Origin of the sequence: Cryobacterium algoricola (genome assembly GCF_004402485.1) — a bacterium.
Lineage (GTDB): Bacteria > Actinomycetota > Actinomycetes > Actinomycetales > Microbacteriaceae > Cryobacterium > Cryobacterium algoricola.
Map to the genome: position 1 here is coordinate 682,129 of NZ_SOFG01000011.1, position 114,067 is coordinate 796,195.

Sequence of the window (114,067 nt, forward strand, 5' to 3'; positions counted from 1 at the left end):
AAATCGGCAGAGCCGGCGGGTTGGGCACAAGGGCCGCCGGCGGCAAGTATAAATATGCCGGCCTAGCCGCGAACCCCGACGCCTTGTTCGGAATCGTCACTGTTCCGTACTGTCCCTTGGCCGGCATCCCGGCCGGCGCCTTCCATGTCGTCCAGAGCGGCGCCGCGGGCTCGGACGGGACCTGGGATGTCGGGGCAGTCTGAGGCGGCACCGTCAGCCGTTGCCCGACGTCAATATTGAACAGTGACGCCAGTGTCGGGTTGAGCCCATACCCGGCGTTGATACCGAACATCGCCGTCACGAGAAAGAGAGGGATCGTGGTTGCGGCAATGACTCTTCTCCACCCTCGTGAACGCCACAGATTCACGATCGCGACCCCAACGGCAGCGAAGGCCCCGGTTACCCAGTAACGCGTATCGGATTGCAATGGTGTTCCGAATACGTTGAGACCAAGTTCGGTGATGATCAGAGTGACAATCGCAGCGATCGCCCCGAGCCCAGCGGCCACAATAAGGGTACGCACCCGTCGGACGGCAGCACGTCGTCGAAGCGCTCTCCGGCCACCGAGCGATCGTGGTTCTCGGCGCACTACGAGATAGATCAACGCTGCGAGACTGAGTGCGCTGAAGACCAACACGATCTGTCCGTCGACGATGTTGAATGTCAGCAGTGAGTTGGTCACGGGGTCAAGTATCCCCTGCCCTCGCTGTACGATTACCTACCGCTATGCTGGTCCGAAACTGTGCAATAGACGTCGCGGACGTCGTCTTCCAAAGCTTCCGGTTGATTGCAACATCGCCCCTGCGCCGTCATGCACCCGAAGGTCCGATTGTGGCGCGAGGGTCGAGTGCGCTGCCGAGCCAGTGCCCCCGCCTATCAAAAGCGATTGTTGAGACAAGCCGCGGGCGTTCTGTGCGGAAAATGAGCCTGTCTGCCTCCCGAGTCACGATCCGGTCCGCGTCCACTGTGCAGAAGTAGAAGACCTTCGATATCCCCTCCTGAGTGAGGCGCCTCGAGTGGTTCTCGTAGATGTGCTTGTAGCGCGGTGACGACTTCGCGGTCAGCTCCACTTCAACGAGTTCCGCCTGGCCATCACGCGTTGCGACACCATCCGCCTGGTGATCCAACAGGCCGACGGGCCGACGATCGCGTTGCCAGGTGTAGCCGAGAGCGAGATACCGGGCCGAGACCGTCGCGACAGCGACCTCATGCCGGGTGGTTTGCCGGAACAGGTTTGGTGGCTGTCTCCCGATCGCGTCGCGCGTCGCCCAGACGATCGACGCACCCTGGAACGTCGGCCGTGCCCGGTCAACGAGACCCGCGTCGACCATCCGCATGATCCAGTGCTGCGCCTTCCTGGTGCTGATCGGATCCGCTGAACCTGACATAGCGCCCAAAGCCCATCGGATCGCATCGACCTCAGCCAGACGCACCGTGCCCAGCCACTCGACCATCACCAGATCACGCTCTGTCACCTGCACCATGCTGCTCCCCGTCCCTCAGAACTTCAGCCACTCACCATCTTCTTCTTCTTGTCTTTTCTCTTTGTTTTTTTCCTTCTTCTTTCATTCATATTTCTTTCATCTACCTCTGACTCTTTCCCTGTCCCACCACCTCCCCTTTACTTCCCAACCCCCCACACAATGCCGTTGGGTGTGGGGGGTTGGGAAGCGAGCGCAGCGAGGGGGAGGCGGTGGGACAGGGAAAGAGCGCCCTCAGGTAGTCGTTTACCTATTCGCTCTCGATGACGGGGGAAACGACCGGCCAGACGAACCGTGAACGGCGAAATGGTCGTCCGAACGAGGCTGTTCGCACTCGAACTTCGAGTGAATAGCTCACCGTTCGGGCCGCGCTCGCAGGCTTCGCTCGACCTTCACTCCACTCCCGATAGCGACCCGGTCAGCACTGCGCGACAAACCATCCCGCTGCAATGCAGCCCGGCAAAGCGATGACGATGGCTACTATCGCCAGCCGTAATCGCCCTTTGCCCCTGGAAACGGTTCTCGCACGTGTGAATAGACCGTAGCTGAGCGCGGCAATGTACGTGAGGAGTGTGAGTACCGGCAACCAGCTTCCGGCTATCCGAGCACGATCTTGCCTTTCAGTAGACGAGTACGCTCCCTGGACCGGCAGAAGAGCGAGTGTGAGGAATACCAGAAGACCCATGAATATGAACAGGACGATAATCGCAAGCGATGCACCCCATGCCGCGCTTATCCGTCGTCGGCTCTGGTGAAAACGCATTTGCCCGAGTACCGTGAGGCACCCACCGAGGACAGCGGTAACGACCCAGTACGTCAGCGCGGCCTGAGCAATGACAGGACCATCGCTCCCCAGGATCGCGTTTCGCATGTCAGACGACGCTTGGCCGGCCACAAATACTGCTGGCAGAACAGCCAGGACGACAACGGCCGCAGTTAGCTGCGACACGACATCTTCTCCGCGCTTGTTCACGACAGCACATCATGAATGTCGGGTCCATCGGCGCCCATCATCGTGCGGATGAGCAGCCCCATGCTTGGCCAGTCCACGTCCGTCGGACACCAGATCGGCAATGCGCTAGCCTCCCGAGCGATCATTGGTCATTCATCGATTTCCTGCCCGATTCGGGCTTGTCCAGATCATTCCGCTCGTGCCTCCGACAAAGGGAAGATGAGCTATCCGCCGGCCTTGGGTGTGGCCGCGAGCTTTCCAATCACGATCGTGATGGTGTCACCGGGCTTGGCTCCCGCGCCGGCGGCCGGCGACATGGAGATGACCTTGCCCACTTGTTTCGGATCGGTGATGTCGCCGTCGGTCGTCGCGATGGCGAACTTGCCGAGCGTCGTTCTCGCCTCGGCCTCGCTCTTGCCGGCGACGTCGGGGACCACGATCAGCGCGGCGTTGCTCGTGTACACCGTCACGGTCGAACCGCGGTTGGTGCTGGTGCCGCCGGCCGGGTCGGTCTTCGCGACAACGCCGGCAGGGAGCTCGGAGTCGGTGATCCCGCCGTTGATGAACAGGAATCCAGCGGCCTCGAGGGTGGTCTGGGCTTCGGCGATGCTCTTGCCGCGGAGGTCGGGGATCGGGACCTGCACGGCGTTGACGATCGCGCCGGACGCGACCGGGAAGGCGTCTCCGCCGTACTTGGCGTTGGCGACGCTCATCACGACGGGCCACATCCGGTGCCGGGCGTCCGCCGCCCGACCGCTGTCGAACCGGGTAGTGCGCTGGTCGCGGTCTCCGGTGACGCTCATCACGCCGACGACAGTGGCGACCTTGGTCGAGGCACCGCTCATCCAGGTGTCCTTGTTGCCGTCCGTGGTTCCGGTCTTACCGATCATCGAGACTTTCGGACTCGTCGAGACATAGGAAGCATGCGCGGTTCCATTACCGCTGGTCATGACCTGCTGCATCGCCGTCGTCATGCCCGCTGCGACGGCCGGATCGACGGACTGGGTGCACGTGCTCGCGGGCACCGGGATCGCGGCTCCGTCCGTGCCGGTGATGTGGTCGATCACGATGGGGCTGCAGGTGGTGCCCTTGTTGGCGATGCCGGCGAAGGCGACCGCCATGCTCAGCGGTGCGACCTCGTTGGTGCCGAGCACCGCGGAGGCACCCTCCTGCAGGGGGTCACCGTCGGCTCGGGTCACACCGAAGGCCTCTGCGGTCTTGCGGATGCCGCACAGGTCGAGTTTCTTGGCCATGCCGATGTAGCCGGTGTTGATCGACCCGATCGTGGACTCGAGGGCGCTGTAGTTGGCGCCGGCCTCGCCGGAGTCGTTCTTGGGGTTGAAGACGAAGCTCTGGTTGCCGAGGCAGCTGTCCCGGAACACGCCCCAGTCGCTTTTGCGCCGCGAGTCGACCCGTTCGTTGAGGGAGTGACCCTCGGTGAGCCATTCGGCGAGCGTGAAGACCTTGTACGTCGATCCGGGCTGGAAGCCGTGCGAGCCGCCCTGGTCGACGTTGGTGTTGTAGTTGATGCCGGTGTAGTTGGCACCAGTGGCCTGCACGGCCGGGTCCTGGCTGTAGTCCTTGTTCTGCGTCATCGCGAGCACCTTGCCGGTGCCGACGCCGACGGAGACGATCACGCCACCCACGTCCCAGCCGGGGTAGGTGTCGGGAACGTTGGCCTTCATCGTGGTCTCGGCGGCGTTCTGGAGGTCGAGGTCGAGGGTCGTGTACACGTTGTAGCCGCCGCGACGGAAGTTCGCGAGGCGGGTGGCCTCATCCGCTCCGAAGGTCGTGTTGGTCTGCAGGATGTTCACGACGAGGTCGCAGAAGTACGCGCTGCCGGCGGCGGTCTGGCAGCCGGTCGAGGGCTCGTGGATGCTCGGCTCGATCGGGGCGGCGATTGCGGCATCGTGGTCGGCCTGGTTGATCTTGCCGTACTTGAGCATCTCGTCGAGGATGTAGTCGCGGCGGTCCTTGTTCGCGGCGTAGCCGTTCGCGGCGCCGTTGGTCGCGCTGTCCGGCTGGTCGAGCTGGAACTTGACCGGGTTGTTCACGATCGCGACGAGGCTCGCCGCCTGCGGGAGCGTCAGCGTGAGCGCGGTCGCACCGAAGTAGTACTCCGCGGCCGATTCGATGCCGTAGACGGTGCCGCCGAAACCGGTGATGTTCAGGTACGAGCGGAGGATGTCGTCCTTCGCGTACTTCTTCTCCACGCCGATCGCGAGCCGCATCTCCTTGAGCTTGCGGTCGGGAGTAGTTGCGGTCGCTGCGTCATAGCAGTCCGACTTCTTCTGCGCATCCGTGAGCACTTCGCACTTCTGCACGAGGACGTTCTTCACATACTGCTGCGTGATCGAGGAGCCACCGCGGGTGCCGCCGCCGGCGAGAGTGGAGACGAGTCCGCCGACGGTGCCCTGCAGGTCGACGCCGCCGTGGTCGTAGAACCGGGGGTCTTCACCGGAGGTCGCGGCGTCCTTGACGAACTGGTTGATCGCGTCGGACCCGACCTCGACCCGGTTCTGGTCGTAGAACGACGCCAGAAGAGCCTCGGATCCGTCGGAGCGGGTCGCGTAGATGTTGCTCTTCTGCGAGAGCTGGTCGATCTTCAGATAGTCGGGCAGGTTCTCGAAGACGTTGATCGTGTTCGTCGCAGCCATGCCCGACAAAGCGAGAGCGGGAGTCACCGCAGCCGCGACAAGAACGCCAGCCACCGCACTCATCCCCACGAAGCCCAGAAATCCACCCAACACTCCGACGTTGCGCCTCACCAATGTTTCCCCCATGTCTCCCCTAATTTCTAAACTTGTTCGAGGCTGTGACACTTTTGGGTCTCGCACCTCGGGTCCGATCCGGTCGTCTCCATGAACGAAATCGGAGTGATCTCGGGGCCCTTGCGCGAGGAGCCTCCTGTCAAAAGCTCACGGCCCCGGCCGACGCTATTAGCGCCCTCAGAGCTGCGAATCTCTCAGTTGTTGTTGTCGTTGCCCATCACGTGGACGGCGTATCCCCAGCATCCGGCCTCATCCCAGTGGTAGTCGGCGGCTGCCCCTGTGTCACCGTAAAGCGCAAGATGAGCCGCCGCCCGGTCGGATTCCGGAAGCGTGTCCTCCCAGCTCATGGGAAACTCGCCGGGTCCAATTTCCCAGAATGGTTCAAAGGTGTACGCGTATCCCTTGTCCTTCATACAGGTCGCCGCGAGGGCCTGGGTCTGCATCCAAACCCTGCCGTTAGCCTGTTCAGCGGGGGTCATCGCTTTGAATCTGTCGGTTGCCATCGAAACGGCAGGGTCGGTCGACTTGATCGCAGTTCGAACCGGCACATTCGAAGCAGCAGTTGACGCCGGAACAGTCGTGTCCACAGGGACAACGGCGGATTCGACCGAGCTCGTGGAAGGTGAGTCCGGGGCTGCAAGGTTGATCGTGGCCGCCGCGCCCATCCCGAAGACCGTCATCGACAAGGCCAGAAGTGCCGCTCCGACGAGGCCGATACCGAGGGCCAGTTTCTTTTTCATCGAGCCCTACTTCCGGTTGCCAATGAGTTGAGCGGTCGTGCGCCATGAGACGTATTGTGTTCCGGCCACCACCAGATCGCGGCCGCGGTAAAGAACAAGCCGAGTCCGGCAATGAGGGTGTTGCTGGCGAGATCCCAAGCCTGCAGAGTCAGAGTCCAGGCGCCAACCGTGGCGGTCAGACTCGGCATCGAGTTTGTCAGCGCTCCCACCGTGACGCTGAGGGAGTAGAGCTGGAAAAGTCCGAAGTGGACCAAGCCGAAGCTCGCAACCACCATGATGAGCGCACCCAGGAATCGCGTTCGTCGGCGGACCAGTAGTACTAACGCGCCGATGGCAAGGGCAGTGAACGAGATGATGGTCACCGCGGTGGCGGAGCCTGGTCGGATCCCTCCCTCGATCACGCCGAGCGTAATCCTGGTGAGGACGAAGAGCCCCCAGCCCAGCACCGCGGAAGCGACGACGAGAACAAGCGCCGATACGGCTCCCTCAACTCGACGCAGGCGAAAACCGGTCGGGTCTGCGAGAGCGACCTGCCGTCGCTGTGCGTATCGCCAGCTCAGGTCGGCGGGAGCGCCCCTGAGCGCACGGCTGAGGATTGACCGAGCGACCGCGCGCGGCGACGCTCCCGATCGATCGGCCCACATCGCGTGCTCGTACAGGTCCGAGGCCAGTTCATCGCGCCGCCCCGCAGCGGCATCCACGTTAATTGCCCGGGTGTACCACAAGCACCAACGAGACACACGATCAACGGCCGAAAGGTAGGACTTGGAGGTCAGAACGCTCATGCGAAGGTTGCCCCTGCCCGCGCGATCCGCGGCAGGTTGGCTTCCTGTGCCTTCATGTCGGCTTGTGCTTTAGCGAGGGCGCGTTCACCTTCCGCCGTCACGGTGTAGAGCCTGCGGCGAGGCCGCCCTTCGGACTCGGCACTGGACGGGTCTTCCCAGGATGCTTCGAGACTGCCGGATTCCGCCATCCGAGACAGCGCCTTGTAGAGAGTGCCATGCGCCGTGAGCGCGGAACTGTCACTTTCTGAGATCTGCCGAGCCAAAGCGAAGCCGTAAAAACTGCCATCCCTCGCTTGGAGCGCGAGACCGGTCTCCAAAATATCAACCTCGATCGGGAAGAGAGTCCCTGGTCGTCTGCGTGCCATATACGCCACTATAGGAAGATACATTCCGATAAGCAATGCCCCCGTTCGGGGCCCCACTTGTGCCTGGGCCAACGTTCTCGGAGGAGTTATCCACAGGCTCGTCTCGCGCGCGCGTACTGCTCCAGTTTTGTTCTTCCTGTTCCTTACTGTTAAAGGGGACGGTGAGCGTCCCCTTGCTGGGTCAGTTTTCGTACCCCTGAAGGGGACGGTGACCGTACCCCTGAGGGGGACGCTGAGTGACCCCCTAGACATCCGCTGCCCGGTCCCGGAACTCCGGAAGCCGGCGACCTGGCGTCGGCGGTTTGGTGCTGTTGAGGTTCAACTCGAACTCCGCTGCACACCCGTTCCGGCCCGACCGAACCCGGGTGATCGCGCCGGTCTTGGTGAGTTCGGTCACGGCGCGTTTGACGGCCTGGTGGGCCGCACCGCTCCCGTTGGACGGGGCGAGGAACCCGAGGGCGAGAGCGGACGCTTCCCGGCCGGCGAAGTAGCGTCGGGGCGGCTGCCCGCCCGGATTGTGCTCGTCGTCCCAGCACTCCAGTGCCATGTGGATCAGCAACACTCTCGACGCATGACCCAAGCCCAGCTGGGCGGCGACCAGTACAGCGTTCTTCGCCGCATACAAGCCCACGAGACCTCACCCACCCCTACGAGCGGGAGACGACGTGTCAGCCGTGCACGCTCGTCTGCACATCGATCGACTCCTCTGCTGGTGACGCTCCCTGGCCCGGGCGTGGACCCGGGCCTTCCACCGGCGCGAACGAGTGCCGCGCCCGTGACGATGGTTCAGTGCCGTGTTGGGGGCTCCGAGGTGCGGGTGGTGGCGCTGGCTTCGATCCAGGCGAGGACTTCGGATCTCTTGTAGAGCACGGTCCGGGGTGTGGGCTTGTAGAACCGGGGCCCCCTACCCAAGTAGCGCAGCTGGGCGAGGGCGCCGGTCTTCATGCCGGTGATCTCGCCCACGGTGGCGGGGAGGATATAGTCGTCGTCCATGATCATCCTGTCTCGATGACAACCTTTCGGTTGTTCCAATGTTGAGGTCACAATATGGTGATTTCTCGCGTTTGACAAGAGTTTGCGTAGTATCTTGTCCGCATGACAGATTTTCGGACTGAGACGAGCATCGGCGACCGCATCCAAGCCGTCCGGAAGCACCGCGGCATTCGCACCACGAAAGAACTCGCCGACACGATCCCGGGCGATAACGTGACCGAGGCGATTCTGCAGAACATCGAAGCCGGCCGGAAGACCGACCTCGCCGTCAGCCAGCTGCTGAACATCGCCCACGCCCTCGGCGTCTCCCCCCTGTTCCTCCTCGCCCCCGTCGGCCGTCCCCTCGACACCCTCGACCTTCCCAACCTCAGCCCGGCGTTCGCCGCCATGAACGTCGTTGAGTTCGACGCCTGGATCTCCGGCGAGACTGACGGCGCCTACCGCTGGACCACCACCGACGAACGCTCCGAACGCACCCAACTACAAGCCATGCGCGAGCTCGACGCGCTCATCAGAGAACGCAACCGGCTCGTCAGCAACCTCCAGATCGAAACCGCACTGAACGTGGCCGCCGGCGACAACGACACCGGCCAGCCGTGGAACACCACTCAGGAACGGCTGGACGAAGCCAACCGACGCATCAACCAACTGTCCTCATATCTAACCTCGGCCGGGTGGAAACTCGACGGCTGGGCCGGCTGACGCGGTCGTCATGCGATCGGTCACACCATCGGTCGACGTCGGACGTTGAGGCGATAATTCCAGAGTCAAGAATTCTCAGCACCTCACGATCCCGACCGACGACGACATCGAGATGGAGCCATGGGCAGCATTCACGCGTACACGACGATCGCGGGCAAACGCTATCGGGTGATCTATCGCAAGCCCGACCACGTGCAGGGTCAGAAGCGCGGGTTCACGTCCAAACGCGACGCGGCCCTGTTTCTGTCGTCGGTGGAGATGTCGAAGGCGACGGGCGAGTTCATCGACGCAACCGCGGGGCGTGCCACCGTGGGCGTCCTTGGCGCTGAGTGGTTGACCCATCAATCGCACTTGAAGCCGTCGAGTCTCCGCCCGGTCGAGTCTGCGTGGCGGTTGCACGTCGAGCCCGTCTGGGGCGGGCGTGCCGTGGGGACCATCCGGCACAGCGAGGTCCAGGCCTGGGTCACCGAGCTGACCGGTCGCAAGGGAGCCACGACAGTGCTTCGCGCCTACGGGATCCTCGCGGCGCTGTTGGATATCGCCGTGAAGGATCGACGGATCAGCTCGAATCCGGCGCGCGGCGTGAACCTGCCCCGGAAGGTGCAGAAGGATCACCGGTACTTGAACCACGACCAGGTGGCCGCTCTGGCGCGAGCCTCCGGCGATCGGTCCACCCTCGTGCTGGTGCTCGCGTACTGCGGCCTGCGCTGGGGCGAAGCAATCGGCCTCGAAGTGCGAGACCTCGACCTTGCGCGACGCAGGATCAACATCTACCGGAACGCCGTCGAAGTCGGCGGGCGCATCGAAGTCGGTTCCCCGAAGTCATCGAAGCGCCGCTCGGTGCCCTTCCCCGAGTTTCTGACTCCGGGACTGGCCGACGCCTGTGCAGAAAAGCAGCCAACCGACCTGGTGTTCTCGGACCGGTTCGGGCAGCACCTCAAGCGCACGCGGGTGAGTGTGGGAACCCGCAGCTGGTTCCTGACGGCCTTGACCACGGCGGGCCTACCGCGGATGACCCTCCACGACCTCCGGCACACGGCCGCGAGTCTCGCCGTGAGCGTCGGCGCGAACGTGAAATCGGTGCAGCGGATGCTCGGCCACGCCTCCGCTGCGATGACCCTGGACATCTACGCGGACCTCTTCGATGCCGACCTGGACGCCGTTGCCACCCTCCTGAATCAGGCCGCCACGTTCTCAAGTGTTGCCAAAGTGTTGCCACGGGAGGATTTCGGCCAAGAAAAAACCCCCACATCCCTTGAAAACACTGGGATGTAGGGGGAAGACACGTGCGGAGACGGTGGGATTTGAACCCACGGTACCCCGTGAAGGGTACTCCACCTTAGCAGGGTGGTGCACTAAGCCGTACTATGCGACGTCTCCTTGGCGTCTGCGGCAGAATTCACCGAGCAAACACACGAGTGTAATCATAACCGTACCGGCGGCATCCGTTTGCACAGGGCCCGAAGGCCCGCGCTTACTGGTTGCTGAGGGTACGTCCGACGGAGCAGGTCAGTTCCCCTGCGGTCTGGCCGGTCGCCGACTCCGACAGGGTGGCGGCATCCGTGGGGGTGGGGGTCGGGGTGGCGCCGGCAGATGCCGTGGGAGCGGATGCCGTGGGAGCGGGCGGCGCGGACGCATCCGTCGTCGCGGCGGGGGCCGGAGTCGCGGTGGCGCTCGGGTCGAGCGTCGCGCCGCGCCCTGTCGTGCCGCCGAGCTTCAGTGCCTTGTCGGCCGCGACCGCGGTGAAGAGTTCCTTGAAGTCGGGCTGGAGCGGGAGCACTCCGCCGGTCGTACCGCCGGTGGGCACCTGCACGAACACGACCTGATTCAGGTCGATGTCCTTGAGCGCGACGGCGATCGACGCGATCACGGAGACGTTGTTGAGGCTGTCGGACAGCTTCATGTTGGCGGTCACGGCCTTCGCGAGCGAGTACACCTTGAGCGGGTCAGACAGCGTGCTCGCGCTCTTGATGGTGCGCACGAGGGCCGACATGAAGACCTGCTGGTTGTTGATCCGGGTCAGGTCACTGCCGTCGCCCACGCCGTGGCGGGTGCGGAGGAACTGCAGGGCCGCAACACCCTCGAGGGTGTGCATCCCGGGCTTGAGGAAAGTGCCGGTGTACTCGTCCTGGATTTCTTCGGCGACGCAGACCGGGACGCCGCCGACGGCGGTGGACATCGCCATCACGCCGCTGAACTGGACCTCGGCCGCGAACGGGATGGTGAGGCCGGTGAGCTTCTCGACGGTGAGCACGGTGCAGGCGAGTCCGCCATAGGTGAGCGTGGTGTTGATCTTCTGGCGGCTCATCGAGTTGAACGTGCCGCCGCTCGGGTCGGGGCAGGCCGGGATCGGGACGAACATGTCGCGCGGGAAGCTGATCACGGAGGCATTGGTGTGGTCCTGCGAGATGTGCAGGAGCATGGTCACGTCGTTGAGGTCGCCGGTGGAGTCGTCCGGTCCGAATGCGGCGTCCTGGCCCTTCCGGCTGTCGCTGCCGACGATCAGGAGGTTGACGCCGCCCGTGATGGCACCGATCTGCGGAACGGGGCCGTTCGTCTCATTGACGAGGTGCACACCGGGCTGCGCGCTCGACGCGACGTCGAGGGTGGCGATCGCGGCGACGGAGACACCGCTGACGAGCACGACGGCCATCGCGGCAGCGAGGAACTTGACGACGGTGACGACGGGATTCGAGTGCTTCAACCGGCCATGCCGCGCGATGGTACTGAGCTTGTGCGATCGTGCGGAACGGAGAATCGGTTGGTCGCTCACTCAGATCCCTTCTGTGGTGCGGGCCGCTAACGGGTTCGTGCGGAGGGCGTGGGATTCGAACCCACGAGACATTTCTGTCCACCAGTTTTCAAGACTGGCTCCATCGGCCGCTCGGACAGCCCTCCCGTTCGCAGTCAGGTCCGGCGAAGAACGCCCGGTCGACAACACACGAATACCGACCGATTCTAGCCGATCACACCTTGCCCACCCTGCCAGCCGGCTGGGACGGCCGCCACGGAACGGTTCGGAGCCGTTGTGGAGCGGTTCCGGAGGAGTGTCGGAGTCTCGTCAGAGCGACGCGAGAACCGTGGCGAGGCCGTCGTCGAGCACCGCACCGGTGATCTCCCCTGCCGCCTCGAGCACCTCGCGGGGGGACTGGCCCATGGCCACGCCGCGGCCCTCGAGTCCCGCCCACTCGAGCATTTCGATGTCGTTGCGCCCGTCGCCGACCGCCATCACCCGGGCACGGGGGATGTCGAGCTCAGCCCGGACCCGCTCCATCGCGGTGGCCTTGTTGACGCCGTCAGGGGCGATGTCGAGCCACGCCGTCCAGCCGATCGAATAACTCACCCGGTTGAGGCCCATCTGCTCGACGACCTGCAGGAAGTCTTCCATCTCGTGGTCGGGCGAGATGACGACGACGCGGGTGGCCTCATGGCGGAGCAACTCGTCGAAGTCGACGTGTTCGCTGTCGAGGCCGATGGTGGCGTCGGGGAAGGGCTCGGTGTACCGGTAGAAGCCGTGCTCGTCTTCGACGGCGAAGCGCGCATCGCCGAGGTGCGAGCGGATCGAGAGCAGGACCTCGCTCGGGTCGAAGGTCTCGACCCATTCACGGCGGTACCCCATCGGCGCGGTCAGGTCGCGGCGCAGGGTGATCGCGCCGTTCGAGCAGACCACGTATCGCGGCGTGATGTCGAGGCGCTCGAGCACCGGCAGCGTGGCCGCCGCCGAACGACCCGTAGCGAGCATGATCTCGTGCCCCGTGCGGGTGAGTCGCTGCACCTCGGCCAGGACCGCCGGGCTGATCGAACCGTCTTCGTGCACGGTGGTTCCGTCGATGTCGAGGGCGACGAGCCAGGGCGAGACGGTCGCGCTCATCGGATCGGCTCGAGGATTTCGAGGCCGCCGAGCCAGGGCCGGAGCGCCTCCGGGACGAGCACCGAGCCATCCGCTCGCTGGTGCGTCTCGAGGATCGCGACGATCCAGCGCGTGGTGGCTAGGGTGCCATTGAGGGTGGCGACCGGCGCGGTCTTGCCCGATTCGGTGCGATAGCGGATGTCCAGGCGGCGAGCCTGGTACGTGGTGCAGTTGCTCGTGCTGGTCAGCTCGCGGTAGGCGTTCTGGGTGGGCACCCACGCCTCGATGTCGAACTTGCGGGCCGCGCTCGACCCGAGGTCGCCCGCCGCGACGTCGATCACGCGGTAGCTGAGGCCGAGGGACTGCAGCATGCCCTCCTGCAGGGCGACGAGGCGGTCGTGCTCGGCCTCGGCGTTCTCGGGGAGCACGTAGGTGAACATCTCGAGCTTGTTGAACTGGTGCACACGGATGATGCCCCGGGTGTCCTTGCCACCGGAGCCGGCCTCGCGGCGGTAACAGGTGGACCAGCCGGCGTAGCGTAGCGGGCCGTCGGTCAGGTCGAGGATCTCGTCGGAGTGGTACCCGGCGAGCGCGACCTCGCTCGTGCCGGTGAGGTAGAGGTCGTCGGCGGGGAGGTAGTAGATCTCGTCGGCGTGCTCGCCGAGGAAGCCGGTGCCGTCCATGATCTCCGGGCGCACGAGGGTCGGGGTGATCAACGGGATGAAGCCGGCCTGGAGCGCCCGGTCGAGGGCCATGTTCATCAGGGCGATCTCGAGCCGGGCTCCGATGCCGCGCATGAAGTAGAACCGGGCACCGGAGACCTTGGCGCCGCGGGCCATGTCGATCGCGCCGAGCATCTCGCCCAGCTCGAGGTGGTCCCGCGCCTCGAAGTCGAAGGTGGGGATCTCGCCGTGGGTGCGGAGCGTCGTGAAGTTCTCTTCGCCACCGGCCGGGACGCCATCGATGATGGGGTTGGCGAGGGTGCGGACGATCCCGGTGAAGTGCGTCTCGGCATCCGTCGCGGTCGCGGCAGCGGCCTTGACCCGGGCGGCGAGCGCCTGGGCCTCGGCGACGAGGGCCTTCTTCTCGGCGGGCGGCGCGCTCGCGACCTGCTTGCCGAACTGGTTCTGGGCGGCGCGCAGGTCTTCGTAGGCCTTGATCGACGTGCGTCGGGCGGTGTCGGCGGCGAGCGCGGCGTCGACCGCCTCGACCGAAGCACCCCGCGCCTTCTGCGAACGCTTGATCAGATCGGGATTCTCTCGCAGCAGTACAGGATCAATCACCGTGCCAGTCTACAAGCGCCCGCCGGAACGCCTTGCTAGCCTGAACCCGTGAATACTCCCGGTGAAACTCCGAGCGGTCGCCGAGCGGCCGTCGTGTACAACCCGATCAAGGTCGACGTGGACAAGCTCCGCGCGAGCGTCGCAGCGGCGGAGTCCGCCGCCGGGTGGGCGGGCACGGTGTGGCTCTCGACGACCGAGACGGATGCCGGGCAACGGGCGACCCGGACGGCGATCGAGCAGGGGGCATCCGTGGTGCTCGCGGCGGGCGGGGACGGCACCGTGCGCGCGGTCGCCGAGGCCCTGCGCGACACGGGCGTGGCGCTCGCGATCGTGCCATCCGGCACCGGGAACCTGCTGGCCCGCAACCTGCAGTTGCCGCTCGCGAGCCTCGATGCCGCGGTGGAGATCGCGTTCGGCGGCGTCGACCGGGCGATCGACCTGGGCGTCGCAGTGCTCACGGACACCGACGGTGAGAAGGCCGAACACGTCTTCCTGGTGATGGCCGGCCTCGGCCTCGACGCCCAGATGATCGCGAACACGAGCGCCGACCTCAAGAAGCAGGTCGGCTGGCTCGCCTACGTCGACGCCGGAATGCGGGTGCTGCCGAAGTCGAAGCCGTTCCGGATCCGGTACAGCCTCGAGGGTCGCACCGACCGCCCGGCCCACGTGAGCACGATCCTGGTCGCGAACTGCGGGGTGCTGCCGGGCAACATCCAGTTCCTCCCCGACGCCCAGGTGGACGACGGGATCCTCGACATCGCCGTGCTGCAGCCCAAGGGCGTGCTCGGCTGGCTGACCATCTGGCGCCGGGTGACCTGGGAGAACGGCGTGCTGCGCCGCTCGGCGGTCGGGCGCCGGATCATCGCCCAGAGCGAGTCGAACAACGAACGGGTGATGACGACGCTGCGCGGCTCACGCATCAGGATCGTGCTCGAGCACCCCCAGGAGTTCGAGATCGACGGCGACGAGTTCGGCCCGGTGCGCGCGGTCTCCCTGCGGGCGGACCCCGGCGCGCTCACGGTGCGGATGCCCGCGCCCGCTTCCCCTTCCGCCTAGCGCCCGGCCCCGCCCCTCTTCGCCCGCCTTCTTCCTCGCGAGAGCGCACTTTTGGCCCCTAAACCGCGGGTTTAAGGGCCAAAAGTGTACTCTCGCGAACCCTCCCGGGGCGGGCGGGGGCCGGCGGGGCGACGGGCGGGGTCAGGCGCCGCGAAGGAGGGCGTCGAGCCACGCGCGCGCGCCGATGTAGACGTCATCGTCGTAGCGCTTGGTGTACTCGTTCTGCTGCAGGTCGGCGCGGGGGTATGAGCCGAGGAAGATCACCTTGGGGCTGAACCGGCGCAGGCCGAGCAGGGCATCGGCGACACGTTCGTCGTGGATGTGCCCGTCGGCGTCGATCACGAACCGGTACCGGCCGAGCGCATCACCGATCGGGCGCGACTGGATCAGCGAGAGATTGACGCCGCGGGTCGCGAACTGCTCGAGCAGTTCGAGCAGCGCCCCGGAGCGGTCCTCCGGCAGCTCGACGATGAGGCTCGTCTTGTCCGCGCCGGTCCGCTCGGGGATCGCGGTGGTCCGGCTGACCAGCACGAACCGGGTGACGGCGTTCGGGTTGTCGCCGATATCGGTGGCGAGAACGGTGAGGTCGAGATGGTTCTCGATCCCGGGCGGTGCGACCGCGGCATCCGCCTGCTCGGTCTCGAGCAGCGACGCCGGCGCCGCCACATTGCTCGAGGCGGGAATGTGGCCGTGGTGCGGCACGTGCGTCTCGAGCCAGTCGCGGCACTGGGCGTATGCGACCGGATGCGCGGCGACGATCTTCACGTCGGCGAGCTCCGTGCCCGGCCTGGCCACGAGGACGAAGTTCACCGGCACGAGATACTCGCCGATGATCCGCAGGTCCGGTACCTTCGCGAGCGCGTCCTGGGTCGCGGACACGCCGCCGTCGACGGAATTCTCGATCGCGATCATCGCGGCGATGCTCCGGCCGGAGACGACGTCGGCGAGCGCCTCGCCCACGTTGTTGACCGAGCGCCACGCCTGGCCGCGTGCCTCGGGAACCTGGGCGAGTGCCGCTTCGGTGAAGGTGCCCGCCGGCCCCAGGAAGCTGTAGCTGAGTTTGCGCGTCTCGGACATGGCTCACAGCCTACTTGCAGTGCCAGACTGGGGACATGAATGAACGTGCGGGCACTCCGGCCCTGGAATCCGACCTGATCGATGTCGACGCGCTGGTCAAGGCGTACTACGATTTGAAACCCGATGTGACGGTGCCCGAGCAGCGGGTGGCGTTCGGTACCTCCGGGCATCGTGGCAGTTCGCTGAACACGGCCTTCAACGAGAACCACATCATCGCGACGACGCAGGCCATCGTCGAATACCGCACCAAACAGGGCATCACGGGGCCGCTGTTCATCGGGACGGACCCACACGCACTGAGCGCGCCCGCGTACACGACCGCGCTCGAGGTCCTCGTCGGCAACGGCGTGCGCGTGCTCGTCGACCAGTTCGACGACTACGTGCCCACCCCGTCCCTGTCGCACGCGATCCTGGCGTACAACCGGGCCGGGAACACCGACGAGGCCGACGGCATCGTCGTCACCCCGAGCCACAACCCGCCGACAGACGGCGGCTTCAAGTACAACCCCCCGCACGGCGGACCGGCCGACAGCGACGCGACCTCCTGGATCGCCGCCCGCGCCAACGAGCTCATCGCCGGCGGCCTCGTCGACGTGAAGATGAGCGAGCCGAGCGCGGTCGAGACCTACGACTTCCGCGGCGCCTATGTGGACGACCTCGAGAACATCATCGACATGGCCGCGATCAAGGCCAGCGGCATCCGCATCGGCGCGGACCCGCTCGGCGGCGCGAGCGTCGGCTACTGGGGAGCGATCCGCGACCGCTACGGCCTCAACCTGACGGTCACGAACCCCAAGGTCGACCCGACCTGGCGCTTCATGACGCTCGACTGGGACTCGAAGATCCGGATGGACCCGTCGAGCCCGTCGGCGATGGCCTCGGTGATCGCGCACAAGGGCGACTTCGACATCCTCACCGGCAATGACGCCGACGCCGACCGGCACGGCATCGTCACGCCGGACGGCGGCCTGATGAACCCGAACCACTTCCTCGCCGTCGCGATCGACTACCTCTACAGCCACCGCGAAGGCTGGCGGGCGGATGCCGCGATCGGCAAGACGCTCGTCTCTTCAACCATGATCGACCGGGTCGCCGGCTTCCTCGGCCGCGACCTGTGGGAAGTTCCCGTCGGCTTCAAGTGGTTCGTTCCCGGCCTCATCGACGGCTCGGTCGCCTTCGGTGGCGAGGAGAGCGCGGGCGCGAGCTTCGTGCGCTTCGACGGAACGGTCTGGACGACGGACAAGGACGGCATCCTGCTCGCCCTCCTCGCCTCAGAGATCCTCGCCGTCACCGGCAAGACCCCGAGCCAGCGCTATGCCGAGCTCGTCGAGCACTTCGGCGACCCGGCGTACGCCCGCGTGGATGCCGCTGCGACGCCCGCCCAGAAGGCCCAGCTCGGCAAGCTCGACGGCGACGCGATCACCGCGACCGAACTGGCCGGCGAGAAGATCCTCGCGAAACTCAGCCACGCCCCCGGCAACGGTGCCGCGATCGGCGGACTCAAGGTCGTCACCGAGAACGCCTGGTTCGCGGCTCGCCCGAGCGGAACAGAGGACGTCTACAAGATCTACGCCGAGTCTTTCAAGGGCCCGGAGCACCTGCGCCAGGTGCAGCTCGAGGCGAAGGCGATCGTCGACGCCGCCATCGCGTAGACGCGTTCGACGACGGATGCCGTCGCCCACGTTCGCCGGCCGGCGGGCGCGGGCGGCGGCATCCGTCGTGTGAGACGACCGGTGGTTAGGGGATGCTCCAGTAGTAGGCGGTGGCGCCCGGGTGCTTCACGGTGATCGCGTAGTCGACGGAAAGATAGTCGGTGTCGTCGGTGTGGCCGGCGTAGTAGATGACGATGTCGTCGCCGCTGCCCTCGATGCGGGTCACGACGCCGGTGTGGTCACGGTCGCCCGAATTGTCCCAGTCGAACTGCACGACGTCGCCGACCTTGACCTGGTCGCGCTGCTGGTCGGTGAGCACGGTCGCGCGCCCCGAGCTCGCGAGGTAATTGCGGAACGCGGTCGAGCTGACCCACGCGTTCGAGTGGGTGAAGGACGAGCCGGTGCCCTTTGACCACCAGCTGCCGTCCATGGCCCAGCCGCGCTGGATCAGGGACTGGCTGGTGAAGTTGACGCAGTCGTTGTCGGTGATGATGCCGTAATCCGCCGTGTTGTAGTCGGTCCAGTACTTGATCATGTAGTCGACCTGGGCCTGCACTCCGCCGGTCGAGGCCGCCGCGACGGGGGCCGGCGCCGCGGTCGTGGCGGGCGCCGGAGCGGGTGTCGGCGTTGCGGTGGCGACAGGCGCGGTATCGACGGCGACGGGAGCACCGGCATCCGCCGGCGTCGCCCGGGAGGTCGCGGTGTCGGTCGGGGCCGCCGACGTGGCGATCTCCGCCCGCGCTGAGTCCGAATCGTCGGTGCCCCATGAGGCGACGGCGGCGGTGCCGATCACGAGAACGGCGAACGCGAGCGCGGCGGCGCTGATGCGAAAGCGTCGGGTGAACTGCACGAATTCCTCGTCTCATTCGGGGGGTAGGGGTACATCCAGATAAACACACTTAAATGGGAAATACGTCCCTCAAGCTATGAAGTGTCGCTGAATCGCGGGGCTAGGCGACGCTCCAGTAGCTCACCGTTCCGCCGGTGTTCGCGAGGGATTCCTCGACGGACTTGTCGAGGCTATCTTCGGTGTGACCTGCGTAATAGACGTGGGTTCCCGAGGAATCCTTGACGACTCGGGTGACGATTCCGGTGTGGTCTTTATCACCGGAACGGTCCCAGTCGAATTGCACGATATCTCCGACTTTGACCCGGTCGCTCTGACCGGCGGCGAGCGGCGTGGCACGCTCGGGGTGGGCGGCCAGGTACGCGGCGAACGCGGTCGAGCTCGACCAGGCGGTGCTGTACCCGGCTCCGGTCGCGTTGTACGACCACTCGGCATCCATCGTCCAGCCGCGGGCGATCAGCGACTGGCTCGTGAAATTGACGCAGTCGTTTCCGCCGATGGAGCCGTAGACGGCGGAGTTGTATGAGCTCCAGTGGGCACGCACGTAATCGACCTGGGCGGTGATGCGCGGGTCGGGGACGTACTGGAAGGTGAGTGCGCTCACGCTGGGGGTGGCCACTGCGGCCGTGGTCTCGGCGGCCGTGGTGCCGGTGCTCGCGAGGGCGCCCGGTGCGCTGCTCGGGGCCGGGGTCGGGGCGACGAGTGGTGCCGCGGCATCCGCCAGGGGCGTGATCGCCTGCGACAACGAGGCGACCGACGATGACTTCGCCGCTGCGGCTGCCGTGGCGGCCTGGGCAGCCGCGTTCGCGGCGTTCGCGGGAGTGCTTGCGACGGGAACGACCGCGCCGGTGCCGTCGACGAGCGAGACCGGTACGGAACCCGTGCCGTAGTCCGTCGACGCGGGCGTCGAGATGGTGACGGTCGTGTCGGTCGCCGACAGCACGGTGCCGGCGTTGCCGCCGAAGCTCACGCCCGACACACCCGCGAGCCCGGAACCGGTGACGCTCACGATCGTTCCACCGGTGACCGGCCCGGCAGACCCGCCGTCTCCGGCGCTCACGGCGCTGTAGATCACGGGGCTGCCTGCCACGACGGGTACGGCGGGGGCGACGCTCGCCGGCACCGGTCGGGAGACGGCGAGGGGGGCGGATGCCCCGGCGGCGGCCCCGGGGGACGCCTGGCTCGAGAGCGGCACGAAGAGGCCGAAGCACAGGCTGGCGGTTGCGGCCGCGCCCGCCAGCCAGATCAGCGGGCGGTGACCGCTTGGCGCCTTCTCGAGGCGGTGCCGGGAGCGGGTCGCGGGGGTGTCCGGGGTGGCGTTCGGGGTGGACGGGGCCGGACTGGTGGAGCGGAGGGGCAGTGGATCTTCCCGGCGATGGCGGGAGCGGACGGGACTTTCAGGACGTGTAGTGGGGCGCACAAAATCGTTTCTGGACGGCGAACGGGGACCCGACATGCGAACACGCGCACATGCCAGAACCCTGTGCAGAGCCTCCGAAACCCATGCATGAGCATGGAACTAGTGATAGGTCGGGGCCGCCGGGAGACCGAAGAATTCCTCGAGCGTGGTCACGCCCTCCGTGTGCATTTCGGTTGCGAGATCGATGCCGATGTAGCGGAAATGCCACGGTTCATACGCGTAGCCGGTCACGGCAACCTTGTCCTCCGGATAGCGGAGCAGGAAACCGTACTTCCAGGCGTTCTGCGCGAGCCAGGTTCCCTGGGGAGTCGCGCCGAAGCACGCGTCGAGGGAGCACTTCGACGGCAGCGCGCTGATGTCGATCGCGAGTCCGGTCTGGTGTTCGCTCGTGCCCGGGCGGGCCGTGCTCGTGTCCGCGACGGCCTGACCGTGCGCGGAGACATCGTCGTTGTACACCGAGACCTGGGTGGGATAACTGCGGTAGGAGCTCTGCGACTGGAGTTGCAGCCCGGTTTCGGCCGTGAACGCGGCGAAAAGCGCCACGACGGCGTCGGATGCCTCCCGGCGGAGCTGCGGTTCCCAGACGTGCGGCACGGGTACGACGACGAGGTCCGGCGGGGTGAAATCGACCGGCTGCAGGGGCCGGTACTTGTCGACGACGACCCAGATGCTGGCCGGGTCATCGTGCGAACGTGCCGCCTTGTCGAAGCGCGGAACCAGCGCTATCGGGGTCGGCGATGCGGTCGGCGCCGGACGCGCGGCATCCGTGGGTGCCGACCGGTCGCCGGGCGTGTGCGTCGCTCCGGGAAGCGCCGTCGCGACGGATGCCGGGGCGTGCGTCGCGAAGAAACCGATCGCGACGGCCCCGCCGGCCACGAGAACGGCAGCGAGGGAGAGAGCTGTGACCCGTCGCCAACCCATCCCGTGTGACTCCCCCGTTTGTCGTTCTGTACGCACGCTCATGAGCCTAGTCCCGGGACCCGTCCGATGCGGGGACGGCACCACCCCGACGGCCGGAAGCGGGGCCCGAGAAATCTGTTGAGGATCTCCTGCCCGTCGTGTAACTTTGCAGACAATGCAAACTCCTCCCGCCTCCGCCCCCTCGCCGACCTCTGCGCCCCTGATGACGCACCGGCAGATCCTGTTCGTCATCTTCGGCCTGATGGCCGGGATGTTCCTCTCGGCCCTCGACCAGACCATCGTCGGGACGTCGATGCGCACGATCGCCGACGACCTCGACGGCATGTCGCTGCAGGCCTGGGTGACGACCGCGTACCTCATCGTCTCGTGCATCAGCACGCCGATCTACGGCAAGCTCAGCGACATCTTCGGTCGCCGGCCGCTGTTCCTGATCGCGATCACCGTCTTCCTGATCGGGTCGCTCCTCGCCGGGATGTCACACTCGATGTACGAGCTCGCGGTGTTCCGGGCCATCCAGGGTCTCGGCGCCGGCGGCCTGATGGCCCTGCCGCTCACGATCATGGGCGACATGCTCGCCCCACGGGAGCGGGCCAAGTACCAGGGCTACTTCCTCGCCGTCTTCGGCATCTCGAGCGTGATCGGCCCGCTCATCGGCGGCGTGCTCTCCGGGGCGACGACGATCCTCGGCATCACCGGCTGGCGCTGGGTGTTCCTGATCAACATCCCGATCGGCATCGTCGCTCTCTTCATCGTGATCCGCTTCCTGCACATCCCGCACTTCAAGCGACCGGTGCGGATCGACTGGTGGGGCGCCGTCACGGTCATCGTCGCCGCGGTCCCGCTGCTGCTCGTCGCCGAACAGGGCCGAACCTGGGGCTGGTGGTCGTTCACCTCGGTCGCCTGCTACGTCACCGGCGTGCTCGGCATCGTGCTATTCATCGTCGCCGAGCGGCTGATGGGAGACGACGCACTCATCCCGCTGAAGCTCTTCCGGTCCTCGACCTTCTCCATGGCGACCGTGCTCGGCGTCTTCGTCGGATTCGGCATGTTCGGCGCGATGATGACCGTCCCGCTCTACCTGCAGCTCGTCAACGGTGCCACCCCGACCGAGAGCGGCTTCATGATGCTCCCGATGATCCTCGGCCTGATGATCTCCTCGATCGCGAGCGGCCAGGTCATCGCGCGCACCGGCAAGTACCGGCTCTTCCCCACGCTCGGCACCGCGTTCATGGCCGCCGGCTTCCTGCTCTTCACGTTCGCGACCGCGGACAAGCCGGTCTGGTTCATGATGGCGGGCATGCTCCTCGTGGGCCTCGGCCTCGGCCAGCTCATGCAGACCCTCACGATCGCGAGCCAGAACTCGGTGGGGCCGCGGGATATCGGCGTTGCGACATCCGCTTCGACGTTCTTCCGCCAGATCGGTGGCACGCTCGGCACCGCCGTGCTGTTCTCGGTGCTGTTCACGCGCATCCCCGACACCCTGGGCGCCGCGTTCGGCAATCCGACGATCGTCGCCGGCGTCAAGGCGGCCGCCTCCGATCCCGCCGTGCTCGCCGACCCCGCGAACGCCGGCATCCTGGCCCTGCTGCAGAACCCGGCCGGGCTCGGCACGGCGCTCGACGGCGATACGTCGTTCCTGAACGCGGCGGACCCGCGGCTCTCGCAGCCGTTCCTCGTCGGGTTCAACGACGCCACGGTCACGGTGTTCTGGGTGAGCCTCGTCGTCGTGCTGATCGCCTTCGTGCTGAGCCTCTTCCTCAAGGTCGATCCGCTGCGCAAGACGAGCGCCCTGCAGGAAGCCGCAGACGAGCACGCCGCGGCCCAGGAGACCGAGCGGGCCTCCGAGGCCATGATCGCGCAGCACGCCGCAGACACGATGGGCGCCCTCGTCGAGCCGGGGCTCGACAGCGACGAATTCGAGCGCCCGGGCCGCGCCTGACGCGGGCGGTTGCCGGGCGGATGCCGGGCGCGGGAATTCGGGAGCGCCCGGTGGCGTTGTCCTTGAGATGCGTATTGTAATTGCAGGTGGACACGGAAAGATCGCCCGGCTTCTGACCCGGGACCTCACGGCTGACGGCCATGACGTGATCGGACTGATCCGGAACCCGAACCAGGCGGACGACCTCCGCACCGACGGCGCGACCCCGGTCGTGCTCGACCTCGAGGCGACGACGCCGGCCGAACTCGCGGAGGTCCTGTCCGGGGCCGATGTGGCCGTCTTCGCCGCAGGCGCGGGCGGGGGCAGCGGCGACGGGCGCAAGACGACCGTCGACCTGGGCGCATCCGTTCTGCTCGCCGATGCCGCCCAGGCCGCCGGAGTCCCCCGCCTCGTGCAGGTCTCATCGACCGGGGTGGACCTCGTGCGCGCCGGGGCCGAGCCGGCCGAAGTGCCCGACGATATGCTCGCCTACCTTCAGGCCAAGCTCGCCGCCGAAGAGGATCTCGTGCGCCGCGACCTCACCTGGACCATCGTGCGCCCCGGTACCCTCACCGACGAAGCGGCGACCGGGCTCGTCAGCCTCCAGCACACCGGACCGGGCATTCCCGAGGTACGCGGCACGGTCCCGCGCGCGGACGTCGCGGCGGTACTGGCGGCGCTCATCCTCTCGGGCTCCGGCGCCCTGGAAACCCTCTACCTGGTCTCCGGCCGCACGCCGGTCGATTCCGCGGTCGCCGCCCTGGCCTGACCCGGAGCCGCACGCACAGACTCGCACACGCAAACCGGCCCACCCCTGTTCCGAATTCAGGAGGTGAGCCGGTTTTTTCCCGTTTCCGGGGTGTTTTGGCCCGAGAACAGGGTCAACTCCTGAATTCGGAACGGGGCAGTGCGGGAGGGGGCGGTCGGGAGCGGCGATCAGCCCTTGACGGCACCCGCCATGATGCCGGAGATGAGCTGCTTGCCGGCCAGGACGAACAGGATCAGCAGGGGCAGCGTCGCCAGCACGGCGCCCGCGAGGACGACGGAATAGTCCACGTACTTGGCGGACTGGAGCTGGCTGAGCGCCACCTGGAGCGTCGGGTTCTGCGGAGAAACGATCATCGGCCAGAGGAAGTCCGTCCAGGCCATCATGAAGGTGAACAGAGACAGGATCGCCATCGCCGGGCGGGCTGCGGGAACGGCCACGTTCCAGAAGGTCGTGATCATGTTCGCGCCGTCGACACGGGCGGCTTCGATGAGTTCGTCGGGGATGACGTCGACGAGGTACTGCCGCATGAAGAAGACGCCGAATGCGGTGACGAGGGTCGGGATGATGACGGCACCGACGGTACCGGTCCAGCCGAACTGGCGCATCAGGATGAACAGCGGGATGATGCCGAGCTGGGTGGGGATCGCCATGGTGCCGACGACGAAGACCATCAGCCCGTTGCTGCCGCGGAAGCGGAGCTTGGCGAAGGCATAGCCGGCGAGGGTGGAGAAGGAGACCACCGAGACGGTGATGATGGTCGAGATCACGATGCTGTTGAGCAGCGCCTGCCAGAACGGAATCGTGTCGAAGACGGCGGCGACGTTGATCCAGAACTGTCCGCCCGGGAGGAGCGGCGGCCATTCCTGGCTCAGGACGGATGACGAGCTCGAGCCGACGACGACCGACCACCAGAGCGGGTATGCACCACCGATGAACAGGGCGAGCAGGATGCCGTACGTGAGGAAACCGGGTCGTCTGTCGATCCCGAGGCCCTTGTGGCCCTTCATCCGCCCGGCGGGGTTCTTCTCGGCGCGGACCTTGACGGGCCGGGCCGGCCGCACCGGTTCGGTGGGAGTGGGGGTGAGTGTGCCGGTCATGATCTGGGCTCCTTCGCGCCGGTGGGGAGCGTGCTGGATGGCGGGGAATCAAGGGGTTCGCCCGCTGCGGAGGACGCCAGGGCAGCCTCCCGGTCGGCCGCGGCCTTGCGCCGCAGCACCCGTTTCGCGGTCTTGACGTCCGTGCGGGAATCAGTGGTGGCGATGCGCTGCGAGATCAGGAAGTTCAGCACGCCGAACGCCACGATGATGATGAACAGGATGAACGCGACGGCCGAGGCCTTGCCGAAGTTCTGCCGCTGGAACGCCATCTCCCAGAGATAGAGCACGGTGGTCTGGAATTGCCGGTGGGCGCCGCCGGGCGTCGGGGTCGTCGCATCGTACAGGCGGGGTTCCGTGAAGATCTGCAGGCCGCCGATGGTGGCCGTGATGATCACGAAGATCATCGTGGGGCGGATGCTCGGCAGCGTGATCGAGAAGAACCGGCGGAAGAATCCGGCACCGTCGAGGGCTGCCGATTCGTGGATATCACGCGGCACCGACTGCATGGCGGCGAGCAGGATGAGGGCGTTGTACCCGGTCCAGCGCCAGTTCACCATGCTCGCGATCGCGATGTGGCTGGGGAAGACATCCGTCTTCCACATGACCGGATCGACGCCGACGAAGCTGAGGAGGTGGTTGATCATGCCGTTCTGCTCGCTGAACATGTTCGAGAAGATCAGGGCGACGGCCACCGGGGTCACCACGTACGGGATCAGGACGCTCATGCGCCAGAAGGTCTTGGCCCGCAGGTTCTGGTCGAGAACCGCGGCGATGAAGGTGGCGGCGATCAGCTGCGGGATGCTCGAGAGCAGGAAGATGCTCATCGTGTTGAACAGCGAGTTCCAGAACAGCGGGTCGTTCAGCTCGGCGACGTAGTTGTCGAAGCCGATCCACTCCCCCGGTCCGCTCAGCAGGTTCCACTTATTGAGCGACACCACGAAGGTGTACACCAGCGGGAACAGGCCGACGACGCCGAAGAGCACGAAGAACGGCGAGATGTACAGGTAGGGCGAGAGCTTCACGTCCAGGCGGCTGAGCCGATGCTTGTAGGTGAGGGCGCTCTTCCGACCGGTGCGGTCGGGCCGCGGCGGGCTGCTGAGTTCTGGTTCACGTGTGAGTGTCATGGTGGCTTTCTGCATTCAAGCCGGGCCCTCCTGCGCCGGAGCGCGGCGTGGGAGAGCCCGGCAAGCGGATGCTGGCTACGTGCCTACTTGTTGACGATGAGCTGGTTGAACAGCGTCATGGCGTCGGCCCAGGCCTTGTCGCCTGACACGCCCTGGTCGAGCGAGATCGCGGACGGTCCGAAGACCTTCTCCTGGATCGTCGAGTCGTCCGGGCCCTTGTACTGAGCCTTCACGCCTTCGGCGCGCTTGCTCAGGATGGCTGCGATCGGTGCGTCGTTGAAGAAGGCCGAGATTCCGGTGCTCGCGGCAAGCGCGGGATCGGTCTGAGCGGCCTTGACGCTCGGGAATGCGCCGGAAGCCTGGAATTCGGCGACTTCCTGCTTGGCGTCGGTCAACCAGGTGGCCAGTTCAGCGGCTTCCTTCGGGTGCTTCGACTGTGTCGGAACGGTCAGGAAGGTTCCGCCCCAGTTGGTGGCACCGCCGGGGAAGACGTCGGCGAAGTCCCAGCCGGCCGTCGCGCCAACGGCGTCGCCGCCGGCGGTCTTGACCTGGCCCTGGACGACTCCGAGCATCCAGCCCGGGCACATGAAGGTCGCGAAGGTGCCGTCGGTGAACGACGTGCCCTTGTTCCAGTCCCACTGGGACTGCTTGGCGGAGAGGCCGGCCGCGTTTGCGGAGGCGAGCTTCGTCCAGGCGGACTTCAGTGCTGCGTTGTTCTCAACGTTGAGCTTGCCGTCCTTGGTGTAGTAACCCTCGGGAAGCTGGTTGACCATCGAGTTCCAGATGAAGCCGGACTGGTCGAACCATGCCTTGCCGGTTGCCTTCTGGTACTTCTCGCCTACGGAGAAGTAGTTGTCCCAGGTCGAGCCGCTGCCCCCGAGCAGGGTGGCGACCGCGGCGCGGTCGGTCGGGAGACCGGCTGCTGCGAAGGCCTTGCTGTTGTAGCAGATGCCCTCCGGGCCGATGTCCGTGCCGTATCCGATGATGCGGCCGTCCTTGTCGGTGGCCTGGTCGACCTTCCACGACACCCAGCGGTCCTTGACCGCGTCGGCGCCGTAAGCCTTGAGGTCGGTGAACTGGCTCGAGACGTTCTGAATCGCGCCCAGCCAGCCTTCCTCGACCGCGGTCACGTCGGAGAGGCCGCTGCCTGCCGCGATCTTGGTGAAGGCATCCGTCTGTGCGTTGCCGCCGGTGTCGATGTTGTTGGCCTTGATGGTGATGCCGGGGTGAGAAGCCTCGTACTGTGCGTAGAGAGCGTCCATGCCCATGGTGCCGAACGTCGTGACGGTCAGTTCGACCGGCGAGGCACTGGCAGTGGTGCCGGTTCCTGCCGATGAACAGCCCGTTGCAATGAGGGCGAAGGATGCGGCGCAGGCTACTGCTGCCCCAACCTTGGTGCGTCGTGAGAACTTCACTGTCACTCCTTTGTGTGCGTGTTTGCGCGCGTGTGTGTACTGCGTGAAATGTGTACTGCAGGCGACCGGCGCCCGATGTGCGGCACTCAGGGTGAGGCAGACATCGAACGGGTTGTGAGAGCGCTCTCATTTTGGGTATGAGAGCGCTCTCACTGATCAACGCAACACTAGGTCCTCCACCGAGTCCTTGTCAAGGCGACACGGCACCCGTCGGCCGGGGGCCCGCGGACCGCGCCGTGCACGCCTCATGACGGCGCCCGGGCCAGGCGTACCGGCACGTCGCGCGCATCCAAATAGAATGACCCCATGACAACGGGAGTCCGCAACGCGCGTCCGCCGCAGCCGACGCTCGAAATGGTGGCGGCAGAGGCAGGCGTTTCCCGCGCCACCGTGAGCCGCGTCGTCAACGGATCGCCCAAGGTGCGTCCGGAGGTCGTCGTATCCGTCACGGCCGCGATCGAGCGCCTCAACTACGTCCCCAACCGCGCCGCCCGCTCGCTCGCGAGCCGGCAGACCCAGTCCGTCGCCCTCGTCGTTCCGGAAGACATGACGAAGTTCTTCGGCGATCCCTACTTCGCCGCGGTCGTGCAGGGCATCACCCAGCGCCTCGACGAGAGCGATTACACGCTCAACCTTCTGGTCGCCTCGAGCGACCCGCGACACAAGACCATGCGTTACCTCCGCGCCGGGAACGTCGACGGTGCCCTGGTGATCTCGCACCACACCGGGGACAACTTCGTCGCCGATCTCGAATCCACGATGCCGGTGGTCTTCGGTGGACGCCCCACCAACGATTCCGGCGCGAACAACTACTTCGTCGACGTCGACAACATCGCGGGCTCCATGAGCGGCGTCCAGCACCTTGTCGACATCGGCAGGCACCGGATCGGCACGATCACCGGGCCCGTCGACATGCCGGCCGGCATCGACCGCCTGACCGGGTTCCGCCAGGTGCTCGAGAGCGCGGGCCTGCCCACGGATGCCGTCGAACACGCCGACTTCACGGCCTCCGGGGCCGCGGCGGCCACCCGCCGCCTGCTCGAGCGCTTCCCGGACGTCGACGCCATCTTCGTGGCGAGCGACCTGATGGCGACCGGCGCGCTCGGCGTCCTCGCTGAGCAGGGCCGTGCCGTGCCGGGGGACATCGCGGTGGTCGCATTCGACGACAGCCCCGCGGCCACCTCGGGGCCGATCGGGATGACCACCGTGAGCCAGCCCTCGAAGGAGATGGGCTTCGCGATGGCGGACCTGCTCCTGCGCCTGCTCGCGGACGACGAGACCGTGCCGCACCGCAACATCATGCCGACCCGCCTGATCCTGCGCGAATCCGCCTGACCCGCGCCGCGACATCCGCCCGCTCACTCACGAGCTACGTGAGGTGTCGCAGATCGATGTTCCCGGCGCCCCGGAACCTCGATATGCGACACCTCAGCTATGCGACACCTCAGCTGAGGGGCGAACGGGGTCTGGGGAGCTCAGGGCAGCTGGGGCACGACCTCACGGGCGATGAAGTCCAGGTGGTCGAGGTCGGCGAGGTCCATGATCTGCAGGTAGACCGTGTCGACGCCGGCCTCGGCGAGGGCGCCGAGCCGGTCGACGACCTCTGCGGCCGTGCCTGCGAGGCCGTGCTCGCGCAGCTCGGCGGGTTCCCGGCCGACCGCGGCGGCACGGCGCGCGAATTCGGCCTCGTCACGCCCGGCGACCGCGATGAGCGCAACCGAATAGTGCAACTCCCCCGGGTCGCGCCCGATCGCCGTGCACGCCGCCCGCACCCCGGCGAATTTGCCGGGAACGTCGGCGAACTCGGGGAACGGCAGGTTGAACTCGGTCGCGAACCGTGCCGCGAGGGCCGGTGTGCGCTTCGCTCCGCCGCCGCCGACGATCACGGGAACCCGCGCCTGGGCGGGTTTCGGCAGGGCGGGCGAGTCGACGAGCGTGTAGTGCTCGCCGGCAAAGTTGTGGCGGTCGCCGACCGGGGTCTCCCAGAGTCCGGTGACGATCTCGAGCTGCTCCTCGAGCATGCCGAAGCGTTTGGCCGGGAACGGGATCCCGTAGGCGAGGTGCTCCTCCTCGAACCAGCCGGTGCCGAGGCCGAGCTCGACCCGCCCGCCCGACATCTGGTCGACCTGGGCGACCTGGATCGCGAGGATCCCCGGCGCGCGGTAGGTCACCGAGGAGACGAGGGTGCCCAGGCGGATGCGGCTGGTCTCGCGAGCAAGTCCGGCGAGCGTCGTCCAGGCATCCGTCGGGCCGGGAAGCCCGCTGCCGCCCATGGCCAGGTAGTGGTCGGAGCGGAAGAACGCGTCGAACCCGAGCGTCTCCGTTGCCTGCGCGACCGCGAGGATATCGTCGTAGCTGGCGCCCTGCTGGGGTTCGGTGAAGATGCGGAGTCTCATCCCTCCAGTCTTCCAGATCGCCCGGAAGCGCCTTCCCTAGGACACGTCGAGGAACTCGACCTCCGGCAGAGCCGCGAACCGGGTGCGCATCACCTGGATGGACTCCGGGTTCTGGTCGACGAGCAGGAAACGACGGCCGAGGGACTCCGCGACGGCACCGGTCGTGCCGCTGCCGGCGAAGAAGTCGAGCACCCAGTCACCCTCACGACTCGAGGCCTGGATCATCCGCCGCAGGATGCCGACCGGCTTCTGGGTGGGGTATCCGGTCTTCTCCTTGCCCGTCGGCGACACGATCGTGTGCCACCAGACATCCGTGGGCAGCTTGCCCTTGGCGACCTTCTCCGGCGTGACGAGGCCGGGGGCCATGTAGGGCTCGCGGTCGACCGTCGTCGAGTCGAAGTAGTACTGCTGCGGGTTCTTCACGTAGACGAGGATCGTGTCGTGCTTGGTCGGCCAGCGATTCTTGGACTTCGCGCCGTAGTCGTACGCCCAGATCAGCTCGTTGAGGAAGCAGTCGCGGCCGAAGAGCGCGTCGAGGAGCACCTTCGCGTAGTGCGCCTCACGGTAGTCGAGGTGCAGGTAGAGCGTGCCGTCTTCGGCGAGGAGACGCCAGGCCTCGATCAGTCGCGGCTCGAGGAACGCCCAGTAGTCCTCGAACTGATCGTCGTAGCCGAGCAGGTCGCCCTTGATCCGCTCGTAGAGCTGCCCCTTGAACCCCGTGATGGTGCCGGTCGCCGCCAAACCGCCCGCGCGCGGCGAAGTCCCAGTGACCCCAATCGGGGGGACGGGGACCGCGCCCGTTTCGGAGCTGGATTCGCCCGCCTGGACGACCCTCACGGACGTCGTCGTGCGCCGATTCTGCTTCCGACCGGTGTTAAAGGGCGGGTCGAGGTAGATCAGCGTGAACGCACCGTCGGGAAGGGCCGGCAGGATTTCGAGGTTGTCTGCACGGATGACACGGTTGGGGGATGACGGTGACCACGCGGTTGGCATTCCCTCATTGTGTCAGTCGGCTTACTCTATGGGGATGACTACAGACTCCCCGACGACCGAATCGACGACGACTCCGGCGGATGCGACGACGCAGGATGCCGCGCGTCCCGTCGTCCGGCACGAGCCGGCCCTGTCCCGGTACACCCTGCTGATCGGGGATGCGACGGCGGGTTTCGCCGACTATGAGGTCGACGGCTCGCGCGTGCTGTTCACGCACGTCGAGGTGGACCCGCGGCACCGCGGCGAAGGACTCGCCAGCATCCTCGTCGAGCAGGCGCTTGACGACATGCGCGAGCGCACCGACCTCACGGTCGTCGCGGTCTGCCCCTACGTCGTCGCGTGGATCGACAAGCACGCCGAATACCAGGACCTCCTGACCCGCGGCCAGTAGCCCGCGCGCCGGCCCCGCCCGCGAGCCCCGCTCGTTCCGGCAACCCCCTTCCGCGAAAGTGCACTTTCGCGGGGAGAAGAGGGCGGCAGGCTAGGGGACGCGGGCGATCCACTCGTCGGTGCCGAACTTGCTCTCGACGAGGGCGGCGGCCGCGGCGTATTCCGCTTCGGTGATGTCGCCCTCCACCGCGCCGTACAGGGACGTGAAGGTCTGCTTCATCCGGTCGATGATCTCGGCACGGCTGAGGCCGGTCTGGCTGCGGAGCGGGTCGACCCGCTTGACGGCGCTCGTGATGCCCTTGTCGCTGAGCTTTTCGCGACCTATGCGCAGCACCTGCACCATCTTCTCGCCGTCCATGTCGTAGCTCATGGTGACGTGGTGCAGCACGGCACCGCTGCCGAGCCGCTTCTGCGCGGCCCCGCCGATCTTGCCGGTCGGGCTCGTGATGTCGTTGAGCGGCTGGTAGTGCGCGTCGATGCCGAGGGAGCGCAGCGCCGTGAGCACCCATTCGTCGAGGAAGGCGTAGGAGTCCGCGAAGGTCATTCCCTGCACGAGCGCCGTGGGCGCGTAGATCGAGTACGTGATCACAGAGCCGGCCTCCATGAACATGGCGCCGCCACCGCTGATCCGGCGGACGACGGTGAACCCGTGGGCCTCCGCCTGCTCGGCGTCGACCTCGTTCCGGAGCGACTGGAAGCTGCCGATGACGACGGCGGGCTCCGTCCACTCCCAGATCCGCAGCGTCGGCTTGCGCCTGCCCTCACCGACCTCGATCGCGAGCACCTCGTCGAGCGCCATCTGCATCACCGGTGGCACGGCCTTGGAGTGCACGAGCTGCCAGTCGTAGTCACGCCACCCGCTCGCCTGGGCGAGGGACCTGCGGATCGCAACCGCGACGGCCTCGGGGGAGAATCCGAGCAGCGTGGCCTGGGCAGGCAGCGCCGCGCGCACGGCGGCGGCGAGGCCGGCAGCATCCGTGCCAGCGGGAAGGCCGGTCACGGCCGCGTTGATCGCCCCGAGGGCATCGTCGGGTTCGAGGAAGAAGTCCCCCGCGAGCCGGAAATTAACGATCGTGTCATCGACGACGTCCAGGTCGACGACCACGAGCTTGCCACCAGGGACCTTGTATTCACCATGCATGAGGCCAGCCTAACCGTCGATTCCACCGAGCCCCGGGGGTAACTGCCCGTCGAGCCAGCCGATCAGTTCGGCGAAGACCTCGGCACGGTTGGTTTCGTTGAAGACTTCATGCCGGGCACCGGGATATACCACCAGGCGAATGTCTCGCAGGCCTGAGCGACGTGCGTATGCATTCTTGAGCATGGTTGCGCTGCGCTCCCCGCCGACGGTGTCGTCCCCACCGACGAGGATCAGGAGCGGGAGGTCCGATGGCAGCCCGCGCGCCGGGCGACCGAAGAGCCGTGCGGCCTCGCGCACGCCGAAGAGCTTCGCGAGCGGGGTCACTGTCGTGAGCGGATCGGCGATGAAGGCCTCGGCGACCGCGGGATCGCGGCTGAGCCATTCGACGCCCGTCGTACCCAGGTGCTTGTGCCGCGCGTTCAGGTCCCCGCCGTTGAGGTATCCCGGCCAGCGATAGGCCGTGCCGGTCAGGACCACGGCCGCATAGTCATCCGCGTGCTCGTTGACGATCATCTGCGCCATGAACGAGCCCCAGCTGTGCCCGAGCAGGACGAGCGGGAGGTGCGGGTGCTCCGAGCGGATGATGCCGCTCAGCTGATGCACGCCGGCGACCGCGGCCCGCAAACCGCCGGGACCGAGCCGCCCGATCTTGGTCGTGTCACCCGCGTACTGCCGCATCCCGGTTCGTCCGTGGCCGCGATGGTCGTCCGCGTAGACGGTGTAGCCGGCCGCGTTCAACCGGCCCACGAGCTCGGTGTAGCGGTTGGCGTGTTCGCCGAAGCCGTGCACCACCTGGACGACCGCCCGCGGGCGCGGAACCGGCCAGACGTAGTACTCGAAGGTGACGCCGTAGTCATCCGTGAAGGTAGGCACGGGGCCAGTCTGTCAGAATGCACGATTTCCGGGGAATACTTAGCCTCGCTAAACGGTTACAGTTATCAGTTATGGAATCCACGATCGCTCCGGCCTCGACCCCGCCGGACGCCCCCGCCGGTCATCGGCCGACGATTGCCGAGCTCAGCCACGACTTCCGCGTGGCCAACGGCCGCCTCGCGCGCCGCCTGCGCCAGGAAAAAGCGGACAACGAACTGAGTGCGAGCCAGTTCTCCGCCCTCGGCTCGCTCTTCTTCAACGGCCCCTTCACCCTGCGCGAACTCAGCGAGCACGAGCGGGTCACTCCGCCCTCGATGAGCCGCACCGTCGGGGTGCTCGTGTCGGCCGGACTTGTCCACCGGGCGGGATCCACGGACGACGGCCGAAAGATCATCCTGACCGTGACCGACTCCGGTCGCACCCTGATGCACGAGACTCGCAACCGGCGGGATGCCTGGCTCGCCCTGCGCATCGCCAAGCTCAGCCCCGCGCAGCGCACCGTGCTCACCGAAGCCATCACCGTCATGAAGGAGCTCACCGACAGTTGAGTGCCATGTTCCGCTCCCTGAGCGTCGCGAACTACCGGATCTGGTTCGCCGGCGCCCTGGTGTCGAACATCGGAACCTGGATGCAGCGCACCGCCCAGGACTGGATCGTCCTGACGATGCTGACCGACCACAACGCAACGGCCGTCGGGATCGTGATGGCCCTGCAGTTCGGGCCGCAACTCGTGCTGATGCCGTGGTCCGGCCTCATCGCCGACCGGTTCAACCGGCGCAAGCTCCTCATCGCGACCCAGAGCCTGATGGGCGTGCTTGCCCTCGGCCTCGGCCTGATCGTGGTGACGGGCGTCGCCCAGCTCTGGCACGTCTACCTCTTCGCGCTCGGGCTCGGCATCGTCGCCGCGATCGACTCGCCCGCTCGACAGACCTTCGTCTCCGAGCTCGTCCCCGACAGCAACCTGTCCAACGCTGTCGCACTGAATTCGGCCTCGTTCAACGGAGCCCGCCTGATCGGCCCGGCCGTGGCCGGCCTGCTGACGGTCGCCGTCGGCGCCGGCTGGGTCTTCCTGATCAACGCCGTCACCTTCGCCGCCACCGTCTTCGCGATGACCCTGCTGCACACGAACGAGCTACGCGTCCAGCCGCGGGCGCCCCGGAAGCGCGGCCAGCTGCTGGCCGGCTTCCGCTACGTCTCGCATCGACCGGACATCATCGTCGTCCTGATCGCGGTCTTCCTGATCGGCACCTTCGGGCTCAACTTCGCGATTTTCACCGCGACCATGGCGACAGTCGAGTTCCACATGGGCGCCGGGGAATTCGGGCTGCTGAGCTCCATCATGGCGATCGGCTCGGTCGCGGGAGCGCTGCTCTCGGCCCGCCGCAGCCGCCCCCGGCTGCGCCTCGTCGTCGCCGGCGCCGCGCTCTTCGGCGTATCCTGCGGAATCGCCGCGGTGATGCCGACCTATCTCAGCTTCGCGGTCTCCCTCGTCTTCGTCGGACTGTTCTCGCTCACGCTGATGACGACCGCGAACGCCTATGTGCAGACCACGACGAAGCCCGCGATGCGCGGCCGGGTGATGGCGCTCTACATGGCCATCTTCGCCGGCGGCACCCCGCTCGGCGCCCCGTTCGTGGGCTGGGTGGCGGACCGGTTCGGCCCACGCTGGGCCCTGGGCGTCGCGGCGCTCTCGGGAGTCCTCGCGGCAGGGGCCATGCTGTTCTGGCTGGTCAGGTACCGCAGCCTGCGCGTGCGGTACCGCCGCGGGGTCGTGCCCCACGTGCAGGTGCACCACGACGGCGACGGACGCGACCGCGACCCGATCGACAGAGAAACCGCCACCCGCGAGATCGCGATCATCGAGGCGACCCGCTAGGTCGGATCGCGCCGGCGCCGGTTTCGGCAGGCCGCGCCCGTGCCGAGCCGCGCCCGCGCCGGTTTCCGCAGCCCGCACCCGCCGTTTCGGGAGCGGGCTGCCGAAACGGGGGCGACGGATGCCGAGCGACCGGCCAGCGGTATCCGCTCACCGACCGCGACGGCCGGGCGACGGATGCCGGCAGCCCGGCCACCGGCATCCGCTCGCCGAGTCGTGCGGCGGGCAGGGACCTCGCTAGCGCACCCCGCCCATGAGGCGGAGCACCGGCCGGGCGAAGACCGCGAGGCCGATGCCGAACAGGATCGCGACGCCGCCGATCACGCTGAAGTAGAGCGTCTCGGGGACCTCGGTGTACCACTGGGCGAGCCAACCGGACACGGCGGTGCCGAGCGCGATCGACAGGAAGAACAGCGCGACCATCTGGGTGCGGAACGGCGCCGGCGCGAGCTTGGTGGTGAGCGCGAGGCCGACCGGGCCGATCAGGAGCTCGGCGACCGTGAGCACGAAGAGGATGCCGATCATCGCGAGCATCGGCGTGGAGTTGGCCCCGCCGCCCACGAACGGCAGGAAGCCGAGGAACGCGACACCCATGACCGCGGTGCCGAGCGCGAACTTGACCGGCGTCGACGGCTGGCGGCTTCCCCAGCGGGTCCAGAGCGCGGCGAAGACGCCGGAGAGCAGGATGATGAACACCGGGTTGAAGGACTGGATCCAGGACACCGGGATCTCCCAGCCGAACAGGTGCCGGTCGAGGCGCTCGTCCGTATAGATCGTGACGACCGTGAACTGCTGCTGGGAGAGCGACCAGAACACGGCGCTCGCGAGGAAGAGCGGGATGAAGGCGTAGACCTGCTTGCGCTCGACGATGCTGATCTGGCGGTTGCGCAGGATGACGACGAAGTAGCTGATCGTCGCGACGACCGTCAGCGCGATGACGAGGGTGACGAGGCCGTCCGCCGTGATCACGCCGGCGAGCACGAGCACCACGACGAGCACGACGGCGGCGATTGCGCCGACGAGGTACCGGGTCCAGCGTGAGCGCGGGAGCGGGTTCGGGACCTGGTGCACGACCTCGGGGAGGCCCTTCCGTCCGAACGAGTACTGGGTGAGCCCGATCGCCATGCCGACGGCCGCGAGGCCGAAGCCGAAGTGGAAGCCGGCCGTCGTCTGCAGGAGCCCGGTCAGGATGGGGCCGAAGAACGCGCCGAGGTTGATCCCGAGGTAGAAGAGGGAGAAGCCGGCGTCGAGGCGGGGGTCGTCCCGCGTGTAGAGCGAACCGACGACGCTCGTCGCGTTGGCCTTGAGGCCGCCGCTGCCGACCGCGATCAGGAGGAGGCCTGCGGTCACGCCGGCGACACCGGGAACAAGGGCGAGGGCGATATGCCCGAGCATGATCACGATGGCGCTGTAGAACAGCACCCGCTCGCTGCCGAGCACCCGGTCGGCGATCCACGCCCCCAGGATCGTCGAGAGATAGACCCCTCCGCCGTACGCGCCGACGATGCCGGCGGCCGTCGCCTGCTCGATCCCCAGGCCGCCGTCGGCCGCCGAGTAGTACAGGTACAGGAGCAGGATGCCCTGCATCCCATAGAAGGAGAACCGCTCCCACATCTCGACGCCGAAGATATTGGCGAGAGCCCGCGGTTGCCCGAAGAAGCTGCGGTCTTTGTGGGCGGGGACGGGTTTTTCGACCGTGGTCATCTCTCGACTGTATCGGGTGCCCCCTGGATCGGGGGCATCGGCGCATCTCACGGCGCTGCCGCCACGGCACGATACGATCGTGGTCGAGCGAAGAACGAGCACCAGGCACTCGGCGCGAGAGGGGCGAATGGACACGCACGACCTCATCGGGCTGATCAGCGAGGTCCTGACCCTCGTCGGGTTCGTCGTCGGCGCCGTCCTGTATGCCCTCGGCCTTGCCATTCGCGGCGTCAAGGGCGGGTGGGTGGCCACGGATGGCGTGATCGCGTCCTCGGGATCGCACACGGTCATCCGCTGGTTCGACCGCTCGGGGGATGTGCACGAGCGGGCCGCGAACACGCACGAGAGCCACCGACTCGCCCCCGGCGACGACGTGCCGGTCTGGTACCACTCCCGCGACGCCTCCCGCGGGGTGACGCACGCCCCGGAGTCGGAGGGCAAGGCCCTGCGCCTGACCGGGCTGATCCTGCTCGGCACCGGGCTCGTGTCTGCGGTCCTCGGCATCGTGCTGATGTTCGTCTGAGCCGGGCTGCAGCGGTTCTCGGCGGTTTCCAGCGGTTCTCGGCGGTTCTCGGCGGTTCTGAGCGGTTCTGAGCGGTTCTCGGCGGTTCTGCGCCGGACTGCGCCCGCGGCACTTGCCCGGCGCGCCGGTCGGGGGAACACTGAAGGCGTCCGCGCACGACCCGTGCACTGAATTCAGCATCGTTCAGAGAGGAACGTCATGACCAAGATCCTCATTCTCACCGGCGACGCCGCCGAGACCCTCGAGGTGTTCTATCCCTACCAGCGGCTGCTCGAGGAGGGCTTCGAGGTGCATATCGGCGCCCCGGAGAAGAGGAAGCTCCAGTTCGTCGTGCACGACTTCGTGGACGGCTTCGACACGTACACCGAGAAGCTCGGCCACACCTGGGACGCCGACGTGGCCTTCAAGGACGTCGACCCGGCCGACTACGCCGCGATCGTCGTCCCGGGCGGGAGAGCCCCGGAGTACATCCGCAACGACGAGGACGCGAAGCGGATCGTCCGGCACTTCTTCGAGCGGAACGCCCCCGTCGCCGCGCTCTGCCACGGCCCGATGCTCCTCGCCGCCGCCGGGGTACTCCACGGCCGCACGAGCTCGGCATACCCCGCACTTCAGATCGACGTCGAGCTCGGCGGTGGCGTGTTCGAGAACGGCGCCGGCGTCGTCGACGGCAACCTCGTCTCCGGCAGGGCCTGGCCGGACCACCCCTCCTGGATGCGCGAATTCATGAAGCTGCTCGCGGCATCCGGCGTCACCCCCACCGAGCCCGCCCTCGCGTCTGCCCACTGAGACCGGCACTCACCGCCGTCGCCGGCACCCCGAACCACTTCGACGGAGATTCTGTCCGGAAAGCGCTTGAACCGCGCTCTCACATACTCACAACCCGAAAACTCCGTCGAATTGGTTCGGGTCAGTCGGCAGGGGCGGGCTCTGCGTGCGGGCCAGGGGCGAGGTGCTCGCCGAAGAAGGACTCGATGCGGGTCCAGGCGTCGGCGGCGGCCTCCGGGTCGGGGCCGGCGCCGAGGATACGCTGCGTGAGGAAACGCACGGCGGCCGGGCCCGTTTCGGCGTCGTTGAGGAAGGAGTGTCCGGCGCTTGGGTATTCCTTGACGTCGTGCGGCACGCCGGAACGCACGAGTCCGTCCTCGAGCCTGGCCGCGGCGCCGACGAGCGAACGGTCCCGCCCGCCGTAGCTGCCCACGATCGGGCAGGCGCCCTCGAGCGCGGCGTCGAGATCCTTCGGAAGCCGGCCGTAATTGACGGATGCCACGGCGAACCCCCGCGTGGCGGCCGCGAGCGCGAAGCCGCCGCCCATGCAGAAGCCGAGCACCCCCACCTCACCCGTGCAGTCCGGCCGGGCGATGAGCGCCTGGCGCGCGTTCTCGATGTCGACGAAGGCACGCCCTTCGCCCGCGGACAGGGCGCGGAAGGTCGCAACGAGGCACTTCCGGGCGCCGCCCTCCGTGAAGAGGTCGGGCATCAGGGCGAGGTAGCCCGCCGAAGCCAGCCGCTCGACCTGGCGGCGCATCACGTCGCTGATCCCGAAGGCCTCGTGCACAAGGACGACCCCTGGCCAGGGGCCGGGGCCGGCCGGAACGCCCAGCACCGCCCGGAGCCCCGCGCTTCCGCCGCTCGCGGCCGGGAGTTCGAGGTCGATCAGCTGCGGGGCGGGGTGCGCGGTCATGGGGCCTCCTGGCCTGGGCGTGCTCGGGTTGGAGGAACCATATCGCAATGGCACCCGCCAACGAATCCGCGAGAGTACGAAATCGGCCCCTCCGGACGACGCGAAGGGGCCTTTTTCGTACTCTCGCGGCGGGAGGGGCGGGTTGGGGACGGGGTGGACCCGGGTAGGCGTCGCCGTGTAGTGTGTGGTCAGACCACAGCGGCGCCGTCTTACAGCTGCCGCCCAACGACCGGCACCACCCCACTGCCGAGGAGGAGCCCGTGACCGTTGACGCCGTGCCCGTACCGGGCGCACTCCCGGACGAACCCCGGGCCTGGGAGCTCGTGCTCGAGTCGATCGAGCGCGATCTGCTCTCGGGTCGGCTGCGGCCCGGGGATCGCCTCGCCCCCGAACGCGCCCTCGCCGCCTCCCTCGGTGTCGGCCGGTCGAGCGTGCGCGAGGCGATCCGGGTGCTCGAGGTGCTCGGGCTCGTGCGCACCGCGACGGGCTCAGGGCCGACCTCGGGGGCGATCATCGTCGCGCTGCCCGGCGGCGGGATGTCGGCGCTGATGCGGCTGCAGGTCGCGGCCCGGGGCTTCCCGGTCGCGGACGTCGTGAAGACCCGGCTCGTGCTCGAGGCGGCCGTCGTGACCGAGCTCGCCGAGGCGCACGGCAGCCCGGCTCGCGCGTCGACGTCGGTGCCCGTGCCGACCTCCGTGCCGACTTCGGTGCCCGTGCCGATGTCCGTGCCGGTGCCGGTGCCGGCCTCCCCGGCGGCCGCGGCGGCCACGGATGCCGGGACGACCGTACCAACGCCGGCCGGCGGCCAGACCGGGGTCGGCACCGGGTCCCTGGCCCGCGCGGAACAGCTCCTCGACGCGATGGATGCGCAGGGCCGGACGGAGGCCGAGTTCCTGGCGCTCGATGCGCAGTTCCACCTCGCCCTCGCCGAGGCGTCCGGGAACCAGGTCATCACGGCGACCATGGCCGGACTCCGCAGCGCGATCGAAGCGTATGCCCGCGCGGGCGTGGCCCGACTCGGGTCGTGGGCGGAGGCATCCGCTCGCCTCAGGCTCGAACACCGGGAGATCGTCGCGTGCATTCGCGCGGCAGACCCCGCAGCGGCCCGACGGGCGGTGCAGTCGCATATCGCGGGGTACTACGCCGAGACCCGGCTGACGGAGACACCGGGAGATCCGGGCAGTGCCGAAATTCCGCCCGCCGTCCCGACGCGAGCCGAGCCGACCCGAACCGACATGACCTGAACCGACGCGACCCGGCGCGACCCGGACCGACGCGACCCGCCCAGCCGACCGACTCGCCGGAAACACCGACCGAGCCCCCGACCCCGCCCTGCCAGCCCCCAGCCCCAGAACGGAATTCCAGACCATGGTTCAACGACGCATCCCCAAAATCAAGGACCTTGCCCCGCTCATGCAGTTCAAGGCGCCGGAGCTCAACGCGAAGAAGCGCCGCCTCGAGAGCGCCCTCACCATCTACGACCTGCGCGCGATCGCCAAGCGGCGCACGCCGAAGGCCGCGTTCGACTACACCGAGGGAGCCGCAGAGGCGGAGATCTCACTCGCCCGCGCCCGCCAGGCCTTCGAGGACATCGAGTTCCACCCGGCGATCCTGCGCGACGTCTCGACGGTCTCGACCGGCTGGGACGTGCTCGGGGCGCCCGTCGCCCTCCCGTTCGGGATCGCGCCGACCGGATTCACCCGGATGATGCAGACCGAGGGCGAGATCGCCGGCGCGCACGCGGCCGCGAAGGCCGGCATCCCGTTCTCGCTCTCGACGATGGGCACGACCGCGATCGAGGACGTCAAGGCCGCCAACCCGCACGGGCGCAACTGGTTCCAGCTCTACATGTGGAAGGACCGCGACCGCTCGATGGCCCTCGTCGACCGGGCCGCGAAGGCCGGCTTCGACACCCTGCTCGTGACGGTCGACGTGCCCGTCGCCGGCGCGCGCCTGCGCGACAAGCGCAACGGGTTCTCGATCCCGCCGCAGCTCACCCTCGGCACCGTGGTCAACGCACTCCCGCGCCCGGAATGGTGGATCAACTTCCTCACGACGGAACCGCTCGCCTTCGCGTCCCTCGACCGCTGGAGCGGCACCGTCGGGGAACTGCTCGACACCATGTTCGACCCGACCGTCACCTTCGAGGACCTCGCCTGGATCAAGGCGCAGTGGCCGGGCAAGGTCGTCGTCAAGGGCGTGCAGAACGTGGCGGATGCCGCCAGGCTCGCCGAAATGGGCGTCGACGCGATCATCCTCTCCAACCACGGGGGCCGCCAGCTCGACCGCGCCCCGATCCCGTTCCACCTGCTGCCCGAGGTCGCTCGCGAAGTGGGCAACGACCTCGAGGTGCACCTCGACACGGGCATCATGAGCGGTGCCGACATCGTCGCAGCCGTCGCCCTCGGCGCTCGGTTCACCCTCGTCGGCCGGGCCTACCTCTATGGGCTGATGGCCGGCGGCGAGGCCGGCGTCGACCGGGCTGTGCAGATCCTCGCGGAGCAGATCACCCGCACCATGCGGCTGCTCGGCGTGACGTCGCTCGAGGAACTCGAGCCGGGGCACGTCACCCAGCTCTCCCGCCTGAGCCGCATCGCCCGTCCGGAGGGCGTGCCCGCGACACGGCCCTAGCGCCGAGATGGCCCGTTTCCGCCGAACCGACCCGCTGCAACGGGCCGACTCGGCGAAAACGGGTCGACTCGACGCCGGACGCCAGTGTGCCGCGCTCCGTCACTCAGGGCGCTGGGACGCTGGGACGCTGGGACGCTGGGACGCTGGGACGCTGGGACGCTCAGGGTGCCGGGACGAGATGGCGCGCGAGCATCGTTGCGATCCCGTCGAGGTCGAGCTCACTCTGCGCGACCGCGATCACGAGGTGGAACGCGTCATCCGTCGACATGACCACGCGAAAGCCGTTGAGCCGCAGGAACGCGAGGGTGAGGATCCAGGACAGCCGCTTGTTCCCGTCGAACAGTGGGTGGTTCTGGGCCAGTGACGACATGAGCGCGGCGGCCTTCAGCTCGAGCGTCGCATAGGCATCCTCACCGAACATGCCCGCCGATGGCCGGGCGAGCGCGGAGAAGAGCAGTCCCTGGTCGCGAATGTGAAGTCCGAGGTGTGCCACGACAGCCAAGGCCTGCTCCGGCTCGATGTACTCGATCACCATCGCGCCCGCGGACTCAGGCGTCTTCGAGCCGGGTCAGCAGGTCAGCGTATTCCGCAGAGATCTCGTCCACGCTCGTCAGCACGCGCGCTGTCTTTGATTCCTGTCGTGCGAAGCGATCGGCCGCCTCGATGAGCAACGCGTGCTTGGAGGTATGGCGCAGGCGGGCGAGGGACTCCAGCGCGGAGTCGAGCTCTGGGGGGAGTCTGACGGTCATAGCCATGCCGAAATGGTACCACTGTGGTACCACCACGTCGAGAGTGCCCATGTCCGCCGAACCGACCCGCTGGGACGGGTCGACTCGGCGAAAACGGCACAGGTCAGCGGCCGGCGGCGAGCTATGCGGTGGCGAACCCGTCGAGCACGGCGGCGAGCTGGGCGACGGCCCAGTCGAGGTCGGCTTCGGAGACGCAGAGCGGCGGGGCGAGCCGGATCGTGGAGCCGTGGGTGTCCTTGGCCAGGACCCCGCGGACCATGAGCGCCTCGCAGACCGCGCGACCGCTTGCGAGATTCGGGTCGATGTCGATTCCGGCCCACAGCCCGGCGCCGCGGACCGCGACGACCCCGTGCCCGATGAGGCCGTTCAGCGCTTCGTGGAGGTGGGCGCCGAGCACGCGGGCGCGCTCCTGGTAGTCGCCCTCGGCCAGCATCCGCACGACGGCGAGGCCGACGGCGGCGGCGAGCGGGTTGCCGCCGAACGTCGAGCCGTGCTCGCCCGGGTGCAGGACGCCGAGCACGTCGCGGTTGCCGACGACCGCGGACACCGGAACGATGCCGCCGCCGAGGGCCTTGCCCAGGAGGTACAGGTCGGGCACGACGCCCACGAGGTCGCACGCGAACGTGGCGCCGGTGCGGCCGAGACCGGACTGGATCTCATCCGCGATGAAGAGCACGTTGTGGCGCGTGGTGATCTCGCGCACCGCGGGGAGGTAGCCGGCGGGCGGCACGACGATGCCGGCCTCGCCCTGGATCGGCTCGAGCAGCACGGCGACGGTGTTCTCGTCGATCGCGGCCTCGAGCGCCGCGGCGTCGCCGAACGGCACGGTGCGGAATCCGGGCGTGAACGGGCCGAAGCCCGCGCGGGCGGACTCATCGTCGGAGAAGCTGATGATCGTGGTGGTGCGGCCGTGGAAGTTGCCGCCGGCGACGATGATGTTCGCCCGGTCGGCCGCGACGCCCTTCACGCGGTAGCCCCAGGCGCGGGCGACCTTGATGCCGGACTCGACGGCCTCGGCTCCCGTGTTCATCGGAAGCACCATGTCCTTGTGGGCGAGCTCGGCGAGGGCCGTGACGAACGGGCCGAGCTGGTCGTTGTGGAAGGCGCGGCTCGTGAGGGTGATCCGGCCGAGCTGGGCGCGGGCGGCGTCGAGCAGCACGGGGTTCGAGTGGCCGAAGTTGACCGCGGAGTACGCGGCGAGACAGTCCAGGTAACGCTTGCCGTCGACATCCGTCACCCAGGCACCGTCACCGGTCGCGACCACGACGGGCAGCGGGTGGTAGTTGTGGGCGGCGTGCTCCTCTTCGAGGGCGATGAAGGCGGCGGGCGTTGCGGATGCCTGCGTCGGGGCGCCGGGGGCGGCATCCGTCGTCTGCTCGGCGCGGTGCGCGCCCGGCCGGGTGTTCGTGGGGGCGCTCATCGGCGCAGCTCCAGGGTGCAGCACTTGACGCCGCCGCCGCCGAGGAGGAGCTCGGAGAGGTCGACGCCGATCGGGTTGTAGCCGCGTTCGCGGAGTTGGCGCTCGAAGTCCTTCGCACGGGCGGCGATGACGACGTTGTAGCCGTCCGAGTAGGAGTTGAGGCCGAGGATCGCGGCGTCCTCCTCGGTGACGATGATCGCGTCGGGGTAGCGTTCACGCAGCACGGCGAGGCTCGGTTCGTCGAAGGCGCTCGGCAGGTACGCGATGTTGGTGTCGTCGAGCACGGCGATCGCGGTATCGAGGTGGTAGAAGCTCGGGTTGACGAGGTTGAGCGTGATGACCGGACGGCCGTAGATCGCGGAGACCTCCTCGTGGCTGTTCGAGGCGCTGCGGAAGCCGGTGCCGGCGAGGATGACGTCTCCGACGAGCAGGAAATCGCCCTCGCCCTCGTTGATCTCGACGGGCACGCGCACGTCGAAGCCGTTGGCGCGGAACCAGTCCATGTACGCGGGGCCCTCCGGCTGGCGCTCCGGGTACGTGAACGCGGCGCCGTAGGCGATGTTGTCGATGACGAATCCGCCGTTGGCGGCGTAGACCATGTCGGGCAGGCCGTCGATCGGGTCGATCAGGTGCACGTCGAAGCCGAGGCCGACGTAGGTGTCGTAGAGGGTCTGCCACTGGGCGACGGCGAGGCTCGTGTCGGTGGGGATGGCCGGGTCCATCCACGGGTTGATCCGGTACACGACGGTGAAGTAGTCGGGCTTGCACATCAGCACCGTGCGCTTGACGGCCGTGCGCACCGGGGCGAGCGCCGAGGTCGCTGGCGTCGTCGTGGGGTCGAGATCGATGGTCATGAGGTCTCCTTCGTCTGCGCTCCGTCGGCTTCTGCCGGAATCGGAACGCGGGGTGGATGGCGGACCAGGTCACTCATGAGAGCTCTGCGCGGCTGGACGACAGCCCACTGACTGCCGATCGGCACCGCACAGAGACGCCGTGCCCATTCTCACACAGCGTGAATCAACGTTGCACGCCAATATGCGCGCATAATCGGCGTGATTGTCGCCTTGTGCGCAGGATTTCCACGTCGCTGCGCCGAATTCCCCCTAGACTCTCGGAATGGACAACCTCGACCGCGGCATACTCGACCTTCTGCGACAGAATGCACGGGCCGGCTACGGAGACATCGGCTCTGTCGTCGGGCTGTCCGCCTCCGCGGTCAAGCGCCGGGTCGACCGGCTCGTCCTCGACGGGATCATCCGCGGCTTCACGATCCAGGTCGACCCCGCGATCGACGGCATGAGCACCGAGGCATATGTCGAGCTCTTCTGCCGAGGAACTGTCGCTCCCGACGAACTCCTCCGCATCCTCTCCGGCGTGCCGGAGGTCGTCGACGCAGGCACCGTCACGGGAAGCGCTGACGCGATCGTGCACATCCGGGCGCGCGACATCCCCGGGCTCGAGGCGGCCCTCGAGAAGGTGCGCCTCGCACCCAACGTCGATCACACCCGCAGCGCGATCGTGCTCTCCCGGCTCATCCACCGCGCGGCCGAGTAGCCGCGCCGCGGCATCCGCTGCCCGTCGCCCGTCCAACCCTCACCGCCGCCCGCGAGAGTACGTTTTTGGCCCTTAAACGAGCAGTTTAAGGGCCACAAGTGCGCTCTCGCGGGACGAGCGAGCGGTCTTTGTCGGTCGTGATTAGGTGGGGATCGGGACGGGCTTCATCCGGATCGGCGCGAGGAACTGGATCAGGGTGACCGCCGTGATCGCACCGGCGCAGAGGATGCCGGCGAGCACGACGATCTGGAAGCGCCCGGCCTCGAGCGGCGAGGCTCCGCCGAAGATCGCACCGACGAATGCCCCGGGCAGGGTGACGAGACCCGTGGTCTTGGTCTGGTCGGTCGTGGGGATGATCGCGAAGTACACCGCTCGGCGCGCCAGGTCGAGCGTCGACTGCCGCGGGGTCGCCCCGAGCGCCATCCAGCCCTCGACCTCGTCCCAGTGCTCGGTGACCGCCTCGCCGAAGCGCCGGCCGGTGAGGGTGGCGATCGACATCGCGTTTCCGATAATGATGCCGCCGTAGGAGAGCACATACCGCGGGGAGAATTCGATCGCGCCGACCGAGAAGACCACGGTGAGCGTCGCGAGGATACCGATCCCCATGGCGACGACGATCCAGCCGAAGTGCTGCCGGGTCGCCCCGAGGCGACGGTTGACGGTGCTCACGGCGGCGACGAACATCACGCTGAGGCCGACGGCGACCCAGAGCGGGTCGGAGATGATGCCGCTCAGGATGAGGCTGATCGCCGCGAGCTGGAGCGTGCCCCGGAGGATCGCGAGCGCAGGGGCATACGGGCGCGGCACGTGGAAGCCGCGAAGCAGGGCCGTGACGACCGCGATCAGCAGCAGAACCCCGACGAGGCTGGGCAGCAGTCCGCCCAGTTCAGCGGGGAGGTCGGCGGGCCACGTCACCTTCTGAGCCTAGCGAGCGTAGCGAGCTGCCCTGTTCGGGGTCGTTCCGAAACGAAGTCGGTCCCGCTCAGTGAAAAGTCAGTGAGCGACAGGGCCAGTGAACGGGAACGAATCTCGCTGCCGCCGGGATGGACCAGACCGAGATTGAGAGGTCACGGAGTCGGCGCGGCCGGCGCAAGTGCGGCACGGGCCGCGTCGATCCGGCGCCGCCGGGTCTCCGGCGTTTTCGCACCCTCGATGGCGAGGACGTGGGCGCGCTGGTTGCTGTAGGACAGCGCCCCGAAGGCCGCCCGGGCACCCGGTTGGTCGTCGAGCGCGGCGGCGAAGTCCGCGGGCACCTCGACCACCCGGGGTTCGGTGTCGAGCTCGACGTCGACCTCGATCTCGTCACCCGCCGCGACGCCGGCCTGCTCGCGGTTCTCCGCACTGAGCGCGATCATGTACGCGCCACGGTAGGGCGCGACCGAGCTGCGGTAGGTGTGGCCGGCGATCGTGACCCTGATGGCGTGGCGTTTGCCGGGGCCGAGGCCCGCGACGACGTCCTCCGGAACGCGGATGCCCGTTGCCGACTTTCCGGACAGTTCGAGGACGGTAGTGAATTTCATGGATCCGAGTATGGCGCGGCCGGCGGTTTCGCGCGAGTGCCCCCGCGGACTAGCTTGGTACATAACCGACACAAAGAGAGGCGGTGCGGGCATCATGAAGCTGATCATCGACGAGCACTCCTCGACGCCGCCCTTCGAGCAGCTGCGCCAGCAGGTCGTCGACGCCGTGCGAACCGGGACCGCCGCACCCGGCGACAAGCTGCCGACCGTGCGCAGGCTCGCCGACGAACTCGGGCTCGCGCCGAACACCGTGGCAAGGGCCTACCGCGAGCTCGAGCAGGGCGAGGTGATCGAGACCCGCGGCCGGCTCGGCTCCTTCATCGCGGCGACGGGAGACCCGACCAGGCGACAGGCGCAACGCGCCGCGGCCGAATTCGCCGAGCGGATGCGCGGGCTCGGCCTGGACGCGCAGGACGCGCTCGCGCTTGCGGCAGCCGCGCTCGGCATCCGCCCCTGATCTCTCCGAACGCACCCCGCCCCGCCGCGAAAGCGGGCGAATCGTCGGTGTGAACCCGTCATACCGACGACTCAGCCGCTTTCGCGGCCACCGGGTGCGGGGAGCTGGGCGTAGGCGGCGGCGAGGCGGCGGAAGCCCTCGTCGAGGGTCACCCGCGGGGTCCAGTGCAGGTCCGCACGCGTGCGACGCTGGTCGAACCAGTGGGCGGTGGAGAGCTGTTCGGCGAGGAAGCGGGTCATCGGGGGTTCGTCGACTCCGGGGCGCACCCGCCAGGCGGCCTCGATGGCGGAGCCGCCGGCGCGCGCGAGGGCCGCGGGAACCGACCAGGCCGGTGGGCGCACGCCGGCGGCCCGGCACATGCCGTCGAGCAGCTCGGCGACCGGTCGGGGCTCGCCATTGGTGATGACGTAGGCGTTGCCGTGCACGTCGGGCACCCGGTCGAGGGCGGCGCTGATCGCCGTGGCCGCGTTGTCCACGTAGGTCGTGTCGATGAGCGCCGCGCCGTGTCCGAGCAACGGGAGGCGGCCCGCCCTGGCCCGGTCGACGATGCGGGCGACGAGCTGGGTGTCCCCCGGGCCCCAGACCAGGTGCGGGCGCACGGCGACGACGCGCATGAGCGGAGAGTCGGCGTCGAGCGCGAGCAGTTCGGCCCTGGCCTTGGTGCGGGCGTAGTCACCGCGGGCGCGGGCCGGATCGGCCGGGCCGGCATCGCTGCCGACGATGGATGCGCCGGCGTGGGCGACCGAGGGAGAGGAGACGAACACGAAGCGCGAGACCCCGGCATCCGCTGCCGCACCGAGGAGCGAGCGGGTGCCTTCGACGTTGACCGCCTCGAAGTCGCGCGGGTCACCGGCGAGGGACACCTTGGCGGCGAGGTGCACGACGGCATCCATGCCGACGACGGCATGTTTCAGGTCGACCTCGGTCGTCACGGAACCGAGCAGGTCGCGCGCCCCGGCCACGCCGGACGGCCGCCGCTGGAAGCAGCTCACGTCGTGCCCGGCCGCGACGAGCTCTGCCGCGACCGCACGACCGAGGAAGCCGCTTGCCCCGGTGACGAGCACCCGGAGGGCGGTCACGGCCGCGTCATCCGCCCACCGGAGAGGATGCCGCCCGCCCAGCGGGCGAGCCTGCTGCGGTCGATCTTGGAATTGTGCCGGATGTCTGTCGGCAGGTGCGGGACGACGAGCACGGCCGCGATCGGCGCGGTCGACGCGAGCCGGACCGCGGCGGCGAGCTCGCTGGACGCGAGTCGCACCCGGCGCGCGGCTGGCGTGGTCTCGACGACGGCGACGAGTTGCTGGGTGCCGACCGGCCCGATTCCGACGACGGCGGCCCGCGCCACCCCGGCATGGCCCTGCGCGGGCCGGCCGCGGGTGTCACCGGTGACCGCAGCCCGGGGTGTGGACCGGATGCGCTCGATGGCCTGTTCGGGGCCGACGGGAGTGACCACTCCGGCGCTCGTCACGATGACGTGCGGCAGCCGGCCCTCGACCCAGAGCCTGCCGTCGACGTCGAGGTGGCCGACGTCGCCGGTGCGGTGCCAGCGTTCGCCCGTGATCGCGCCGCGCCTGGCCGCCCGGTCGGTGAGCCAGAGCCGGTCGTAGTGGTCTTCGACGTGGGGGGCGGAGACGACGATCTCACCGGTCACGCCGGTCTGCTCTGAGAGCTCTCCGGTGGCAGCACCCCGGTCGTCGAGTGCGCTGATCCGGATCCGGGTGGTCCCGGTGGGACAGCCGACGCAGACGCCGCCGGGGGCAGCCGTCGTCTCGACGTCACTGGTGGCGGGGCGACCGGGATTGCGTATGCCGTTCACGGCATCCGTTGCGGCCGGCAACGGGACGCGCAGGCGGTCGCCCGTCGCGGCCCGGATGCCCTCGAGGGTGATGTCCGTCATCAGGAGTCCCTCGGTCATGCCGTACGGGGTATGGGCTGTCGCGCCCGGCATCAGCCGCGCGGCCGCGGCGAGGAGCGGCTCGGCGACCGGCGCACCGGCGGACAGGAAGCTGCGCACCCCGGCGAGGGATGCCCAGTCGGCGGGGCTGAGGCTCCCTGCGGTCGCGACGACGTTCGTGAGCGCTGCCGGCGACAGGAAGACGACGGATGCGTCGATCGCGGCGACGGCGGCGGCCACGGCGGTCGCGGTGAGCGTCTTAGGCGAGGTGACGTCCATGTCGGGGGTGACCGATCGGGCGCCGAGCGCGGGGCCGAGGAGGGCGAACGGTGCGAAACCGGCGACGAGGCCCGTGCCGGGGCCGACGCCGTACTGGGCGCGGAGCGCCCGGCTGACCGCGGCGAGCTGGCCGTTCGTGTAGACGACGCCCTTGGCGGGCCCCGTCGAACCGGAGGTGAAGAGCACCGCTGCCGTATCGGCCGCGGTGGGCTCCTGCGGCAGTTCCTCCTCCGCGCCGAGCGACTCCAGCTCTGCGAGGGTGAACGAGACGTCGAGGAGCCGGGCAAGCGGCCTGGCGAGAGTGACCGCGGCGATCTTCTGCCCCGGCCAGCCGAGCGCCCTGGCGGCGAGCAACCCGGGGGTCGCTCCGATGACGTGGTCTGGACGCGCGCCGCGGACGGCCCTGGTCAGGCCACGGAGGCCGAGGCCGGCATCCGCGACCACGACGACGGCGCCGATGCGTACGCAGGCATACAGCACCGCCGTGAGGTCGGCGCCCGGAGGAACGAGGAGCGAAACCCGGTCGCCCTTGCGGACGCCGATCTGATAGAGCCCGGTGGCCAGCCGGCGCACACGGGTGGACAGCTCGCGCCAGGTGACGCTGAGCTGAGCGGCGCCGTGGCCTGGCGCCATGTCGACGAGGGCGATGTCGTCGCTCTCCCGGAATTCATCGAGGTAGTGCCAGAGCGGCTGGTACCCGTCCCCACCGGCCCCGGACCCGGACCCGGGAGCGGTTTCCGCGTCCGAGATGTCCTTTTCCGGTCGAGAGTGACCGGAAGAGCGGTCACTCTCGACCGGAACGGGCACGGCGGCGGGGACTGCGGCGGTCACGGGGGCGGACACGGGGGCGGACACGGCCGCGACGGGGGCACGGTCGGCGAGCCAGGTCAGCGCGGCCGCGGCGTAGTCGACGTCCTCGGCCACCAGGTGCCCGGCGCCCTCGAAGCGGTGCACGTCGGCATCGGTGAGCCGGTCGAGGAGGTCGTCGAGATACCGGTCGCTGAAGATCGGGTCGGTGGGGCCCCAGAGCAGCAGCGCCGGCACGCCGAGTCGGCGGATTCCGGAGGCGATGCGGTCGAGTTCCGGCGTGCTGACGGATCCGGGACCGACCGGGATGTCGGCGACGAACGCGCCGATCCCGCCGCGGCGGGCGGCACCGCGGTACGGCGCCCGGTAGGCGCGTTTGACGGCGGCGGACAGGGGCGGATGCGCGAGCGCGAGCGTCGTGTCGAGGAACGCGGGCGTCGTGACGGTCGCGGTGCCGAGCACGCCGCCCTGCAGGGCCAGCCGCAGGGGCGCTGGAATCGCAGCGTCTTCCGGCTGGTGCACGGCGGTGTTGAGCAGCAGAACGCCTGCGAGCAGGTCCGGGTGGTCGACGGCCCAGCCGAGCGAGACGACTCCGCCCCAGTCGTGGCCGAAGGTGACGACCGGGCCGGCCAGGCCGAGTGCATCCGTGAGGTCGCCGAGGTCTGCGACCCGGCGCGCGAGGGGACGGACGGTCCCGGTGCGCTCGGAGAAGCCCATCTCGAGCTGGTCGACGGCGATCACGCGCCAGGCCTCTGCGCCGCGCGTTGCGGCATCCGTCGCCTGCGTCACGAGCGACCGCCACAGGTACGACCAGGTCGGGTTGCCGTGCACGCACAGGATCGTGCCGACCGGGGCGATGCCGCGGGAGGCGAGCAGGGGCCCGTTGTCGAGCAGGTGCCAGGTGCGGATGCCGGCGCCCGGTTCCTCGGCCTCGACCAGTCTCGAGAACGCGGGGTCGAGCCCCGGCAGTCCCTCGGGCGGCAGGGCCGCCGGCGCGGGTGTCGCCGCGGCGCGCGGCAGGCGGTACTGGTGCTGTTGCCGGGGGTGGGTCATGGTGCGGCCGGTCACCAGGCCAGTTCCATCATGGCGGTGTTGAGGCCGGAGCCGACCCCCATGAGCAGCACCCGGTCACCGCGGCGCAGGGACTTCGCCTCTTCGGCGAGAGTGATCGGGATCGACGCCGGCCCGACGTTGCCGAACAACGGGTAGGTAAGGGGCACCCTCGCCCGGTCGAGCCCGGTGGCCTTCACGATCGCGTCGGTGTGCACGTCCGAGACCTGGTGCAGGATGTAGCGGTCCATGCTCGACCAGTTCCAGTCGCGCTTGGCTTCCGTCCAGGCCGAGACGACGAGTTCCATGCCGCCCTTGAGCAGCGCCTTGGCGTCGGTGAACATGCCGTCGACGCTTCCGACGCAGAGCCCGTTGAACTGGGTCGCGGCGCGTGTGACGCCGCCGAGCATGCGATGGCCCTCGGGATGCCGGTCGGCACGCCCGAGGACCGCCGCCGCCGCCCCTGACCCGAGGGTCAGGCTGGCGAATTCGCTCATGAAGTCCTTGCGGCCGATGTCGGGCCGTCCGAGCCGGTCGATCGTGTTGGCCTGGATCTCGTCGGCGTCTTCGCCGTCGATCACCACGGCGTAGTCGACCTGGCCGGAGTCGATCAGCTGTGCGGCGAGGGTCATCCCGTTCACGAAACCGAGGCATGCGTTGGCGATGTCGAAGTTGGTCGCGGACGAGGGCAGACCGAGGCCGTGGTGGATCCGCACGGCGACGGAGGGCTCGAGGTGCTTGCGGGTGACCGAGGTGTTGATCAGGAGACCGACCTGGCCAGGCTCGACGCCCGCCTCGCTCAGGGCGCGCTTGCCCGCGGACACCGCCGCGTCGTCGAAGGCGAGGTCGCCACCCCAGTTGCGGCGTTCGTGGACACCGGCGACGCGCTGGAGCAGGCCGCTCGGGAGGCGCAGGCGTTTCAGGGCCGGCTGCAGGCGACGGTCGATCTCGATCGAGGTCGTGACGATCGGCGCGAGGGTGCTCGCTACCGCCAAGAGCGCGACGTTTTTGTGCGACGTCTTTGCGTTTCCGTCCAAGTGCTGATCCCCTGTCGAGTTATGGCGCCGCTGTCACGCCACGGTCCCCGGTATTATCCCCCACTCAACTGGTCGTTCCTCGTGCACGCGCTGTGTGCCGCGCTCCCCTGACCGCCCGCCCCATCCGCGAGAGCGGAGGTTTGGCCCTTAACGCCGTGGTTTAAGGGCCAAATCTCCGCTCTCGCGGGCGCGGGTGAGCGCGCGGGGTGGGAGGGGCGGTCAGATGATGCCGGCGGAGAGGGTGCTCGGGTTGCCGAAGCGGTGCGCCGTGATCGAGATCGCCTGCTCCCGCAGGAACGGAAGCAACTCGACCCGGCCGGCCTGGGTGACCGGGTGGGCGTAGACGGCGACGTCGGGACTGCCGCGGAGGGCGTGCGCGAGCTGCACCGCGGCATCCGTCGCCCCGGTCAGCGGGTCGCCGCCGATGAGCCGCACGCGGCTCGTCGTGATGCCGCCCGCCGCGGCGCGGGCGAGCCATTCGGCGTCGCTCTCGACCGTGACCGGGATCTCACGCTCGGCGAGGGCGCCCCGCACGATCGGCGGGATCGGGAGCGCACTCGAGACGACGAACCGCGACTTCGAGAGGGTCGCTGCGATGAGCACCCGCAGCAGGTTGGACAGGGTGCCGTCCTCGGCGAGGCGCACTGTGACCGGCAGGGCCCGATAGCGGAACAGGTTGCGTTCGACGCCGAGCGCCGAGACGTCCTTGACCGCTCCGAACTCCTCGCGCCAGGCCAGGGCGTCGCTGAGGGCCGAGCGGCGCAGCACGTCGAAGTCGGCATAGTCGAGCACGGGCTGCGAGCCCTCGATGAGTTGCGTGACCCTCGGTTCGAGGCCGCGCAGGTGCAGTGTCGAGCTGTTCCTGCCCGGGTTGGTCACCCAGCTGCCGAGGCCGTAGAGATAGTTCGGTCCGCCGGCCTTCGTGCCGGCTCCCACCGACGAGCGCTTCCAGCCGCCGAACGGCTGGCGCTGCACGATCGCACCCGTGATCCCCCGGTTGACGTACAGGTTGCCGGCCTCGATCGTCTCGAGCCAGGTCGCGAGTTCCTCGGGGTCGAGCGAATGCAGGCCGGAGGTGAGTCCGAAGTCGACCGCGTTCTGAAAGCGGATGGCTTCCTCGAGCGTGCGCGCATGCATGACTCCCAGCACGGGACCGAAGAACTCGGTGAGGTGGAAGTAGGAACCGGGGGCGACGCCGGTGCGGATGCCCGGCGACCACAGCGCGCCGTCCTCGTCCAGCTGTTTCGGTTCGACGAGCCAGCTCTCGCCGACGCCGAGCTCGGTGAGGGCGTGCAGGAGCTTGCCGTTCGCGGGTTCGATGAGCGGGCCCATCTGGGTGACCGGGTCGGAGGGGCGACCGACCCGCAGGCTCGTCGCGGCGTCGACGAGCTGGCCGAGGAACCGCTCGGAGCGCGCGACGGACCCGACGAGGATGACGAGGCTCGCCGCGGAGCACTTCTGACCCGCGTGACCGAAGGCGCTCTTGACGACGTCGGCCGCCGCGAGGTCGAGGTCTGCGGACGGGGTGACGATGATCGCGTTCTTGCCGCTCGTCTCCGCGAGCAGCGGCAGGTCCTCGCGGAAGCTCCGGAACAGCTCCGCCGTCTCGTATGCCCCGGTCAGGATGACCCGGTCGACGGCGGGGTGGCCGATCAGGCGGGTGCCGAGTTCCCGGTCGGCGAGGTCGACGAGCGCGAGCAGCTCGCGGGGCACGCCGGCCTCCCAGAGCGCCTCGACCATGACTGCTCCGGAGCGCTGGGCGAGTTTCGCCGGCTTGACGATGACGCCGGAGCCTGCGGCGAGCGCCGCGAGCACCCCGCCTGCGGAGATCGCGACCGGGAAGTTCCACGGCGGCGTGACGACGGTGAGGCGCGGCGGTACGAAGATGGCGCCCTGAACGGCGTCGAGGTCACGGGCGCGTTCGGCGTAGTAGTGGGCGAAGTCGATGGCCTCGCTCACCTCGGGGTCGCCCTCCGCGATGGTCTTTCCGGTCTCCGCGGCCATCACCTCGATCAGGCGGTCGCGGTTCGCGGCGAGCGCGAGGCCGGCCCGGTGCAGGATCGCGGCCCGCTCCCCGCCGGGGCGCTGGCCCCACTCGTTGCCGCTTGCGGCAACGGTGTCGATGATGGCGTCGAGCTGCTCCTCGGTGTCGACTCGGGCGGCGAGGATCGTGTCGATCCCGAGCCGTGAGCCCTCAACCTGGCTGAGGATCCGGCGCCCCCACGCCCGGTTGGCGGGCAGGGAGGGGTCGGTGTCCGGCTCGTTGTGGAACCGGCGGCCGGCGGCCCCGTTCCCCGCGCCGGCTCCGGCCCCCGCGTGCGTCAGAAGCGCGGCGGTGTCGCTGAGCGAGCCGCGGGTGAAGCCGAGCACGGCGTTGGTGAGGCCGAGGTCGTCGTCGGTGTGCTGCGCCGCTTCGGCCGCAGACTCCGTCGCCTCGAGCTGGGCGACCGCCGACCGGTCCTGGCTGCGGTTCGGTGCCGGCACGAAGGCCTCCGGCCCGACCGACGATTCGAGGGCCCCGAGCGAGGCGAGGAAGCGTTCCTTCTCGCGTTCGAAGAGCGGCGGCGAGGTGGTGAGCTCGAACACGGCCGACATGAAGTTGTCCTGGCTCGCGTTCTCCTCGAGGCGGCGGATCAGGTAGCTGATCGCCACGTCGAACTCGGCAGGGTTGACGACGGGCGTGTAGAGCAGCAGCTTGCCGACGTCCCGACTCACGGCTTCCGCCTGGCTCGTCGCCATGCCCAGCAGCATCTCGAACTCGACCCGGTCGTCGACGCCGCGCCGCTTGGCGAGGAGGTGGGCCCACGCCACGTCGAAGAGGTTGTGCCCGGCGACGCCGATGCGGACGGCATCCGTGTTCTGCGGGGTCAGCGCCCAGTTGAGCACCCGCTTGTAGTTCGTGTCCGCGTCCTGCTTGGTGCCGTAGGTCGCGAGCGGCCAGTCGTGCACGATCGCGTCGACGTGCTCCATGGCGAGGTTGGCGCCCTTGACGACGCGCACCTTGATCGGGCCTCCCCCTGCCGCGCGCCGGCTCTGCGCCCAGTGGGTCAGGCCCTGCAGGGCGCCCAGGGCGTCGGGCAGGTAGGCCTGGAGTACGATCCCGGCCTCGAGGCCGAGCAGTCGGGGCTGGTCCAGGATGCGTTCGAAGACCGCGATCGTGAGGTCGAGGTCGCGGTATTCCTCCATGTCGAGGTTGATGAATTTCGGCACGGCGGATGCCGCAGCGAGCTCGTACAGCGGCGTCAGCCTCTCGACGACCCGCGTCACGGCCTCGTCGAATGACCACATCGAGAGCTGGCTCGCGATCGACGACACCTTGATCGAGACGTAGTCGACGTCGGGGCGGGCGAGCAGCGCCCTGGTGCCCTCGAGCCGGCGCAGGGCTTCCTTCTCGCCGAGCACGGCCTCACCGAGCAGGTTGATGTTGAGCCGGTTGCCGGATTCGCGCAGGCTCGCGATCGCGGGCCCGAGCTTGTCCGGCGTCGCGTCGACGACGAGGTGCCCGACCATCTGCCGCAGCACCTTGCGCGCGGCGGGGATGACGACCCACGGCAGCACCGGGCCGAGCACGCCGCCGAGGCCGATGGCGCCGCGCAGGTACCCGGGCAGGAAGCCGGGGGCCTTCTTCGCGACGGCCTGGAGGTTGTAGCCGGCGACCATGAGGTCCTGGGGGCGCATGACGCCGTCGACGAAGCCGACCGTGAAGTCGAGGCCGTTCGGGTCCTTGAGCACGCCCGCGAGGCGTTCGGCCGAGACGTCGGCCGGAATGGCGGTGCTCTCGGCGAGCCACTTCCTGACGAGCGTGACGACCTCCGCGCTCTGGGCCTGGTGCACGACGGACGGTGAGTTGCTCATGGTCACGAGGGTAGTCTTTCGCTCGCGCAACGGCCGGGAGCCGTTCCGGGGGGACGGAATCTGAGTCCAGTGTCGCGGGAACTTCCGATAAGCAAAAGCGAACGTTAGTGCAGGGTATTGGTTAGTATTTGTGTGCATTGGAGCCGAGCGGGAGGTGACGGGATGTTGGACATCCGACGCCTGCGCCTGCTGCGCGAACTGAAGATCCGCGGCACCCTCGCCGGGGTCGCCGAGGCGCTCTCCTACAGCCCGTCCGCGGTGTCCCAGCAACTCGCCCTGCTCGAGAAGGAAACGGGCGTCGAGCTCCTGCACAAGGTCGGCCGCCGCGTGCAGCTCACCGCGCAGGCCGAGATCCTCGTCGAGCACACCACCCACCTGCTCGAACGGCTCGAAATCGCGGAGGCCGAGATGATGGCCTCGCTCACGACCGTCTCCGGAACCGTACGGGTGGCCGTCTTCCAGTCCGCGTCGCACGCCGTGATCCCCCGCGCCCTGACCCTCCTCGCCGCCGAGTTCCCCGAACTGCGCATCGAGGTGACCGAGCGCGAGCCCGAGCGCGGCCTCTTCGAAGTGAGCGCCCGTGACTTCGACCTCGTCCTCGCCGAGCAGTACCCGGGGCACGGGCGGGCGCACCGGGCCGACCTCGACCGGGTGAACCTGACGACGGATGCGCTGCGGCTCGCGCTGCCGCCCGCGAGCGGGGGCGTGACCGCGGGCGTCGCCGTGGATGCCTCCGCGACTCTCGCCGAGATGGCGCGGCTGCCGTGGGTCATGGAACCGCTCGGGACCGTCTCCCGCTCGTGGGCGACCCAGCTCTGCCGCGAAGCCGGGTTCGAACCCGACGTCCGGTTCGAGACCGCCGACCTGATCGCGCACATCCGCCTGATCGAATCGGGGAATGCCGTCGGTATCCTGCCCGACCTGGTCTGGGCGGGTGCCGCCCCCACGGTGCACCTCGTCGACCTGCCCGGCAACCCGCGCCGCACCCTCTTCTCGGCCGCGCGCCGCTCGAGCACGAGGCGGCCGGGCGTCGTCGCCGTGCGCGATGCGCTCGCCCGCTCCGTCGAGCCTTGACGGGGAGCACGGGCGGGCTTTCAATGGGTGAAGCACGCCAGGAGCCGCGTGCGGAATGGGAGCCCCCGTGAGCACTCACCTCGCCCGCCGCATCCTCGTCGCCGTCGCGGCGGCCAGCGTCGCCGTCGCGCTGTCCGGGTGCGGGGCATCCGCCGGAAGCGCCGCGACCGGAGTCTGGGGCGACCCCGGTGCCGCCCGGACGCCGAGCCTCGAGCTCCACGAAGACCGTTCGCTCTCCGGAACCGACGGCTGCAACCGGCTCGTGAGCACCTGGAAGATGAGCGGTGACCGGATAGAGTTCGGTCCCCTCGCCTCGACCCTGATGGCCTGCGAGGGTGTCGACACCTGGCTGGGATCCGCGACGGCCGCGACCATCGACGGGTCGACGATGACTCTCACGGACCAGGGTGGGAAGAAGATCGGCACCCTCGAGCGCCAGCCGACGAGCAGCCCGAGCTGACCGGCACCGCGGCCGACACACCGTGCAGGCGGTGGAGACGGACAAGTGGCCCCACTCGAGCCATTGAGCGCTTGCCCTTCTCAATCGCATCGCTGTCAGTTGTTTTACTTCTGCACGCGCCTCGCCTAGCGTGAACCGACATGAAGACTTTCACCCTGCCCGGCACCGATATCGTCGCCCCGAACGTCATCCTCGGCCTGATGCGCATCCAGGAGAAGAGCGACGACGAGGTCCGCGAACTCGTGCGCACCGCCCGCGACGCCGGGATCGATTTCCTCGACCACGCCGACATCTACGGCTCGGAACTGCACGGTTGCGAACGCCGCTTCGGCGAGGCGCTGCAGCTCACCCCCTCACAGCGTGACGCCATTACGATCCAGACGAAGACGGGAATCGTCGGGGACGGACCGTACTTCGATTTCTCCTACGAGCACATCGTCGAGTCCGTCGAGGGTTCGCTCGCCGCCCTGCGGACGGACCACATCGACATCCTGCTGCTGCACCGCCCCGACGCCCTCGTCGAACCGGAGGAGGTCGCCCGCGCGTTCGACGAACTCGAGGCGGCAGGCAAGGTGCGGGCGTTCGGCGTCTCGAACCACACCCCGCGCCAGATCGACCTGCTGCAGAAGTACGTGCGCCAGCCGATCGTCGTCAACCAGCTGCAGCTCTCGCTGACCCATGCACCGATCATCGCCCAGGGGGTTGCCGCGAACATGAGCGCCCAGGAGCAGTCCGTCACCCGCGACGGGGGCGGCATCGTCGACTACTGCCGCCTGAACGACATCACCATCCAGGCCTGGTCGCCGTTCCAGGCCGGCTTCTTCACGGGGGTGTTCCTCGGCTCGCCCGAGTACCCCGAACTCAACGCCGTCATCGACCGGCTCTCCGCTCACTACGGCGTCCCGCCGATCGCGATCGCGACCGCCTGGATCCTCCGGCACCCCGCGAGGATGCAGGTCGTGCTCGGCACCACCACCCCCGAGCGCGTCGCCGGCGCGGCCCAGGGCTCCGACGTGTCGCTCACCCGGGCAGAGTGGTACGAACTGTTCCGCGCCGCCGGACACATCGTTCCCTGAACCGCGGCCCCGCTTGCGCGACCGGTCGTGCGACCGGTTGCGCCTGGGCAGGGCCCTGGCGCGGTTGCTAGTCTCGAGGCGTGACGGAACCCACTCATGACGTTGTCATCGTCGGCGGCGGACACAACGGACTGACCGCCGCCGCGTACCTCGCCCTCGCCGGCCGCAGTGTGATCGTGCTCGAGCGTGCGGAGCATGTCGGCGGCGCCGCGGTCTCGGCCGAGGCCTTCGCCGGCGTCGATGCCCGCCTCTCGCGCTATTCCTACCTCGTCAGCCTGCTGCCGCAGCGGATCGTCGAGGAACTCGGTCTCGAGATCGGTCTCGCCCGGCGCCGCTTCTCCTCGTACACGCCGAACCCGGCCGACCCGACCGGCGGCCTCCTCGTCGACAACGGCGATGCCGCGGCTACCCTGGCGAGCTTCGACCGCATCGGCGCCGGCGCAGACGCCCCCGCCTGGGCCGCCTTCTACGCCGACACCGCACGGCTCGCCCGGGCGGTCTTCCCCACGGTCTGCGAACCCCTGCCGACCCGTTCGGAGGCCAGGCTCCTGCTCGGTGACGACGCCCTGTGGGACCGCCTCGTCGAGCATCCGCTCGGCCGCACCATCACCGAGACCTTCACGAACGACCTCGTGCGCGGCGTCGTCGCGACCGACGGCCTGATCGGCACGTTCACGGCAACGGATGCCGCGGACCTCGCCGCGAACCGCTGCTTCCTCTACCACGTGATCGGCAACGGAACCGGGGACTGGGACGTGCCGATCGGCGGGATGGGCGCCGTGACGGGCGAACTCGAGAAGGCCGCCCGGCAGGCAGGCGCCCGGATCGTGACCGACGCCGAGGTGACGAGCGTCAACCCGGACGGAACCGTGCGCTACCGGCGCGGCGGCAGCATCCGCGAGGTCGCCGGAACGGTCGTGCTCTCCGGCGTCGCGCCCTGGGTGCTCGAGCATCTCCTCGCAGCGGATGCCGGCGGCGGGGACGATCCCGACGGCTCCCTCCCGACCCCCGCAGAGCCTGCGCCCAAGCCGGAGGGCGCCCAGGTGAAGGTCAACCTGCTGCTGCGCCGGCTGCCGAGGCTCCGCGACCGGGCGGTCTCCCCCGAGGCCGCGTTCGGCGGAACCTTCCACATCAACGAGACGTACACCCAGCTCGAGGGCGCGTACGACGAGGCCGTCCGCGGGATCATCCCGGACCGGTTGCCGTGCGAGATCTACTGCCACTCCCTCAGCGACCCGAGCATCCTCTCGCCGGAACTCGCGGCATCCGGCGCCCACACCCTCACCGTCTTCGGGCTGCACGCGCCGAATCGCTGGCTGAGCGACGAGAACAACGACGCGACGAGGGAGCGGCTGCAGGAGGCCGTGCTCGCCTCGCTCAACTCGGTGCTCGCCGAGCCGATCGAAGACCTGCTGCTGACGGATGCCGCCGGCCGGCCCTGCATCGAGACCAAGACGACCCTCGACCTCGAGCACGCCCTCAACATGCCGGGCGGCAACATCTTCCACGGTCCGCTCGAGTGGCCGTTCCTCGAGGACGACGCCCCGAGAGGCACCCCTGCCGAGCGCTGGGGCGTCGCGACCCGGCATCCCCGCATCCTGGTCTGCGGCGCCGGAGCCCGGCGCGGCGGCGGGGTCAGCGGCATCGGCGGGCACAACGCCGCGATGGCGGTGCTCGAGGCGGAGCTCGACGCCTGAGTCCGCCGCGCTGAACCCGGCGACCGAATGCGGCGCGCCGGGGCACGCGGACCGGGCCGGCACACACGGCACTGTGGCAAGGGGATGCCCAACGGGTTTAGCCTGAAGACACGGCTCGTGTTTCACTCACCGCGGAGGTTCCCATGTCAGCCAAGCCCACCGGTCGCCTCGCCCATCGCGAGGACGGGCTGTACCTTATGCTCGATCGTCTCTTCACCGCACCCATCGACGACGTCTGGGCGAGCGTCAGCCGTCCCGGCGGCCTCGCCGGGTGGATCGGCACCTACACCGGTGCGCCGGAGACCGGCGCCGTGCGCTTCAAGCTCTCCGAAGCGGATGCCGAGTGGACGTACGTGACGATCCTCAAGTGCATCCCGCCGAAGCGGTTCACCCTCAACATCGGCGAGGGCGAGGCGGCCAGGCACGTGATCCTGCACCTCGTCGAGGGCGCGGGCATGACGACCCTCACCCTGGGACAGCGCCTGCACTCCGCCGCGGACGCCGCACGGGTCGGGCCGTTCTGGGACTACTACCTCGACCGCCTCGTCGCAGCGCGGACCGGCCAGCCGCTGCCTGCGCACGAGCACTATGCCGGTGCGCACGAGCTCTACTACTCCGAGCTCATCGTCCCGGCCAAGCCCCCGGTCACCCCCGTCCCGGCGCCGCCGCGCGCCTAGTCCTCGCGGGGACCACCCCGGACGCCAGCGATTCCGGGCGCGTGCGCGTCTGCGCGTCTGCGCGTCCACTCGGGCAGCCGCGCGCCTGGTCCTGCCGGGCGACTACTCCCAGTGGCTCGGTGCGGCCGCGCGGGTCGCGGGCAGGGCGACGTCCGAGCTCCACTCGAGCAGCCAGGCCGGAACGGTGATCCCGGCGGGCACCGGTCCGACGGCGGAGAGCAGTTCCTCGATGCCGACGACGCCCCCGCTGCGCTTGAGGAAGCGACCCCGGATGAAGCCGAGCGCGAGGATCTCGGGGTTCCCGTCGGCATCCGGTCGCACGAAGCGCTGCTCGACGTAGACGGCCTTCTCGTCGAAGCCGAGGATGCGCGACTCGACGGTGAACCGCTGGCCGACGGTGAGTGACTTGCGGAAGCTGATGGTCTCGCTCACGACGACGGGGTACCAGCCCCGTGCGGTGAAGATCGGCCAGATGCCGGTGCGGTGCAGGAGGTCGAGCCTGGCGATGTCCATGATCGACAGGTAGACCCCGTTGTTCATGTGCCGCAGGATGTCCTGGTCGGTCGGCAGCGTCACGAACCGGGTCCTGACGACGTCGTACGGCCCGACCCGCGGGCCGCGCTTCGACAGCCAGCCATGGAATAAGGTGCGGATCAGCATATGCATTCTGCGATGCTAACGCGTCCTGCGATTGGGTAGCATTCCGATATGGTCCCGATCGATCACCTGCTCACCTTCGCGCTCGCCTCCGTCGCCCTCATCGCGCTGCCGGGGCCGACCGTGCTCTTCGTGATCGGCCGTTCCCTCGCGCTCGGGCGTCTCGGCGGCTTCCTGAGCGTGCTCGGCAACGCCCTCGGGATGCTGCCCCTCATCGCGGCCGTCGCGCTCGGCCTCGGCGCGATCGTGACCCAGTCTGTCGTGGTCTTCACGATCGTCAAGTTCGTCGGCGCCGCATACATCGTCTACCTCGGCATCCACGCGATCCGGCACCGCGGCGCGGTCACCCCGGCCCGCGGCGCGAGTCTCGTCGCCCGGCCGTGGTGGCGGCTGCTCGCCGAGGGGTCTGTCGTCGGCGCCACGAACCCCAAGTCGATCGTGTTCTTCGTGGCCGTTCTTCCCCAGTTCGTCGACTATCACGCGGGAGCCGTTCCGCTGCAACTCCTCACGCTCGGCACGCTCTTCGTCGTGCTCGCCCTCGCGGGCGACAGCGTCTGGGCCATCGCCGCCGGGTCGGCGCGGACGTGGTTCGCGAAGTCGCCGAAGCGGCTCGAGAAGCTCTCCGCGGGCGGCGGGGTCATGATGATCGGCCTCGGCGGCGTCCTCGCGGCGACCGGCGCCCAGAGCTGACCCCCGCCCTAGGCGACGACGGGGACGGCGACGGGGAGGGCCGCGACGCGGCGGACGAACGCGCCGAGGCGGCGGTAGACCTCCTGGGATTCCGGATGCCGGGCATCCTGCTGCCAGGTGTGGTGGGTGTTCGCCTGCCGCCGGTCGTAGATCAGGCTGTCCACCTGGATCGACCTGCGCTTGAGCGCCGCGATGAAGTTCAGGTTCGCCCGGTAGAAGTAGTCCCGCTCGCTCGTCGTGACGAAGACGGGCGGAAATCCGCTGTCGAGCCATTCGATCGGGTTCATGAACCGCGCCGCGGCCCGCAGCACGACTCCGCGGCCCCGCTCGGGCAGCAGCATCCGCAGGAAGTTGAGGCTCAGCACGAAGCCGCGCTCGAACATCACCGAGAGGTCGGCGATGCTGCAGTGCTGCACGAGCCCGCGGAGATTGCCCGGCTCGATGTGGGGTTCGATGCCGTAGTGGGCCGCGAGCTCCGGCTCGAAGGCGGATGCCGCGAGGAGCGCCGCAATGTGGCCGCCCGCCGAATCCCCACCGAGCACGATCCGGGTCGGGTCCCCGCCGAAGTCGGCGACGTTGCGCGCCACCCAGTCGAGCACCGCGTTGCCGTCCTCGAGCATGTGCCTGAGCTGGAACCGGGTGGCCATCCGATAGTTGGCGTTGACGACGATCATGCCGTCTGCGGCCTGGCTGGCACAGTACTTGGTGAGCGGCGCCTTGTCGCCGGAGGTCCAGCCGCCGCCGTGGAAGTACACGTAGACCGGGAGCGGTCCGGCCGCGCCGTGCGGCACCATCACGTCGAGCCGGTGGTCGCGGCTCTCGTCCCCGACGTAGTCGATGTCGATGTGGTAGTCCACCGTCGAGATCGGCTGGAGGTTGAACCTGTGCAGTTCGCCGGGGGAGAGCCGGATCATCAGGGCCCGCCAAACCCAGACGGGAACGCGGCGGAGGCTGGTTTCGCGGGTTTTCAGGGTGGTGCCGGCGGTCATGCGAGGGTGCTGCGGATCTGGTTCACAGCACGAACCTAGGGCCCGCGCGTGTGAGCAACCTGAGAGGACCTCATGTTTTCGCTATGGGCGGGTGTCAGGGGTGCAGCGCCGCCCCGCCGAAGGCGCCGGTCGCCTCGATGACCGCGCGGCCGAGGGTGTGGAACCGCAGATTGAAACCGAGCACCGCGGGAGTCGACGCCGGGTCGAGGTCGAGAGCCGCGACATCCACCGCGTGCACGATGAACTGGTACCGGTGGGTGCCGGTTCCGGGCGGCGGGCTGGCGCCGATGAAAGAGGTGAGCCGCAGCTCGTTGGGCAGGGTGACCGCGCCGGCGGGCAGCAGCGCGCCGCCGGGGGCGCCGGCTCCGGCGGGCAGTGACGTCACGGAGGCCGGGATGTTGAAGACGGCCCAGTGCCAGAAGCCCGAGCCGGTCGGGGCATCCGGGTCGTAGAGAGTGACCGCGAAGCTCTTCGTCCCGGCCGGGAACCCGGCCCAGGACAGCTGCGGCGACCGCTCGAGGCCGCCGGCTCCCGCAGCGAACTGGGCGGCCGACAGCGGCGACCCGTCGGTCACGTCCGTGCTCGAGAGCGTGAAGAGCGGCACCTCGCCGTAGACGGCGAGCGGATCTGTGGCGGTCATGGGTCCTCCTGGCGACGGGGGTTCGAGCGGGGTGCCCCCAGTTTAGGCTCCGGGCATCCCCGCTTCGAAGATCCTCAGGCGTCGCCAAGCTCGCGCAGCGGTCGGGTCCAGCCCGGCTCGCTACGGTCCAGCAATGGACTATCCCCTTCTCGGCGTCTTCGGCATCCTGACCATCGTGTCGGTTGCCGTCATCGCGCCGCGGCTCGGAGTCGCCGCCCCGCTCCTCCTCATGCTCATCGGGATCGCGGCGAGCCTCGTCCCCGGCGTACCGGCCTTCGACTTCCCTCCCGAGCTCATCCTCGCGGTCGTCCTCCCTCCGATCCTCTATTCGGCGGCGGTCAACGTGCCGTTGCACGACTTCCGCCGCAATGCCACGGCGATCACGGGGCTTTCTGTGCTGCTCGTGATCGTGAGCGCCGTCGCGAGCGGAGCGCTCTTCCACTGGCTGCTGCCCGGCCTCAGCGCTCCCGCCGCCCTCGCGCTCGGTGCGGTCGTCAGTCCGACGGATGCGGTCGCCGCGACCTCGATGGGACGCCGGCTTGGCCTGCCACCCCGGTTGGTGACCCTCCTGGAGGGTGAGGGGCTACTTAACGACGCCTCGGCCCTCGTACTGCTCCGCTGTGCGATCGCGGCGACGGCCGGCGGGGTGTCCCTGATCGGCGTGGCCGGGGACTTCGTGTTCGCCGTCGGAGTCGCGATCGGGATCGGTCTCGTCGTGGGGCACCTGACCGTGTGGCTGAGATCGCGCCTGGGCAACGTCGTGCTCAACACGACGATCTCATTCGCGGTGCCATTCCTCGCGTTCATCCCGACCGACCACGTCCACGCGTCCGGAGTGCTCGCCGTCGTCGTCGCCGGGCTCGTGACGGGGCATCGGGGACCGCTGGTCTTCACGGCGGAGGTGCGGATGAGTGAACGGGTGAACTGGCGCACGATCCAGTTCGTTCTCGAGAACGGAGTCTTCCTCCTGATGGGCTTCGAACTGACGTACCTGGTCGGCGAGGTGCACGAGGACCATGTCAGCGTCATCGAGGCCGTCGGCATCGGGCTTCTCGCGACCGTCGTCCTCGTCGTCGTCCGGGGCGCCTTCGTCGTCCCCCTGATCGTCCAGCTCAAACGACAAGAGCGGAGGGCCCGCGCCGGCGGCCGGGAGGTCGACTCCGCACTGCGGCGGTTGCGCACAGCCAGGCATCAGGATGTCGCCCGAGCCAGGGCCCACCGGAGGCTGACCAGGAAGCGGGCGGACCTCGACTTCCAGACGGTCGAGAGCCTCGGGTGGAAGGACGGCGCTGTGCTCGGCTGGTCGGGGATGCGAGGCGTCGTCGCGCTCGCCGCCGCGCAGTCTCTGCCGACCGGCATCCCCTACCGGCCGCAGCTGATCTTCATCGCGTTCACCGTTGCCCTCGTGACCCTGCTCGTACAGGGCGGCACCCTGCCCCTGCTAATCCGCAGGCTCGGACTCACCGGAAGTGCCGAGGCGGATGACCAGCGTGGCTTCGCAGCCCTCGTCGGCCAGATCAGCGCGGCCGGGCTCGAGAGCCTCGGCAACCCTGCGCTTGCGCAGGACGGTGGTGAACCGTTCACCGCGGAGGCGCTGTCCCGGGTGCGTGCGGACAGCATCCGCCGCGCACAGGCGCTCGACGAGACGACGGCCTTGGCCACCGGAGCCCCGCACCACCAGCACCGTGCGCTCCGGCTGCACGTGCTCGCACGTGAGCGCGCCGCCCTGATCGACGCCCGTGAGACCGGGGTCTACGGCTCGCACCTCATCGAGAGGGCCCAGCGCATGCTCGACCTCGAGGAAACCCGGCTGACCTCCCACCCCTGGGTATAACTCCTGCACATTCCCGGACGGCGGAATCCCTGCCGCGAGATTCCGGGGCACCGGCCGCCCGCCTCGGGAACGTGCAGGAGCTATGCCATCTGGTGGCCGGTAAAATGGCGCGGTGGCCATTCCGAAGATCCTGCTGTACTACGTCTTCACGCCGCTCGCCGACCCCGAGGCGGTGCGGCTCTGGCAGCGTGACCTGTGCGAGGCGCTCGGCCTGCGCGGCCGCATCCTGGTCTCAAAGGACGGTCTGAACGGCACGATCGGCGGCGACCTCCCCGCCGTGAAACGCTACGTGCGGAAGACGCGCGAGTACCCGGCCTTCCGAGACATCGACTTCAAGTGGAGCGAAGGCACCGGGCTCGACGAGTCCGGCCTGAGCCTGGACTTTCCCCGCCTGGTGGTGAAGGTGCGCGAGGAGATCGTGAGCTTCGGCGCCCCCGGCGAGCTCGCGGTCACCGCGGCCGGCGTTCAGGGCGGCGGCACCCGGCTCTCCCCCGCCGCGCTGCACGAGCTCGCCGCCGAGCGCGGAGACGACCTGGTCTTCTTCGACGGCCGCAACTCCTTCGAAGCGGAGATCGGACGTTTCCGCGGCGCCGTCGTTCCCGACGTCGCGACGACCCGCGACTTCGCCGCCGAGCTCGACAGCGGCCGGTACGACCACCTCAAGGGCCGGCCGGTCGTCACGTACTGCACGGGCGGCATCCGCTGCGAGGTGCTCAGCTCGCTGATGAAGGACCGGGGTTTCGGCGAGGTCTACCAGCTCGACGGCGGCATCGTGCGGTACGGCGAGGCCTACGGAAACTCCGGCCTCTGGGACGGTTCGCTCTACGTCTTCGACAAGCGGATGTCCGTCGACTTCGCCGGGGACCCCGCGGTCCTCGGCCACTGCGCCTGCTGTGCGGCAGCGACGCACCAGATGCAGAACTGCCGCGAGCCGTCCTGCCGCGTGCAGCTCGTCGTCTGCCCGGACTGCGCCGCTACGGCGCCCGCCTGCCCCGCGCACGCCTGACCGGCCGCGCGCGGGCGAACTCCCTGGCATCCCTGGCCGAGAGGGCGAGCAGGATCAGGATGTCGAAGGTCACGCTCACGAGCGAGGCCCGCAGTGTAATCGCGGCACCGTTGACGGCGTAGTCGACGAAGCTCGCGACGATGCTCACCGTCGCGAATGACATCGCGACGATGCGCGCCCAGTTCCGGCCGAAGAACACGAATGCTGCGAAGCCGACATTGAGGGCGAGGACGACCCCGTACCCGGTCAGCAGGATCCCGAGAGCGACCCCGGCCGTCGCGGGGTCGACGGTGCCCGGCGGCTTCCCGTCGATCGCGACGGCCGAAACGAACTCGGGCCAGTCGAGTGCAGCGAGGACGATGACACCGAGACCCGACAGGACCCGCGCGGTGAGCATCAGGGCTCCGACGGTGATCGAGGCCGGCCGCCGCCGGGCAGCGGGCGCGGTCGGCGCGGCACTCCCCATCGGTGCCGCGCTCGATCCCGGTGACGGCGACGCCGCAGAAACCGCCCGTGCGGCCGCGCTGCCGGGCACCGCGATGCCGGACACGTCGACGACGGGCAGGTCCCCGTCCGTCTGGATCGTGTCGCCGCCGCCGTTGCGCGAGTGGTACCCGCTCGAGAAATCCCGGATCACGTGCATCCGTGCCCCTGAGCCGGCCTGCAGCAGCGAGTCGACGATGTGGTCCCGCTCGATGTCGGTGTTCTCGTCAATCTTGTGCGTGATCTGCAGGGTGAACAGCGAGAAGCCGACGGCGCGATCGAAGGTCCCCGCCGCGAGCCAGTCGACCCTGGTCCCGCCGGGGAGCAGCCAGCCGTCCGGGCAGCGCCAGAACCGCACGTGGTGCCGCTTGGCCGGGTTCTCGGCGACCTCCTGCTGGTAGGCGAAGTCCTGCATCCTGTCAAACAGGAACAGCGGGCTGACCGGCGCCTCGTCGTAACTGCGCCTGGCGAGCGTCGCCGAGATCATCCTCCAGGTCGTGCCGGGCGTGATGTCGTCCGCCCTCGTCCAGCCCGCCGCGGCGAGCGCGTGCTGCAGTTGCTCCGCCGTGCCGGTGATCGCGAGGTTGACCGGGTCGCCGAGGAGGCCGTCGCTCGTGCGGGTCCGGCCGATGAAGTAGTTGGGGACGTACAGCTGGGTCAGGATGCGGTGCAGCCTCGGCAGCACGAGGTAGGCGAGCAGCACCCAGAAGAGCACCGCGAACCAGAGCGCACCCCAGCCGAGCAGGAAGCTCTCGTTCACGAGCAGGACGGCGAGCCAGACCGCCGCGAGCCCCGCGAAGACGAAGAAGAAGGCGTCGATGCCGGAGCTCAGCGAGAGCCGGCGCGGCACGACCCGCACCTTCTCTGGCACGGCGGCGGCGGTCATAGCGCTCATGCTACCGATTCGACCACCGGCTGGCGAGGGTCCGCGAGAGCACACTTGTAGCCCCTAAACCACCGTTTTAAGGGCCGAAAGTGCGCTCTCGCGGAGGGGTTGGCCGGCGGGCGAGGGGCGGGAAGTAGGCTCGGAGCATGACTAGTGAGACTCGGTTCCACGCCATCGTCGTCGAACGGACCAGTGCGGAGGACGGCACGAAAACGCAGCACGCTGCGCTCACGCTCGTCGACGAGACCTTCCTGATGCCGGGCGACGTGACCATCGCCGTCGAATACTCGAGCCTCAACTACAAGGACGGACTCGCGCTCGCCGGCCGCCCCGGGGTCGTCCGCGTCTGGCCCCTCATCGCCGGGATCGACCTCGTCGGCACCGTCGAGTCGAGCGAGGACCCGCGCTGGGTGCCCGGAGACCGCGTCATCCTGAACGGCTCCGGCCTGGGCGAGAGCCACCACGGCGGCCTCGCCGAGCGTGCCAGGGTCTCCGGAGCCTCCCTGGTGCGACTGCCCGCCGGGATCAGCGCCCGACGGGCGGCCGCGATCGGCACCGCCGGCTTCACCGCCATGCTCGCCGTGCTCGCGCTCGAACGCGCCGGGATCACGCCGGACTCCGGTCCCGTGCTCGTGACCGGTGCCGCCGGCGGCGTCGGTTCGATCGCGGTCGCCCTGCTCTCGGCCAGGGGCTACCGGGTGACCGCCTCGACCGGCCGCGTCGACGAGCTCGGCGGATACCTCCGCGGCCTCGGGGCCGAGACCATCCTGGACCGGAACACCCTCTCCGAGCCCGGGAAGCCGCTCCAGGCCCAGCGCTGGGCCGCTGCGGTCGACTCCGTCGGAAGCGCCACCCTCGCCAATGTGCTCGCACAGGCGAACTACGGCGCCGTGATCACCGCCTGCGGCCTCGCCCAGGGCGCCGACCTGCCGACGACGGTGATGCCCTTCATCCTGCGCGGGGTGAGCCTCGTGGGCATCAATTCCGTCGAGGCCCCCGTCGCCCTGCGGGAACAGGCCTGGTCTCGGCTGGAATCCGACCTCGACCTGACGCTCCTCGACGGCCTGACGTCGAGCATCACGCTCGAGGAAGCCCTCACGGCGGCCGATGACATCCTCGCGGGTCGACTGCACGGGCGCACGGTCGTCTCGATCCACTGATAACGCGGTCAGACGCGATTTATTCGCGATCGAACCGCCCGGCAGCACTACCACAGCGGATGCCCCTCACCAGATCCCCAGACTTTCGGCGCGCCGTAATCCCCCACTAGTGGGGGATACCTTGGAAAGAAATGAGCGTACCTTGCATAGCAGGAGCCCCCGTCCACCGGGGGTGACCGGCTCCAGACCACCCATTCTGGAACCGCACACAGGTAGTAATGCAGAGCACCGACTCATCCCCGAGGCGGCTGCTGTACTCCCCGAATAGAGTGATCCGCACGCACTCGTTACCCGAAACGAAGCGCCGTCTCATGAATGATGTCTTTTACCGACCCCCGGAACGGGCTGGACAGCTCCCCGGAGCCGTCGCATGAAGTCCAGCATCCACCGCGACACGCTGGGCGCGATCCTCGACCTCGCAACCGCCCCTCACGAGTCGGCCCTGCTGGTCGTCGGCGAGCCCGGGTCCGGTAAATCGCGCCTGCTCGCCTCCGTTGAACCGATCGCAGGGGTCGAGATCTTCCGGGTCAGGATCAATCCCGCGGAAGCCGGTTTCCCGCTCTCCGGTCTCTCGGCCTTCGTCGCCTCCTTCCAGAACCCGGCCGCGGCCGCGCTCTCCAGCGAACTCCTTATCCCCGGTGAAGCGGATGCCCAGCTCGCCGCCCGCGCGGCGGAACTCCTCACCCTGATCCGTGACTTCACCCCCGCGACAACGCTGCTCCTGATCGACGACCTCGACTTGATGGACCTGGCGAGCCAGACCGTCTTCGCGATGGTCGCGGCGCGCCTCGGCGGCACGGGAATGCGCCTCGTGGGCACCGTGTGCGCGGAGCCGCCCGTCGGTCCGCTCGCCTCGCTCCCGCGCATCACCCTCGACCGCCTCAGCTTCGCCGAATCGATGATCCTCGCGACGGAGCTTCTCGGCCCCCAGTCCGATGAGGCGCTCCGCCGGATGCTCGCATCCTCCTCGTCGGGGAGCCCGTCCGAGCTCGCCAGGAACGCCCGGCTCCTGACCGGCAGGCACCTCGGGAACGCTGCTCCGGTCGCGCTGCCGTTCCGCGCCTCGCGCGCCCCCTCGACCCGGACCTCGGAAGAACCAGACGACCAGCACCTCCTGCTGGCGATGCTGTCCTGCTCCTACCTGAGCAGCCAGGATCCGATCCGGCAGAGCGACGACCCGCTCCGCGGCGCCCTCGAGGAGCTCCTGTCGGCGGGAACCGTCATCCGCGACGGCCGGTACCTCCGGATTTCGGACTCCGCGTTGCGGTCCCACCTCTATTGGTCCATCGACGCAGGCACCCGCGCCGAATTCCACGCCCGCGCCGCCCGCAGCGAGGCGGCGCCCGGCGGGGACCCCGGCCTCGCGGCGTGGCACCGCAGCTGGGCGGATGCCGGCAGCCTGTCCTCGGACGAACTGCTCGCCTCAGCGGCCGAATTCGCTCGGAGAGGCCTGATCTGGCAGGCCGTCGAACTCGCCGAACGCGCCCTCGCGCTCGCCCTCGACGCGACGGGAAGCCCGGACGCCCTGCTCGAGGTCGCGGAGGCAATGTACCGGCAGGGCGAACTCTCCTATGCCGCCCGCTACGCCAGGCTCGGCCAGCGCCGGCCCGGCTCGATCGCCACGGGCACACAGCTGGCCATCCTCCGCACCGGAATCGAATTCATGTCGACCCACCAGCTGCTCACGACGGACCTCGACGACTGGGCCGGGCCACGAGACGCAGGCAGCAGGGCGGAAGACCTCGTCCGCATGCTCGGCATGAGCGCCCTCAGCCATGCCGAACGCTGGGAGGTCGAGGCCGCGCGGGAAGCCCTCGCCAGGGGCCGCCATCTTCTCGAGAGCGCAACCCCGGAGGCGCGCGAACTCCACGAACTGTCCGCCCTGCTGCTCGGTGCTCTCGAGGGTGACCCAGGACCAGCGACCCGGATGTTCGAGAGGCTCTCCCGGCATGGCTGGACCGAGGAGACGAGCGCCCGCGCCCTGTCCGTCCTCGGCCGCAGCCTCACGTTCATCGACCGCTACGGCGACGCTAGGCGGGTGCTGCGCACCGTAGTCGGCCTCGAACCTCCGCCGGAGCCCCTCGTCCTGCAGACGGCGCGGTACTACCTCGCGGAGAACGAAATCCTCGCCGGCAACCAGTTCGAGGCCATGGCCATCATCGAATCGCTCACGGGTTCCGGCACGGAACAGGTGCACCGTCGCCCGCTCCAGCTCCTCACGGCCTGGTACTGGCAGGCTCGCGGAGACCGCGCGCGCGCGGACGCGGCGATCGAGCTCTGCAACCGCAGCTTCGCGACGAGCGACCATCCGGCACTCGCCGCCCGGCTCGTGGCCGACCAGGGCCGGTTCGCGCTCATGGAGGGCCGGTTCGACGATGCGATCGCGTTCCTGAGCCGGGCCGGCACCATCGGGTCCGCGTTCCGCAACCCCTCGCTGCTCCGGAGCCAGGTCGACCTGATCGAGGCATACGTCCTCTCCGGCCGCCTCCGGGAGGCCGTGATCCAGTTCCGTGAGTTCCGGGCGAGGGCCCGGCCCGTCCACAGCCGGTGGACGGCGCTCGCCTCTGCACGCGCCGAGGCCCTGCTGACACCCGGCGAGGCATCCGTCGCCGTCTTCGAACAGGCCGTGGGTCTCTGGCAGCCGGGCGATTCGCAGTTCGAGCAGGGCCGCACCCTCCTGAGCTATGCCGACCGGCTCGTGAGCCTCGGGCACGGCAGGGAGGGCGCGGACCAGTACCTGGCCGCGCGGATGATCTTCACCCAGCTCGGCGCCATCCCGTGGGCCAGAAAAGCGGATGCCGTCCGTCTCGGCACCCACGCCCCGAGCGTCAATCCCCTCCTCGCGGCCCTCGCCCCCGACGAACGGCTCGTCGCCGAACTCGTGCAGCAGGGCAAGCGGAACAAGGAGATCGCCGCGGAGCTGTTCGTTTCCCTGCGCACGGTCGAGGTGCGACTCACGCGCACGTACAACAAACTCGGCGCCAAGTCCCGGTCGCACCTGATCGCACTGCTGTCCGGTTCCGGCGCGATGCTCGCGGACGGCGCGGCGAGCGGGATGATCTGATCAGCGACCCCGCACGGGCGCCCCACCCGTGTGGCCGGGCGCCCGGCCGGGGTCGTGCTATCCCGGAAGGGCGTCGACGACCGCGATGCCGGAGCCGACCGCCGTGTTGCTCCGTCGTTCCGGGCTCTTCCAGGTGCCGCTCGACCGGCCGAAGAACGCCTGCGGGATGGTCCGCAGGCAGATGAAGGCGTCGACGATGCGCACGAGCGGGAAGCCGATCCCGAGCACGAGGTAGTGCACCCGCCCGGTCACGATCACGACCAGGATCGTGAGCAGGTAGTCCGGTACCAGCACCCCGATGACGATGGAGGCCGGGGGAACCGCCTGTGCGACCGCAATCGACACCGGGTCGGCCGAGACCTCTCCCCAGGCCGCCGCAGCCAGCGACACGAGGAGCAGCGGAAGGAAGATCAGCATCATGATGCTGCTCGTCACGAGTTCGAAGACGTAGAGGGCGAGGGCCCCCCAGAAGGTCCCGAACCGGAAGCCGTGCCGGCGGACCGTCTGCCAGAAGCCGAGCGTCCAGCGGCGCAGCTGTTTCGTGTAGTCCCGGAAGGTGTCGGGATCCTGGGTGTACGCGATCGCCGCGAGGGGGTGGAACGCGATGCGGCCGAGCCGCTTGGCATGCACCTCGAATGTCATGTTGAAGTCCTCGATCGCGAGCCCGGGGGCGGAGATGTCGATATCGGCGAGGATCCGGCTGCGGTACATGCTCGCGAAGCCGGGGACGATCGACACCACGTTCGCGAAGCGGGCGGCCTGACCGTACTTGAGGAGGAACTGCACGACCACGTAGAACCGTTCGCGGTACGCCACGAGAAAACGTCCGAGCCGGGTCGGCGACGGCGGGTCCGTGACCGTCGCGGCACGGCCGGCGACGGCGACGACCCCCGGATCGTCGAAGTAGGGCAGGCCCGTCTCCATGTAGTCGTCCGCGAGCTGCGTGTCCGCGTCGAGCAGCATCACGATCTCGAAGCGTTCGGCGAGCCGGAAGTGCGCGATCGCGGCGACGAGCGCACCGGCCTTGCCGCGATTGGGCAGCAGCTCGACGATGTTCGCCCCGCTCTCCTCCGCGATCACGGCCGTCGCGTCCTTCGACGCGTCAGACGCGATGAAGATATTGCCGACGGGCACGAGCCGGGCAGCCGAGCGGATCGTGTTCCGGATCACGAGTTCTTCGTTGTGCGCCGCGATCAGCACGGCAACGTCGTTCGGGGTGAGGCGGCGGGCCGCTCCCACGCCGGCCGTGCCTGCCGTCGACTGCGCGAGCCGGTGGCGCGCGCTCCGCGGCCGGTTCCGGAACGCCTGCGCAACGACCCGGCCCAGACCGACCGTGCCCCACAGCGCCGTGTTCACCCCGACCACGAGGACGAGCACAACGATCAGGCTCAGCATGTGACTCTCCGTCGGCCGGCCGGCGGAGGGGTCGCGCCGGTGGTCCGACCGTACACGCGGGACAGGGCGCCCGCGACGGCGGACAACTGCGGTTAACCACATCCGGATGCGGGATGCCCACACGAACCCGCAGAGTCCGATCCATGGGTTGCCCGGATCGCAACATCTGCAGAGACTGGCCGCGGGAACACCACCTGCCGCGCCCCGCCGAGTCCCGAAACTCCTCGCGGCGCCAGCGGCGCATCCGCGAACCGACTTACCCAAACAAAGGACCTGGAATGTCAATCGAAATCGTCGACGACTCTTCCCTGCCGCTCACCCACCAGAGTCGCCAGCGCACGACCGCGGACGCCCTGCTCATCCCGGTCATCCCCCGCACCCAGTTCGACTTCGACGTCGCGATCGTGGGCCTGGGTTACGTCGGGCTGCCGACGGCGCTGTCCCTGCACGCCGCCGGCCTCCGGGTGCTCGGCGTCGACGTGAGCGAACGCCGGCTCGCCGTGATCCGCAGCGGCGAAGCCGACCTGCTCGAGTCCGACCGTGACCGCCTCGAGACGGCGATGGCGGGCGACGGCTTCCAGATCACGGGCGACACCTACCGGCTCGGCGACGCGGCGGCGGTCATCATCTGCGTCCCCACCCCGATCGACGAACACCTCACGCCCGACCTCGAGATCCTCGCGAGCGCGTGCACGATGGTCGTCGATGCCGCCGTGCCCGGCCAGCTCCTGATGCTCACATCCACGACGTACCCCGGCTGCACGAGGGACCTCCTCGTCACCCCGCTGCTCGTGCGCGGCCTGACCGCAGGCAAGGACATCTTCGTATCCTTCAGCCCGGAACGCATCGACCCCGGCAACGACCGCTACGCCCACGAGGACGTGCCACGGGTGGTCGGAGGAGCGACCCCGGCCTGCCAGGCCGCGGGAGCCGCCCTCCTCGGCCGCTACGCGCGCAACATCCACGGCGTCAGCTCCCTCGAGGTCGCCGAGATGAGCAAGCTCCTCGAGAACACCTTCCGGGCGGTGAACATCGCCCTGGCGAACGAATTCGCCGAGGCGTGCCTCGCGCTCGGGCTCTCGGTCATCGAGGTCATCAATGCCGCTGCGACGAAGCCGTACGGCTTCATGCCCTTCTTCCCCGGCGCCGGCGTCGGCGGGCACTGCATCCCGTGCGATCCGCACTACCTGCTCTGGCAGCTCCGCAAGGCCCACGTCGACGCGCCGGTCATCGAACACGCGATGAGCGAGATCGCCGGCCGCCCGCGCCGGGTCCTCGAACGGGTGCGCGAAACCCTCGCAGACCAGGGCAAGCCGCTCCGCGGCTCACGCGTGCTCGTGGTCGGGATCTCGTACAAGCCCAACGTCGCCGACCTCCGCGAGTCGCCGGCCCTGGAGATCCTCAGCATGCTGTCGGACCAGGGCGCGGACGTCGGATTCCACGACCCGTTCTTCGGCGCCGTGCGGCTCAGGAACGGGAGTGAGCTCACCGCGACGGTCGACCCGGACGCATTCGGCGCCGACCTCGTTGTCCTGCACACCGACCACGACAACGTCGACTGGGAATGGCTGTCCCCCGAAGTCCTCGTGCTCGACACGACCTACCGTCGCACCGACCTGCCCCGCCGCGTCCAGCTCTGACCTCTTGATTCCCGGGCGGATGCCGGGGGCACGTCCTGCCCCCGGCATCCGTTGCCCTGCCCACCCTTTCGATCGGAGAACCACCGTGAAATCATTGATCACCGGCGGCGCCGGCTTCATCGGCAGCCACCTCACCGAATACCTGTTGCAGCAGGGCGACGACGTCATCGTGCTCGACGACCTCTCCACGGGCTCGCTCCGCAACCTCGCGAGGGTCAGCGACAACCCCCGGTTGCGGTTCGTCCAGGGCAGCATCCTCGACAAGGCGCTCGTCACCGGCCTCGTGAACGGACGCGACCGGGTGTTCCACCTCGCTGCGGCCGTCGGCGTCAAGCTCATCGTCGAGGAGCCCCTGACGAGCCTGCGCACCAACATCCACGGCACCGAGAACGTCCTCGACGCCTGCGTCGCGGCCGGGGCGACCCTGCTGCTCGCGTCCACGAGCGAGGTCTACGGGAAGAACACCGCTGACAGCCTCGACGAGGAGTCCGACCGCATCCTCGGGTCCGCTCTCAAGTCCCGGTGGACGTACGCGGCCGCGAAAGGCATCGACGAGGCCTTCGCTCACGCATACTGGCGCGAATACGGCCTCCCGGTCGCCATCGTGCGCCTGTTCAACACCGTCGGACCCCGCCAGACCGGCCGGTACGGCATGGTCTTCCCCAACCTCGTCGGCCAGGCGCAGCGCGGGGAACCGCTGACGGTCTTCGGCGACGGACGCCAGACCCGGTGCTTCTCCTACGTCGGCGACATCGTGCCTGCGCTGGTCCGGCTCGCCGAGACGCCCGCCGCGTACGGCCGCGCCGTCAACATGGGCGGCGCCCAGGAGATCTCGATCCTCGGCCTCGCCGAGCGCGTGATCGACGTGCTCGGCTCGACGAGCAGCATCAGCCTGATCCCCTACGAGCAGGCGTACGCCCCCGGCTACGAGGACATGCGTCGTCGGGTCCCCAACAACGGCCTCGCGCGGAAGCTCGTGGACTTCGAACCGAGGACCCCGCTCGACGACGTGATCCGGAACGTGGCCGGCGCTGTGGTGGCCGGCGGGAACGGCAACGAGGCGATGGCCCTCGCGGGTTCGCCGCTGCATCCCCACGACCCCGGCCTCGTCGCCGTCGGCGGCCAGACCCCCGAGGCGCGCTGATGTGCGGGATCATCGCCTGTCGCGCCATCGAACCGGCGCCCGGCTACCTCATCGCGGGACTGAAGCGGCTCGAATACCGCGGCTACGACTCGGCGGGCATCGCCGTGACCGCGGCAGACGGCACGACGGCCGTCTTCCGCACGACCTCCCGGGTCGATTCCCTGACCGGGCTCGTCGACGGGTGGGCCGGCCCCCTGCTCGCGGGCACCGGCATCGGCCACACCCGCTGGGCGACCCACGGCGGGGTGAGCGAGCAGAACGCTCACCCCCACCAGGACTGCGAGGGCCGGGTGAGCGTCGTGCACAACGGCATCCTCGACAACGCGGACCGGCTGCGTGCCGAGCTCGTGCACGCCGGGCACCGGTTCTCCTCCGAGGTCGACAGCGAAGTCATCTGCCACCTCGTCGAAGACCGGCTCCTCGTCTCCGACGACCTGCTCCACGCCGTGAGCGGCGCGGTCGCCCAGCTGACCGGCTCGTGGGCCCTCGTCGTCCTCGACGCCCGGACGGGGCGGATGGTCGCCGCCGCGCACCGCTCGCCGTTGCTCGCCGCGCGCTCCACGGCCGGCGTCTTCCTCGCGAGCGACATCTCGGCGATCGGCGACTGGGTCGAGGAGTTCCACATCCTCGCGGACGGCGACGTCATCGAGGTGACGAACGACCTGGTCTGGACGCATGCGGGTACCCCCGTCGCCGTACCGACGGCCATTCCTCGGCCGCCGCGGCCGACCTTCTCGCTCACCCTCGAGGCCGACGACCACATGGCGGCGGAGATCCTCGAACAGCCGGAGGCGGCGACCCGCCTGCTCGAGGAGGTCGGCGGACGAATCGCGACCGGTGCGCTCTGGAACGACCTCGGCCTTCCGCGGTTCGACCGGATGCGCGTTGTCGCGTGCGGCACCTCCCTGAATGCCGGCGAAGTGATCGGTTCGGCACTGAGCCGTCTGGGCGGGCTCGCGCATTCCTCCGTCGTCGCGAGCGAGGCGGCCGGTTCGGTCGTCGAGCTGGGCACCCTGACGGTGATGATGAGCCAGTCAGGCGAGACCGCGGACGTGCTCCGCGCCCTCGACGAGAGTCCGGAGGGGTTCCCCGTGCTCGCTCTCGTCAACAACGTCCACTCGACGCTCGGCCGCAAGGTCGACGCTGTGCTGAGTTGCTCGGCGGGGCCGGAGATCGGGGTCGCGGCGACCAAGACCTTCGTCTGCCAGATCCTCGTCGGCACGGGGCTGGTGATCTCGTCGCTCGTCGCGAGCGGCCGGATGGACACCGCACAGGCCCGCCGGCTCGTCAACGACCTCTACCTCGTTCCGGAACAGCTCGCGGAGGCCGCCGCCGCGGCGCGGGCGCTGCTCCCTCCCCTCGTCGACGAGGTGCGCGGCGCGAAGGGCTTCCTCTTCCTGGGCCGTGGAGCCGGCGTCGCCTACGCGGCGGAGGGCGCCCTCAAGCTCAAGGAGATCACCTATCGCTGGGCGGAGGCGTACCCGGCCGGCGAGCTCAAGCACGGTCCACTCGCCCTCGTCGAACAGGGCACGCCCGTCGTCGTGGTGGACGACGGCGACCCACGGCTCGCCGGGAACATCGCGGAGGTGCGGGCGCGCGGCGGCCGCATCATCACGATCGGCCGGGCCGGCAGCAGCATCGAGGTCCCGTTATCCCTCGCAGCGCCGTGCGGACCGCTCGCGGCCGTCGTCCCGCTGCAGATGCTCGCACTCGGCCTCGCCGTCGAGCTCGGCTTCGACGCGGACAAGCCCCGCAACCTCGCCAAGTCGGTCACCGTCGACTGAGCGGGGTCACCAGACGGGTGGCCGGCCCGAGCCGGCCACCGGTCCGCTGGGAAGGTGGTGAAGATCAGCCGTGAGCGGGCGCGTGGCCGGATAACATCTCAACGCCGTCCGATGCCGACCCGGTTGGGGCGTCCTGAGTGCTGGAGGAGGGTGAATGCCGGAAGACGATGAGACAGGGGGCGTGACCCCCCGTCGGCGCACGCTCCTGATCAGCCTCCTCGCGATCGGCCTGGCGATCCTGGCCGTGCTCACGATCGTGCTGTCGACCGCTCCCCGCCCCGGCCAGAGCACGGCGACCCCCTCGGCCACCCGGTCGCCCGGAACCCCGACACCCGGCGGGAGCCCCACACCTCCGGTGAGCGCAAGCCCGACGGCACCCGCCGCCGGCGCATACCCCTGGCACACCGGGATCGTTTCGACCACCTTCTGGGTCGGTGAGATCTTCGACCCGAACGCCGCGGACGGCAGCCAGGTCTATTCGACCTACGACTCGGGGTGGATGGAGAGCTACGGCGGCTGCGACGGCGTCCGGACCGCCGACGACTGCCAGACCGAGGTGCGCACGGCGGCCAACGACTACTTCCCGACCCAGCTGGCACCGAAGGAGAACCCGTTCTACCTCGACCTGCCGTTCGACGACCTCAACGACGCCCAGGCGTTCGCGACCCGCGAGCAGGTGGTGCCGTGGGCCGTCCAGTCCGCGTACGCCGGTTCGGCGGGCGATGACACCGTCAGTCTGATGAAGAACCGGTGGGTGCGCATCCGCTCGAACGGGCAGACGTGCTACGGCCAGATCGAGGACGCCGGGCCCGGCCAGTACCATGACGCCGCCTATGTGTTCGGTGCCGACGATGCCCGACCGGCCAACAAGAAGTTCAATGGCGCAGGCATGGACGTCTCCCCCGCATTGAACGGCTGCCTGCGCTTCAGCGACATCAACGGTGAGAACGACACGGTCGACTGGCAGTTCGTCGAGGCGGCGGACGTGCCGCCGGGGCCCTGGACGAAGATCGTCACGACGAGCGGCGTGCGCCCATAGCCCCGGAACTGCGACCTGCGACCTGCCGGAGCTACAGCTACAGCTTGAGCGAGGCGATCAGGTCGGGGGCGTGGTTCGTCGTGAGGATGACGCGCGAGAAGTCTTCGTCGACGAGGTCGATGACGACGGCCTGGCGGCGGCGCTTGATCGCGAGGAAGTCCTTGCCGCCGTGGAACTTCCAGGTGCCGACCGCGAGCACGAGCGGAACCTCGAGGCCGGGGGCGCGGATCCCGCGGATCCAGATCCACGGGTCGTCCGTGATCGTCACCGAGCGGATGTTGTCCCGCGCGACGACGATGTCCTCGCGGCGGAAGGCCAGCGTCTTTTCGGCCTTCGTCAGGTGTACCTCGAGCCGATCGGGATGAACGCGCAAGGAAGCCATAGGCCTAGTCTGCCCCGTTCGGCCGGTAAAACGGCTGCCGAAACCTCACAATGCAGTAACGCGGCACTGTGCGCTCCGTCAGTCGGGGGCCACAGCGGCCGCCGCGGCCTTCGCCGCGGCGGGCAGGGCGTCGAGTATCCACTCGATCGCCTGCTCGTCGTGGGCCGCCGAGACGAACCAGGCCTCGAACACCGAGGGCGGCAGGGACACCCCGGCGTCGAGCATCGCGTGGAAGAACGGGCCGTACCGGAAGGACTCCTGGCGCTGCACGGCCGCGTAGTCCCGCGGGGGGTGCGCGGCGGCATCCGCCCCGAAGGCGAAGCTGAACAGGTTGCCCGCCCTTTGCACGCTGTGCGCGACGCCTTCTGCGGACAAGGCCGCCGAGACGGCGTTCGAGAGCAGCAGCGCCGTCGCATCGAGCCGCGGGTAGACGGTGTCGTCGAGGGCGCGCAGGGTGGCGATGCCTGCCGCGACGGCGACCGGGTTCCCGGACAGGGTGCCGGCCTGGTAGACCGGGCCTGCGGGGGCGAGGTAGTCCATGACCTCGGCGCGACCGCCGAGGGCCGCGACGGGCAGGCCGCCGCCGATGACCTTGCCGAACGTGAAGAGGTCGGGAGTGTACGGCTTCGCGGGAGTCGCTCCCGCGTTGTCGAGGCCCCAGTAGCCGGCCGGTCCGACCCGGAACCCGGTGAGCACCTCGTCGATGATGAGCAGCGCCCCGTAGGAGTGCGCGAGCTCGGTGAGTGCTGCGTTGAAGCCGGGGTCCGGCGCGACGACGCCCATGTTCGCGGCGGCGGCCTCGGTGATGACGGCGGCGATCCGCCCCGGGTGGGCCTCGAACGCGGCGCGTACGGCCTCGAGGTCGTTGTACGGGAGCACGAGGGTCTGCGCGGCCGTCGCAGCGGTCACGCCTGCGGAACCGGGCAGGGCGAGGGTCGCGAGCCCGGAGCCGGCCTGGGCGAGGAGACCGTCGGAGTGGCCGTGGTAGTGGCCGGCGAACTTGATCAGGAGCTCGCGGCCGGTGAAGCCGCGGGCGAGGCGGATGGCGGTCATGGTCGCCTCCGTGCCCGTCGACACGAGGCGCAGCTTCTCGACGGCCGAGACGCGGCCCTCAATCAGCTCGGCGAGTTCGGTCTCGCCCGGAGTGGATGCACCGAAGGACAGGCCGAGTGCCGCAGCGGCCTGGACGGCGTGGACGACCTCCGGGTGCGCGTGGCCGAGGATCGCCGGCCCCCAGGAGCTGACGAGGTCGACGTACTCGCGGCCGTCGGAGTCGGTGACATAGGCGCCGGAGGCCTTCACGAGGAACAAAGGCGTGCCGCCGACCGAGCGGAAGGCCCGGACCGGCGAGTTCACTCCGCCGGGGATGGCGCGCTGGGCGCGGTCGAACAACTCGTCGTTACGGGTCATCACTTCTGGTTTCCTTCGGTGAGCCACGCGGCGAGCTCGACGGCCCAGTAGGTGAGCACGGCGTCTGCGCCGGCCCTGCGGATGCTGAGCACCGATTCTTCGATCGAACGGCGGCGGTCGATCCAGCCCTGGGCCGCTGCCGCCTCGATCATCGCGTATTCACCGGACACCTGGTATGCCCAGACCGGGACGTCGCTCACGGCGGCGACCTCCGCGAGCACATCGAGGTAGCTGCCGGCCGGCTTGACCATCACGACATCCGCGCCCTGTTCGATGTCGAGGAGGGCTTCGCGCACGCCCTCCCTACGGTTGGCCGGGTCGAGCTGGTAGCTGCGCCGGTCTCCGGTGAGCGTCGACTGTACGGCCTCGCGGAACGGGCCGTAGAACGCGGAGGCGTACTTCGCCGAATAGGCGAGCACGGCGGTGTCCTGGAAGCCGGAACCGTCGAGGGCCGCACGCACGGAGGCGACCTGGCCGTCCATCATCCCGCTGAGCCCGAGCAGCCGGGAACCGGAGGCGGCCTGGATGAGCGCCATCTCGTTGTACCGCTCGAGGGTCGCATCGTTGTCGACGCTGCCGTCGAGGGCGAGCACGCCGCAGTGGCCGTGGTCGGTGAATTCGTCGAGGCACAGGTCGGTCTGCACGACGAGGGCGTCGCCGACCTCGTCGGCGATGGCCCGGGTGGCGACGTTGAGGATTCCCCGCGGGTCGGTCGCGCCGGAGCCGACGGCGTCGCGCACGTCCGGCACTCCGAAGAGCATCACACCACCGATGCCTGCGGCGGCGGCCTCGGCCGCTGCACGGCGGGCGCCGTCGATCGAGTGCTGCACCACGCCGGGCATGGAGGTGATGTCCACCGACTCCCGCCCTTCGCGGACGAACATCGGCAACACGAGTTCGGCGGGGTGCAGACGGGTCTCACTGGCGAGCCGGCGGAGCGAGGCACTCGAACGCATCCGTCGAGGCCGAATAACTGGAGTAATCACCCATCCACCCTACCCACGCCGTCTCCACGTTCCCCGCAGTCCCGCGAGAGTACGATTTTGGCCCCTAAGACCGCGGTTTAAGGGCCAAAATTACGCTCTCGCGGGAGGCGGTGGGCGCGAACGGGCGGGGCTCGGCGGAGCCGCGCGAGGCGTGGCGGAGGGGGAACCGGAGCTAGCGGAGTTCAGCGAAGTGCGCGAGCGCCTCGATGAGGGCCTCGGCGCTGGGGGCCTCTGCGACGAGGTCGACGCGGAGGCCGAGCGCCGCGGCGTCCTTGGCGGTGCGCGGACCGATGCAGGCGACGAGGGTCGTCTCGGGAACCGGCCCGAACTGCGCCTGGACCTGTTCTGCGACACTCCCCGACGTGACAAGGAGCGCCTGCACCTTGCCGGCCGCGACATCCGCGACGACCCGCGGGTCGACGGGCACCCCGATGGTGCGATAGGCGACGACCGACTCGACCTCGTGGCCGATCCGGCGCAGGCCCTCGGTCAGCAGGGGCTTGGCGATCTCGGAACGCAGGGTGAGGATGCGCAGGGGGACGACACCCTGGGTGGCGGCCTCCCACTCGGCGAGCAGGCCCCTGGCGGAGTTGTCTTCAGCGGGAACGAGGTCGACGCGGTAGCCCGCGGCGATGAGTGCGGCCGCGGTGGTCTCGCCGACCGCGGCGATCCGGGTGCCGGGAGCCACAACGGCGCGGTGCGAGGAGAGGACGTCGACAGTGGTCGCACTCGTGATTGTCATCCAGTCGAAGTCCCCGTCCGCGAGGCGGGCGAGTGCGGCGTCGAGGGCCGGGGCATTGTCCGTCGCGGCGAAGTTGATCATCGGGGCCACGATCGGCTGCGCGCCGCGCGAGCGGAGGTCTGCGGCGACATGGTCGCCCCACGGGCCGCCGCGCGGAACGAGGACCCGCCAGCCGGCCAGCGGCTTGGTGGGATTGGAGAGGGTCTTGTAGCGCCAGGTCATTTCTTAAGAAGTCACCTTCATGGGGGCAAAATCGGCAGCCCCGCCTTGGATCAGATCACGGGCCACACGCTCGGAGACGTCCTGGGCGGCCTCGACCAGGTGGGTGACGGAATGTGAATCGGGCGTCGCGGCGTGCGAACTCACGATACTTCGGGCACCATCAGGACTGTACACCGTCGCCGTCAGGAACAACAGGCCGTCGTCGATCGCCGCCATCGCCCCGATCGGGGCGGCACAGCCGGCCTCCAGCCGCTCGAGCACGAGCCGTTCCGCGGTCGTGGTGGCCTGGCTCGTCGCGTGGTTGATCGCGGCGAGGGCGGTGCCGAGCGGGCGATCGAGCCTGCCCTCCCTGACCTCGATCGCGAGGGAACCCTGACCTGCCGCGGTCGGCCAGTCGGAGAGCTCGAGGTACTCGCCCTCGACCGCGCTCAGGAGGCCGAGCCTGCTGAGACCGGCCGCTGCGAGCACGACGGCGTCGAGGTCGCCCGCGGTGACCCGGGCGAGCCGGGTGTCCACATTGCCGCGGATGTCGACGACGGTCAGGTCCGGGCGGGCTTTCAGGAGCTGGGCCACCCGGCGGGGAGACCCGGTGCCGACCCTGGCACCCTCGGGGAGGGTCTCGAGGGTCAGTCCGTCGCGTGCGCAGAGCACGTCGCGGGCGTCCGCGCGGCGCGGCGTGGCGCCGACGACGAGCCCGGGATACCGGGCGGTCGGGAGGTCCTTGAAGGAGTGCACGACCGCGTCGCAGTCACCGTTCAGCAGGGCCTCGCGGAGGGCGCTCGCGAACACACCCGTCCCGCCGAGGCCGGACAGGGGCTCCGTCGAGGTGTCGCCGTGGGTCGTGATCACGACGAGCTCGACCTCGGTGCCCGCTGCCGCCGCGATCCGGTTGGCGACCGCCTGGGTCTGGGCGAGCGCGAGGGCGCTCCCCCGGGTGCCGATCCTGATCGCGCTCACGGTGCGATCCCGGCGAGGGCGGGCTTGAAGCCGAGGCGCACGTTCTCGCAGCAGCCCGGCCGGCACACGTCGTACCAGGGCCCGAGCGGGGTCATCGCCGGTCGATCGGCCGCCGGCGTGTCGTCGAGGCGCTCGACCACGAGGTCGATCAGTCCGCTCACGTAGGCCGGGTCGACGCCGGGCGTCGGCACGCGCACCGAGAACAGTCCCTGTTCCTGCGCCGTCTCCGTCGCCTCGTTGTCGAGGTCCCACATGACCTCCATGTGGTCGCTCACGAAGCCGAGCGGCACGATGACGACGGCACGGATGCCCCTGGCCGGGAGCAGCCGGATGGCGTCGTTGATGTCGGGCTCGAGCCAGGGCATGCTCGGCGGCCCGCTCCGGGACTGGAAGACGAGCTGCCACGGGGTCTCGCTCGCCGCGGCATCCGCTGCGGCGACGGCGGTCATCACCGTGTGCGCGACGGCGAGGTGCTGGGCCTCGTAGGCGCCGCCCTCACCGAAGCCGCGCTCCGCGGGTCCGCTCTTCGCCGCATCGGTCGAGGGGATCGAATGAGTCGAGAACAGGACCTCCACCTCGGTGGCGAGGTCGATGCCGGGGATCCGGGCTGCGACATCCGCAAGGCCCTTGCTGACGCCGGTGATGAACGGGGTCACGAAGCCGGGGTGATCGAAGAACTGACGGACCTTGTCGATGTGCACGACGCCGGTGAGGCCCGTGGTCTCGAGCGCGGCCGCGAGGTCTTCACGGTACTGGCGGCAGCCGGAATACGAGCTGTACGCGCTCGTGACGATCGCGAGCAGGCGGTCCTGGCCGTTGGTGTGGGCCTCGGCGATGACATCGCGGAGGTAGGGGTCCCAGTTGCGGTTGCCCCAGAGCACGGGGATGTCGATGCCGCGGCGGTCGAGTTCGGCCTCGAGCGCGGCCCGGAGGACGCGGTTCTGGGCGTTGATCGGGCTGATGCCGCCGAAGTGGCGGTAGTGCGTCGCGACCTCTTCGAGGCGCTCCTCCGGGATGCCGCGGCCGCCCGTGACGTTGCGGAGGAAGGGGATCACGTCGTCCTGGCCCTCCGGGCCGCCGAAGCCGGCCAGCAGAATGGCGTCGTATGTTGTCACTACTGGAGCACCTCGACGAGTTCCGCGGTGGAGATGCGGCGGCCGGTGTAGAACGGGACCTCTTCGCGCACGTGGCGGCGGGCCTCGGTGTTGCGGAGCTCCCGCATCAGGTCGACGAGCTCGGTGAGCTCGTCGCTCTCGATCGGGAGGAGCCACTCGTAGTCGCCGAGGGCGAACGCGGAGACGGTGTTCGCGATCGCGCCGCGGAAGGCCGCGCCCTTGCGGCCGTGGTCGGCGAGCATGGCGCTGCGCTCCGCCTCCGGGAGCAGGTACCACTCGTAGCTCCGGACGAACGGGTAGACGGTCAGCCAGGCCTTGGGCTCGACACCGCGCAGGAAGCCGGGCACGTGGCTCTTGTTGAACTCGGCGTCGCGGTGCACGCCCATCGCGTTCCAGGTCGGGAGCAGGCTCTTGAGGAGGCGGCTGCGGCGCAGCTCCCGGTTGGCCCACTGCAGGGTCTCAGCCTCTGCCGCGTGGGTCCAGATCATCAGGTCCGCGTCGGCGCGGAGGCCGGAGACGTCGTAGAAACCGCGGACGGTGACGCCCTCCGCCTCGACGAGTTCGACGATGTCGTCGAGCTCGAGCACGGCGTGCGGGACGTCGCGGCCGTCGAGGTCGTCCGGGTTCGTCGGGTCCTTGCGAAGCACTGCGAACAGGGTGAAGCCCTGGGGCGATGCCGCGCTCGTTGCGCCACCCGTGAGGGTGTCGGCGTCGGGGGCGGGGTGGGAAGAGGTTACTGCCTCTCCGGCAGCCGGCTGAGTCATGAGTACAGTCTCTACTTTTTTGTGACCAGAGCCAAAAGACTCAGCCGGCGCCCGGCCGGGCACGCCCGTCCGGGCGGTCTCAGTCGTCGAGGACGGCCCTGAGCGCGAACCAGACGGCGGCGCCGACCGCGAGGGCGCTGCCGAGAGCGACCCCGAGCAGTGCCGTGGGGTTCTCCTCGCCGAGCTTGTGCAGGCGGCGCCTGGCGAGGCGCTCCTTGTCACGCAACCGCTTCGGGACGTTGAGCTTGTACTCGATCGCGTCGAGGGTCAGCGCGAGCTGGGCGCGCGCGGCGGTCGCCTCTGCGCGCAACTCGTGCGTCGACTTCGACGGAGTCGCCGCTGCACCGGTCGTCTTGCCCTGGTCAGTGCTCATAGTCTCCGACTCCCTTGATCGCATCTGCGTCCCGGCGGATGCTTGCCGCGAGGCCGTCCGGGTCTGCGCGCGTTCCGGCCTTCACCCGGTTGACCCCGATCAGCACGAGGATCCCGGCGACGAGGAGCAGGGCCACCGCGACGATGAGCGTCGCGAGCCAGAGCGGCAGCACGAGCGCGAGGGCGATCACGGCGAGCGCGACGAAGACGATGACCGCGAGGAATGCGAACACCCCGGCCACGACGAAGAGCCCGATGCCGAGGCCGATGTTCTTCGCCTTGCCCGCCATCTCGGACTTGAAGGCCTCGATCTCCGCGTGGATGAGCGCGGCGATCTGCCCCGGCAGCTCGGAGACGAGGGTGATCAGGGTCTTGCGCGGCCGCGGGCCGAACCCGCCCGCGCGGACGCCCTCTGTCGGGGTTCCGGTCTCCGACGGCGATCCGGTCACAGTGAGGATGCTTCCGATGTGGGCGCACCCGGGTCGGGGGTGCCGTGGGCGGGGGTCGCCGACGAGGCGGCAGACGGCGCGGACGGCGCGGACGGCGCCGGGCGTTTCGTGGACCAGGACGTGCCGTACTTCGGGCCCGAGCCGGCGGCATCCGTTGCCTTCGCGGTCTTGTCCGCGAGAGTGCCGACGAGTTTCTTGCCGGCGTTGATGAGAGCGGCCGGCACGTCGCCGACCCGCTCGAGTGCGAAGTCGCGGACCTCGGTCACGCGGCGCTGCACGGGGTCGGCGTTCCAGAGGCTCTCTGCGGAGGCCACGATCTGGTCGTAACGCCTACGCCCGGCACGTGCGCCCAGGACGTAGCCGACGAGTCCACCGGTGATAAAAAGAAGCTTTCCCCGCATGTGTCACTCCATTCTTCGTCGTTCACGTACGTCTCAGAGTATCCCGCCTGCGGAAACGGTGAAGGGCGAACTGCCGGACCACTGGGCAGAACGGCTCAGTGAACCAGCGCATCGCGGCGGGTGCGGCCGGCGGTCGCGAGGGCGTCGGGGATGACGGAGGCGAGCCCGGTTCCGGAGAGCCAGGCTCCGGTGACCTCGAGCCCTTCGAGTGCCGCGACGGCCCGGCGCACCTGGTCGACGCGGTCGCGGGCGCCGACGGTCGCCGGAGAGAGCGCGTCGCCCCACCGGGTGCGGTCGAATCCGAGCACCTGCCCAGCCGAGAGCGGCGTGCCGAGGATGGCCGAGGCATCCGCGAGGGCGAGGGCGAGGAATTCGTCGTCGGTGAGGAGGGCGCCCGGATTCTTCTTCCCCGCGCGGCCGTAGGACAACCGGAGCACGTGCACGCCGGGACCCGCTTCCGCGGCGACCCAGTCCCATTTCGCGGTGACGTGCGTCAGCGCCTTGGCGGTCACACCGGGCGCGCCCGCTGCGACGAGGACCCCGGTGCCGCGGGGGTGCGTGTCGAGCTCGGGGGCGGCGAGCACGAGGGTGGCGAGTTCGATCGGGGTCGGCTTCGGCCAGTGCAGGGCGCCGAGCGCCTTCTGCTGCGGGCCGAGGGGCGCGATGAGGGCGAGGGCCTGGGCACCGGGTGTCGCCAGGATGACGAACCGTGCCGAGAGCGTCTCCGGCAGGCCCCCGGTTTCGAGGTCGCCCGGCGCGGCCGTCGCCGCCTGCGGGACGGGGGCATGCGGCGTTTCCGCGGGGTGCTGCGCTTCCGCGGCGTCGGGTGTTCCGGAGGTGCCGGGCTCTTCGGGGGCTTCCGGGCGGGGCGCGATCGTGACCTGCCAGGGTTCGGCCGGGGTGGGGCGGATGCGGGTGACGACGGCCTCCGTGACGACCTCGACGTCGAAGCGGTCGAGTTCGGAGCGGAGCGCGGCGACGAGGCCGGCCATGCCGCCGCGAAGCCCGGCCACGGCGGAGCCGGCGGGTGCGGCGCTGCGCAGGGACAGCACGGCGCCGGACAGCGATCCGGTCACGGTGAGGGCGGCGTTGAGGCCGGGAGCCACGACGTCGACCTCGAGGTCGTCGGCCGACGAGGTGTAGACGCCGGCGGTGACCGGCTCGACGAGGCGTTCGAGGACGCGGCGGCCCATCCGTTTGCGGACGAGTTCGCCGAGGCTGTGCTCCCTGCCGATCGTGAGCACGGGCATCAGCCGGTCGAGCCAGGCCCGCATCGCTCCCGACCAGCCGATCACACGGCGGACATCTTCGGCGAGCGGGGAGCCGGGGATGCCGAGCACGCCGGCCCGGGGCATCGGCGCGCTCACCGGGGCGCCGCCCGGACGCTCAGACGGCAGGTAGAGCCAGGCGCCGACGGGGTTCGGCTGCACGACCCGGTCGGAGAGACCGAGTCCTTCGATGAATTCGGCGACGGCGTTGCGGCGCACCGCGAAGCTCTCCGCCCCGCTGTCCAGGGTGAGCCCGGCGACCTCGTGGCTCGCGAGCGCCCCGCCGAGGTCGGTGCCCGCCTCGAGCACGGTGACGCTCAGCCCGACGCGGGCGCACTCGCGGGCAGCCGTGAGGCCGGCCACCCCGCCGCCGATGACGACGACGTCACGCACGCCGCTCATCCGCTCGCCCCGCACTGCTTCGCTCATCGCGCGCCGGCTCAGGACACGGTCGGCGTTGTCGCCGGCTCGCTGGGTACGGCGGCGGATGCCCCGGGTGCTCCGGTCTCCACGGGAGCGCCGGCCGTGACCTCGTGCACGAAGGCGACGAGACGGGTGAGCACGGTCGGGTCGGTCAGCGGCGGGACGCCGTGGCCGAGGTTGAGCACGTGGGACGGAGCGGTGCGTCCCCGCTCGAGGACGTCGAGGACGTGCGCCTCGAGAACGGGCCACGGCGCCGCGAGCAGGGCGGGGTCGAGGTTGCCCTGCAGGGGCACGTTGCCGCCGAGGCGCCGGTTGGCCTCGTCGAGCGGCACCCGGTAGTCGACCCCGACGACGTCGGCGCCGACGGAGTGCATCTCCTGGAGCAGTTCGCCGGTGCCGACGCCGAAGTGCACGACGGGAACGTTGCGGCGGATGGGCGCGTCAGCAGCGGGCGTCGTCTCCGCATACGTGAGGTCGCGCACGTGGGCGATCGCCGCAGCGGATGCCGGGGCGACGAACCTGCTGTAGTCGGCGAGGGAGAGCGCACCGGCCCAGGAATCGAAGAGCTGTGCGGCGCTCGCGCCTGCGAGCACCTGGGCGCGCAGGAAGCGGCCGGTCACCTCCGCGGTCCAGTCCATCAGGGAGGCCCAGGCCGCCGGATCGGCGTGCATCAGGGTGCGCGCGTGGATGTGGTCCTTGGACGGACCGCCCTCGACGAGGTAGGCCGCGAGGGTGAACGGCGCCCCGGCGAACCCGATCAGCGGGGTGCCGCCGAGCTGGGCGACCGTTCGGGCGACGGCCTTCCGGATCGGGTCGAGGGTGGTCTCGAGCACGGCGGGGTCGAGCGCGACGAGTTCCTCCACGTCGCGGGCGGTGCGGACGGCCTTGCCGAGCACCGGCCCCATCCCGGCGACGATCTCGACGTCGACGCCGACGAGCTTGAGCGGGATCACGATGTCGCTGAAGAGGATTCCCGCGTCCACCTGGTGCCGGTGCACCGGCTGGAGGGTGATCTCACTGGCCATCTCCGGGTCGAGGCACGCGTCGAGCATCCGGGTGCCGACCCGCAGCGACCGGTACTCGGGAAGGGAACGCCCGGCCTGGCGCATGAACCACACCGGCGTGACCTCCGGGCGGGTGCCCTGGTATGCGCGGATGAGGCGGGAATCGGCGGTGAGTCCGGAGGCGAGGGGGTGTTGCGCGTCGAGGTTCATTTGTGTCAATTCTGTCAAACTTTCAGGACTCCGATGCCGTGCGGATCTGATCCGCTCCCAGATGGACAACGTAGACTCACCGAGTGCTGATCTGCCTGTCCGCGAACCACAAGAACTCGAGTTTCGATGTACTCGAGAAGCTGTCCGTCGGCGCGCCCGGCACGGCAGGCGGCATCATCGAGCGGTACCCGACCCTGTCGGGAGCGGTCATCGTCGCGACCTGCAACCGCTTCGAGGCCTACCTCGACCTCGACGAGCCGGACGGCGCCTCCCCTCTCGAGGCTGTCCAGGCCGCGATAGCCGGCGTCAGCGCCGGAACGGGCGTCACCGCAGACGTCCTCCGCGAGACCCTCGACTTCGTGCACGGCAACGGCGTCGCCGAGCACCTGTTCGCCGTGACGAGCGGACTCGAATCCGTCGTCGTCGGCGAGGGCGAGATCGCCGGCCAGGTGCGCCGCTCCCTCGAGGAGGCCCGCGAGCGCGGCACGACCACCCCCGAACTCGAGCGCCTGTTCCAGCGCGCGTCGCAGACCTCCCGCGGCGTCAAGAACCGCACCGGCATCGGCGCCGCCGGACGCTCACTCGTGCGCCTCGCCCTGCAACTCGCCGAGACGCGGATCGTAGACTGGGGGACCGCCCGCGTCCTACTCGTCGGCACCGGCCGCTACGCCGGCGCCAGCCTCGCGGCCCTCCGCGACCTCGGCGTCACGGACGTGCGGGTCTACTCGCCAACGGGCCGGGCCGCCAAGTTCGCGGGTTCGCACGGCATCATGCCCGTCTCCGAGCGGGCGTTCGCCCTCGAGGCCGACCGTGCAGACCTGATCCTGACCTGCACGACCGTCGAGCACCACGTCGTCACGGCCGCGCTGCTCCGCGCGGGCGCCGCAGCGAACGAGGATGTCGGCACCGGCGCAGAGCCGGAAGCTCCTGCTGCCAGGCGACTCATCATCGACCTCGGCCTGCCGCGCAACGTCGCCCCCGATGTCACTGAGATCCCGGGCGTCGAGCTGCTCGACCTCGAGACCATCCGCATCCACGCCCCGCTCGAAGAGCTCAATGCGACGAGCGAGGCCCGCCTGCTCGTCGGCCGCGCCGCGCGCAAGTTCTCGGCGGTCGCAGAAGAGCAGAGCCTCGCACCGGCGGTCGTCGCGTTGCGCAGCCACGTCTTCGACCTTCTCGATTCCGAGATCGAACGGGCGCGCGCGCACGGCGACGACACCGAACAGACCGAGCGGGCGCTGCGCCACCTCGCGAGCGTTCTGCTGCACACTCCGATGGTCCGCTCGCGCGAACTCGCGAGGGCCGGCGAGCAGGCCGCGTTCACCGGCGGCCTCGACGCCCTGTTCGGCATCCGGGTCGAGCTACCGACCTCGGCGACCGGCGTCGGGGCCGACGTGCCGACGGAACCGTTCCCCGGGTCGGCGCACCGGGCATCCTGAGCGCTCGGGCTCGGCGTCTCGGCGTCTCGTCAGCGAGCGCGGGAGCTGCGCCGCTGCGCGGGTGGCGGACCACACGCGCAGCGGCGAAAAGCCCGCGCTCGGGTCAGGCTCCGCGGAGGCGCTCGGCGAGGTAGGCGTCGAGCTTGTCCAGGGGCACCCGCTCCTGCTGCATCGTGTCGCGGTCGCGCACGGTGACGGCCTGGTCCTCGAGCGAGTCGAAGTCGACCGTGATGCAGTACGGGGTGCCGATCTCGTCCTGGCGGCGGTAGCGGCGCCCGATCGCGCCGGCGTCGTCGAAGTCGACGTTCCACGACTCGCGCAGGCGTGCGGCGAGCGAGCGGGCCATCGGCGAGAGCGCCTCGTTGCGGGAGAGCGGCAGCACGGCGGCCTTGATCGGCGCGAGGCGCGGGTCGAGCTTCAGCACGGTGCGCTTGTCGACGCCGCCCTTCGCGTTCGGCACTTCCTCCTCGTGGTACGCATCGACGAGGAATGCCATCAGCGAGCGGGTCAGGCCGGCTGCCGGCTCGATCACGTAGGGCACCCAGCGCTCGTTCTTGGTCTGGTCGAAGTACGACAGGTCCTTGCCGGATGCCGCCGCGTGCGTCTTGAGGTCGAAATCCGTGCGGTTCGCCACGCCCTCGAGTTCGCCGAACTCGCTCCCGCTGAACCCGAAGCGGTACTCGATGTCGACGGTGCGCTTGGAGTAGTGCGAGAGCTTCTCGGCGGGGTGCTCGAAGAAGCGCAGGTTCTCCGGCTCGATGCCGAGGCCGGTGTACCAGCTCATCCGCTGCTCGAGCCAGTACTCGTGCCAGGTCTCGTCCGTTCCCGGTTCGACGAAGAATTCCATCTCCATCTGCTCGAACTCGCGGGTGCGGAAGATGAAGTTTCCGGGTGTGATCTCGTTGCGGAAGCTCTTGCCGATCTGGCCGATGCCGAACGGGGGCTTCATCCTGGCCGCCTGGAGCACGTTGGCGAAGTTCACGAAGATGCCCTGCGCGGTCTCCGGGCGCAGATAGTGCATGCCCGCCTCGTCGTCGACGGGGCCGAGGTAGGTCTTGAGCAGGCCGGAGAAGGCGCGCGGCTCGGTCCAGGTGTGCCGGTTGCCGCAGTTCGGGCAGGGGATGCCGTCGAGGCCGCCCTCGGCGGGACGCCCCTTCTTCTCCTCGAACTCCTCCTCGAGGTGGTCGGCGCGGAAACGCTTGTGGCAGCTCGTGCACTCGACGAGCGGGTCGCTGAAGACCTCGACGTGACCGGATGCCTCCCACACCTTCCTGGGCAGGATCACCGAGGAGTCGAGGCCGACCACGTCGTCGCGGCTCGTGACCATGAAGCGCCACCACTGCTTCTTGATGTTCTCCTTGAGCTCGACGCCGAGGGGCCCGTAGTCCCACGCGGACCGGGATCCGCCGTAGATTTCACCCGCCTGAAAGACGAACCCGCGGTGGCGGGCGAGGGCGATGACGGAATCGAGGCGGGAGGGTGCGGCCACGGTGGCTCCAATGGTCGAGGGTGGATGTGGGGCGGCGCTTCCGGAAATTCCCGGTCAGGCGTACCCATTTTAGGCTCTCGTCCCGGTGCGACCCTCAGGCTGTTAGCATTGCTAAGGAATCATCACGAATTCAGCTCACACTCAGCTTGGATTCGGCACGAACGCGAGCCGCACCTCAGCACCATCTGCACCACCTCAAAGGAGAGATCATGGGCACCAGGCCCCGCACGCCGAACGACGCTTTCACGGGGGCTGATCCGCTCGATCGCGATCCGGCCCTACTCCCCGTCGCCCTCGACCAGACAGAACATGACGCGCAGGAGCGGCGCTGGACCCCGGCCAAGATCGCACTCTGGGCCGGCATCTCCCTCCTCGGCGGACTGAGCTGGGTCATGCTCGCGGTCGTCCGCGGTGAGACCGTCAACGCCATCTGGTTCGTCTTCGCCGCGGTGTGCACCTACCTGATCGGTTATCGCTTCTACTCGAACTACATCCAGAAGCACCTGCTGAAGCCGGACGACCGCAGGGCGACCCCCGCGGAGTACAAGGCGGACGGCAAGGACTTCGCGGCGACAGACCGCCGGGTACTCTTCGGCCACCACTTCGCCGCGATCGCCGGGGCGGGACCGCTCGTCGGCCCTGTGCTCGCCGCGCAGATGGGCTACCTGCCCGGCACGATCTGGATCATCGTCGGCGTCGTTCTCGCCGGGGCGGTGCAGGACTACATCGTGCTGTTCTACTCGATGCGTCGCGGCGGCCGTTCCCTCGGCCAGATGGCCCGCGACGAGCTCGGCAAGATCGGCGGCACCGCCGCCCTGATCGCCACGATGGCGATCATGGTCATCATCGTCGCCATCCTCGCCCTCGTCGTGGTCAACGCCCTCGCTGCGAGCCCCTGGGGCGTCTTCTCGGTCGGGATGACCATCCCGATCGCGCTCTTCATGGGCTGCTACCTGCGCTTCTTCCGGCCGGGCAAGGTCAGTGAGGTCTCGATCATCGGGTTCGTGCTGCTCCTGGCCGCGATCATCGGCGGCGGCGCCATCTCGAACACGGCGTGGGGAGCGGCGTTCTTCCACGTCGACCCGGTGCCGCTCGCGATCGGCATCATCATCTACGGCTTCGTCGCCGCGATCCTCCCGGTCTGGCTGCTGCTCGCCCCGCGCGACTACCTCTCGACCTTCATGAAGATCGGCACGATCGGGATGCTCGCGATCGCGATCATCATCGTGCGCCCGGAGATCACCGTCCCCGCCTTCAGCGAGTTCGTCGCCAACGGCGGACCGGTCGTGAGCGGGTCGCTCTTCCCGTTCCTCTTCGTCACGATCGCCTGCGGCGCCCTGTCCGGTTTCCACGCCCTGATCGCCTCCGGCACGACTCCGAAGCTCATCGAGAAGGAACGCCAGACCCGCTTCATCGGCTACGGCGGCATGCTCATGGAGAGCTTCGTCGCGATCATGGCCCTCGTCGCCGCCGTCTCGATCGACCGCGGCATCTACTTCGCGATGAACTCCTCGGCAGCCCTCACCGGGGGCACCGTCGAAGGCGCCGTCGCGTTCGTCAACAGCCTCGGGCTCACCGGGGTCAACCTCACCCCCGAGATGCTCACCCAGACCGCGAAGGACGTCGGCGAGGCCACGATCGTCTCCCGCTCCGGCGGCGCGCCGACGCTCTCCGTCGGGCTCGCGCACATCATGCAACAGGTCGCAGGCGGCTCGGGCATGATGGCGTTCTGGTACCACTTCGCGATCATGTTCGAAGCCCTGTTCATCCTCACCGCCGTCGATGCGGGCACCCGCGTCGCGCGCTTCATGCTCCAGGACAGCCTCGGCAACTTCTTCCCGAAGTTCAAGAACACCTCGTGGCGCACGGGGGCGTGGCTCACCACGGGCATCATGGTGCTCCTCTGGGGCGCGGTGCTGATCATGGGCGTCACGGACCCGCTCGGCGGGATCAACACCCTGTTCCCGCTCTTCGGCATCGCGAACCAGCTGCTCGCCGCCATCGCGCTCGCGGTGTGCATGGCGATCGTCGCGAAGCAGGGCAAGTTCAAGTACATCTGGATCGTCGCCGTTCCCCTCGCGTTCGCCGCGATCATCACGATCTATGCCTCGATGCTGAAGATCTTCTCAACCATCCCGGCCGTCGGGTACTTCGCGCAGAACAAGGCGTTCTCCGACGCCCTCGCCGCCGGGAAGACCTCCTTCGGCACGGCGCCGAGCGTTGCGGCGATGGAGGCCGTCGTGCGCAACACGATGGTGCAGGGACTCCTGTCGATCCTCTTCGTCACCCTCGCGATCATCGTGATCGTCTCCTCGGTCGTGGCGACCTGGAAGTCCTGGAAGAGCCGCGACTTCGGCACCAACGAGGACCCCGCGCTCCCGTCGCAGATGTTCGCGCCGTCCGGCTTCCTGCCGACCCCGGCCGAAAAGGAACTGCAGGGTCGCTGGGACGCCCAGGCCGCCGCCGAGAAGAGCGCCAGGAGGGCCCAGGACACCGGCGCCGGCGCCCCTGGCCGGTGACGGTCCGGTGACGGAATCCGGGGCGGGCCGGGGGCAGCGGATGCCCTCGGCCGGCGTGACACCGCTCGCTGCGGTTCGCAGCGGCATCCGCCGGGCAGCGCGGGGTCTGGCCTGGTACGTCAAGGGGGTGCTGGGAGAGGACGCCTGGGACAAGTACCGGGCGCATCACGAAGCGGCGCACGGGGCAGCCGACCCCGCCCATCCCGGGGAGCGGATGATGACCGAACGCGAGTTCTGGCGGGACCAGACCGACCGCCAGGACGCCAACCCGCAGGGCCGCTGCTGCTGACCCTCTGAGGCTCGCGAAAGCGGGTGAATCGTCGTCTTGACTGGGGCAAACAGACGGCTCACCCGCTTTCGCGCATCCGGACGGGGAATTCCGGCCGGCGCCGCTCGCACCGAATGTCCAGCTTGCTTTCCTAACGTCGAAAACAACAGAGTCGCAGGGCTCGCGTTGGCTTCGGGAGAGGGCGGTCGAATGGGCACTCGTTCCGCCGCGGGGCGTCTCGGGATCGCCGCGGGAGCAGCAGGCGTCGTTGTGCTCGTCGCCACCGTCGTCGTCGCGCTCAACGTCACGACGGGACTCGTGCGGCCGGACGAGGCCGTCCCCCCGATGTCCCTCCCCCTCCTCTCCGCACCGATGGCGGCGGGGGCCCCGGATGCTGCATCCCCCCTCCCCGGGACCTGGCGGCCCCCGGCCGACCTGCCGTCCACGGGCAGCTTCGGCAGCGTGCGGATCCCGGCGACCGTATCCGGCTTCAGCGCGCGCGACGCGGAGGTCTACCTCCCGCCCGCCGCCCTCGTCCCCGATGCCCCGGCCCTGCCGTTCGTGCTGATGATGATGGGACAGCCGGGAGACCCGGACGCCGGACCGATCGCATCCGTGCTCGACGCCTTCGCCGCAGCCCACAACGGCCTCGCCCCGATCGTGCTCGTGGCCGACCAGCTGGGGGATCCCGACGTCGACTCGCTGTGCCTGGACACGGCGGAATACGGCCAGGTCGAGACGTACCTCGAGCGGGACGTTCTCGACTGGGCGCGCGGCAACCTGAACATCCAGACCGGCCGCGACTCGTGGACCGTCGCAGGGTTCTCGAACGGCGGCCAGTGCGCCCTGTCGCTCGCGCTCCGGTACCCGGAGGTCTGGGGCAGCCTCATCGACGCCTCCGGCACCGCGTATGCCGGCCTCGAAACGGAGCCCGACGTGCTCGCTGACGTGTTCGGGGGGGACCAGGCGGCCTATGACGCCACGAAACCGGCCACACTGCTCGGCGAGAGACGCTACCCTGACACCACGGCCGTGTTCACGGTCGGCTCGGAGGACTCGGAGATGGAACCGGGACTCAAGGATCTGAGCGGAACGGCCAAGGCTGCGGGGGTAGCGGTGACGTACTACGAGGTGCCCGGCGAGGGCCATTCCCTCGAGGCGCTGGACGGTGGGCTCACCCGGGCCTTCGGCGTGCTCGCGAGCAGACTCGGGCTCGGCTAGGGCGTGGACGGTCTCGGGGGGCTGCTGAGACTCGACATCGTTCACCCGCCGGTGACACTCGTGGCGTGGGTGCTCTCCGCCGCCGCAGTCGTCTTCCTGCTCGCCAGGCCGCCGCGCAGGCGCTGGCTCCTGACCGTCGGAATCGGGATCGGGTCCGGCCTCCTCGCCGCCGTGCTGACCTGGTTCCTCACGGTTCGCGTTTTCAACCTGTTCGGGGTGGGTCTCGGCGCCGTGACCTACCTCTGGCTGGCGGCGGCGTGCGGGGCCATCGGGCTCGCCCTGGTCAACCTTTGGAAGACGCGTCCCCTGCGCCGGAGCATCGCGGCGGTTTCGGTGCTGCTGTTCGCGGCGACCGGCGCGCTCGGCATCAATGCCGGCTACGGACTCGATCGCACGCTCGGCGCCCTCCTCGGGATCAACGTCCTTCCGCCCATCGCCCTCACGGCGCCGACATTGCGCCCCAGCGTGGGCGACGAGCGTCCCGGGCACGCCAACCGACCGCTCTGGCAGACCTGGACACCCCCGCCCGGACTCCCCGCGACGGGGAGCATCGGAAGTCAGGCCATCCCGAACCCGCTCTCCGGTTTCGTGGCCCGCCCGGCCGGCGTCTACCTGCCGCCGGCGGCCCTGGTGCCGAATGCCCCAGCCCTGCCGCTCGTGATCCTCCTGATGGGTCAACCGGGCAACCCGGACCCCGAGCAGGCAGCGGAGAGCCTCGACCGTGCGGCCGCCCGGCACGGCGGGCTGGCCCCGATCGTCCTGGTGGCCGACCAGCTGGGGAACCCGGCCGCCGATCCGCTCTGCCTCGACACCGCCAGATTCGGCAAGGTCGAGACGTACCTGACCCGGGATGTCGTCAGTTGGGCATCCGCCAACCTCAACGTGATCCAGGACCACCGGTACTGGACGATCGCCGGGTACTCGAACGGCGGCCAGTGCGCCATCTCGCTCGCGGCCAAGCACCCGGACATCTGGTCCAACGTGCTCGACATCTCCGGCGAGGTCTCGCCGGGGTCCGAGGTTCCGACGAGGACGCTCAACGACGTCTTCGGCGGCGACCAGGCGGCATACGACGCCCAGAAGCCGGTCAACCTGCTCGCCGCCCACCGGCTCCCCGGGGACTTCGCGGTCTTCACCGTCGGAGCCCTGGACACCCAATTCTCCGGCGGCCAACGGATCCTCGCCGCCGCAGCGCAGGATGCCGGGATCACCACGGTCTACCGGGAGGTTCCCGGCGCCGACCATGGAGGGTCCGCCCTGACCGGCGGCCTCGACCTGGGCTTCGACGCCCTCTTCCCGCGCCTCGGCCTCGCCCCTCCCCCCTCCTGACCTCGCGGGTAGTGTCGCTCGCATGAGGACAGGCGACGCGAGCGGGGACGAGGTGCCGCGCATCCACCCGGAGTCGGTGGACGAGTGGCGGGCCTGGCTCGGGGAGAACCACCAGGCGGCGACGGCCGTGTGGCTCGTGTTCTGGCGGAAGGCGTCCGGCCGCCCCATCCTCGCCTACGAGGACGCCGTGCTCGAGGCGCTCGCGGTCGGCTGGATCGACAGCAAGCCGGGCCGGCTGGACGAGCACCGGACCATGCTCTACTTCTCGCCACGGAAACGCGGCAGCGCCTGGGCCCGGCCGAACAAACTGCGCATCGAGGTGCTCAGGAGCGAGGGGCGGATGCTGCCCGCCGGTGAGGCCGTCGTCGCGGCCGCAGAGGCGGACGGCTCCTGGACCCGGCTCGACGAGGTCGAGAACCTCACGGTTCCCGCAGACCTCGGCTCCGCGCTTGACGGGATCGAGGGTGCGCGGGCGCAGTGGGACGCGTTCCCGCCCTCGGCTCGCCGCGGCATCCTCGAATGGATCGTGCAGGCGAAGACGCCGGCGACCCGGGCGAAACGCGTCGACGAGACCGCCCGGCTCGCCGGCCGGGGCGAGCGGGCGAACCAGTGGAAGCCGAAACCTCCGCCCGCGGCCGACTGAGCGCGTGGGCGGGTCAGCGCCGGAGGGGCTGCTGCTCCTGGGCGCGCACCGCGCCGCGGCCGACGAGGAGCGTGCCGCAGAAGCCGATCGCGAGGGCGACGAGCACGCCGAGGTTCGCGAACGCCCAGTCGCCGGTCCGGCCGCCGAGGCCGAGGGGGCCGAGCAGGTACCCCTGCCAGGCGAGCCAGTCCGCGAAGCCGTTGGTGACGAGGCCCCAGCCCACGACGGAACCGAGCCCGAGGAGTCCGAGCGCGCCGACCCGCACGCTCCCGTAGCGCCCGCGCGGGTCGAGGAGGGCCCCGGCGTCGTAGTCGGAGCGGCGGAGCGCGAAGTCGGCGAGGAAGATGCCGCACCAGGCCGCGACGGGGACGCCGAGGGTGATCAGGAAGCCCTGGAACGGACCGAGGAAGCTCCCGGCGAAGAACACGACGTAGATCGCGCCGAGCACCATGATCACCCCGTCGATCCCGGCCGCGACGAAGCGCGGCACCCGCAGCCCGGTGGTGAGGAGCGCCAGCCCGGAGGAGTAGATGTCGAGCACGGCGCCCCCGATCAGGCCGAGCACCGCGACGAGGGCGAACGGCACGAGGAACCACACCGGGAGGATCGTCGTGAGCGCCCCGATCGGGTCGACGGCGATGGCGGCGCTGAGGTCGGTCGAGGATCCCGCGAGCAGGAGCCCGAAGAGGAGCAGCACGACGGGGGCGAGCGAGGCGCCCAGGGTCGTCCAGCCGACGACGCCGCGGCTGGAGGCCGAGCGGGGCAGGTACCGGGAGTAGTCCGCGGCGGCCTGCACCCAGCCGAGGCCGAAGCCCGTCATCATGAACACGAGCGCGCCGATCACGTGCGGAAGGTCTCCGCCGGGGATCGCCGCGATTGCTCCGACATCGATGTGGTCGACGACGAGGAACACATAGACGACCGTGAGCAGGCCCGTGACGATCGTGATCCACTTCTGCAGGCGCATGATCAGGTCGAACCCGAAGACGCCGCCCGCCACGATCAGGCCGGCCACGACGACGAGGGCCACCACCTGGGTGAGCACCCCGCCGTCCCAGCCGAGCTCGGTGAACACGGTCGCCGTCGCGAGCACCGCGAGCGAGGCGAGCACGGTCTCCCAGCCGACCGTGAGCAGCCACGACAGCGCAGACGGCACCCGGTTGCCGTCGACGCCGAACGCCGCCCGGCTCAGGGTCATCGTCGGCGCGTGGCCGCGCTTGCCCGCGAGCGCCACGAAACCGCACAGCGCGAAGGAGAGCACGATCCCGACGAGGCCGACGATCGTGGCCTGCCAGAACGAAATGCCGAACCCGAGCAGGAACGAACCGTAGCTGATGCCGAGAACAGAGACGTTCGCCGCGAACCACGGCCAGAACAGCTCGCGCGGGCGGCCGCGATGCTCAGCGCGGTCGATCGCGTTGATGCCGTTGAGCTCGACCTCGAAGACCGGGCGGATGCCGGGGCTCGCTCCCGGCAGTCCGGCGTCCGTCTGCGCGTGCGTCCGGTCGTTCGCGGACATCCGCTGCCCCTCTCCTCGGCGGGTCTCGGTCAGGTGTTCGGTGTTCAGGTGTTCAGGCGTTCGGGACTCAGGTCTTCAGGTACTCAGGTACTCAGGAACTCGGTTTCAGTGCACGTACTCGAGCAGGTCGAGGCCGACGGCGCGCATCCCGTCGAGGACCGCGAGGCGCAGCGGGAGGCGGGTGTCGGCGAAGGACATCGAGACGGCATAGGCGACGCCGGCCCGCGGGCCGCGGAGCACTCCGGCCTCGCTCCGGACGCCGGGCGCCGTTCCGGTCTTGTTGACGAGCAGCAACCCGTGGTCGCCGCCACGGTGCGCGAACGGATCGAGCCCGAACGCGCTCGCGACGAGGGAGAGATCCGCGCCGAGCGACAGCCAGCCGATCACGCGTTCGCTCGTCGCGGCATCCACGACCTCACCGCGGGCAAGGGACGTGAAGAGGCCCGTGAGCTCCTGGGCGCTACCGACGGAGAGCTGGGGCGCGTGGTCGGGGCCGCGTTCGTCGCGGACGAGGTCGAGCAGCGCGGTGTGGGAGATGCCGAGCTGTTCGGTGCGGGCCTGGACCGCCGCGAGGCCGACCGCGCGCAGGAGCACGTTCGCGGCGAGGTTGTCGCCGACACCGCCGACGAGGGCGGCGAGGTCTGCGACGGGCAGCGACGGGGCCTGCAGGTGCTGCCAGACGCCAGAACCCCCGACGGAGTCCGCCGGGGTGCGGTCGAGGATGGTGAGGGCGCCGAATTCGGCGTTCGGGAGCCGGGCGGCGACCTCGACCAGGAGGAGGACGGTTCCGATCCCTGCCGTCGGCATCACGACGTGGTCGTCGACGGAGAAGAGGACCTTGCCCGTCGCGAGGTCGGTGGCGCGGGCCGAGACCTGGACGCCCTCGACGGCGAGGTTGCCGAGCGCCTGGAACCCGCGGCCGAAATTCGCCATCGGCTCCGAGACGCCGTGACGTCCCCTGCTCGGGGCACCACGACGCGACCGTCGCTCCGATTCCCGCGCTGGCGTGGACACTTTTTCGGGTCCCTCCGTGTTCCGGCTCCTTGTTCCCCTCAGCACCATAGCCCAGACGCCCGACCTGCGCCGGAGCGGGACGCCCCTGGGCGCCCCGGCACGTCCCGCTCGGCTACCAGATGGTGACGCGCTTGTCCGGGTCGAGCCAGAGCTCATCGCCGGGCGCGACGCCGAAGGCCGCGTAGAACTCGTCGATGTTCCGCACGATCTGGTTGCAGCGGAACTCGTTCGGCGAGTGCGGGTCGATCGAGATGAGGCGGATGGCCTCCTCGTCGCGCATCTTCAGCTGCCAGGCCTGGGCCCAGGAGAGGAAGAAGCGCTGGGCTCCGGTGAAACCGTCGATCACGGGCGGCTCTGCGCCGTCGAGGGAGATCAGGTAGGCCTTCCAGGCGATCGACAGGCCGCCGAGGTCGCCGATGTTCTCGCCGATCGTGAGCGCGCCGTTGACGTGGTGCTCGGGGATCTGCTTGGGGGCGAGGGCATTGAACTGCTCGATGAGCGAGCTCGTGCGCTCTTCGAAGGCCGCACGGTCTTCCGCGGTCCACCAGTCGGTCAGGAGCCCGTCGCCGTCGTACTTCGAGCCCTGGTCGTCGAAGCCGTGCCCGATCTCGTGCCCGATGACGGCGCCGATGGCACCGTAGTTCGCCGCGGCATCCCGCTCGTCGGAGAAGAACGGGACCTGCAGGATGGCCGCGGGGAAGACGATCTCGTTGAAGCCGGGGTTGTAATAGGCGTTGATGGTCTGCGGCGTCATGAACCACTCGTCGCGGTCGAGGGGCTTGCCGATCTTGCCGAGTTCGCGCTGGAACTCGAATTCGTTCGCGGCGCGCACGTTCTTGATCAGGTCGCCTGCGTCCATCGACAGGCTGGAGTAGTCGCGCCACTTGTCGGGGTAGCCGATCTTGGGGGTGAACTTCTCGAGCTTGTCCTGGGCACGCGCCCGGGTCTCCGGGGTCATCCAGTCGAGTTCGGCGACGCTCTGCCGGTAGGCCTCGACGAGGTGGCCGACGAGCACGTCCATGCTCGCCTTCGCGCTCGGCCGGAAGTGCCGTTCGACGTAGATCCGGCCGACGGCCTCGCCGAGCGATCCCTCGACGAGGGAGACGCCGCGCTTCCACCGGTCGCGCAGCTGCGGGGTGCCGGTGAGCGTGCGGCCGTAGAAGTCGAAGCTCGCCTCGACGAAGTCGTCGGAGAGGTACGAGGCGCTCGAGCGGATGATCTGCCAGCGCAGCCAGTCCTTCCACCCGTCGATCCCGTCCTCTGTCAGCATCTCGGCCAGTCCGGTCACGAAGCTCGGCTGGCGGACGACGATCTCGTCGAGCGCACCGGCGGGGGCGTCGAGTCCCGCGAGCCAGAGGTGCAGGTCCGCCCCGGCCGCGAGCGCCGTGACCTGGCCCCAGGTCTTGAGGTTGTAGGTCTTTTCGCTGTCGCGGGAGCGCACGTTGTCCCAGTGGTGCCCGGCGAGTGCGGTTTCGAGTTCGAAGACCCGGCTGGCGCGCACCGCGGCGTTGTCGATGCCGGCGAGGCCGAACATCCGCTCGAGGAAGGAACGGTAGGCGTCGCGGACGGCGGCGAACTTCTCCTCGCGATAGTAGGACTCGTCCGGCAGGCCGAGGCCACCCTGTTCCATGAAGACGAGGTAACGCTCCGGGTTGCCCGGGTCGTTGTCGACGTAGAGCTGGAAGGCGCCGGCGACGCCGGCGCGCTCGAGGCGGCCGAGGGTGCCGAGCAGGGAGGCGACCCCGTCGATCGCGTCGACGGCCAGGAGGTCGGCGACGAGCGGCGTCGCGCCGAGCGCGTTCACCCGCTGCTCGTCCATGAAGCTTGAGTAGAGGTCGCCGAACTTGCGGGCTTCCGTTCCCGGCTCAGCGGTCTGCGCCTCGAGGATGATCTCGCGCACGGCCTTCTCCGATTCCTCGGCGAGAAGGTAGAACGATCCCCAGCGGGCCTTGTCCGCCGGGATCTCGGTGCGGTCGATCCATTTCCCGTTCACGTGACGGAAGAGATCGTCCTGCGGGCGGATGCCCGTGTCGAGTTCGTCGCGGTCGATTCCGGATGCGGTCCCCAGGTCAGTCATGCGTCCATGCTATTCGCTGTGCCCGGGAATTCGAGCCGAGAACCCCTGTCGGAGGGCGCCGCTAGAGTCGGGAGCATCGCCATCTTCCGCACGCAGCCCATCGACCGCGAGATCCTGCGCCTCGCCCTTCCGGCCTTCGGCGCCCTCGTCGCCGAACCGTTGTTCCTGCTCGCCGATTCCGCAATGGTCGGGCACCTCGGTGCGGTCGACCTGGCCGGGCTCGGACTCGCGAGCGCGGTGCTGCAGACCATCGTCGGGCTGATGGTGTTCCTCGCATACAGCACGACCCCCGCCGTCGCCCGCTGGCTCGGCGCGGGTGACCGCGGCAGGGCCGTGTCCGTCGGCATCGACGGGCTCTGGCTGGCGCTCGGCCTCGGGCTGGTGCTCGCGCTGCTCGGCGCGGCACTGAGCCCGCAGCTCGTGGGAGCGTTCGGCGCGGAGCCTGCCGTCGCCGCGGCATCCGCCCGGTACCTCACCGTGTCGATGCTCGGCCTCCCGGCGATGCTGCTCGTGTTCGCGGCGACGGGGCTGCTCCGCGGACTGCAGGACACCCGCACGCCGCTCTGGGTGGCCGGCCTCGGCTTCGCGGTCAACATCGTGCTCAACCTCTGGTTCATCTACGGCCTCGGGCTCGGGCTGGTCGGGTCTGCGTTCGGCACCGTCGTCGCGCAGTGGGCGATGGTCGCGGTCTACCTCGTCGTGGTCGTGCGGCACGCCCGGCGCGAGGGCGCCCGGCTGCGTCCGCACCGCAGCGGGATGCTGCGGGGAGCGTCGAGCGGCGGCTGGCTGTTCCTGCGCACGGCGAGCCTGCGTGCGGCGATGCTGCTCGCGGTGTTCGTGGCGACGAGCCTCGGCTCGCCCCAGCTCGCGGCGTTCCAGATCGCGATGACCGTCTTCGCGGCGATGGCGTTCGCCCTCGACGCGCTCGCGATCGCCGCCCAGGCCCTCGTCGGGCGCGGCCTCGGGGCCGGCGACCTCCCCGAAGTGCGGGCGGTGCTGCGGCGGTGCCTCGAGTGGGGCCTGCTCGGGGGTGCGGCGATCGGCGCGCTGCTCGTCGTGACGAGCCCCCTGCTCGGCGGCCTGTTCACGACGGCGGCAGAGGTGAGCTCGCTCCTCCCCCTGACGCTCGTGGTCCTCGGCCTGTCCGGCCCGCTCTGCGGACTCGTCTTCGTGCTCGACGGCGTGCTGATCGGCGCGGGTGACGCCCGCTACCTCGCCGTGACCGGAATGGTCAATCTGCTGGTCTTCGTCCCGCTGGCCTGGGCGGTGCTCGCCTGGGCGCCGCAAGGGGCCATCGGGCTCGCCTGGCTGATGGCGGCGTTCGCGTTCGGCTATCTCGGCGCACGCGGCGTCACCCTCGGCCTGCGCGCCCGCGCCGCGCGCTGGATGGTCGTCGGCGCCCGCTGAGCCGCCCCGCTCCAGCTCCGCCCCGCATCCGCCCGATTCACGGCCGCGCGCCCTCTGCGCCGTTTCGCGCCAGGCACGCCTGGCGCGAAACGGCGCACGTGTAGCGCGCGCACGTCGGGACCCAGGGCTGCGGCTAGCGGATGCGGCGGTGCACGGACTGCGGCTTCAGGTACGCGTGCAGTCCCTCGCGTCCGAACTCGGCGCCGAGTCCGGAGTCGTGGCGGCCGGCGAAGGGAGCGTTGTGGTTCGAGGCGAAGAAACCGAGTCCGACGGAACCGGTGTCCATCCGGGTGGCCGCATCGAACGCTGCGTCGGCATCCGCTGAGAACACCGTGCCGCCGAGGCCGAACGCGGTGTTGTTCGCGATGCCGATCGCCTCGTCGAGGGTGTCGTAGCGCAGGATCGACAGCACGGGCCCGAAGATCTCCTCGCGCGCGATCCGCATCCCCGGCGTCACGCCGGTGAACACGGTCGGCGGCACGAAGTAGCCGCGGTCGAAGCCGCTCGGCACATCCCCGCCGGTGGTCGCCCTGGCACCCTCTGCGATGCCGGAGCGGATGTACGCACGCACCGTGTCGCGCTGGGCGCGCGTCGCGGCGGGCCCGAAGACGGTGTCCGGGTCCATCGGGTCGCCCTGTCGCGCGGCCTGGACCGTGGCCGTGACCATGTCGACGAGTTCGTCGTAGCGCCCGGCCGGCGCGAGGATGCGCGTGGAGATGTAACAGGTCTGCCCGGTGTTGCGCAGGCAGCTGCGGATCAGCACCTGCTGCATCGCCGAGAGGTCGACGTCCGGCAGCACGAGTGCGGAGGACTTGCCGCCGAGCTCGAGGGTGACCGGCCGCAGCAGCTCGCCGCACGCCCCGGCGATGCGGCGCCCGACCGGGGTCGAGCCGGTGAAGGCGACCTTGTCGACACCGGGGTGCCGCACGAGGGCGTCGCCGACGGCGCTGTTCCCGGTGACGATGTTCACGACACCGGCGGGGATGCCCGCCGCTGCGACCGCATCCGCGATGAAGCGGATCGAGAGCGGCGTCGGCGACGCCGGCTTGATCACGACGGTGCACCCGGCCATCAAGGCCGGCGCGAGCTTCGCCACGACGAGGTTGATCGGGAAGTTCCACGGCGCGATCAGCGCGCAGACGCCGACCGGGTCCTGCCGCACGACGGTTTCGGCGGAGCCGTCGGGGAACGGGCGCACGTCCACGGTCTCCAGGTAGCCGGCCAGGCCGGCGAAGTAGCGGAAGATCGCGGCCGCGTTCGAGGCCGCACGCCCGGTCTCTGCGACCGGCGAGCCGTTCTCCGCGGTGTTGGTGTGCGAGATCGCCACCGACCGCTTCTCGATCTCCCCGGCCAGGCGTTCCAGGTAGCCGGCACGCTCAGAGGGGGCCAGCCCGCGCCAGCCGTCGGCGCCCGCACGCGCGAACGCGCGACGGGCGGCCGCGACGGCGAGGTCGACGTCGGCAGTGGATGCCACCGGCACGCTGCCCCACGCCGCTTCCGTCGCCGGGTTGGTCACCGTGGTCCGCCCGGTTCCGCTCGCCGCACGCCAGGCGCCGTCGATGAAGAGGTCGTCGACGTGCCCGTATGGCAGGGTGGCCGGGAAACTCGCGGGCTGCGCCGGATTGCCGGCCGTGGCGCCTGTTGCCGGTGCGGTTGCCGGCGCCGCTGCCTCGTCTGTCGTCCGACCCGTCATCAGAGCACCGCGATCTTCAGCAGCGCCTCTGCCCTGTCGAGTTCGATCGTCGCCATCTCGAGGCCGGCGGCGGTGATGAGCTCCGGCAGGATCTCGGTGCGCAGGCGCCTGCAGTAGAACGACGGCGTCTGGCCGAACCAGCTCGAGGCGAGGGCTATGCCTGCCGGGGTGAAGCGCCAGAGCCGGTCCGCGTCGCGCACGAGCGAGTCCTCGATGGAGTACGACTCGACGCGGGTGTCGTGGCCGTCGATGATGTCGGTGACCCGGGTGATGAAGGCATCGTCGTAGCCGAGGCCCGGCAGCACCTCCCTCGCGATGAGGCAGCCCTTGAGTTCGTGCTCGTAGCGGATCTGGGCCTGGCGCCAGTTCGCGCCAAAGCCCTCGGAGATGATCTTGGTCTCGTCGACCCTGGCCCAGCCGCTGTCGTGCAGCAGGATGGCCACCCGCACGACGAGGGCGTCGGCCTCCGGGTATGCCTCGCAGAGCCGCTCGGCGAATGCGAAGGAGATCGGCACGTGGATGTCGTTGCTGCGCGTGCGCATCTCGGTCTCGACGGCGCGCCAGAGCGGGTCGAGGTCGCCAGGGCCGTCCGCGGCGACGGCGATGGGCGAGGTGTCGATGGACTGGTCGGTCTGCAGGGTCATGGCGTTCTCACTTCGAGGTCGGGGCGCGGGAGCGCGGAGGCTGGGGCTAAGCGGCCGGACTGCCGGCGGGAATGGGAACGGGGACGGCGGGAAGCACGACGGGAACCGGACTCGGCTCAGCACGCCCGGCATCCGCCGCTTCGACGGCCGCGAAGAGTTTCTTGAGCGGGACGGTGGTGTCGCTTGCGACATCCGCCGGCGCCGAGAGGCCCTTGTGCAGGGCGTTCTTCACGGCCATGAAATCGAGCGGGCTGTTGATGCAGTCGGCGGCGATGAGCCGCCCGCTCCGGTAGTAGAGCACCGAGAACTTCTCGGTGTCGGGGTCGCCGCGAAGCACGACCCGGTCGTGCCCGCCGCTCAGGCCGGCGATCTGCAGCTTGAGGTCGGCCTGGTCCGACCAGAACCACGGCACCGTGCGGTGCTCTGCGGGCAGCCCGAGCAGGGTGGCCGCGGCCACCTTGGCCTGCTCGACGGCGTTCTGCACGCTTTCGAGGCGGATGCGGCCGGCACCGAAGTCCCCGATCGACGGGTTCGGCATGTTGGCGCAGTCCCCGGCGGCGACGGTGAGTCCGTCGGAGGCGAGTGCACGGGAGTCGACGACGATGCCGTTCTCGACCTCGAGTCCGAGCTGCACGGCGAGCTCGGTGCGCGGCACGACGCCGACGCCGATCAGCACGACGTCCGCCGCCACGATCTCGCCGGGGCCTTCTTCGTCGCGCGAACCGAGCTCGACGCCGGTGACCCGGTCGTGCTCGCCGACGAACCGCACCACCTGCGCGTTCAGCACCACCCGGATGCCGCGGCGCCGGTGCGCCTGCAGGTAGAACTCGCTGGTCTGCTCGGAGACCGCCCTCCCGACGAGGCGGGGAGCCGCCTCGAGCACGGTGACGTTCTTGCCGGCGGACCGCGCCCCCGCCGCGACCTCGAGGCCGATGAAGCCGCCGCCGACAACAACGACGTTCCGCGCCTCACGCAGTTGCTGCTCGAGCACGGTCGCCTCCGTCGCGGTGCGCAGGTAGCTGACGCCCTCGAGCTCGGAGCCCTCGAACGGGATGGTGCGCGGCACGGCTCCGGTGGTGAGCGCGAGCCGGGCGAAGGCGAAGGTGCGGCCGGACTCCGCCGTCGCGACGCCGCCGTCCGCGTTCCGGATGATGCGGAAGATCCGCTCCCGCGGCACGAGCTCGATGGAATGCTCGCGGTAGAAATCGTGGGTGCGGAAGGCCAGGGAGTCTGCGGTCGCCTCGCCCTTGAGGAACGCCTTGGAGAGCGGCGGCCGCTGGTACGGGGCGTGCGGCTCCTCTCCGACGAGCGTGATCGGGTCGGTGTCGCCGAGTTCGCGCAGTGTCGAGGCGAGTTGCACCCCGGCCTGGCAGTTGCCGATGATGAGGGTGCCCAGCCGGGGAGCTTCGGTCGTGTCGCCCATGCCGGTCACACCTGCGTTTCGGGGGTCTGCACGTGCACGGACACGTCGTCGGAGAGTTTCAGCTGGCAGGAGAGCCGGGAATTGTCCTCCCGGTCGACGGCCGTACCGTCGAGCATGTCGTCCTCGAGATCGAGCTTCGGCGGGAACAGCCCCGCGCTGTCCGCGCAGAGGAAGACATGGCAGGTGGCGCAGGACAGGCTGCCGCCGCACTCGGCGACGATCCCGGGAACGCCGTTGCGCACCGCGGTCTCCATCACGGAATCGCCCGCGAATCCGGTGACGATGGTCTCTGTGCCGTCGAAGGCGACGTAGCTCACGGTTGGCATTTCTCGGTCTCCTGGTTCGGTTCTCGGGGTGACGGGTGGGTCAGAGGAACTGCCGGCCGCCGTCGACCACGAGGGTCTGGCCGGTGATGTAGTCGCTGCCGGGTGCGGCGAGGAACAGGGCTGCGCCGACGATGTCCTCCGGTTCGCAGGCCCGCTTGAGCGAGCCGCGGTCGACGCCGTAGCTCTCGGCGCCCGCGATGAGCCCGTAGCTGGCCTCGGTCAGGGTGAAGCCCGGGGCGATCGCGTTGACGGTCACGTTGCGGTCGCCGAGTTCCTTGGCGAGCACCCGGGTCAGCGCGATCACGCCGCCCTTCGAGGCCACGTAGTGGGCCCAGTGCGCCGAACCGCTCATCACCGTGGCGGAGGAGAGGTTGATCACCTTTCCGCCGTCCGGCAGGTAGGGCGTGCAGGCCCGGGTGACGAGCCACGGCCCCTTGAGGTTCACGGCCATCACCCGGTCCCACTCGTCCGGGTCGAGCTCGGTGAAGGGGGCTCGGGTCACGGTCGCGTAGATCGCGGCGTTGTTGATGACGACGTCGATCACGCCGGCGTGGGCCGGGGGCGCCTGACCGGGGGCGGATGCGCCGGGCCGGGCCTCGGGGGCCCAGCCGGCGGCATCCGCTGCCAGCCGGGTGACCGAGGCGAGGTCGGTGACGTCGACCGGGAGGGCGATGGCGGTGCCGCCGGCCGCCTCGACGAGCGCGACGGTCTCCCGTGCGCCCTCGAGGTTGACGTCGGCGACGACCACCCGGTCGCCCTGGGCCGCGAAGCCCAGGGCGAAGGCACGGCCCAGGCCGCCGGCGGCGCCGGTGATCAGCACCGTCCGCCGCAAGGCCCCGGCCGTGCCGCGCTCAGGCATGGCTGCTCTCGGCGAGGACGGCGTCGAGCTGGGCTGCCGCGGCCGGGGCCATGGCGAGGTCGTGCTCGTGGGCCAGGCCGGCAACGTCCTGGCCTGCGCCGTGGTCGTCGACGATCGTCACGGTTCCGTTGTTCCCGTCGACCCGCAGCCACTGTCCCGTCCTGATCTGGGCGGATGCGGTTCCGGTTCCGGTGACCGCCGGCATCCCGTACTCGCGGCAGACGATGGCCGCGTGGCTCATCATGCCGCCGATGTCGGTGACGGTCGCGCGGATCTTCCCGAAGATCGGGCCCCACGACGGCGCGGTGACGGGAGCGACGAGGATGTCGCCCTCCTGCACCTCGGAGAGCTGGTCGGAGCTGCTGATGACCCGGGCCGGGCCCTCGGCGACGCCGCTCGAGGCGGCCATGCCGCGGAACTCGCCCTCCGGCGCGTCGGAGTCGCCGAGCCAGTTCTTGATCTGGTCGCTCGTGATGCCCCAGAGCATCAGGGTGAAGGGTTCGGTGATCACGGCGGGCGGGGTGTTCAGCGCCGGCTGCGGGCGCTCCTCGGAGAGCGCGTCGACGATGACCCTGCGCCGGGCGACCTCGGCAGGCCAGTAGTCCGGGCCGATCGCGGGAGCGCCGACGGCCCAGCCGGTGACGTAGTCGAAGAGCGTCTCGCGCACCTCATCGCGGCGGAGGTAGAACATGTCGTTCGCCTCCGGCCAGAACCCGGCCTCTGAGAGCATCTTCGAGAGCTGGCGGGCCTTCCGCCAGAAGACGCCCATGGTCCAGTGCTCGATGTAGAAGTTGTGGTTCTCCACGTAGGGGTAGACCTGCCGCGCAAGGCCGAGCTTGCCCTGGAACGCGGCGAGCTGTTCGGGGCTGAGAAGTTCGGAGTACTCCTCGGTGATGCGGTCCCGTTCCGCGATGAGCTCTGCGACGGGGCGGTCGATGCCGACACCGTTCTGCACGCGCACGATGTAGTCGGCGATGTAGCCGAGCGGCAGCTCGAGGTGGTCCAGCCAGTACTTGTCGTGGGCGTAGAAGCCGTTGCCGACGGTGAAGTTGAACCAGGGGTCCTTCGCCTCGGTCCAGGCCGCGAGCCACTCCGCCCCGCCTGCGGCCGCGCCGATCGCGGCGAGGGTCGCCTCCGGGTCCTCGGTATTGCCGAAGTGACCGTCGACGCCGAGTTCGACGGCGAGCTTGGCGAGCTTCTTGAGCTCGTCATCCGGTCGGAAGAGTTCCATGTCGACGCCCTGCACCATCTTCGCGACGGCCTGGTCCGGGATGCCGGGGAAGACCTCCTTGCAGAAGCTGAAGAAGTCGAGATAGGCGACGTAGCCGAGGTTGAGGAACTCGAAGTGGTACTGCCAGGCGCGGTAGGTCAGCGAGATGAGCTTGTCGAAGTTGCCGAGGAGCGTGTCGTTCGGGCCGAGACCCCTTCCGCTCGTGACGTCCTCGAGAGGTACAGCGTCCGGCAGCGCCTCGAAGGACAGTGCGCCCAGCTCGTCGATCGTTCCGCGGATCTTGTCCTGCCACTTCGCGAGCAGTCCGTCCCAGTTCTGGAAGTAGTGTCCGGCGCGGGCCATGAACTCGGGGACCCGGGCGGCGATCTCCGTCTCGGGGACGCCGACGGGCGACATGAACACGTAGCCGTTGTGGATGCGGAATTCGATGCCGTTGGCCGGCGGGATGAGCAGGTGGCGGGAGTTGTACTGGCCGAGGCAGGAGACGGCGAACTCGAAGCCGATGGTCTCGAAGGGCTTGGTCACCGTCGGCCAGTGCTGGCTGTCGCAGAACCAGAATTTGGCCTCCTCGACCTCACGCCGGTTCTCCTGGAAGACCAGGTTGTAGGCGTAGAGGTCCTTCCAGCCTTCTGCGGCGACCGCGGGCTTCTGGTCGTACGGGCTGGGGAATGACTTCTCTGTCATGGGTCAACCGTTCTGTGTGGGTAAACGCGGGTGGAGGGGACGAATGGGGAAAATGAAGCGCAGCGGATGCCGCGGCGAATCAGGCCTTGCCGGCCTGCGTCATGAGCGAGCGGGTGATGCTCTCGATACCGAACCCGGCGGACTGCGTCGGGATCGAACCCGACGCCGTCGACGAGAACACCGTCTCGGGGCGCGACTGCAGGAGGAGCAGGTTCTCCCCGTCCGGCAGGTCCCGGTCGAGGGCCCATTCGATGTCTTGGGGGCACCGGAAGTGCTTCTCTGCCCGCTTGGCGATCGCGGCGATCGCGGTGATCTCCGTGTCGCTGATGCAGAGCCGCCCCCGGCGCTCTGCCGAGACCTCGCGTTCGACGAGGGACCTGCTCGCGGGGTCCGGCACGAGTTCGGCGTGCTTGTCGCCGATCGAGTGCTTCACGACCATGAGCATGACCTTGTCGACGGTGATGTTGTCCGGCGTCACCTGCCCGGAGACGACGAGCTCGCCGAGCCCGTATGAGGCCTCCATCACGATCTTGGAGCGGTCGCCGTTGGTCGGGTCCATCGTGATCGCGACGCCGGCGACCCGGGCGTTCACCATCTTCTGCACCGCGACGGCCATCGAAAGGCCTTCATTCGGGATCTTGTTCTTCAGCCGGTAGATGATGGCCCGGGAGGTGTACAGCGAGGCCCAGCACGCGCGGATGTGTTCAGTGACGTCTTTCACGCCGAGGAGCCAAAGGTAGGTGTCCTGCTGGCCGGCGAAGCTCGCATCCGGCAGGTCCTCCGCCGTCGCGGAGGACCGCACGGCGACAGGGACAGGGGACTCGAAGCGCGACTGAAGCGCCTCGTACGCCTCGATGGTCGTGGCGTGCAGCTCGGCGGGCACCGGCCGTGAGGTGATCTCGAGGCGCAGCTGCGCAGACACCCGGTCGACGGCGGCCACGTCGTCGGGGTCGAGCTTCGCGAGCATCTCGTGGATGTCCTTCTCGATGCCGGCCTCGCGGATGAACGCGTCGTACGCGGCCGTCGTGATGGCGAAGCCGGGGGGAACCGGCATCCCGGCCGCGGTGAGCGCGACGAGGGAGGCGCACTTGCCGCCGAGCTGCTCGTGCAGCGGGGGAAGCCCGCCGTCGAAGAACTGGATGTATGCGGCGTGGGATGCGGGTGTTGCGGTAGCGGCGGGGGTTGTGGTTTCCATCAGGCGTTGGCCTCCCAGGTGACGGGAACCGACGTCGGCGCCCTGAACGACAGGTTGTCTCCGAAGACGATCGCTTCGGGATCGACGATCCGCAGGCCGGGGACGGCCCGGATGGTCTCTTCGACGACGATCTTGTCCTGCAGCTTGGCGAGCATGTTGCCGAGGCAGTAGTGGATGCCAAAGCCGAAGGAGAGGTGGGTGCGGGCGTTGGCGCGTTCGATGTCGAAGACCTCCGGATCCTCGAAGACGCTCGGGTCCCGGTTGGCCGCTCCCATCAGCAACAGGATGTTCGAGCCCTTCGGGATAGCGGTGCCGGCGATCTCGGTGTCGACGAGCGCCTTGCGCCGCCAGCCGACGATCGAGGGGCTGTAGCGCAGCGTCTCGTCGATCGCCCCGGCGATGCGCCTGGGGTCTTCGACGAGCTTCTGCCACTCGTCGGGGTGGCTGAGCAGCATCCGGATCGTGTTGGAGATGAGCGTCGTCGTGGTCTCGTGGCCGGCGAAGAGCAGGCTGTAGCAGACCGACGCGATCTCATGGTCGGAGATCTCGCCGCCGGCGAGCTGGGCGCGCACGAGGTCGGTGACGAGGTCGGTGCCCGCCGTTCCGGCGCCGATGGCCTCGTGGGCGGCGGAGACCAGCCGCCGGCACTCCGTCCAGTAGTCGACGAGGTTGTGCGCGTGCGGGATCTGCTCCTCGTCGCTCAGGTCGCCCCAGGTCATCGCGGCCCGCGAGTCCGACCACTTCTTGTAAGTCGGGACCATGTCTGGCCCGACGCCGAGCAGGCCGAGGATCGTGATGGTGGGGATGTCCACGGCGACGTCCTTCAGGAAGTCGCCCCGGGCATCCGGATGCGCGAGCATCTGCGCGAGCAGCCGGGCGGTGTTCTCCCGGATGGTGGGCTCGAGGGCCTTGTACCGTCGTGGGCTGAACTCCTGCTGC

100 protein-coding genes and 2 tRNA genes (2 of these 102 running past the window's edge) are annotated in these 114,067 nt (G+C 69.3%); 37 read left to right on the top strand and 65 right to left on the bottom strand.

Translation table 11 applies throughout. The annotated features are described in order from the left end of the window. From E3O44_RS09920 to E3O44_RS09955, 8 genes are all read right to left on the bottom strand, one after another. A protein-coding gene (locus E3O44_RS09920; RefSeq protein ID WP_134534569.1) for an alpha/beta hydrolase crosses the window boundary here: on the bottom strand, positions 1-682 show its 5' portion. It extends 671 nt beyond the left edge of the window; the window shows 682 of its 1,353 coding nt (coding positions 1-682); the start codon lies at positions 680-682; its stop codon lies off the left edge, out of view. 127 nt (positions 683-809) lie between these two features. Further along, complete coding sequence (locus tag E3O44_RS09925; RefSeq protein ID WP_134534570.1) at positions 810-1,484, bottom strand: hypothetical protein; 675 nt, start codon at positions 1,482-1,484, stop codon at positions 810-812. Positions 1,485-2,657: 1,173 nt separating this feature from the next. Further along, complete coding sequence (locus tag E3O44_RS09930) at positions 2,658-5,090, bottom strand: transglycosylase domain-containing protein (protein WP_241976218.1); 2,433 nt, start codon at positions 5,088-5,090, stop codon at positions 2,658-2,660. 308 nt (positions 5,091-5,398) lie between these two features. Then, on the bottom strand, positions 5,399-5,944 hold the full coding sequence (locus tag E3O44_RS09935) for a hypothetical protein (protein ID WP_134534572.1): 546 nt from the start codon (positions 5,942-5,944) through the stop codon (positions 5,399-5,401). Then, positions 5,941-6,729, bottom strand: coding sequence for a hypothetical protein (locus E3O44_RS09940; protein ID WP_134534573.1), 789 nt, complete (start codon positions 6,727-6,729; stop codon positions 5,941-5,943). The genes E3O44_RS09935 and E3O44_RS09940 overlap by 4 nt, the downstream gene beginning before the upstream one ends. Next, positions 6,726-7,094 (bottom strand): PadR family transcriptional regulator, encoded by a 369-nt coding sequence (locus E3O44_RS19205; RefSeq protein WP_166792605.1) that lies wholly within the window; start codon positions 7,092-7,094, stop codon positions 6,726-6,728. Before E3O44_RS19205 ends, E3O44_RS09940 begins: the two co-directional genes overlap by 4 nt. 244 nt (positions 7,095-7,338) lie before the next feature. After that, a complete protein-coding gene (locus tag E3O44_RS09950; protein ID WP_134534575.1) occupies positions 7,339-7,641 on the bottom strand; it encodes a hypothetical protein in 303 nt (100 codons plus the stop codon). Between the two features lie 239 nt (positions 7,642-7,880). After that, entirely contained in the window at positions 7,881-8,087 is a 207-nt protein-coding gene (locus E3O44_RS09955) for a helix-turn-helix transcriptional regulator (protein ID WP_241976220.1), read from the bottom strand. A 102-nt stretch (positions 8,088-8,189) separates the two neighbouring features. On the opposite strand from E3O44_RS09955, the gene E3O44_RS09960 reads away from it, so the two are divergent. Both E3O44_RS09960 and E3O44_RS09965 read left to right on the top strand, forming a co-directional pair. Continuing rightward, positions 8,190-8,789, top strand: a complete 600-nt coding sequence (locus E3O44_RS09960; protein ID WP_134534577.1) for a helix-turn-helix domain-containing protein — start codon at positions 8,190-8,192, stop codon at positions 8,787-8,789. Positions 8,790-8,909: 120 nt separating this feature from the next. Next, the gene (locus E3O44_RS09965; protein WP_134534578.1) at positions 8,910-10,064 is read left to right on the top strand and encodes a tyrosine-type recombinase/integrase; all 1,155 of its coding nucleotides are present in this window, start codon (positions 8,910-8,912) and stop codon (positions 10,062-10,064) included. A 14-nt stretch (positions 10,065-10,078) separates the two neighbouring features. On the opposite strand, the gene E3O44_RS09970 is transcribed toward E3O44_RS09965, so the two are convergent. From E3O44_RS09970 to serS, 5 genes are all read right to left on the bottom strand, one after another. After that, a tRNA-Ser gene (locus E3O44_RS09970) sits at positions 10,079-10,169 on the bottom strand. 94 nt (positions 10,170-10,263) lie between these two features. Next, positions 10,264-11,562 (bottom strand): LCP family protein, encoded by a 1,299-nt coding sequence (locus tag E3O44_RS09975; protein WP_241976221.1) that lies wholly within the window; start codon positions 11,560-11,562, stop codon positions 10,264-10,266. A gap of 40 nt (positions 11,563-11,602) precedes the next feature. Continuing rightward, positions 11,603-11,687 (bottom strand) — tRNA-Ser (locus E3O44_RS09980). 163 nt (positions 11,688-11,850) lie between these two features. Next, positions 11,851-12,660 (bottom strand): HAD family hydrolase, encoded by an 810-nt coding sequence (locus E3O44_RS09985; protein WP_134534579.1) that lies wholly within the window; start codon positions 12,658-12,660, stop codon positions 11,851-11,853. Next, complete coding sequence (gene serS, locus E3O44_RS09990) at positions 12,657-13,922, bottom strand: serine--tRNA ligase (protein WP_134534580.1); 1,266 nt, start codon at positions 13,920-13,922, stop codon at positions 12,657-12,659. The genes E3O44_RS09985 and serS overlap by 4 nt, the downstream gene beginning before the upstream one ends. Positions 13,923-13,970: 48 nt before the next feature. Between serS and E3O44_RS09995 the strand changes: the two genes are divergently transcribed. After that, positions 13,971-14,978 (top strand): diacylglycerol/lipid kinase family protein, encoded by a 1,008-nt coding sequence (locus E3O44_RS09995; protein ID WP_134534581.1) that lies wholly within the window; start codon positions 13,971-13,973, stop codon positions 14,976-14,978. Positions 14,979-15,119: 141 nt separating this feature from the next. Here E3O44_RS09995 and pheA read toward each other — a convergent pair whose 3' ends face one another. Further along, a complete protein-coding gene (gene pheA, locus E3O44_RS10000; protein WP_134534582.1) occupies positions 15,120-16,055 on the bottom strand; it encodes a prephenate dehydratase in 936 nt (311 codons plus the stop codon). 35 nt (positions 16,056-16,090) lie between these two features. On the opposite strand from pheA, the gene pgm reads away from it, so the two are divergent. Continuing rightward, the gene (gene pgm, locus E3O44_RS10005; protein ID WP_134534583.1) at positions 16,091-17,707 is read left to right on the top strand and encodes a phosphoglucomutase (alpha-D-glucose-1,6-bisphosphate-dependent); all 1,617 of its coding nucleotides are present in this window, start codon (positions 16,091-16,093) and stop codon (positions 17,705-17,707) included. Between the two features lie 85 nt (positions 17,708-17,792). Here pgm and E3O44_RS10010 read toward each other — a convergent pair whose 3' ends face one another. From E3O44_RS10010 to E3O44_RS10020, 3 genes are all read right to left on the bottom strand, one after another. After that, entirely contained in the window at positions 17,793-18,557 is a 765-nt protein-coding gene (locus E3O44_RS10010; protein WP_134534584.1) for an amidase domain-containing protein, read from the bottom strand. Between the two features lie 100 nt (positions 18,558-18,657). Continuing rightward, complete coding sequence (locus E3O44_RS10015) at positions 18,658-19,974, bottom strand: amidase domain-containing protein (protein ID WP_134534585.1); 1,317 nt, start codon at positions 19,972-19,974, stop codon at positions 18,658-18,660. Between the two features lie 99 nt (positions 19,975-20,073). Beyond that, positions 20,074-20,895, bottom strand: a complete 822-nt coding sequence (locus E3O44_RS10020) for a M15 family metallopeptidase (RefSeq protein WP_134534886.1) — start codon at positions 20,893-20,895, stop codon at positions 20,074-20,076. Between the two features lie 154 nt (positions 20,896-21,049). Between E3O44_RS10020 and E3O44_RS10025 the strand changes: the two genes are divergently transcribed. Both E3O44_RS10025 and E3O44_RS10030 read left to right on the top strand, forming a co-directional pair. Then, positions 21,050-22,834, top strand: a complete 1,785-nt coding sequence (locus tag E3O44_RS10025) for an MDR family MFS transporter (protein WP_241976223.1) — start codon at positions 21,050-21,052, stop codon at positions 22,832-22,834. A 67-nt stretch (positions 22,835-22,901) separates the two neighbouring features. Then, positions 22,902-23,582, top strand: coding sequence for an SDR family oxidoreductase (locus E3O44_RS10030; protein WP_134534586.1), 681 nt, complete (start codon positions 22,902-22,904; stop codon positions 23,580-23,582). Positions 23,583-23,749: 167 nt separating this feature from the next. Here E3O44_RS10030 and E3O44_RS10035 read toward each other — a convergent pair whose 3' ends face one another. From E3O44_RS10035 to E3O44_RS10045, 3 genes are all read right to left on the bottom strand, one after another. Next, complete coding sequence (locus E3O44_RS10035; RefSeq protein WP_174775064.1) at positions 23,750-24,679, bottom strand: carbohydrate ABC transporter permease; 930 nt, start codon at positions 24,677-24,679, stop codon at positions 23,750-23,752. Continuing rightward, entirely contained in the window at positions 24,676-25,803 is a 1,128-nt protein-coding gene (locus E3O44_RS10040) for a carbohydrate ABC transporter permease (protein WP_134534587.1), read from the bottom strand. Before E3O44_RS10040 ends, E3O44_RS10035 begins: the two co-directional genes overlap by 4 nt. Positions 25,804-25,886: 83 nt before the next feature. Further along, the gene (locus tag E3O44_RS10045) at positions 25,887-27,218 is read right to left on the bottom strand and encodes an ABC transporter substrate-binding protein (RefSeq protein ID WP_134534588.1); all 1,332 of its coding nucleotides are present in this window, start codon (positions 27,216-27,218) and stop codon (positions 25,887-25,889) included. Between the two features lie 306 nt (positions 27,219-27,524). Between E3O44_RS10045 and E3O44_RS10050 the strand changes: the two genes are divergently transcribed. After that, positions 27,525-28,553, top strand: coding sequence for a LacI family DNA-binding transcriptional regulator (locus E3O44_RS10050; protein WP_134534589.1), 1,029 nt, complete (start codon positions 27,525-27,527; stop codon positions 28,551-28,553). Between the two features lie 140 nt (positions 28,554-28,693). Here E3O44_RS10050 and E3O44_RS10055 read toward each other — a convergent pair whose 3' ends face one another. Then, on the bottom strand, positions 28,694-29,614 hold the full coding sequence (locus tag E3O44_RS10055; RefSeq protein ID WP_134534590.1) for an LLM class F420-dependent oxidoreductase: 921 nt from the start codon (positions 29,612-29,614) through the stop codon (positions 28,694-28,696). Between the two features lie 36 nt (positions 29,615-29,650). Further along, positions 29,651-30,607 carry a DNA-methyltransferase gene (locus tag E3O44_RS10060; protein ID WP_134534591.1) on the bottom strand — a complete coding sequence of 319 codons (957 nt, stop codon included), beginning with the start codon at positions 30,605-30,607 and terminating at the stop codon, positions 29,651-29,653. A 34-nt stretch (positions 30,608-30,641) separates the two neighbouring features. Between E3O44_RS10060 and E3O44_RS10065 the strand changes: the two genes are divergently transcribed. Next, on the top strand, positions 30,642-30,998 hold the full coding sequence (locus E3O44_RS10065; protein ID WP_134534592.1) for a GNAT family N-acetyltransferase: 357 nt from the start codon (positions 30,642-30,644) through the stop codon (positions 30,996-30,998). Between the two features lie 90 nt (positions 30,999-31,088). Here E3O44_RS10065 and E3O44_RS10070 read toward each other — a convergent pair whose 3' ends face one another. Then, positions 31,089-32,138, bottom strand: a complete 1,050-nt coding sequence (locus tag E3O44_RS10070; RefSeq protein ID WP_134534593.1) for a lipoate-protein ligase LplAB — start codon at positions 32,136-32,138, stop codon at positions 31,089-31,091. A 9-nt stretch (positions 32,139-32,147) separates the two neighbouring features. Then, on the bottom strand, positions 32,148-33,011 hold the full coding sequence (locus E3O44_RS10075; protein WP_134534594.1) for an alpha/beta fold hydrolase: 864 nt from the start codon (positions 33,009-33,011) through the stop codon (positions 32,148-32,150). A 71-nt stretch (positions 33,012-33,082) separates the two neighbouring features. On the opposite strand from E3O44_RS10075, the gene E3O44_RS10080 reads away from it, so the two are divergent. Continuing rightward, positions 33,083-33,559, top strand: a complete 477-nt coding sequence (locus E3O44_RS10080) for a MarR family winged helix-turn-helix transcriptional regulator (protein WP_134534595.1) — start codon at positions 33,083-33,085, stop codon at positions 33,557-33,559. Next, complete coding sequence (locus E3O44_RS10085) at positions 33,556-34,887, top strand: MFS transporter (RefSeq protein WP_166792606.1); 1,332 nt, start codon at positions 33,556-33,558, stop codon at positions 34,885-34,887. Before E3O44_RS10080 ends, E3O44_RS10085 begins: the two co-directional genes overlap by 4 nt. Positions 34,888-35,121: 234 nt before the next feature. Here the strand turns inward: E3O44_RS10085 and E3O44_RS10090 are convergent, their stop codons facing one another. Further along, positions 35,122-36,588, bottom strand: coding sequence for a peptide MFS transporter (locus E3O44_RS10090; protein ID WP_134534597.1), 1,467 nt, complete (start codon positions 36,586-36,588; stop codon positions 35,122-35,124). A 127-nt stretch (positions 36,589-36,715) separates the two neighbouring features. Between E3O44_RS10090 and E3O44_RS10095 the strand changes: the two genes are divergently transcribed. Both E3O44_RS10095 and E3O44_RS10100 read left to right on the top strand, forming a co-directional pair. Beyond that, a complete protein-coding gene (locus E3O44_RS10095) occupies positions 36,716-37,111 on the top strand; it encodes a sortase (protein ID WP_134534598.1) in 396 nt (131 codons plus the stop codon). A gap of 198 nt (positions 37,112-37,309) precedes the next feature. Next, a complete protein-coding gene (locus E3O44_RS10100; RefSeq protein ID WP_134534599.1) occupies positions 37,310-37,900 on the top strand; it encodes a DJ-1/PfpI family protein in 591 nt (196 codons plus the stop codon). A gap of 121 nt (positions 37,901-38,021) precedes the next feature. On the opposite strand, the gene E3O44_RS10105 is transcribed toward E3O44_RS10100, so the two are convergent. Continuing rightward, positions 38,022-38,795 (bottom strand): dienelactone hydrolase family protein, encoded by a 774-nt coding sequence (locus tag E3O44_RS10105; protein WP_134534600.1) that lies wholly within the window; start codon positions 38,793-38,795, stop codon positions 38,022-38,024. A 260-nt stretch (positions 38,796-39,055) separates the two neighbouring features. Between E3O44_RS10105 and E3O44_RS10110 the strand changes: the two genes are divergently transcribed. Beyond that, a complete protein-coding gene (locus tag E3O44_RS10110; protein ID WP_241976225.1) occupies positions 39,056-40,039 on the top strand; it encodes a FadR/GntR family transcriptional regulator in 984 nt (327 codons plus the stop codon). A 124-nt stretch (positions 40,040-40,163) separates the two neighbouring features. Then, complete coding sequence (locus tag E3O44_RS10115) at positions 40,164-41,426, top strand: alpha-hydroxy acid oxidase (protein ID WP_134534601.1); 1,263 nt, start codon at positions 40,164-40,166, stop codon at positions 41,424-41,426. A gap of 160 nt (positions 41,427-41,586) precedes the next feature. Here E3O44_RS10115 and E3O44_RS10120 read toward each other — a convergent pair whose 3' ends face one another. The 4 genes from E3O44_RS10120 to ddaH all read right to left on the bottom strand — a co-directional run bounded on the left by E3O44_RS10120 (position 41,587) and on the right by ddaH (position 44,449). Beyond that, complete coding sequence (locus E3O44_RS10120; RefSeq protein ID WP_134534602.1) at positions 41,587-41,961, bottom strand: type II toxin-antitoxin system death-on-curing family toxin; 375 nt, start codon at positions 41,959-41,961, stop codon at positions 41,587-41,589. Between the two features lie 13 nt (positions 41,962-41,974). Next, on the bottom strand, positions 41,975-42,181 hold the full coding sequence (locus tag E3O44_RS10125) for a ribbon-helix-helix domain-containing protein (protein ID WP_134534603.1): 207 nt from the start codon (positions 42,179-42,181) through the stop codon (positions 41,975-41,977). Between the two features lie 115 nt (positions 42,182-42,296). Beyond that, on the bottom strand, positions 42,297-43,595 hold the full coding sequence (rocD, locus tag E3O44_RS10130) for an ornithine--oxo-acid transaminase (RefSeq protein ID WP_134534604.1): 1,299 nt from the start codon (positions 43,593-43,595) through the stop codon (positions 42,297-42,299). Continuing rightward, on the bottom strand, positions 43,592-44,449 hold the full coding sequence (gene ddaH / locus E3O44_RS10135) for a dimethylargininase (protein WP_134534605.1): 858 nt from the start codon (positions 44,447-44,449) through the stop codon (positions 43,592-43,594). The genes rocD and ddaH overlap by 4 nt, the downstream gene beginning before the upstream one ends. A gap of 262 nt (positions 44,450-44,711) precedes the next feature. On the opposite strand from ddaH, the gene E3O44_RS10140 reads away from it, so the two are divergent. After that, positions 44,712-45,149, top strand: a complete 438-nt coding sequence (locus tag E3O44_RS10140; RefSeq protein WP_134534606.1) for an Lrp/AsnC family transcriptional regulator — start codon at positions 44,712-44,714, stop codon at positions 45,147-45,149. Positions 45,150-45,290: 141 nt separating this feature from the next. On the opposite strand, the gene E3O44_RS10145 is transcribed toward E3O44_RS10140, so the two are convergent. Together E3O44_RS10145 and E3O44_RS10150 are read right to left on the bottom strand one after the other, a co-directional pair. After that, on the bottom strand, positions 45,291-46,064 hold the full coding sequence (locus tag E3O44_RS10145) for an ABC transporter permease (protein ID WP_198415891.1): 774 nt from the start codon (positions 46,062-46,064) through the stop codon (positions 45,291-45,293). Positions 46,065-46,216: 152 nt separating this feature from the next. Next, the gene (locus E3O44_RS10150; protein WP_134534607.1) at positions 46,217-46,669 is read right to left on the bottom strand and encodes a YdeI/OmpD-associated family protein; all 453 of its coding nucleotides are present in this window, start codon (positions 46,667-46,669) and stop codon (positions 46,217-46,219) included. Positions 46,670-46,763: 94 nt separating this feature from the next. On the opposite strand from E3O44_RS10150, the gene E3O44_RS10155 reads away from it, so the two are divergent. Next, positions 46,764-47,126: a GntR family transcriptional regulator gene (locus tag E3O44_RS10155; RefSeq protein WP_134534608.1), complete on the top strand. Its 363-nt coding sequence runs from the start codon at positions 46,764-46,766 to the stop codon at positions 47,124-47,126. 71 nt (positions 47,127-47,197) lie between these two features. On the opposite strand, the gene E3O44_RS10160 is transcribed toward E3O44_RS10155, so the two are convergent. From E3O44_RS10160 to E3O44_RS10175, 4 genes are all read right to left on the bottom strand, one after another. Then, positions 47,198-48,205: an NAD-dependent epimerase/dehydratase family protein gene (locus E3O44_RS10160; RefSeq protein ID WP_134534609.1), complete on the bottom strand. Its 1,008-nt coding sequence runs from the start codon at positions 48,203-48,205 to the stop codon at positions 47,198-47,200. Further along, complete coding sequence (locus E3O44_RS10165) at positions 48,202-51,159, bottom strand: alpha/beta fold hydrolase (protein ID WP_134534891.1); 2,958 nt, start codon at positions 51,157-51,159, stop codon at positions 48,202-48,204. Before E3O44_RS10165 ends, E3O44_RS10160 begins: the two co-directional genes overlap by 4 nt. An 11-nt stretch (positions 51,160-51,170) precedes the next feature. Continuing rightward, positions 51,171-52,193 (bottom strand): 3-oxoacyl-ACP synthase III, encoded by a 1,023-nt coding sequence (locus tag E3O44_RS10170; RefSeq protein WP_134534610.1) that lies wholly within the window; start codon positions 52,191-52,193, stop codon positions 51,171-51,173. A 219-nt stretch (positions 52,194-52,412) separates the two neighbouring features. Further along, a complete protein-coding gene (locus E3O44_RS10175) occupies positions 52,413-56,048 on the bottom strand; it encodes a proline dehydrogenase family protein (protein ID WP_134534611.1) in 3,636 nt (1,211 codons plus the stop codon). A 162-nt stretch (positions 56,049-56,210) separates the two neighbouring features. Between E3O44_RS10175 and E3O44_RS10180 the strand changes: the two genes are divergently transcribed. The 5 genes from E3O44_RS10180 (at position 56,211) to E3O44_RS10200 (ending at position 61,032) form a co-directional block, all read left to right on the top strand. Next, positions 56,211-57,122, top strand: a complete 912-nt coding sequence (locus tag E3O44_RS10180) for a LysR family transcriptional regulator (RefSeq protein WP_134534612.1) — start codon at positions 56,211-56,213, stop codon at positions 57,120-57,122. Between the two features lie 67 nt (positions 57,123-57,189). Next, positions 57,190-57,582 (top strand): META domain-containing protein, encoded by a 393-nt coding sequence (locus E3O44_RS10185; RefSeq protein ID WP_241976227.1) that lies wholly within the window; start codon positions 57,190-57,192, stop codon positions 57,580-57,582. A 140-nt stretch (positions 57,583-57,722) separates the two neighbouring features. Then, positions 57,723-58,658 carry an aldo/keto reductase gene (locus E3O44_RS10190; RefSeq protein ID WP_134534614.1) on the top strand — a complete coding sequence of 312 codons (936 nt, stop codon included), beginning with the start codon at positions 57,723-57,725 and terminating at the stop codon, positions 58,656-58,658. Between the two features lie 80 nt (positions 58,659-58,738). After that, complete coding sequence (locus E3O44_RS10195; RefSeq protein ID WP_134534615.1) at positions 58,739-60,355, top strand: phytoene desaturase family protein; 1,617 nt, start codon at positions 58,739-58,741, stop codon at positions 60,353-60,355. Between the two features lie 143 nt (positions 60,356-60,498). Next, positions 60,499-61,032 (top strand): SRPBCC domain-containing protein, encoded by a 534-nt coding sequence (locus E3O44_RS10200; protein WP_134534616.1) that lies wholly within the window; start codon positions 60,499-60,501, stop codon positions 61,030-61,032. A gap of 102 nt (positions 61,033-61,134) precedes the next feature. On the opposite strand, the gene E3O44_RS10205 is transcribed toward E3O44_RS10200, so the two are convergent. Next, entirely contained in the window at positions 61,135-61,698 is a 564-nt protein-coding gene (locus E3O44_RS10205; RefSeq protein ID WP_134534617.1) for an acyl-CoA thioesterase, read from the bottom strand. Between the two features lie 42 nt (positions 61,699-61,740). Here E3O44_RS10205 and E3O44_RS10210 point away from each other — a divergent pair, with 42 nt between their 5' ends. After that, positions 61,741-62,379: a LysE family translocator gene (locus E3O44_RS10210; RefSeq protein ID WP_134534618.1), complete on the top strand. Its 639-nt coding sequence runs from the start codon at positions 61,741-61,743 to the stop codon at positions 62,377-62,379. An 8-nt stretch (positions 62,380-62,387) separates the two neighbouring features. Here E3O44_RS10210 and E3O44_RS10215 read toward each other — a convergent pair whose 3' ends face one another. Both E3O44_RS10215 and E3O44_RS10220 read right to left on the bottom strand, forming a co-directional pair. Continuing rightward, positions 62,388-63,368 (bottom strand): alpha/beta hydrolase, encoded by a 981-nt coding sequence (locus tag E3O44_RS10215; RefSeq protein WP_241976229.1) that lies wholly within the window; start codon positions 63,366-63,368, stop codon positions 62,388-62,390. 94 nt (positions 63,369-63,462) lie between these two features. Next, positions 63,463-64,008 carry a YbhB/YbcL family Raf kinase inhibitor-like protein gene (locus tag E3O44_RS10220; protein ID WP_134534619.1) on the bottom strand — a complete coding sequence of 182 codons (546 nt, stop codon included), beginning with the start codon at positions 64,006-64,008 and terminating at the stop codon, positions 63,463-63,465. 133 nt (positions 64,009-64,141) lie between these two features. Here E3O44_RS10220 and E3O44_RS10225 point away from each other — a divergent pair, with 133 nt between their 5' ends. Next, positions 64,142-65,842 (top strand): cation:proton antiporter, encoded by a 1,701-nt coding sequence (locus E3O44_RS10225; protein ID WP_134534620.1) that lies wholly within the window; start codon positions 64,142-64,144, stop codon positions 65,840-65,842. 112 nt (positions 65,843-65,954) lie between these two features. Then, positions 65,955-66,848 (top strand): oxygen-dependent tRNA uridine(34) hydroxylase TrhO, encoded by an 894-nt coding sequence (gene trhO, locus E3O44_RS10230; RefSeq protein ID WP_134534621.1) that lies wholly within the window; start codon positions 65,955-65,957, stop codon positions 66,846-66,848. Here trhO and E3O44_RS10235 read toward each other — a convergent pair. Then, positions 66,817-68,226, bottom strand: coding sequence for an LssY C-terminal domain-containing protein (locus E3O44_RS10235; RefSeq protein ID WP_338144731.1), 1,410 nt, complete (start codon positions 68,224-68,226; stop codon positions 66,817-66,819). The two genes, trhO and E3O44_RS10235, sit on opposite strands and share 32 nt — an antisense overlap. A 137-nt stretch (positions 68,227-68,363) precedes the next feature. Between E3O44_RS10235 and acuI the strand changes: the two genes are divergently transcribed. Further along, the gene (acuI, locus tag E3O44_RS10240) at positions 68,364-69,377 is read left to right on the top strand and encodes an acrylyl-CoA reductase (NADPH) (RefSeq protein ID WP_134534622.1); all 1,014 of its coding nucleotides are present in this window, start codon (positions 68,364-68,366) and stop codon (positions 69,375-69,377) included. Between the two features lie 370 nt (positions 69,378-69,747). Further along, a complete protein-coding gene (locus E3O44_RS10245; protein WP_134534623.1) occupies positions 69,748-72,441 on the top strand; it encodes a LuxR family transcriptional regulator in 2,694 nt (897 codons plus the stop codon). 57 nt (positions 72,442-72,498) lie between these two features. Here the strand turns inward: E3O44_RS10245 and E3O44_RS10250 are convergent, their stop codons facing one another. Next, positions 72,499-73,836 carry a glycosyltransferase family 2 protein gene (locus tag E3O44_RS10250; RefSeq protein WP_134534624.1) on the bottom strand — a complete coding sequence of 446 codons (1,338 nt, stop codon included), beginning with the start codon at positions 73,834-73,836 and terminating at the stop codon, positions 72,499-72,501. A 278-nt stretch (positions 73,837-74,114) separates the two neighbouring features. Here E3O44_RS10250 and E3O44_RS10255 point away from each other — a divergent pair, with 278 nt between their 5' ends. From E3O44_RS10255 to E3O44_RS10270, 4 genes are all read left to right on the top strand, one after another. Beyond that, positions 74,115-75,476 (top strand): nucleotide sugar dehydrogenase, encoded by a 1,362-nt coding sequence (locus E3O44_RS10255; protein ID WP_134534625.1) that lies wholly within the window; start codon positions 74,115-74,117, stop codon positions 75,474-75,476. An 85-nt stretch (positions 75,477-75,561) separates the two neighbouring features. Beyond that, positions 75,562-76,620 carry an NAD-dependent epimerase/dehydratase family protein gene (locus E3O44_RS10260; RefSeq protein ID WP_134534626.1) on the top strand — a complete coding sequence of 353 codons (1,059 nt, stop codon included), beginning with the start codon at positions 75,562-75,564 and terminating at the stop codon, positions 76,618-76,620. Beyond that, a complete protein-coding gene (glmS, locus tag E3O44_RS10265) occupies positions 76,620-78,404 on the top strand; it encodes a glutamine--fructose-6-phosphate transaminase (isomerizing) (RefSeq protein ID WP_134534627.1) in 1,785 nt (594 codons plus the stop codon). Before E3O44_RS10260 ends, glmS begins: the two co-directional genes overlap by 1 nt. A gap of 154 nt (positions 78,405-78,558) precedes the next feature. Further along, positions 78,559-79,443 (top strand): hypothetical protein, encoded by an 885-nt coding sequence (locus tag E3O44_RS10270; protein WP_174775065.1) that lies wholly within the window; start codon positions 78,559-78,561, stop codon positions 79,441-79,443. A 37-nt stretch (positions 79,444-79,480) separates the two neighbouring features. On the opposite strand, the gene E3O44_RS10275 is transcribed toward E3O44_RS10270, so the two are convergent. From E3O44_RS10275 to hemE, 12 genes are all read right to left on the bottom strand, one after another. After that, a complete protein-coding gene (locus E3O44_RS10275) occupies positions 79,481-79,825 on the bottom strand; it encodes a hypothetical protein (protein WP_134534628.1) in 345 nt (114 codons plus the stop codon). A 78-nt stretch (positions 79,826-79,903) separates the two neighbouring features. Beyond that, positions 79,904-81,235: a glutamate-1-semialdehyde 2,1-aminomutase gene (hemL, locus tag E3O44_RS10280; protein WP_134534894.1), complete on the bottom strand. Its 1,332-nt coding sequence runs from the start codon at positions 81,233-81,235 to the stop codon at positions 79,904-79,906. After that, positions 81,235-82,218, bottom strand: a complete 984-nt coding sequence (gene hemB / locus E3O44_RS10285; RefSeq protein WP_372488173.1) for a porphobilinogen synthase — start codon at positions 82,216-82,218, stop codon at positions 81,235-81,237. The genes hemL and hemB overlap by 1 nt, the downstream gene beginning before the upstream one ends. A gap of 175 nt (positions 82,219-82,393) precedes the next feature. Beyond that, on the bottom strand, positions 82,394-83,185 hold the full coding sequence (locus E3O44_RS10290; protein ID WP_134534630.1) for a uroporphyrinogen-III synthase: 792 nt from the start codon (positions 83,183-83,185) through the stop codon (positions 82,394-82,396). Between the two features lie 3 nt (positions 83,186-83,188). After that, positions 83,189-84,142, bottom strand: coding sequence for a hydroxymethylbilane synthase (hemC, locus tag E3O44_RS10295; RefSeq protein WP_134534631.1), 954 nt, complete (start codon positions 84,140-84,142; stop codon positions 83,189-83,191). Beyond that, positions 84,139-85,257 (bottom strand): ferrochelatase, encoded by a 1,119-nt coding sequence (locus E3O44_RS10300; protein WP_134534632.1) that lies wholly within the window; start codon positions 85,255-85,257, stop codon positions 84,139-84,141. The genes hemC and E3O44_RS10300 overlap by 4 nt, the downstream gene beginning before the upstream one ends. Further along, positions 85,257-86,021 (bottom strand): hydrogen peroxide-dependent heme synthase, encoded by a 765-nt coding sequence (gene hemQ, locus E3O44_RS10305; RefSeq protein WP_134534633.1) that lies wholly within the window; start codon positions 86,019-86,021, stop codon positions 85,257-85,259. Before hemQ ends, E3O44_RS10300 begins: the two co-directional genes overlap by 1 nt. 79 nt (positions 86,022-86,100) lie before the next feature. Continuing rightward, on the bottom strand, positions 86,101-86,394 hold the full coding sequence (locus E3O44_RS10310) for a DUF3618 domain-containing protein (RefSeq protein ID WP_134534634.1): 294 nt from the start codon (positions 86,392-86,394) through the stop codon (positions 86,101-86,103). Then, complete coding sequence (locus tag E3O44_RS19210; protein WP_166792607.1) at positions 86,384-86,842, bottom strand: phage holin family protein; 459 nt, start codon at positions 86,840-86,842, stop codon at positions 86,384-86,386. The genes E3O44_RS10310 and E3O44_RS19210 overlap by 11 nt, the downstream gene beginning before the upstream one ends. Beyond that, entirely contained in the window at positions 86,839-87,243 is a 405-nt protein-coding gene (locus E3O44_RS19215; RefSeq protein ID WP_166792608.1) for a YtxH domain-containing protein, read from the bottom strand. The genes E3O44_RS19210 and E3O44_RS19215 overlap by 4 nt, the downstream gene beginning before the upstream one ends. A gap of 95 nt (positions 87,244-87,338) precedes the next feature. Further along, the gene (locus E3O44_RS10320) at positions 87,339-88,940 is read right to left on the bottom strand and encodes a protoporphyrinogen/coproporphyrinogen oxidase (protein WP_134534636.1); all 1,602 of its coding nucleotides are present in this window, start codon (positions 88,938-88,940) and stop codon (positions 87,339-87,341) included. An 11-nt stretch (positions 88,941-88,951) separates the two neighbouring features. After that, a complete protein-coding gene (hemE, locus tag E3O44_RS10325; RefSeq protein ID WP_134534637.1) occupies positions 88,952-90,148 on the bottom strand; it encodes a uroporphyrinogen decarboxylase in 1,197 nt (398 codons plus the stop codon). An 83-nt stretch (positions 90,149-90,231) separates the two neighbouring features. Between hemE and E3O44_RS10330 the strand changes: the two genes are divergently transcribed. Next, positions 90,232-91,587 (top strand): glutamyl-tRNA reductase, encoded by a 1,356-nt coding sequence (locus E3O44_RS10330; RefSeq protein ID WP_134534638.1) that lies wholly within the window; start codon positions 90,232-90,234, stop codon positions 91,585-91,587. Between the two features lie 103 nt (positions 91,588-91,690). On the opposite strand, the gene E3O44_RS10335 is transcribed toward E3O44_RS10330, so the two are convergent. Beyond that, the gene (locus E3O44_RS10335; RefSeq protein WP_134534639.1) at positions 91,691-93,076 is read right to left on the bottom strand and encodes a glycine--tRNA ligase; all 1,386 of its coding nucleotides are present in this window, start codon (positions 93,074-93,076) and stop codon (positions 91,691-91,693) included. A 209-nt stretch (positions 93,077-93,285) separates the two neighbouring features. Between E3O44_RS10335 and E3O44_RS10340 the strand changes: the two genes are divergently transcribed. The 5 genes from E3O44_RS10340 to E3O44_RS10360 all read left to right on the top strand — a co-directional run bounded on the left by E3O44_RS10340 (position 93,286) and on the right by E3O44_RS10360 (position 99,056). After that, complete coding sequence (locus E3O44_RS10340; protein ID WP_134534640.1) at positions 93,286-95,595, top strand: carbon starvation CstA family protein; 2,310 nt, start codon at positions 93,286-93,288, stop codon at positions 95,593-95,595. Between the two features lie 40 nt (positions 95,596-95,635). Continuing rightward, the gene (locus E3O44_RS10345; protein ID WP_134534895.1) at positions 95,636-95,884 is read left to right on the top strand and encodes a YbdD/YjiX family protein; all 249 of its coding nucleotides are present in this window, start codon (positions 95,636-95,638) and stop codon (positions 95,882-95,884) included. A 189-nt stretch (positions 95,885-96,073) separates the two neighbouring features. Next, complete coding sequence (locus E3O44_RS10350) at positions 96,074-97,084, top strand: alpha/beta hydrolase (protein WP_134534641.1); 1,011 nt, start codon at positions 96,074-96,076, stop codon at positions 97,082-97,084. Positions 97,085-97,135: 51 nt separating this feature from the next. Beyond that, a complete protein-coding gene (locus E3O44_RS10355) occupies positions 97,136-98,413 on the top strand; it encodes an alpha/beta hydrolase (RefSeq protein WP_241976232.1) in 1,278 nt (425 codons plus the stop codon). A gap of 22 nt (positions 98,414-98,435) precedes the next feature. Next, a complete protein-coding gene (locus E3O44_RS10360) occupies positions 98,436-99,056 on the top strand; it encodes a YdeI/OmpD-associated family protein (protein WP_134534643.1) in 621 nt (206 codons plus the stop codon). A 13-nt stretch (positions 99,057-99,069) separates the two neighbouring features. On the opposite strand, the gene E3O44_RS10365 is transcribed toward E3O44_RS10360, so the two are convergent. The 3 genes from E3O44_RS10365 to E3O44_RS10375 all read right to left on the bottom strand — a co-directional run bounded on the left by E3O44_RS10365 (position 99,070) and on the right by E3O44_RS10375 (position 103,666). Then, on the bottom strand, positions 99,070-100,575 hold the full coding sequence (locus E3O44_RS10365) for a purine-cytosine permease family protein (protein WP_134534644.1): 1,506 nt from the start codon (positions 100,573-100,575) through the stop codon (positions 99,070-99,072). A 105-nt stretch (positions 100,576-100,680) separates the two neighbouring features. Continuing rightward, positions 100,681-101,508 (bottom strand): serine hydrolase, encoded by an 828-nt coding sequence (locus E3O44_RS10370; RefSeq protein ID WP_241976234.1) that lies wholly within the window; start codon positions 101,506-101,508, stop codon positions 100,681-100,683. A 193-nt stretch (positions 101,509-101,701) separates the two neighbouring features. Further along, positions 101,702-103,666 carry a M13 family metallopeptidase gene (locus tag E3O44_RS10375; RefSeq protein ID WP_134534646.1) on the bottom strand — a complete coding sequence of 655 codons (1,965 nt, stop codon included), beginning with the start codon at positions 103,664-103,666 and terminating at the stop codon, positions 101,702-101,704. 18 nt (positions 103,667-103,684) lie between these two features. On the opposite strand from E3O44_RS10375, the gene E3O44_RS10380 reads away from it, so the two are divergent. Next, complete coding sequence (locus E3O44_RS10380; protein ID WP_241976236.1) at positions 103,685-105,073, top strand: MATE family efflux transporter; 1,389 nt, start codon at positions 103,685-103,687, stop codon at positions 105,071-105,073. 133 nt (positions 105,074-105,206) lie between these two features. Here the strand turns inward: E3O44_RS10380 and E3O44_RS10385 are convergent, their stop codons facing one another. The 8 genes from E3O44_RS10385 to E3O44_RS10420 form a co-directional block, all read right to left on the bottom strand. Then, positions 105,207-106,766: an aldehyde dehydrogenase family protein gene (locus E3O44_RS10385; RefSeq protein WP_134534648.1), complete on the bottom strand. Its 1,560-nt coding sequence runs from the start codon at positions 106,764-106,766 to the stop codon at positions 105,207-105,209. Next, a complete protein-coding gene (locus E3O44_RS10390) occupies positions 106,766-107,410 on the bottom strand; it encodes an HD domain-containing protein (RefSeq protein WP_134534649.1) in 645 nt (214 codons plus the stop codon). The genes E3O44_RS10385 and E3O44_RS10390 overlap by 1 nt, the downstream gene beginning before the upstream one ends. A 46-nt stretch (positions 107,411-107,456) precedes the next feature. Continuing rightward, a complete protein-coding gene (locus E3O44_RS10395; protein ID WP_134534650.1) occupies positions 107,457-108,833 on the bottom strand; it encodes an NAD(P)/FAD-dependent oxidoreductase in 1,377 nt (458 codons plus the stop codon). A 5-nt stretch (positions 108,834-108,838) separates the two neighbouring features. Then, positions 108,839-109,159, bottom strand: a complete 321-nt coding sequence (locus tag E3O44_RS10400; RefSeq protein ID WP_134534651.1) for a 2Fe-2S iron-sulfur cluster-binding protein — start codon at positions 109,157-109,159, stop codon at positions 108,839-108,841. 40 nt (positions 109,160-109,199) lie between these two features. Then, the gene (locus E3O44_RS10405) at positions 109,200-110,018 is read right to left on the bottom strand and encodes an SDR family NAD(P)-dependent oxidoreductase (protein ID WP_134534652.1); all 819 of its coding nucleotides are present in this window, start codon (positions 110,016-110,018) and stop codon (positions 109,200-109,202) included. After that, complete coding sequence (locus E3O44_RS10410) at positions 110,011-111,933, bottom strand: PEP-utilizing enzyme (protein ID WP_134534653.1); 1,923 nt, start codon at positions 111,931-111,933, stop codon at positions 110,011-110,013. Before E3O44_RS10410 ends, E3O44_RS10405 begins: the two co-directional genes overlap by 8 nt. 79 nt (positions 111,934-112,012) lie before the next feature. Further along, entirely contained in the window at positions 112,013-113,128 is a 1,116-nt protein-coding gene (locus E3O44_RS10415) for a PEP/pyruvate-binding domain-containing protein (protein WP_134534654.1), read from the bottom strand. Continuing rightward, positions 113,128-114,067, bottom strand: partial view of a cytochrome P450 gene (locus E3O44_RS10420; protein WP_241976238.1) — the 3' portion only. Its footprint extends 407 nt past the window's final position; only the last 940 of its 1,347 coding nucleotides appear in the window; its start codon lies off the right edge, out of view — the gene reads right to left on this strand; the stop codon is at positions 113,128-113,130. The genes E3O44_RS10415 and E3O44_RS10420 overlap by 1 nt, the downstream gene beginning before the upstream one ends.

What these genes read in the sequence shown, in the direction of transcription:
- E3O44_RS10100 (WP_134534599.1), top strand. Translation starts at nt 37,310, where the DNA reads ATGACCAAGATCCTCATTCTCACCGGCGACGCCGCCGAGACCCTCGAG.
- E3O44_RS10090 (WP_134534597.1), bottom strand. Translation starts at nt 36,588, where the DNA reads ATGACCACGGTCGAAAAACCCGTCCCCGCCCACAAAGACCGCAGCTTC.
- E3O44_RS10270 (WP_174775065.1), top strand. Translation starts at nt 78,559, where the DNA reads ATGCCGGAAGACGATGAGACAGGGGGCGTGACCCCCCGTCGGCGCACG.
- E3O44_RS10070 (WP_134534593.1), bottom strand. Translation starts at nt 32,138, where the DNA reads ATGCATGGTGAATACAAGGTCCCTGGTGGCAAGCTCGTGGTCGTCGAC.
- E3O44_RS10360 (WP_134534643.1), top strand. Translation starts at nt 98,436, where the DNA reads ATGAGGACAGGCGACGCGAGCGGGGACGAGGTGCCGCGCATCCACCCG.
- E3O44_RS10065 (WP_134534592.1), top strand. Translation starts at nt 30,642, where the DNA reads ATGACTACAGACTCCCCGACGACCGAATCGACGACGACTCCGGCGGAT.
- E3O44_RS10290 (WP_134534630.1), bottom strand. Translation starts at nt 83,185, where the DNA reads ATGACCTGGCGCTACAAGACCCTCTCCAATCCCACCAAGCCGCTGGCC.
- E3O44_RS10400 (WP_134534651.1), bottom strand. Translation starts at nt 109,159, where the DNA reads ATGCCAACCGTGAGCTACGTCGCCTTCGACGGCACAGAGACCATCGTC.
- E3O44_RS10410 (WP_134534653.1), bottom strand. Translation starts at nt 111,933, where the DNA reads ATGACAGAGAAGTCATTCCCCAGCCCGTACGACCAGAAGCCCGCGGTC.
- E3O44_RS10390 (WP_134534649.1), bottom strand. Translation starts at nt 107,410, where the DNA reads ATGACCCTGCAGACCGACCAGTCCATCGACACCTCGCCCATCGCCGTC.
- E3O44_RS10020 (WP_134534886.1), bottom strand. Translation starts at nt 20,895, where the DNA reads ATGGGTTGGCGACGGGTCACAGCTCTCTCCCTCGCTGCCGTTCTCGTG.
- E3O44_RS10210 (WP_134534618.1), top strand. Translation starts at nt 61,741, where the DNA reads ATGGTCCCGATCGATCACCTGCTCACCTTCGCGCTCGCCTCCGTCGCC.
- glmS (WP_134534627.1), top strand. Translation starts at nt 76,620, where the DNA reads ATGTGCGGGATCATCGCCTGTCGCGCCATCGAACCGGCGCCCGGCTAC.
- E3O44_RS10345 (WP_134534895.1), top strand. Translation starts at nt 95,636, where the DNA reads ATGCCCTCGGCCGGCGTGACACCGCTCGCTGCGGTTCGCAGCGGCATC.
- E3O44_RS09950 (WP_134534575.1), bottom strand. Translation starts at nt 7,641, where the DNA reads ATGGCACTGGAGTGCTGGGACGACGAGCACAATCCGGGCGGGCAGCCG.
- E3O44_RS10175 (WP_134534611.1), bottom strand. Translation starts at nt 56,048, where the DNA reads ATGAGCAACTCACCGTCCGTCGTGCACCAGGCCCAGAGCGCGGAGGTC.
- E3O44_RS09960 (WP_134534577.1), top strand. Translation starts at nt 8,190, where the DNA reads ATGACAGATTTTCGGACTGAGACGAGCATCGGCGACCGCATCCAAGCC.
- E3O44_RS10055 (WP_134534590.1), bottom strand. Translation starts at nt 29,614, where the DNA reads ATGAGACTCCGCATCTTCACCGAACCCCAGCAGGGCGCCAGCTACGAC.
- E3O44_RS10250 (WP_134534624.1), bottom strand. Translation starts at nt 73,836, where the DNA reads ATGCTGAGCCTGATCGTTGTGCTCGTCCTCGTGGTCGGGGTGAACACG.
- E3O44_RS09985 (WP_134534579.1), bottom strand. Translation starts at nt 12,660, where the DNA reads ATGAGCGCGACCGTCTCGCCCTGGCTCGTCGCCCTCGACATCGACGGA.
- E3O44_RS10340 (WP_134534640.1), top strand. Translation starts at nt 93,286, where the DNA reads ATGGGCACCAGGCCCCGCACGCCGAACGACGCTTTCACGGGGGCTGAT.
- E3O44_RS10080 (WP_134534595.1), top strand. Translation starts at nt 33,083, where the DNA reads ATGGAATCCACGATCGCTCCGGCCTCGACCCCGCCGGACGCCCCCGCC.
- hemL (WP_134534894.1), bottom strand. Translation starts at nt 81,235, where the DNA reads ATGACCCGTAACGACGAGTTGTTCGACCGCGCCCAGCGCGCCATCCCC.
- E3O44_RS09925 (WP_134534570.1), bottom strand. Translation starts at nt 1,484, where the DNA reads ATGGTGCAGGTGACAGAGCGTGATCTGGTGATGGTCGAGTGGCTGGGC.
- E3O44_RS10225 (WP_134534620.1), top strand. Translation starts at nt 64,142, where the DNA reads ATGGACTATCCCCTTCTCGGCGTCTTCGGCATCCTGACCATCGTGTCG.
- E3O44_RS10190 (WP_134534614.1), top strand. Translation starts at nt 57,723, where the DNA reads ATGAAGACTTTCACCCTGCCCGGCACCGATATCGTCGCCCCGAACGTC.
- E3O44_RS10310 (WP_134534634.1), bottom strand. Translation starts at nt 86,394, where the DNA reads ATGAGCACTGACCAGGGCAAGACGACCGGTGCAGCGGCGACTCCGTCG.
- pgm (WP_134534583.1), top strand. Translation starts at nt 16,091, where the DNA reads ATGAATGAACGTGCGGGCACTCCGGCCCTGGAATCCGACCTGATCGAT.
- E3O44_RS10030 (WP_134534586.1), top strand. Translation starts at nt 22,902, where the DNA reads ATGCGTATTGTAATTGCAGGTGGACACGGAAAGATCGCCCGGCTTCTG.
- E3O44_RS09930 (WP_241976218.1), bottom strand. Translation starts at nt 5,090, where the DNA reads ATGGCTGCGACGAACACGATCAACGTCTTCGAGAACCTGCCCGACTAT.
- E3O44_RS09965 (WP_134534578.1), top strand. Translation starts at nt 8,910, where the DNA reads ATGGGCAGCATTCACGCGTACACGACGATCGCGGGCAAACGCTATCGG.
- E3O44_RS10385 (WP_134534648.1), bottom strand. Translation starts at nt 106,766, where the DNA reads ATGACGGGTCGGACGACAGACGAGGCAGCGGCGCCGGCAACCGCACCG.
- E3O44_RS19205 (WP_166792605.1), bottom strand. Translation starts at nt 7,094, where the DNA reads ATGGCACGCAGACGACCAGGGACTCTCTTCCCGATCGAGGTTGATATT.
- hemE (WP_134534637.1), bottom strand. Translation starts at nt 90,148, where the DNA reads ATGAACCTCGACGCGCAACACCCCCTCGCCTCCGGACTCACCGCCGAT.
- rocD (WP_134534604.1), bottom strand. Translation starts at nt 43,595, where the DNA reads ATGAGCGCCCCCACGAACACCCGGCCGGGCGCGCACCGCGCCGAGCAG.
- E3O44_RS10235 (WP_338144731.1), bottom strand. Translation starts at nt 68,226, where the DNA reads ATGAGCGCTATGACCGCCGCCGCCGTGCCAGAGAAGGTGCGGGTCGTG.
- E3O44_RS10105 (WP_134534600.1), bottom strand. Translation starts at nt 38,795, where the DNA reads ATGACCGCGCACCCCGCCCCGCAGCTGATCGACCTCGAACTCCCGGCC.
- E3O44_RS10375 (WP_134534646.1), bottom strand. Translation starts at nt 103,666, where the DNA reads ATGACTGACCTGGGGACCGCATCCGGAATCGACCGCGACGAACTCGAC.
- hemQ (WP_134534633.1), bottom strand. Translation starts at nt 86,021, where the DNA reads ATGACTCAGCCGGCTGCCGGAGAGGCAGTAACCTCTTCCCACCCCGCC.
- E3O44_RS10140 (WP_134534606.1), top strand. Translation starts at nt 44,712, where the DNA reads ATGGACAACCTCGACCGCGGCATACTCGACCTTCTGCGACAGAATGCA.
- E3O44_RS10180 (WP_134534612.1), top strand. Translation starts at nt 56,211, where the DNA reads ATGTTGGACATCCGACGCCTGCGCCTGCTGCGCGAACTGAAGATCCGC.
- E3O44_RS10155 (WP_134534608.1), top strand. Translation starts at nt 46,764, where the DNA reads ATGAAGCTGATCATCGACGAGCACTCCTCGACGCCGCCCTTCGAGCAG.
- E3O44_RS10220 (WP_134534619.1), bottom strand. Translation starts at nt 64,008, where the DNA reads ATGACCGCCACAGATCCGCTCGCCGTCTACGGCGAGGTGCCGCTCTTC.
- E3O44_RS10150 (WP_134534607.1), bottom strand. Translation starts at nt 46,669, where the DNA reads ATGAAATTCACTACCGTCCTCGAACTGTCCGGAAAGTCGGCAACGGGC.
- E3O44_RS10050 (WP_134534589.1), top strand. Translation starts at nt 27,525, where the DNA reads ATGACAACGGGAGTCCGCAACGCGCGTCCGCCGCAGCCGACGCTCGAA.
- acuI (WP_134534622.1), top strand. Translation starts at nt 68,364, where the DNA reads ATGACTAGTGAGACTCGGTTCCACGCCATCGTCGTCGAACGGACCAGT.
- E3O44_RS10415 (WP_134534654.1), bottom strand. Translation starts at nt 113,128, where the DNA reads ATGGAAACCACAACCCCCGCCGCTACCGCAACACCCGCATCCCACGCC.
- E3O44_RS09955 (WP_241976220.1), bottom strand. Translation starts at nt 8,087, where the DNA reads ATGGACGACGACTATATCCTCCCCGCCACCGTGGGCGAGATCACCGGC.
- E3O44_RS10040 (WP_134534587.1), bottom strand. Translation starts at nt 25,803, where the DNA reads ATGACACTCACACGTGAACCAGAACTCAGCAGCCCGCCGCGGCCCGAC.
- E3O44_RS10365 (WP_134534644.1), bottom strand. Translation starts at nt 100,575, where the DNA reads ATGTCCGCGAACGACCGGACGCACGCGCAGACGGACGCCGGACTGCCG.
- E3O44_RS10205 (WP_134534617.1), bottom strand. Translation starts at nt 61,698, where the DNA reads ATGCATATGCTGATCCGCACCTTATTCCATGGCTGGCTGTCGAAGCGC.
- E3O44_RS10025 (WP_241976223.1), top strand. Translation starts at nt 21,050, where the DNA reads ATGCAAACTCCTCCCGCCTCCGCCCCCTCGCCGACCTCTGCGCCCCTG.
- E3O44_RS10255 (WP_134534625.1), top strand. Translation starts at nt 74,115, where the DNA reads ATGTCAATCGAAATCGTCGACGACTCTTCCCTGCCGCTCACCCACCAG.
- E3O44_RS10215 (WP_241976229.1), bottom strand. Translation starts at nt 63,368, where the DNA reads ATGACCGCCGGCACCACCCTGAAAACCCGCGAAACCAGCCTCCGCCGC.
- E3O44_RS10035 (WP_174775064.1), bottom strand. Translation starts at nt 24,679, where the DNA reads ATGACCGGCACACTCACCCCCACTCCCACCGAACCGGTGCGGCCGGCC.
- E3O44_RS19215 (WP_166792608.1), bottom strand. Translation starts at nt 87,243, where the DNA reads ATGCGGGGAAAGCTTCTTTTTATCACCGGTGGACTCGTCGGCTACGTC.
- E3O44_RS10115 (WP_134534601.1), top strand. Translation starts at nt 40,164, where the DNA reads ATGGTTCAACGACGCATCCCCAAAATCAAGGACCTTGCCCCGCTCATG.
- E3O44_RS10275 (WP_134534628.1), bottom strand. Translation starts at nt 79,825, where the DNA reads ATGGCTTCCTTGCGCGTTCATCCCGATCGGCTCGAGGTACACCTGACG.
- E3O44_RS10095 (WP_134534598.1), top strand. Translation starts at nt 36,716, where the DNA reads ATGGACACGCACGACCTCATCGGGCTGATCAGCGAGGTCCTGACCCTC.
- E3O44_RS10350 (WP_134534641.1), top strand. Translation starts at nt 96,074, where the DNA reads ATGGGCACTCGTTCCGCCGCGGGGCGTCTCGGGATCGCCGCGGGAGCA.
- E3O44_RS10200 (WP_134534616.1), top strand. Translation starts at nt 60,499, where the DNA reads ATGTCAGCCAAGCCCACCGGTCGCCTCGCCCATCGCGAGGACGGGCTG.
- E3O44_RS10165 (WP_134534891.1), bottom strand. Translation starts at nt 51,159, where the DNA reads ATGACCCACCCCCGGCAACAGCACCAGTACCGCCTGCCGCGCGCCGCG.
- E3O44_RS09935 (WP_134534572.1), bottom strand. Translation starts at nt 5,944, where the DNA reads ATGAAAAAGAAACTGGCCCTCGGTATCGGCCTCGTCGGAGCGGCACTT.
- E3O44_RS10320 (WP_134534636.1), bottom strand. Translation starts at nt 88,940, where the DNA reads ATGAGCGAAGCAGTGCGGGGCGAGCGGATGAGCGGCGTGCGTGACGTC.
- E3O44_RS10060 (WP_134534591.1), bottom strand. Translation starts at nt 30,607, where the DNA reads ATGCCAACCGCGTGGTCACCGTCATCCCCCAACCGTGTCATCCGTGCA.
- E3O44_RS09940 (WP_134534573.1), bottom strand. Translation starts at nt 6,729, where the DNA reads ATGAGCGTTCTGACCTCCAAGTCCTACCTTTCGGCCGTTGATCGTGTG.
- E3O44_RS10125 (WP_134534603.1), bottom strand. Translation starts at nt 42,181, where the DNA reads ATGGCTATGACCGTCAGACTCCCCCCAGAGCTCGACTCCGCGCTGGAG.
- ddaH (WP_134534605.1), bottom strand. Translation starts at nt 44,449, where the DNA reads ATGACCATCGATCTCGACCCCACGACGACGCCAGCGACCTCGGCGCTC.
- E3O44_RS10395 (WP_134534650.1), bottom strand. Translation starts at nt 108,833, where the DNA reads ATGGGCGACACGACCGAAGCTCCCCGGCTGGGCACCCTCATCATCGGC.
- E3O44_RS10120 (WP_134534602.1), bottom strand. Translation starts at nt 41,961, where the DNA reads ATGGTGATCGAGTACATCGAGCCGGAGCAGGCCTTGGCTGTCGTGGCA.
- E3O44_RS10405 (WP_134534652.1), bottom strand. Translation starts at nt 110,018, where the DNA reads ATGCCTGAGCGCGGCACGGCCGGGGCCTTGCGGCGGACGGTGCTGATC.
- pheA (WP_134534582.1), bottom strand. Translation starts at nt 16,055, where the DNA reads ATGTCCGAGACGCGCAAACTCAGCTACAGCTTCCTGGGGCCGGCGGGC.
- E3O44_RS10245 (WP_134534623.1), top strand. Translation starts at nt 69,748, where the DNA reads ATGAAGTCCAGCATCCACCGCGACACGCTGGGCGCGATCCTCGACCTC.
- E3O44_RS10370 (WP_241976234.1), bottom strand. Translation starts at nt 101,508, where the DNA reads ATGGCGAATTTCGGCCGCGGGTTCCAGGCGCTCGGCAACCTCGCCGTC.